Here is a 114,726-nt window from a genome sequence, read left to right on the forward strand (position 1 = left end):
GGGCGCGCACATCGCCTTGGTCAGCGCTGTCCTGGCTGGTGGCGCCATCGGACGCGCTCCTGAGCCGGAACCCGCTGGCGGTCCTCCGAGAGGGAGAAGAGTCAGGGGTTGCGACGGTGGCGGAGATGATCAGGCAGATGGAGATCGACGCCTATGGCTGAGGCAGCCGGTTACTATGCCTGACCCTGCGTACGACCGAGGAGCCGAAGCAGCGATGACGGCTGACAACGATATGCAGCCCGCCGAAACCGATGCAAGCGAGGCGCTTATGGTGGACGACGACCTCTACCTCGCCTCGCGCTAGTAGTAGGCCTTGATCGGTTCTAGGCCGGCCGCACGGGCGCGCTCTTCAATGGTGCGCAGCAATTCGCGCTTTTCCGCTGTGCGGAGCCGGCCCTTGTTCCGCAGGCGATCGACGTATTCAGGTGTGTAAACGATACCAGCGCGCTCAATCGCGGCCTCCACCTGCGCTGACAATTCATCAAGCGTGATGCGCCTCATTCTGTTTCGCCCCCGCTCTTAGCGATGGACTGGCGGCGCACCCCGCGCGCCGCTGCCTTGGCCTCTGGCTCATCCGACAAACCCGCCCGCGCAGCCTCGTACGCCCCGACCTGCCTGCCAAGCTCGGCGTAGTGGGCCTCAACCTGCGGACCGGGCCAATTCAACAGTAGATCGAGCCGACCAGCGGCTCGCGCATCTCGAACCTCGCGCAGCAACTCGGCGCCCGACGGGGCGGTCCTACCGGGATCAATCTCCGCGCGAAAGCGCCGAGAACGGTCAACCGCGGTCATGCGCTCGTCGGCCTCACCGCTCGGACCGCTCTCTTTAGAAATCGGCATCGCAGCCCGCTCCACTCGGCTCCGGTTCCGGCTCTTGCGCAGGCCGATCCTGCGCCAGCCGAGCCCGGAATGCGGCTACGGCATCAGCCCCAGGCACCTCTTTGAGCGAGACGCCGACACCCGACAACACGCCCGCCGCCCGCCGCTGACACCACCCGCGAAGGAGGTCGATCGGGGGATCAGCCACTGGCACCCTCCCCTCGATCCAGGCCGCAGCCTCTACAGGATCGCCATCTAAAGCATCGACCACCTCTCGCCAGAGAACCTCGTCAATAGGGTACATGCCAAACTGCGGGTCTTCACCGCTCAGCGCGCGGAGAGCCACGCGATAGGTGGCCATGCACAAGCCAGCGAGACCATCAACCCGGACCCACCGCTGCAGATGGCGTCTGTCATCGAGCACCACCCAATCCCAGCCGTCGTCATGGAACGCCGACGTGTAGTCACGAAGCCGTCTAGTTTCTTCGGCCGGATCTCCGCACTCCTCGGGCCACGCTGGTCTAGGGGTGAGGCGGTGTGAACCCAGCCAGGCCAGCACCTCGTCGCTCACCGTGGTGCTCGCCCCGCCCGCGCAAACTGGGTCCTCGTGCAGCAGGCTGATATCGAGGCCCTCAGCGGCAAGCTTCTGGACTAGCTCCTCCTGTTGCAGGGACCGACGCCAGAGCGACGCAACCACGATCCGAGCGCCTGCCAGCCGCGCCAGGCGATCGACCAGCCAGACCCCCTGCTCGTCGAATGACACGGTGAGCATGGCCTGCCTGCGGCTCTCCCAGGTTCCTTCGGCAAGCAGAGAGCGCGCGGCCGCATTGCGCTCATGCAGCCACCGACCTCGGGTCAGCAGCACCCCGTCGACGTCCATGAAGACTACCCGTGGCCTCATCCCCTCACCCGCCATCTGCCGGCCCCTCACCACTGAACCACCGAAGCACCTCAATCACCGGACGATCAACCCGCACAAGCTTGCCACCAGATAGGAGCAACAAGGAGCCGCCGTCGTCATCGGAACACACAGCAGGCAACGCAGTAGCGGCAATTCTGTGCACCCGGCCGTCTAAATCGCGGACGAGGACATAACGGCCAATCCGGCTTCCGCTTGGAGGGCTGTCCATGCCCCCTCCCCTACCCGCGCAACCGCCAGGGCTCGGCATGAAGCCGCACCTGATCAGCCGTGACATCTCGGGTGAGCCGACGCCGGCGCCGCCTCAGGTCACCTATCAAAAGCCGCAAAAGCCGGCGGTCCTCGAAGCGGCCGACCTCGCCGATAGGATGGCGATGCCGGATCCTCCAAACCTCACGGATCGCCTCGAAGATCAGCGCGATGGCTGCACGCTGCACTCCCGGTCGAGCCAGGACCGCGGACGGGATAGGCGGCAGGGTTGAGCTCGGGTGAACGGGAGGACGGGGCATGCCGCCATCTTAATGTTCCTGATGCGTTCTCGGCTACCCTGAAATTCGATCACACGGCCCGCCTCACCCGCTGTCAGCCGGGCCGGGTTTCAAGCCCCCCTACCCTACCGCACACCTCCTCCGCTTAGGCACACGTCCCGACCACGATCTGCATAGCGAGACTTCTGACCACATCGGCACCCTCTGGTGATCCGATGGCAAACTCCCGCGGGACCTTGCCTCCCAGTCCGGATATAGGCTGCAGCCACCATCGAGCCGCGCCGTCCTCCCCAAAGACAGATTTGACCGTCGCAGTGACCTCGGCGAGGGCCGGGTTCGCCGCATCTAGGGCGAAAAGCTCGGCGCTAAGACGCTCGACCTCATCCACCGCCGCCTTCAGTCGGGCCAGGATCTCTTCCGCCCGTGGCGCCCCGTCGCCCGCACACCCTCGATGATCTAGGTTGCCCATCATAATGACCGACGCCCTTCGCTGCTTCCTGGATATAGAAGCCTCCGGCCTCTCCGAGGACAGCTACCCCATCGAAATCGGCATTGCCCTCCCCTCCGCTCTTGGCGGCGGAGACTGGGAAATCCTGTTGCTGTCCTGGTTGATACGGCCAGCCGCAACATGGCTCGACAATCAGGACGCATGGAGCACCACAGCCGAGCAAGTTCACGGCCTGACGCTCGACCAGCTGCGGAGCGAAGGCTTCGATCCCGCCCGCGTCGCGCGCGAGATCGACCGGGCGCTCGGCGGACGCACGCTTATCGCGGACACCGGGCCAGCAGGTGCTGACGCCTTCTGGCTGAAGCGCCTGGCAGCGGCTGCCGGCCAGCCCTGGTCATCCTGCTCATGGCCAATCCAAATCCGGAGATCTGATTGCCGCCGCGGCACGCAGAACCGGCATCTCCCGCTCGCGCGTCGTCAGGATGATCCTGGCCGCACCTGAAGCAACCCACGCCGCCGCCGAAGATGCACACCGCGAGGCGTGGATGTGGTGCGATGCCATGTCCCCAGATGTGCCCCGGCAGACCATCTCCGACGCCAGCGCCTATCGCCGCCGGTGGCCCTCGCCACGGGTCCCGGCATAACGCCCGGCCAAACCGGAGGTATCTAGATCATGGCCCTGGTCCTCCAGAGGCGAGGTGAGGTTGCCGAACCTCAGCCAGCATCTTCTGCGCCATGCCGATCGAGACCATCCGCGCCTGGATAGGCCGCGCCCCACAGGCGGAACACCGAAGCCGCTCGCCCAACCTATCCGAGGAAAAGCTTGCCCCGAGCCTTGCCAGTAGGCGGACGGCCGAAACCGCAGTCCGTTTGCCGCATGCGCAGTCGATCACCGCCATACCGCGCGCGCCCGCCGCTATGATGCTCATTGCGGCCCGATAGCACAGCCGAACACGCTCCGAATCCCCCTTCTTTTCGCCGAAGGTCCGCGCCGGAAACGCCTAGCTTTCAATCGTGTTCTTTTTTTGTTCTTTGCTTCGCCGGGGGGCTGTACCGGTGGACCGCGCCGGCCCGATGCGCACGATCAGTATCGGCCCAGCCTGAGAGCGAGCCTCGTGGATATGGAAAAAGAAGCGACACTCGCAGCCCTACGTGCCCGAATTGGGAGACTGGAGAGGCCGGCTGTCGTCGACGGCGAAAACCGGGCGATATCGAATGCAGCCATCGACGCGCATCTGCCAGGTGGAGGGCTTGCCCGCGGCGCTGTCCATGAGCTCGCGAGCGACATTAGCGGTTGCGGTCCCCGCGCCGCCTTCGCTGCCCTTCTTGCCGCGCGGAGTTCTGGCACAACGCTTTGGATCGGCCCCAACTCGGAAGCGGGGCCTCCGGGCCTGGCAAGATTCGGGCTTATGCCCGCGCACCTAGTCCTCGTCGCAGCTCCAAAACTGCAGGATGGGCTCTGGGTAGCGGAAGAGGCTCTCCGCTGCCCAGCCGTCACCGCCGTCGACCTGCATAAGACGACGGTCAATTTGCTTTATAGTTAAATTTGGCTTTTTTAAGGCTTGAAGATGGTTTGAGGATCGAAAGTGGGGGCCTGGACTCGGATCGCTGCCCGCGACGAGGTTGCCATGATCCACCGGCCCTGAAAGCGAAGAAATTGGCCCGCGCCCAAGGGGGCCTGGCTGTTCGCAATGCTTTGGTCGAATCTCGCCATGGCTCAGACTCTTGATGGGACGTGGAATGGAAGCCTCCACTGCTCTGGCACTGCCAGCGATTCGCACGCCCGCTACCGCACCCGGGTCACGGTCACGGTCTCCGGCAGGTACGCAACTGCCGATGCGGCGGGAGGCAGGACAATCTGGCAGGTGGCGGGTGTGGTCCGCGAGGATGGCCGGGCCACCTTCCACGGTACCGAGGAAGGTGGCCCGACAGGGCATCCCCGTTGGCCGTTTCGGTTCAGCGGCAAGTTCACGACAGGACGCTTCACCGGTCAGGGCGTCATGAACCCCATATCCGTGTGGCGCCGCGACTGCACGGTAGAACTGCGGCCAGCCGATGCCGTGCCAGGAGGGTCGCAGGCGGTAGGGATCACCGGCCGCGAGGTCAGTCCGACCGCGGCCGTCATTGACAGCCCGGGGCGGCAGCGCACCGGGCGCTGGACGGTGCCAGCGCTCATTGGCATGGCCTGCCGGCCCGACAAGGGAGCGCCTGCCTCGCCGCTTGTTCGCACAGCAGGGTCGACGGTGAGTGAGAATCTCAGCCGGCCAGCATCGACCCCCGACTCGGCGCTGGTGGGGGGATCACTCACCCAGAGCCGATCCACCGGCAAACGCGCCTGTCCTGGGGGGATTACACACGGAACTGGGGGGGCTGCTCACGGAATCGCGGTTGTCCACAGGGGCAGCACTCACCCCTTCTACTAGATTCAGAATCAACTTCTTCCAAATAGCCTGGTGAGTAATCCCCCCATTGACCTAAGCGGTCATCGCACGCTTCCGTAGTGAACGTTGAGCAGCGCCGGGGCGAGTCCATGAGCATTGAAGGAGAGCCCGATTTCGGCGCGCGGCGCCTGGTTCTCGTGCACGGACGCGATACGGCGCGTGCGATGGTCGAACCGGAACAGAAGCGGCTGGTGGACATCGCGGCTGAGGTCATGGGCGACGACGTCGGCCGCATCGGCATCACCTACACCGGCTTCTGCCTCACCGGTCTCCCGCACAAGCGCCTGCCCGATGAACACCCGTGGGAAAAGAAGGGCCACAGGGTGACGCTGCTCATCGAGCCGGGACGGATGAAGATCGGACGTGGCCCGGCGAAGCTGCACGGCGTGCCTTACGGAGCGCGTGCCCGCATGATCCTGCTTTATCTGCAGACGCAGGCTGTCAGGACCGGGTCCCGCGAGGTCGAGCTTGGCCGATCCATGCGGGACTGGTTGGGACGGATGGGCCTCTCCTGGGGTGGCGAGACGGGCAAGGCCCTGCGCGAGCAGGCAACCCGGATCGCGGCCTGCAGCCTCAAGTTCTTCTGGGAAGGCGAGGACAGCGATGGGTGGACGAAAGGCGGCTTCGTACGGTCAGGGCTCCGCTTCCACCTGGCGGACAGCAATGACGAGCGGCAACAGGGCCTGTGGCAGGAGAGCGTGCTGTTGGACGAGGTCTTCTATGAGGCCTTGCAGAAGCATCCCGTTCCGCTGCGGGAGGCGGCCCTCCGCGAACTGTCCGACCGCTCCACCAGCCTCGATCTTTATATCTGGCTTGCCTATCGCCTGCATACGCTGAAGGCTCGCACCCCGGTCCGCTGGGCCGCGCTGCGCGAGCAGTTCGGCAGCAACTATGCCAAGATCAGCGCCTTCAAGCGCGACTTCATCAAGGCCCTCGGTCCTGCCGTCGCCGCGTATCCGGAGGCGCGCGTAGAACTGGCTGAAGAGGGCGTGGTACTCTACCCGTCCCAGCCGCCGGTGACCCGGCGCCTTGTGCCGGTGGGGGGCGAACTCACCCCTGTTGGACGGCGCGCCAGGGCCAGGTGAGTGATCCCCCCACATAGGGCGGGCCGATCTGGTTTGAAGCCAGGGCCCGCGCCTGGCCGCCCTCAGCAGCCCTGACCGCCGCGCCGTGCGGCGCCCCCTTCACGAGCAGGCAGACGCCAGGCTTTGCCTCCTGCCTCCGTCCAGTTCCGACATGCAATCTACCTTGCCGCTGCCCGGACGGCGGTCTTCACCGGGTCGAGAAGCTTGTGGGCATCGAAGCCGGAACAACCACCATGACCGCCAACGTCGAATGCGCCGACTAACCTCCGTCGTGCCGAAACACCGCAGCACGATGAGAAGGCCTTCTCATTCTTCCGCCCCAGCCGTCTCCGGGAGCGCCAGGTGAGTAATCCCCCCATCTCCACCGCAGCCGAGACTTGATGAGGAACATTTGTCCCATATCGTGCCTGGCGCCGCCGCGGCGTCGATTCGACCACTGGGGTCTCGCCAGGAGCGCCAGTGAGTGATCCCCCCAGGTCCTCCCAGCCTTCCGCCGGGAAGTGAATATCGATCAGTGCTGCCGCAGCCATCTGAGCGCCAGTGGCGGCGGTCATCCGCCGATACGGGGGGAACACTCACCTTGGTGCGGCCGACCATGGTGTGGGCGACGAACCTGCCGCCTGCACCTGCGCCGCAGCGTCCAGGATATCCCAGGGTCCTTTGACCCGGAACATCTGACTCGGGCGCGACCGCTTCAAGCAACGTTGCGCAGGGCGTCGCGGATGGTCTGCGCGATGCGGTCGATGTCGGCCTGCGCCAGGACCAGCGGCGGCGACAGCACCAGCATGTCGCCCGCCGCCCGCACCAGCACGCCATCCGCGAAGCAGCGACCCGCGACGGCGGGCCCGCGCGTGCCGCCACGCGGCGCGAGTTCGATGGCGGCGAGGATGCCGATGGTGCGGATATCCACCACATGCGGCGCGTCGCGCAGCGCGTGGATCGCATCGGCGAAGGGAACAGCCATGGCCGCAGCGTTCTCGAAGATGCCGTCCTGCTCATAGGCTTCCAGAGCGGCGAGGCCGGCGGCGGAGACCAGCGTGGCGCCCATCGGCACGGCACCGTTGGTCAGCCCCTTGACGCAGGTCATGATGTCCGGCGTCACGCCGAAGGCCTGGCTTGCGAAGCAGGTGGCGAGGCGGCCGAAGCCGGTGATGACCTCGTCGAAGATCAGCAGGATGCCGTGCCGGTCGCAGATGGCGCGCAGCTTCTCCAGATAGCCGAGCGGTGGCGGGTAGACCCCGCCGGAGCCGGTGACGGGCTCCACGATCACCGCCGCGACGGTGGACGGGTCCTGCACCGCCAGCAGCGCATCGAGCGCATCGGCGTGTTCCGCGCCGTGGTCTGGCCTGCCGCGGGGAAAGCCCATGTGGGCGGGGTCGTAGGGCAGTGGCAGGTGATGAACATCGGGCAGCAGCGTGCCGAAATCCCGCTTGTGGCGGCCGATGCCGCCCACCGACAATCCGCCGAACCCGAACCCGAACCCGAACCCGAACCCGAACCCGAACCCGAAGCCGTGGTAGGATTTCGCGCGGCCGATGAATTTCACGCGGCCCGCATTGCCGCGCACGCGATGGTAGGCGCGGGCGATCTTCAGTGCGCTGTCCACAGCCTCGCTGCCCGAATTGCTGAAGAACACGTGCTCCAGCCCATCTGGCGCGACCGCCACCAGGCGTTCGGCGAAGGCAAAGGCGCCGGGATGGCCCATGCGGAAGGAGGAGACGAAGTCGAGCCGCCCGGCCGCGGCGCGGATCGCCTCCGTGATTCGCGGATGCGCGTGGCCGGCATTGACGCACCAGAGGCGTGCCATGCCGTCCAGCACGCGCCGCCCGCCGGATTCGACGTAGTGCATGCCCTCCGCGCCCACGAACATCATCGGCGCCTCGCGGAAGGCGCGCGCCGCGGTGAAGGGCATCCAGAAGGCTTCGGACAGCGCGTTGGGGCGGGGGTCTGCGTTCATCTTGGCCTCGCGGGGGTTGCGCGGTCCAGCCGGTCCCGCAGCCGGAACCAGACGCTGCCCGCGGCGGCGTAGAGCGATTTCAGGCGATGCAGCGGGATCGGACGCAGCTTTTCCACCGGCGGCAGCGCCAGGGTTTCGCCGCCCATCAGCAGCGTCGCCAGTTCCGGGCCCAGGGCCGTGCACCAAGCGATGCCCTTGCCGTTGCAGCCGATGGTGGCGAAGACGCCGTCATCCAGCGCGAACAGCCGCGGCAGGCGGTCCAGCGTGATCGCCACCTGGCCACCCCAGCCGTAGTCGGGTGGCGCCTCCGCGAGGTGCGGATACAGCCGCGCCAGCATGTGCCGCTGGGTGCCGAAATCCCCCGGGCCGCGCGGCGCGCGCAGCCGGCCCTTGCCGCCGACCACCAGGCGGCCATCCCGATCCGCCCGGAAATAGCGCAGCACGCGGCGCGTGTCCGGCACCACGGGCATGTCGGCCGGCACCACGCCGGCCCGGGTCGCGATCTGGAAGCTCCAGACCGGGATCATGGTATCGGCCAGGCCCGGCCACACATCGCCCGCCAGCGCATTCGTCGCCACCAGCACGCGCCGCGCCCGCAGATGGCCCTCCGCCGTCGTGATGCGCCAATCCTGTCCCTCGCGCCGGATGGCGGTGGCGCGGGACGGCGCATGGAGGGTGGCGCCCGCCGCCAGTGCTGCGCGCGCCAGGCCGCGGGCATAGGCCAGGGGCTGCACGCTGCCGGCGCCGGCGTGCAGCCAGCCGCCGAGATAGGCCCGGGTGCCGAACATCGCCGACGCTTCCTCCCGCGACAGGGCCCGCACCGGCGCGCCGGCCCGCTGCCAGGAGGCGAGGCGGGGCGCCATCAGCGCCAGCGCCGCGTCCGTGTCGCCAAGCTGCGCCCAGCCACTGCGGGAGGCATCGCAGGCGATGCCGTGGCGCGCGATCAGCGCGAAGGTCGTCTCCGCCGCAGCGGCGCCGAGGGCGTACAGCGCCGCGCCACGCTCCGGCCCATAGAGCGCGACGGCATCGGCCACGTCATGCTTGAAGCCCGGGATCACCTGCCCGCCATTGCGGCCGGAGGCCCCGGCCCCGGGCGCCGCCGCCTTCAGCACCGTCACCGCCACGCCGCGTTCGGCCAGCGCGAGCGCCGTGGAGAGGCCGGAATAGCCGGCGCCGATGATGGCGACCTCGGCCTCCGCCGGGCCGCGCAGCGGTGCCAGCGCGGGGCCGGCCGGCGCGGTCGCGTCCCAGAGCGGCGTCATGCGGCGCCCCGCAGCCGCGCCAGCTCGCCGGTCAGCGCCTGCGCCGCCCGCAAATGGTCCCGCAGCAGGCGGGAGGCGGCGGCGTGGTCCCCGGACTCCAGCGCATCGAGGATCGCCAGATGCTCCGTTGCATTCTGCCGCACGCGATCGGCCCCCAGCACCCAGCCGTAGTTCAGCAGGCGCCGCAGCCGGTTGTGCTGTTCCGTCGCCGCCAGGAAGAAGCGGTTGCCGGAGGCGGCGACGATGCCGTGGTGAAAGGCAGCGTTCAGCTCGAAGAAGGCAACCGCGCGCGAATCGTGCCACCGCGTCTCCAGGAAGTCCCGGTGCCCCAGCCGCATCTCGGCCGCGAAACCGGCGGGCAGCGCGTGGCCGGGCTCCAGCAGCGCCGCCGGTTCGACCGCGATGCGGAAGCGGTAGGCCGCATCGCCGCTCGGCATGCTGGCGGCCTGGAAGCAGAACCGGCTGACGGACCTGGTGGTGGTCGGCGTCGCCACGCTCATGCTCTCCATCCCCTCCTTCTGGCTCGGGCTGATCCTGCTGCTGGTGTTCGGCGTGAAGCTCGGCTGGCTGCCCGTGGTCGGCTTCGTCGGCTTCGGCGAGGATCCGCTGGTGGCGGCCGGATACGTCGTGCTGCCGGTGGCAACCCTGGTGCTGGTCGAGGTCGGCGTGCTGACGCGCATGGCGCGCGCGGCCACCATCGACGTGCTGCGGCTGGATTACATCAGCCACGCCCGCGCCAAAGGGTTGTCGGAGTTCACGGTGATGCGGCGGCACGCGCTGCCCAACGCCTTCGCGCCGACGCTGACCCTGGTGGGCCTGGTACTGGGCAACCTGCTGGGCGGCATCGCGGTGATCGAGACGGTGTTCACCCTGCCGGGCCTCGGCCGGTTGCTGGTGGAGGCGATCTTCCAGCGCGACTACCCGGTGGTTCAGGGCGTCATGCTGTTCGTGGCTGCGATCTACGTGGAGGTGAACCTGCTGGTCGACCTCGCCTATTCCGCCTTCGACCCGCGCGTGACGGCCGAATGAGGGTCCGGGCCAACCTGCTGCTGGGTGGCGTGCTGATCTCCGCCGTCGCCGCCATCGCCATCACCGCTGCCTTCTGGACACCCTACGCCCCGCGCGCCGTCAATCTGCGCCGCCGGCTCAACCCGCCTTCGGAGCTGCATTGGCTCGGCACGGATGAGTTCGGCCGCGACGTGCTGTCCCGGCTCATGGCCGGGGCCGAGACCAGCCTGACGGTGGCGGCGGTGACGGTGCTGGTCGCCATGTTGCTCGGCATCTCGATCGGCCTGCTGGCCGGTTTCTTCCGCGGCTGGACGGACCGCGCGCTGATGGCGCTGAACGATGCGCTGCTGGCCTTCCCGGGCATCCTGCTGGCACTCGGCCTGGCCTATGCGCCGGCCGTCGCCCGCGTGGTGCGCGGCAGCGTGCTGTCGCTGCGTGAACGCGAGTTCGTCGAGGCCTCCCGCGCCCTCGGCAATTCCGAGGCCTACACCCTGTGGCGCCACGTGCTGCCGAACTGCGTCTCGCCGCTCACGGTGCTGGCGACCTCCATGTTCGGCTGGGTGATCCTGTCGGAAAGCGCGCTGTCCTTCCTCGGCCTCGGCGTGCCGCCGCCGGCGCCGAGCTGGGGCAACATGCTGGCCACCGCGCGTCCCTACCTGGAATCCGCCACCTGGCTGTCCATCGCGCCGGGGGTGATGATCGCGCTGTGCCTGCTCGGCACCAACCTGCTGGGCGATGCGCTGCGCGACCTGCTGGACCCGCGCAATTGACCAGCCTGCTCAGCGTCGACCGGATGCGCATCGGCGCGAAGCCGGACTTCATCGCGGTGCAGGACGTGTCCTTCGACCTGGCGCCGGGCGAGATCCTGGCGCTGGTCGGTGAATCCGGCTCCGGCAAGACCGCGACCGCACGCGCCGTCATCGGCCTGCTGCCGCCGGGGCTGGCCATGCTGGGCGGCAGCGTGACCTTCGACGGCACCGCGCTGCATCCCGGCAACCTGCGCCCGCTTCGCGGCCCCGGCATCGGCATGGTGTTCCAGGAGCCGATGACCTCGCTGAACCCCGCGCTGCCCATCGGCGTGCAGATGGCGGAGGGGCTGGCGCTGCACACGAAGCTGCGCGCCGCCGAGATCACAAGCGCCTGCCAGGCGATGCTGGCCCGCGTCGGCATCGCCGATCCTGCCGCCTGCCTGCGCGCCTTCCCGCATGAATTCTCCGGCGGCATGCGCCAGCGCATCATGCTCGCCTCCGTCATGCTGCTGCGGCCGAAGCTGCTGATCGCGGATGAGCCGACCACGGCGCTGGATACGCTGACCCAGGCGGAGGTGCTGGACCTGATGGTGGCGCTGACGCGCGAACAGGGCAGCGCCGTGCTGCTCATCACCCACACCTCGGCCTGGTCGCGCGCTATGCCGACCGCGCCCTGGTGATGCGCCGCGGCCGCGTCATCGAGGAAGGCGCCGCCCGCGCGCTGCTGGCCGCACCGCGGGAGGCCTATACCCGCGCCCTGGTCGACGCGCTGCCGCGTCGCGGGCCGCCTCCCATCCCACGCGCGCCCTCCGAACCGCTGCTGCGGGCGGAGGCGCTGACGGTGGATTTCGCCGGCCGCCGCCGCTTCTTCACCCGCGGCCGTGCGGTGCAGGCGGTGCGGGGCGTGGACCTGGCCGTGCATGCGGGGGAAGCCGTGGCCCTGGTCGGGGGCTCCGGCTCTGGCAAGACCACGCTCGGCCGCGCCATGCTGCGGCTGGTGGAACCCAGCGGCGGCCGCATCCTGTTCCGCGGCCAGGATATCTCCCGGACGCGGGGCCCGGGCCTGCTGCCGTTCCGGCTGGCCTGCCAGATCGTGTTCCAGGACCCCTATTCCTCGCTCGACCCGCGCATGCGGGTGGCGCAGATCGTCGATGAACCGCTGCGCCTGGTGCCCGGACTCTCCACGGTCGAGCGGCTGCATCGCGTCGATGCGATGCTGGATGCCGTGGGCCTCGCCGGCTTCGGCGCGCGGCATCCGCATGCGCTGTCCGGCGGCCAGCGGCAGCGCGTGGCGATCGCCCGCGCGCTGGTGCGGCGGCCCGATTTCATCATGGCGGATGAGCCGGTTTCGGCGCTGGACATGACCATCCAGAAGCAGATCCTGACCCTGCTGCGCGACCTGCAGAAGGCGCATGGACTCGCCTGCTTGTTCATCTCCCACGATTTGGCCGCGGTGGGGGAGATCGCGGATCGTGTCGTGGTGATGCAGCACGGCCAGGTGGTGGAGGAAGGCGGGCGCGACCAAGTCTTCGATGCGCCACGCCACGCCTACACCCGCGCATTGCTGGACGCCGCGCCGCGGCTGGAGAGCCAGGGCGGCCGGCAATCTCCAGCCGGCAAATAGCTGAATGTAGCCGCGCCGCCGTGCTCCATCTCCCCCGCGGCGCCGGCGACGCAGCTTGCCGTTCTACCCCGCCCGCGGCGGGTCGAAGGCGCGGATCGGCGGCAGGTTGCCGGTGAAGCGCTCGACCTCCACCACGGTGATCTGGCCGGTGCAGCCCTGGGCGAGCGCCGAGGTCCCGGCATCCCGCGTCAGCACATTCGGGTTGCCGTGCACGCAGAGCGGCCGGTCGTCCTCCGGGTCCTCCGGATCATACCAGGCCCCGGTCGCCAGCTGCACGACGCCGGGGCGGATGTCCGGGGTCAGCCGCACCGCGGCCAGGCAGGCGCCGCGGGCGTTGGACAGCCGGATGACGTCACCATCGGCAATGCCGCGCGCCGCCGCGTCCGTGGGATGCATGGTGGCGACCTCCCGGCCGCGTCGTTTCGAGCCGATGCTGTGGCCGCCGAAATCGAGCTGGCTGTGCAGCCGCGTCGCGGGCTGGTTGGCCACGAGGTGCAGCGGCGTGCCGGGGCCGGGAGTCTCCTCGGGCGGCAGCCAGGTGGGATGGCCGGGGCAGCTTGCCTCGCCGAAGCCGGCCACGATCTCGGAGAAGATCTCGATCCTGCCGCTCGGCGTCGGCAGCGGGTTGGCGTGCGGATCCTCGCGGAAGGCACGCCAGGGGCCGCCATCGTCGGGCGCCTGCGGCAGGCGCAGGCTGCCCGCGGCCCAGAACGCCTCGAAGTCCGGGGCGGGCAGGCCCTGGTCACGCAGCGCCTGCTGCGTGCGCGCATAGAGGTGGCGCAGCCAGCCGCGGCTGTCGCGGCCTTCGGTGAAGGCCTGCTCCACGCCGAGGCGCCGGCTGAGGGCCGCGAAGATGTCGTGGTCGTCCCGCGCCTCGCCGTAGGGTTCCGCGATGCGGTGCATCGCCACCATCAGGGCATCGTGCGAGCTGTAGCCGATGTCCTCGCGCTCCAGCGTCATGGTGGCGGGCAGGACGATGTCGGCGTGGCGGGCCGTGGCGGTCCACGCCTGTTCGTGCACGACCAGCGTGTCGACGCGCGCGAAGGCCTGCCGCAGCCGGTTCAGGTCCTGGTGGTGGTGGAAGGGGTTGCCGCCAGCCCAGTAGACCAGCCGGATGTCGGGGTAGGTCCGCGTCTGGCCGTTGTAGCGGTAGGCCGCGCCGGGATTCAGCAGCATATCCGCGATGCGGGCGACGGGAATGAAGTTGCCGTGCCGGTTGCGTCCCTGCGACAAAGTGGGGCCGGGCACGGCGTTGGCGCGGCGGCCATAATAGCCGATGGCGCCCAGGGCATACCCGTAGCCGCCGCCGGGCAGGCCGATCTGGCCCAGCGCGGCCGCCAGCACCGCGCCCATCCAGACCGGCTGTTCGCCATGCTCCGCCCGCTGCAGCGAATGGGCCACGGTCACCAGAACGCGCTTGCCGTGCAGCCGGTGTGCCAGGTTGCGGATCGCCTCCGCCGCCACGCCGGTGATCGGCGCCGCCCAGTCGGCGTCCTTCGGCTGGCCGTCCACCTCGCCAAGGAGGTAGCGCTCGAAGACCGGCCAGCCAGCGGTGTAGCGCTCGATGAAGGCCCTGTCGTGCAAGCCCGCAGTGACCAGCGTGTGCACGAGCGCAAGCATCAGCGCGGTGTCGGTCCCGGGGATGTTGGACATCCACTCGGCACCGGTTTCGTCTGGCAGGTCGCTGTGCAAGGGACCGATCAGGATGAAGTCGCAGCCGCGTTCGCGGGCCGCCCGCATGGCGCCGCGCTCGACATGCTCGCTGATGCCGCCGCCCGCCACCATGGCGTTCTTGAGCGCCATGCCGCCGAAGGCCAGCACGACCTCGCTATGCGTCGCGACCTGGTCCCAGGTGACGTTGTGCTTGGTCAGGGCCTCGTAGTCGCCGAGGATATGCGGCACGATCACGGAGGCGGCGGCGGAGCTGTAGCTGTTGACCGAGGCGACGTAGCCGCCCAGCGCCGTGTTCAGGAAGCGGTGGATCTGGCTCTGCGCGTGGTGGAAGCGCCCGGCGCTGGCCCAACCGTAGGAGCCGCCGAAGACACCGTCCGGCCCATGCCGGTCCCGGACCCGACGCAGTTCGTCGCCCAGCAGGTCCAGCACCGCGTCCCAGGCCATGGGCACGAATTCGTCCCGTCCGCGTCGGCGGTCCGGGCCGGGCCCCCGCTCCAGCCAGCCACGGCGCACCATCGGCTGCGCGATGCGCGCGGGGTGCCGGAGCGCAGATGGAAAGTTCTGGATGATCTCGTTGGGGTCCGGATCGCCCGGATACTGGCGAACCAGAAGCTCGCCGTCGCGCATCGCCGCGGAGAAGACGCCCCAGTGCGAGCTGTGCGGACGGAATTCGGCCATCGGTTCGGTGTCGGCGCTCATGCGATTGCCTCCGGGCATGATTGAGAGGGGCTTCCTGCAGTATCATGGCACGGACGCTCAGGCGCCGCCGATACCTGAGTGCGACGTCGATTCCGACGGATGCTTCAGGCCGCGGCCCGCAACGATTGCATCGCGCCGCGCTGCCGCATCAGCAGGGTGCCGATCAGCGCCACCTGCGCCAGGCCGAAAGCGATTCCGACCCACCAGGCCGCCGCATAGAAGCCAACGCCGTCATAGATCGCCCCTGCCAGCCAGGCGCCGAAGGCCATCCCGGCGAGGCTGCACATGAGCAGCGCCGGAACGCGCCAGGTGACTTCGGCGACCGGGAACAACTCCCGCACCGCGAGCACATAGGCGGGTACGATCCCGCCGAAGCCCAGTCCATAGGCGGCGGCCGCGAGGAACAGCCCCGCCTCGTCCTGCGTCGCCAGGAAGCCCAGCATCCCCACCGTCTGCGCCAGCCCGCCGATGAAGACGGTCCACAACCCGCCGACGCGGTCCGACAGCCAGCCCCAGAACTGCCGCGCCACGAAGGCCGAGAGCAGCAGCACGGACAGCATGGCGGCCCCTACCGAAGTGCGGATGCCGAGGTCGCCGCAGAAGGCAACGAGATGCGCCGCCGGCATGGCCATGGGCACGCAGCAGAGGAAGCTGCCAAGCGCCAGCAGGGCCAGCGCCGTGTTCGGCGGCATCCCCAGCACCGGCGAACCGGGCCGCGACCGGATCCCGCCTGGCCCGCTCAGCGGCACCGGCGGCGGCCGCAAGACCAGCGCCGCCAGCGTGACGATCACGGCCGAGGCGGCGGCGCCATAGCCCAGCATGGTTCCCTGCCAGCCGAAGGCAGCGATGCTCCGCTCGAAGAGCGAGGGCCAGACAAAGCCGGCGACGTATTGCCCGGAGGAGACGAGAGCCAGCGCCGTCCCCCGCCGCCGGTCGAACCAGAGCGACACATAGGCGAGCATCGGCGGGAACAGCGCGCCATTCCCGAAGAGCCCGACGCCGAGGCCGATGCCGACCAGCAGCGACCATGGCTCCGCAAGCGAGGCAATGACCAGCCCAGCCAGGATCGCCGAGCCGCCAAGCATGGCAACCGCACGCTGCCCGAACCGTCCCGCCAGAAGCCCGCAGAGGACGCCGCCGATGCCCGTGCCGAGATAGGCGAGCGAGGTGGCAAACGAGGGTAGGGACCGGCCCGAGCCCAATGTCTCGGAGATCGGCACGAGGCCAACGACCACCGTCAGCGGGGCGCCTGCGGCAAAGGCGAGCATGGTCAGGGCGGCGGCGGCAATGATCCACGAATGGCGCGATTCGATGCTTTGCGCCTGGTCCGCGCGGATGCCGCCTGCTTCCCCCATGAAGGAAGTCTCCATGCGTCCGGCACCTGGGACAAGCCCCGCACGGCAACGACGGTGGGCACGGCGCCCCGCGCGAGCCGCTTGCCGCTGGATCTACGGCTTCAACGGGGTGATGCCGGCGCAGGTCTTCTCCTTCCCCCCCATCGCCCTCCTGGTGCTGATCGGCGTGGTCGAGGGGATTTCCCCGCCAGGAAGGAAGCCTCCCAGACCTTGCGCGCCAGCCAGATGCGGACCTTCCGCGCGGTGACGCTGCCGCTGATGCTGCCGGGGCTGGCCAATGGCTGGCTGGTGATGTTCGTCGGAAGCCTGGCGGGTTTCGGCCACCCGATCGTGCTCGGCGGGTCCTTCGGCGTGCTGTCCGCCGAGATCTTCTTCGCTGTGGTCGGCGCGCAGCAGGATTTCGGGCGTGCGGCGGTACTGGCCGCCATCATGCTGGTCGTGGCGCTGACCGCCATGCGGGCAGCCCGCCTTCGCCCGCGGAGTGTAGGACGAGCCACCAACCGCCTGCCGGCAGTCGAAGGCAAGCTCGGTGCGGGTCGACATGCCTGATCCGGCCTTGCTGGTGACCTTGCCACGCGCCGAACCCGAGGCCGTCTGCCGACTGCGGATGACCCGCCGAGGCCTCGCGGACGACCCGCGGAAGCAAGCCAGGACATTCTCAAGGACTTCCTGAGGTCCTCTCCAAGCGGGTGCGGCACAGGCTGGCTAGGGTCCCGTCCGCGGTCCCGGGCCGGGACTGCGGGACACTTCACACGCCGAGGAGACCGACCATGACCGAGCAAGCCACCACCCTGGAGATGCCCGCCGCCAAGGCGCCGCCGGTACCCCGGCACGGGGTCGACACTCCGACGCTGTTCGCCACGATCAACGCCGTGGCCGGCCAGCCGGAGCTGGCGAAGTTCCAGTTCCGTGCCGAGAGCAAATGGGTCCAGGGCACCCACATGCAGACCACCATGCACGGGTTCTCCGGCGCGGGCGGGGAGCATACCCACAAGCAGCCCTTCATGGCCGAGTCCGATCATCCCGCCGTGCTGTGCGGCGAGGATGCGGGGCCGACGCCCGTCGAGTGGCTGCTGCACGGCCTGGCCGGCTGCCTGACCGCCGGCATCGCCAACATCGCCGCGGCGCGCGGCGTCACGCTGACCAAGGTGGAGGCGACGCTGGAAGGCGATGCCGACCTGCGGGGGATCCTCGGCCTATCGGACGAGGTCCGCAACGGCTTCTCCTCGATCCGCGCCAGCTTCCGCATCGCCGGCGACGGCCCGCCGGAGAAGCTGCGCCAGATCGTCGAGCAGTCCCGCGCCCGGTCGGCCGTGTTCGACATGCTGACCAACGGCGTGCCGGTCTTCATCTCGGTGGAGGCCTGACGCCACCCCTGGCCATTCCGACCGCCGGCAGGAGGCATCGTGCCATGCGATCCATCGACGTCGCCATCCTCGGCGCCGGCCAGGCCGGGCTCGCCATGAGCCAGGTCCTCGGCCGTCGCGGCATCGGCCATGTGGTGCTGGAACGCGGCCGCATCGGCGAACGCTGGCGCAGCGAGCGCTGGGATTCCCTGCGGCTGCTGACGCCCAACTGGCTCAACCGGCTGCCGGGCCAGCCCTGGCAGGGTGCCGATCCGGATGGGTTCCTGACCATGGCGGAGTTGGCGGACTGGCTCGAAACCTACGCCAGGCAGGGTGCGGCACCGGTGCAGGCCGGCACCATGGTGCGTTCGGTACGCCGCTTCGGGTCCGGCTATCTGGTGGAGACCAGCCGCGGCGCCTGGATGGCGGGCGCGGTGGTGATCGCCACCGGCCATTGCGACCGGCCCTTCGTGCCCGGCTGTGCGCGCGACCTGCCCGCTGGCGTGGACCAGGTGACCCCTACCGCCTACCGCAACCCGGCCTCGCTGCCGGCGGGCGGCGTGCTGGTGGTGGGGGCCTCCGCCTCCGGCGTGCAGATCGCCGAGGAACTGCGCCGCGCCGGCCGCGACGTGACCCTCTCGGTCGGCAGCCATACGCGCCTGCCGCGCCGCTTCCGGGGCCGCGACATCCTGTGGTGGATGGACCGCGCCGGGGTGCTGACCGACCGGGCGGAAGCCGTGGGCGATCTGCGGCGCGCCCTGGCGCAACCCTCGCTGCAACTGGTCGGCCACCCGGACGGGCGGACGCTCGATCTCGGCGTGCTGGCCCGGATCGGCGTCCGGCTGGCCGGGCGCAGCCTGGGCATCGAGGCCGGCGTGCTGCGGCTGGCGGCGGACCTGCCCGAGACGACGGGCGCGGCCCAGCACCGGTTGGACCGCCTGCTGGCGCGGCTGGACCCGGTGGCCGATGCCGAGGGCGCGCCACCGGAGGCCTGGCCCGCGCCGCTGCCCCCCCTGCCCTCCGGGCCGCAACGCCTGGACTTCGCGGCGGAGCGCATCGGCACCGTGGTCTGGGCCACCGGCTTCCGGCGCGACTACGCCTGGCTGCGGGTGCCGGTACTGGATGCGGACGGAGAGATCCGGCACCGCGGCGGCATCACGCCGGCCGCCGGCCTGTTCGTCCTGGGGCTGCGGTTCCTGCGGCATCGCAGTTCCAGCTTCATCGGCGGCGTCGGGCGCGACGCGGAGGCGCTCGCCGATCCTATCGCGCAACACCTGGCCGACCGCCCGCGCGCGGCGGCCTGAACATGGGAGGCTGAGCCATGCACACGACCATGCAGCGGAAAGCCCGCTATGATGCGGTGGTGATCGGCGCGCGCTGCGCCGGCGCCGCGACCGCGATGCTGATGGCACGGCAGGGCCAGCGCGTCCTGCTGGTGGACCGCGCTGGCTATGGCACGGACGCGCTTTCGACCCATGCCTTGATGCGCGGCGGCGTGCTGCAACTCGCCCGCTGGGGCCTGCTGCGGCGCCTGCAGCAAGCCGGTACGCCGGCCATCCGCACCACCACTTTCCACTACGGAGCGGAGTCGATCGAGGTCGAGATCAAGCCGGATCCGCTGGTACCCGCGCTGTACGCGCCGCGGCGCACCCTGCTCGACAGCGTGCTCGTCGATGCCGCGGCCGCCGCCGGGGCGGAGGTCTGGCACGGGCCGACACTGGTCGGGCTGCGCCATGGGGCCGACGGGCGTGTCACTGGCGCGCGGCTGCTCAGCGCCTCGGGCGCGCAATATGACGTTGCCGCCGGGCTCGTGGTCGGCGCCGATGGCCTGGGCTCCAGCGTGGCGCGGCTGGTCGCGGCGCCGGTGCGGCGCCAGGCGCGCCACGCCACTGCCGCGGTGTTCGGCTACTGGGCCGGCCTGCCGCATGCCGGCAACCACTGGCACTATGCGCCGGGTGCGAGCGTCGGCGTCATCCCGACCAACGCCGGGGAGCACTGCGTCTTCGTGTCCGTCCCCCCTGCCCGCTTCCGCGCCGCCTTTCGCGCCGATCGCGCTGGCGCCTATCACGCGGTGCTGCGGGAGGTCGCGCCGACGCTGGCGGAGGCGGTGGCGGGCGCGCGGCAGGCCTCGCCCCTGCACGCCTTCGCCGGGCGCCGGGGTTTCTTCCGCAAGGCCCATGGGCCGGGCTGGGCGCTGGTCGGCGATGCAGGCTACTTCAAGGACCCGTTGACCGCGCATGGCATCACCGACGCGCTGCGTGACGCCGAGTTGCTGGCGGAGGTGGCCCTGCATGGCACGCCGGCGGCCTTCGCGACCTACGAGACCACGCGCGATGCGCTCTCCCTGCCGGTCTTCGAGGCGACGGATGCCATCGCCAGCTTCGAGTGGGACCTGGCGGGTGTGCAGGCGCTGCACCGCGCGCTCAACCGGGCGATGAAGCCGGAGGTCGAGCACCTGATGGCGCGTGCCGATCACGCATCGGTCGCGATGGAGCACGCAGCATGAACACAAGCCCCCAGCCACCGGACCCCTGGACGCTGACCCTGCGCGGCAAGCCGAAGCCGGGCCAGGTCGCAACCCGCAAGCGCCGCACCGGGCCTCGCGATGTCGAGATGTTCTCCGAGATGACGGGGGACCGGAACCCGCTGCACAACGACCCCGTGCTGGCGGCGCGCGCGCCCTTCGGCGGCCTGATCGTGCAGGGTGGCGTCACCTCCGGCCTGTTGAACGCGGTGGTCGCGGAAGACCTGCCCGGCCCCGGCAGCGTCTTCCTCGGCGTCGAGTGGCGCTTCGTGAAGGCGGTGCGGGTCGGGGAGGAGATCACGGCGGAGGTCGAGGTGACGTCGGTCCGTGACGACAAGCCGATCGCGACCCTGCGCACGACGGTGCGCGATGCGCAGGGCTCCGCCTGCCTGACCGGCACCGCAGTGACCTGGACGGCGCCGCTGCGCGAGACCGGCGGAGCGTCGGGATAGCCGCAGCCGCTTCAGGCCTGCCCGGCCTGGAGCGCCTCCCGACCCTCCGCGACACCCGCCTCGCGCAGTCCCTGCACGAAAAGCTCGACCAGGCTGGCTTCGGCGCAGAAGAAGAAATCCGAGCGCGCCATCGCGATCGAGTAGTCCGGCTGCTTCTCCAACAGTTCTCCCAGCGCCTCCCGCGCCGCTGCCCGGTCCCGCTTCAGGCCGAGCGCCGCGGCCAGGATCGCGTAGGGCCAGTGCTTGGCATTCGGCACCCGCCTGCCCTGCCGCGCCAGGTCCACCGCGGCATCCAGGTCGCCCAGTGCCAAATGCGCCAGCGCCCGCATCGCGTGAAAGCTCGACAGATGCGGATCGCGCGGGCTGAGGTCGGTTGCGCGTTCGAGGCAGGCGCTGGCTTCCTCGTGCCGGCCGCAGAACACCAGCGTGAAGCCGAGCGCGAACCAGGCCTGCGCGAAGCTCGGGTTCAGCGCGATCGCCTGCTCCAGCAGGGCGACCGCCTCCCGGTAGTCGCGCCGGAAGGCGTGGGCGCGACCGAGCACGCACAGGTTCATGCAATCCTGGTCGTCGAGCGTCACCGCCACGCGGGCCTCCCGCATCGCTTCATCGAGCAGCGCGGGACGCGCCTCGGGGGGACCGAGCACCGCGCTCTGCAGGTGGACATAGGCCAGCGCGCCATGGGCGCGGGCGAAGCCCGGGTCGATCTCGATGGCGTGGCGGAACATCGCCTCGGCTTCCGTCATGCCGGGCGTGGTGAAGCCCCACAGGTGCCAGAGGCCGCGCTGGTAGCAGTCCCAGGCATTGAAGTCCTCGGGCGGCCGCCGTGCGGCGGCCTCGCGTTCCAGCCGCGCCAACTCGGGTTCGATGGTGGCGGCGATCTGCTCCGCCATCGTCGCCTGGATGTCGAGGATCTCCGGCAGCGCCAGCGCGTGCGTGTCGGACCAGAGCTGCTCGCCGGTCTCGGCCGAGACCAGGTCCGCAGTGATCCGCACGCGCTCCCCCCGCTTCGCCACGCTGCCCTGCACCAGGTAGCGCACGCCGAGCGCTGCTCCGATGTCCTGGGGCGTCTGCACGCTGCCGGAGAACCCGGCGCCGGAGTGCCGGCTCAGCACCTCCAGCCAGCGATAGCGCGCGAGCTGGCGAATGATGTCCTCGGTCAGCCCGTAGCTGAAATACTGCGCGTCCTGTTCCGGGCCGATCGTCACGAAGGGCAGCACCACGATGGACGGCCGGCCGGTTGCGGCGCGCTGGGCCGGCAGCGCGGTGGCCAGCCGCGTGGGGATCGTTGCGGGCGCCGGGTCGGCAGCAGGCTCCGGCGCTTCGTCGGGCACTTCCTCGACCTCGGCGACGAAGCGGAAGCCGCGCTTGTGGATGGTGCGGATCACGGCCTGGCGATCGCCATCGTCGCCGACAGCCTTGCGCGCCGCGTTGATGCGGCTGCTGAGCGCGGCCTCGGAGACGATGCGGCCATTCCAGATCGTGTCGAACAGCTCATCCTTGCTGACGACGCGGTCGCGGTGGCGCAGCAGGTGGACGATCAGGTCGAAGACCTGCGGCTCGACATGCAGCGGCGCCCCATCCCGGCGCAGTTCCTGTCGTTGGAGATCGACCTCGTGCCCGGCGAAGGTCATGCGCATCGCCATCCTCCCCGACCGCGCGACACATACCCGCGTTCGGTTTCATGCCGCCTGCTGCGCCGCAACACGCTGACGCGTCCGCGAAGCGGATGAAGGGGTCGCCACGCGGCGTCCGCGGGTATCGCCGAAATTGCCAGCACATCTCAAGGCAAAGCTCAGCCGGCCCGCAAGCGCGCCGTGCGCCGTGCCGCCAGAAGAAGGGCGCCGCACCGATGCGGCAGCCCGTTTCCTGGAGCACGACCATGCAGATCGACCCCACGCCGGGCACCCGGCATCGCACCGCCCTCGGCGGGCTGATCGCCACCTGGCGACGCCGCAGGCACGGCCGGATGGCCCTTGCGGCCATGGATCCCCGCCTGCTGCGCGACATCGGCCTCTCGCCCGAAGCCGCCTCGACCGAAGCCCTGAAGCCCTTCTGGAGGGCCTGACCCGTCAGGCCGACCGCTGGGCCTGCCCCAAGGGAGCCATTCCCATGACCACCCTCGTCCTGCCCCGACCGCCCCTGGCGGCTGGCAGCGCCTTCCGCCCGCGTCCTGCGCCGCCAGCGGCGCAGGCCGATGCCATCCGATCCGGCGTGCCGCTCGGCATCGCCGCCGCCGTCGCCGCCGCAACCATCTGGGGCGGCGCGCTGGCGATGACGCGTCTCGGCGTGTCGGGCGCCGGTACGCTTGCGGCGCACGACATCGCGATGCTTCGCTTCGTGGGCCCTGCCCTGGTGTTGCTGCCGGTTCTGCTGCGCGCCCTGCCGAAGTTGCGCGCCGCGGGCGCCTGGCCGCTGCTGCTGCTCCTGGCCGGCGGCGGCGCCCCCTTCGTGCTGGTGGCCGGCCACGGGCTGCGCGTGGCGGAGGCGGCGGAAGCTGGCGCACTGCTACCCGGCACCGCGCCGCTTTGCGTGGCCGTCGTTGCCGCGCTTCTCGGCGAGCGCTTCGGCCGGCTGCGCCTGCTGGGCTTGGCGTTGATCGGCTTCGCCATCGTGGCGGTCGCGGGACCGGCGCTGGCCGAAGGCGCTGCGGAGGCACGCGGCGGCCATGCCCTGCTGCTGGCGGCGGCCATGCTCGCCGCGGCCTACACGCTGGCGCTGCGGCGGGCCGGGCTCAGTGCCTGGGAGGCCACCGCCTTCGTCAGCGTGGCGTCCGTGGTGACGCTGGGCCCGATCTACCTGCTGGTGCTGGAGCCGGGCATCGCGGGTGCATCCTGGCGGGAGATCGCGGTGCAGGCGACCTACCAGGGCGGTGTCTCGGGCGTCATCGCGCCCGTTGCCTTCGCGACCGCGGTGACCCGCCTCGGCGCGGTGCGGGCCGCCGCCTTCGGTGGGCTGAGCCCGGTGGCGGCAGCGCTGATCGGCTTCGTCCTGCTGGGCGAGATGCCGGGACCGGCGACCGCGCTGGCATTGCTGGCGGCCAGCCTTGGCGTCGTGCTGGTCAGCCGTCCCGCGGCCCGTACACCGTAGCCACCACATCACGTGCCGCTGACCGCCGGCATTTCTTCTTGTCGGCACGGGCCGCGTCCGGCACCGTGCCCGGGACGTGTCTTGCCTGCTGCACACCGTGCTCGCGCATGCATCGCAGAGGGTTGGACGATGGCGAAGGCTGAACAGCCTGCCGTGCAACAAGGGCCCATGCGGCTGCGCGGGGCCAGGGTTGGGCCGCCATGGCCGTAGCCCTGATCCTGGTCCTGGTTGCCGTCGGGTCGGTGGTGTTCCACCTGCTCAGCCCCTGGTGGTGGACGCCGATCGCGTCCAATTGGGACTACATCGACGCGACCATCACCATCACCTTCTGGATCACCGGCGCCGTCTTCGTCGCCGTCGTGGTGTTCATGGCCTATTGCGTCTTCCGCTTCCGCAACACGCCAGGCCGACGTGCCGAATACGAGCCCGAGAACAAGCGGCTGGAGGTCTGGCTGACGGTCGCGACCGCGCTTGGCGTCGCGGCGATGCTGGCGCCCGGCCTGTTCGTCTGGCACCGCTTCGTCACGGTGCCTGCGGATGCGACGGAAATCGAGATCGTCGGCCAGCAATGGCAGTGGAGCTACCGCCTGCCCGGCGCCGACGGGGTGCTCGGCGCGGTGGACACGCGGCTTGTCTCGCCGGACAACCCGCTGGGCCTCGCGCCCACCGACCCGGCCGGGCAGGACGACGTGATCATCCAGGCGGAGGATCTTCATCTGCCTATCGGGCGACCCGTGAAGGTCCTGCTGCGCTCGGTCGACGTCCTGCACAATTTCTACGTGCCGGAGTTCCGCGCCAAGATGGACATGATCCCGGGCTCGGTGACCTATTTCTGGTTCACGCCCACCCGCACCGGCAGCTTCGACGTGCTCTGCGCCGAGCTCTGCGGCACCGGGCACGCGGTCATGCGCGGCCGCGTCGTCGTGCAGACGGAGGAGGAATATCAGGCCTGGCTCGGCGGCCAGCGCCGCTTCGCGCAGGTCGCCGCGGACAAAAGGTGAGAAGACCAGCCGACCCGGCGAGCCCGTGGTGTCGGGTCGCCGGCCGGCAGGGAAAGGCGAGCTGATGAGCGAGATCGCGCAAGGCCCCGGCGGCCTGATCCCGGAGGCCGAAGTCCCGGAGATGGAGCTGCCGCACCCGCATGGCTGGTGGAGCACCTATGTCTTCAGCCAGGACGCCAAGACCATCGGCATCCAGTATTCGCTGACCGCGATCGCGATCGGGATGGTGGCGCTGGTGCTGTCCTGGCTGATCCGGCTGCAGCTCGGCTTTCCCGACACCTTCACCTTCATCGAGCCGCAGGCCTACTACCAGTTCATCACCATGCACGGTATGATCATGGTGGTGTACCTGCTGACCGCGCTGTTCCTTGGCGGCTTCGGCAACTACCTCATCCCGCTGATGCTCGGCGCGCGGGACATGGTGTTCCCCTTCGTCAACATGCTGAGCTTCTGGATCTACCTGCTGGCCGTGCTGGTCCTGGTGGCCAGCTTCTTCGTCCCCGGCGGTCCCACCGGCGCCGGATGGACCCTGTATCCGCCGCAGGCAATCCTGTCCGGCACCCCGGGGCGGGAGTGGGGCATCGTGTTGATGCTGCTCTCGCTCTGCCTGTTCATCGCCGGCTTCACCATGGGCGGTCTGAACTACGTGGTGACGGTGCTGCAGGCTCGCACCCGCGGCATGACGCTGATGCGCATGCCGCTGACGGTCTGGGGGATTTTCGTCGCCACGATCATGGCCCTGCTGGCCTTCCCGGCCCTGTTCGTCGGCGCCTTGATGATGCTGCTCGACCGCCTGATCGGCACCAGCTTCTTCATGCCGACGCTGATCGAGTTCGGCGAGCGGCTGCGCCATGGTGGCGGCAGCCCGATCCTGTTCCAGCACCTGTTCTGGTTCTTCGGCCACCCGGAGGTCTACATCGTGGCGCTGCCGGCCTTCGGCATCGTCTCCGACCTGATCAGCACGCATGCGCGCCGCAACATCTTCGGCTACCGCATGATGGTCTGGGCAATCGTCATCATCGGCGCGCTCAGCTTCATCGTCTGGGCGCACCACATGTATGTCAGCGGCATGCATCCGTGGTTCGGATTCTTCTTCGCCACCACCACGCTGATCATCGCCATCCCGACCGCGATCAAGGTCTACAACTGGCTGCTGACGCTGTGGCGCGGCAACATCCACCTCAATACGCCGATGCTCTTCGCGCTCGGCTTCATCGTCACCTTCGTCAATGGCGGGCTCACCGGGCTGTTCCTAGGCAATGTGGTGGTGGACGTGCCGCTGTCGGACACGATGTTCGTGGTGGCGCATTTCCACATGGTGATGGGCGTCGCGCCGGTGATGGTCATCTATGGCGGGATCTATCACTGGTACCCGAAGATCACCGGCCGGATGCTGGACGAGACCATGGGGAAGATCCACTTCTGGATCACCTTCCTCGGCGCCTATGCGATCTTCTTCCCGATGCATTATCTCGGGCTGCTCGGCGTGCCGCGGCGCTACCACACCATCGGCGAGACCTCCTTCGTGCCGGCCTCGGCAGGTGATCTGAACGCCTTCATCAGCGTCGTCGCGCTTGTGGTGGGCGCGGCGCAGTTGCTGTTCCTGTTCAACCTGGCCTGGAGCCTGCGGCATGGTCGGCCGTCCGGGCCTAATCCCTGGCGTGCCACGACGCTGGAATGGCAGACGCCGGAAACGCCGCCGGGGCATGGCAACTGGGGCCCGGCGCTGCCCGTGGTGCATCGCTGGCCCTATGACTATTCCGTGCCCGGCGCGCCGGAGGATTTCGTGCCGCAGAACCAGGCCGATCCGCCGCCGGCGCATGAGGCGAAGGGACTTGCGACATGACGGCGACGCTGCTGCTGCTCGGCGTGCTCGCGGCTTTCGCGGGATGGTGGCTGGTGCGGCAGGGGATCGCGAGCCGGCCGTGGCTCGAAGTGGGGCCGCTGGAGGTGGCCTCGCCGCGCGGCGCGGTGGCGCTGCCGGCGGCGAAGATCGGGCTCGGCGTGTTCATCGGCGTGGCCTCCGCACTGATGGTGCTGCTGCTCAGCGCGTATTCGATGCGGATGGCGCTGCCGGATTGGAGCCCGCCGCCGCAGCCGTGGCTGCTGTGGGTGAACACGGCGGTGCTGATTGTCGCGAGCCTGGCGCTGCAATGGGCGATGCGCGCGGTGCAGCGTGGCGACCGGCAAGCAACGGGTTCCGGCCTGCTCCTGGGCGGCGTGGCAGGCCTGGCCTTCCTCGCCGGGCAGCTTGCGGCCTGGCGGGAACTGGCGGCGGCAGGCTACGTGCCGGCCGGCAACCCGGCCGACGCCTTCTTCTATCTCATCACCGCCGTGCATGGGCTGCACCTGCTCGGCGGGCTGGTGGCGCTGGGCAGGACCGGCGCAAAGCTGCGGCGATGCGTGCCGGATGACAGGCTGCGACTGAGCGTGGAGCTCTGCGCCGCCTACTGGCACTTCCTGCTGCTGGCCTGGATCGTGCTGTTCTTCACCCTCGCCTTCTCGCCCTCGCTCGACTGGCTCGTCGCGATCTGCACCGCCCCGTTCAGGTAGGACCGGCCCATGAAGACCGCACCGCTGGATGCCGCCGCCGCTGCCCGGCCCCTCGGCTGGCGCGGCGTGGTGGCGGACTGGTCGTCGGACCAGCGCGCCTTCAAGGGGGCGTCCTGGGGGAAGATCATGATGTGGATCTTCCTGGTCAGCGACACCTTCATCTTTGCCTGTTTCCTGGTGGCCTACATGACGGTGCGGGCCTCCACCACCATCCCCTGGCCGAACCCCAGCGAGGTCTTCGCGCTGGAGGTGGCGGGCACCAATTTCCCGCTGCTGCTCATCGCCATCATGACCTTCGTGCTGATCAGCAGCAGCGGCACCATGGCCATGGCGGTGAACTACGCCTATCGCCGCGACCGGAGGAAGACCGCGGCGCTGATCCTGCTGACTGCATTGTTCGGAGCCGCCTTCGTCGGGATGCAGGCCTTCGAGTGGTCGAAGCTGATCCACGAGGGCGCCAGGCCATGGGAGAACCCCTGGGGTGCCCCGCAATTCGGCGCGGCCTTCTTCACCATCACGGGCTTCCACGGCACGCACGTGACGATCGGCGTGATCATGCTTGTCATCGTCGCGCGCAAGGTCTGGCGGGGTGATTTCGATCATGGGCGGCCCGGCGGCCTCACCGGACGCAGGGGCCGCTACGAGATGGTGGAGATCGCCGGCCTCTACTGGCACTTCGTGGACCTGGTCTGGGTCTTCATCTTCGCGCTGTTCTATCTTTGGTAGGAGACGACCCATGGAGGCGACCCACGCCACCACACCGGCGGCGACTCCTGAAGGCCAGCAGCACCCGGTCCGCATCTACCTTGTGGTCTGGGGCTGGCTGTTCGTCCTCAGCCTGTTCTCCTACCTGGTGGATTACTTCCAGTTCCAGGGCCTGCTGCGCTGGACGCTGATCCTGCTGTTCATGGGCCTGAAGGCCGGGCTGATCGTCGCCGTCTTCATGCATATGGCGTGGGAGCGGCTCGCGCTCGCCTACGCCATCCTGCTGCCGCCGGTTGCGGTCCTGGTCTTCGCCGCGCTGATGCTCATCGAATCCGACTACACGCTGTGGATGCGTCGGACCTTCCTCGGGACGGGAGACTGATATGGCAATGCACGTCGTCAGGATCGGGAGGATCGCGTGACACGCGCCCCGCCGGTCCGGCGGCTCAGCAACCGGGCCATCATCGGGCTTGGCCTTGCGCTCTGCATCCTGGTCGCGGTTGTGCTGGCCTGGCTGTTCGGCGCCGTCTGACTGCCGTGCGGCCAGCCCCGTGACTTGCGCCGGAACGCCGCGCTAGAACCCGCTTCATGCTGGATGCCGCAAACGCCCCCACGGGCGTCCCCGCTGGGCTCAACGCGCTGGAGGCGCGCCTTCGCCAGGATCTTGGCTGGCTGGAACTGCCGGCCAGGCCCTGGGTGCCTCCGCGGCGCCATGCGGGGCAGGACGTCACGGATGTGGTGGTGATCGGTGGCGGCATGTGCGGGCTGGTCGCCGCCGTGGCGCTGCGCCTGCTCGGCATCGACAACATTCGCGTGCTGGACCGGGCGGCGGCGGGGCAGGAAGGCCCCTGGGTGACCTATGCGCGGATGGAAACCCTGCGCTCCCCGAAGACGCTCACCGGACCGGCGCTGGACCTGCCGGCGCTGACCTTCCGGGCCTGGCACGAGGCGCAGCACGGGCCGGCCGCCTTCGCCGCGATGGGGAAGATCCCGCGCGGCATGTGGATGGACTACCTGGTCTGGTACCGGCGCGTCATGGGCATCGAGGTCGAGAACGGCGTCGAGGTCACGCTGATCCGGCCGGAGACGGAGGCGTTGTTCACGCTGGAGACCAGCGCCGGCCGCATCCCGTGCCGCCGCGTGGTGCTGGCGACCGGGCGCGATGGGCTGGGCAGTGCCTGGCTGCCGGAGATCGCCGCCCTGCTGCCCCCTGCCCTGCGCGCGCATTCGCGCGACGACATCGACTTCGCCGCCCTGGCCGGCAAGCGGGTCGGCGTCGTCGGCGCTGGCGCCTCGGCCATGGACAATGCTGCGGCGGCGCTGGAGGCCGGCTGCGCCCGGCTCGACCTGCTGGTACGGCGACCGGCGCTGCCGTGGGTGAACAAGTTCACCGGCATCGGCAGCCCCGGCGTGGTGCATGGTTTCGCCGGCCTGCCGGACGACTGGAAGTGGCGCTTCCTGAACCTGGTGCTGCGCAGCCAGACGCCACCGCCGCGCGACAGCACCCTGCGCGTCTCCCGCCATCCGCACGCGCATCTACACCTGGCAAGCCCGGTCCAGGATCTCACGGTGCAGGACGGCGTGATCCGGCTGGAGACTCCCGCAAAGGTGCTGGAGCTTGATTTCCTGATCTTCGCCACCGGCTTCCGCGTCGCCTTCGAGACGCGCCCGGAACTGGCGTTGCTCGCGCCCTATATCCGCTTTTGGGGCGACCGCTTCCAGCCTGCGAAGGGCGAGGAGAACGAGGAGCTTTCGGCCTCGCCCGACCTCGACGCCGCCTTCGCCTTCCAGGAGAAGGTGCCGGGCACCTGCCCTGCCCTCGCCCGGCTGCACTGCTTCAACTATCCGGCGACGCTGAGCCACGGCAAGCTCTCGGGTGATATCCCGGCCGTCAGTGCCGGGGCGCAGCGGCTGGCGCAGGGCATCGCGCGTGCGTTTTTCGTTGAGGATCGCGACATCCACTACGCCACGCTGGAAGCCTATGAGACGCCCGAGCTTCTGGGCGACGAGTGGCCCGACCGGTCGTGAGAGGAGAGACAGGCTTGCCCGACCTCATCGACAGCCTCCTCGGCCTCGCGCCGGACAGCAAGCTGGGGGCACTGCGCCGCCGGCGGCCGGAGGCGCTGCGCCATGCCGAGGGCGCGCATCGCGAATTGCTGCTGCCGGAGGATCCGGGCGGGCTGAGCCGGGCCGACCGCGCCGCCCTGGCACTGCGCGTGGCGCGACGGGAGGGCGATGCGGCGCTGGCCGCGCATTACCAGGGCCTGCTGGATGCGGCCGGTGGTGTTCCCGAGGATGATGCGCGGCTGGCTGCGCTGCTGTGCTACGCGGACACAGTGGCGGCGGCGCCCGAGGAGACCTCGCGCGACGATATCGACGGGCTGGTGGCGCTTGGCCTGTCCTCGCGCGACATCGTGGCGGCCACGCAGCTCATCGCCTTCGTGCCCTACCAGGTGCGCGTCATCGCCGGGCTGCGCGCGATGCTGGAGGAGACGACGCTATGAGCCGCTTCACGCTGAAGCCTGTCGGCTGGCGCCCGCGCCTCGCCCCGGTGAAGGCCGAGAGCGCGACGCCGGCGCAGCTTGCCGCGTTGGAAGCCTGCCCGCCGGCGCAGCGGCGTTCGACCTATTTCCTGACGCTGGCGCATGACCCGGGCTCGCTTGGCGAGCGCGGCGCGCTGTTCAACATCGTCATGTACGCCGAAGGCGGCCTGCCGCGCGCGGACCGGGAGCTGTCGACGGCGGTCGTCTCGATGGTGAATGGCTGCGTCTTCTGCACCTCCGTCCATGCCAGGCGCTTCGTCGAGTTGACCGAGGACGAGCCGGCGATGCAGCGCCTGCTGGACGAGGGCTGGGCGGGTGAGTCGGACCCGCGCCGGAAGGCGATCGCCGATTTCACGGAGGCGCTGACGCGTGCGCCGGGACAGGTGACGTCCGCGCATCTGGCCCCGCTGCGCGCGGCGGGGCTGGATGAGTTGGAGATTCTCGACCTGATCCACTCCGTCGCAATGTTCGCCAATGCCAACCGGCTGATGCTGACGCTGGGCGATCCGCTGCTGCCGCGGGGCTGACAAGGCGGGTCGGCAGCGCCCGGCCCCCTCACCCAACCCTCTGCCCCCATCCGGGGGGAGAGGGCTCTTGCGGGTACCTCAGTTCACCTTCGCGCCGGAGATGCGCACCAGTTCGGCGTGGCTGGCCATTTCCTCGCGCAGATATTGCGCCAGGCGCTCCGGCGCGCCGCCGCCGTCCAACGCCATGCCGGCACCTTCCAGGCGGCGCCGCGCCTCGGGGTCGCCCAGGATATCGTTGGCCAGCGCATTTAGCCGCGACACGATCGTCGTATCCGCCCCGCGCGGCAGCATCAGGCAGAACCAGGTGCCGAAGGCCAGGCCGGGCATCCCGAGTTCGGCCGCCGTCGGCACGTCCGGCAACTGCGGCACGCGATTGGGCGACACCACCGCCAGGGCTCGCGCGCGGCCGCCGGTGACCAGCGGCTGGGCGCCGGTGACCAGGTTGAACATCGCCTGGATGCGCCCGGCGATCAGGTCCGTGGTCGCCGCTGCCGGCGCGGCATAGGGCACATGGGTCAACCGCGTGCCGCTGCGCTGCCCGTACAACTCCGCCGCCAGGTGCATGGAGGAGCCGTTGCCGGTGGTGCCGTGGTTGATGGCGCCCGGATTTGCCTTGGCGTAGGCGGTGAACTCAGCAAGGCTCTGCGCCAGGAAGTCGTTGTTGACGATCAGGATGTTCGGCACGCTGCCGAGCAGCACCACCGGCACGAAGTCGCGCTGCGGGTCGAACGGCATGTCGCTGTACATGGCCGGGTTCGTCGCCATGGTGCCGGCCCAGGTCCACAGGATGGTGTAGCCATCCGGCGCCGCGCGGGCCGCCGCGGTGGCACCGACATTGCCGGCGGCGCCTCCCCGGTTCTCGATGATCACGCGCTGCGGCAGGCGCTTCTCCATCTCCTGGGCGAAGATGCGGGCCAGATTGTCCGCGGTGCCGGCGCCACCGGGGGCGGGCACGATGATGCGGATGGTGCGCGATGGCCAATCGCCCTGAGCCCTGGCTGGCGCCGCCATGGCCAGGGCGGAGCTGGCCAGCAGGATGCGGCGGGAAATCGTCATGTCTCCAATCCTCCGTTGCCGGAAGCCTAGGCGATCCCGCTGCCGGAGCAAGCCGCAAGCGCTTCCCGCCCCGGCCAGCGGGTGCGAGGCTGCGCCATGCGGCGGATGGATGGATGACATGCCTGGATGGACCAAAACCCCGTGCGGATGCGCGTGCTCGGCGCCGACGCCATCGGTCCGGCCGAAGCCATCCTGGCCGCGTCGCGCGGGCATGACGTGGCACTGTGGTCGCCCTCCGGCCGTGGCACGGCGGGCATTGCCGGAACGCTGACCGCGGAGGGGGCGCTGGACCGTACCGTGCCGGTGCGTGTCGCCCACGGGCTGGCGGCGGCGCTTCAGGGCGCGGAGGTCGCCCTGCTCACCGTGCCCGCCTATGCGCTGGCCGACCTGCTGCCGCGTATCGCGGCGGCGGCGCCACGCAGCCTGCTGCTTTCGATGGCGCCGGCCGCCGCGCTGGCGCCGCTGGCCTACGAGACGATGCGAGGGTCGCTGGGCCCGCGCGCGCTGGTCGGGGCGATGGCGACCACGCCGATGACGGCGTGTCGCATCGCACCGGACCGGGTGCGCATCCCCGGCATTCGTGCCGCGGTGGATGTGGCCGCCGTGCCGTCCAGCACGGCGGCGGAGATTGCGGTGCTGGCGACGGCGCTGTTCGGCCGCGGCTATCCCAGGGCGCCGAATATCCTGCAGCCCGCGCTGGCCAACGCCACGCGGATCGAGCGTGGCGAGGCCTGGTCGCAGTACGAGTTGATGACCGAGGCTTCCTGCCGCCTTCGGGCTGGAGGTGCCGCCCTGGCGGAGTCCCTGCATCGCGCCAGCGTCCCCCGGGGGCCGCTGCACGAGATGGGCCAGGCGGTCGCCGCGACCGGCCGCGTTGTCGCCGGCCCGCCCAGTATGGAAACGCGCTACGTGACGGAGGACGTGCCGGATGGCTTGGCCTTCTACCTGTGGCTCGCCGGGGGCTGTGGCATCGCGATGCCGGGGACGGAGGCGACTGTGACGCTGCTGGAGACGCTTTGGCACCGCGACCTGCGGGGCAACGCGCTGCTGGCGCCGCTGGCTGGGCGGTATCTGGAGGCGATGCTGCGCGACGGCGTCGGCCGCTGCGCATCAGGCGGGCCGCGCATAAAGTAACGGGGCTGGTACTCCGCGGGCGTGCAGGCGGCACGGCTTCCGTCGATCCAGCCGAATTGACGACCTGCAAGCCACCCGTCGCAGTCTACTCGAGACGCGTGTTGTGCCCTTTGCAGCCGGCGGCAGCCAGGACGTGGTGGCACGGCTTTCGTGCGGGAGGCGCCGCAGACCGACAGCCAGAATGGCGAGGTCGAGAACCGGGCCGGTGCGGGCGGAAAGCCTCGGGCGGAGTCCGTGGCGTGCGCTGCACCTGATGGCACCACATGTTGGCCCACCACCATTTGACAATTGACCATCTCGGGGCTGTAGGCTGCCGGCTATCCTACAACCCGATCGTCGACCTCGCGCCCATCCTGCACCGGTCGAACCGCCAAGTGGCGCTGCTGGTGGCGCCTGACCGGCCGGTGGTCGACGTGGGCACGCTGCGTGAACCGCGCAGGCGCCGGCCACAGCCCCTGCCCTACGCCAGCACCGGCATGCGCACCGAGACGCGCTTCCTGGCCATCGCTAATGTACCAACAATGATCAGGGCCCGCGTCATGGATTTCGAGGCTTCGATGTGGACTGGCCTTGCTGCCCCCGCGGCCCCACCGGCGCCGGCCGGCGAGCGCTGACCTTCAGGGTTCATGCAGACGTTGGAGACGGATTTGGTGAAATCCTGATTACCGCAACTGGGAGGATGGCGCGAGACCTACACAGTTCGGGGCGCTGGCGGGGCAGGATCTGGCTCGCTGAACGCAGCTTACTGTGCCGCTGGAGGTCAAGCCGCATCGAGGCCACGCAGCCCATCAGCCATTTTGGGTCGAAGCGACACATGACGGGCCTCTCGGGACGGCTGTTTCCACCCGGCGCCCAGCGGGTCACTGGCAATCGGAACGGAAGATTTGTAGAGGAGGCTGCATTGCGTAGGTACGGTCGCCTTATCTCAGGAACTTGAGCCACAACTCCGGTTGAGCCAGCAGCGGCCCAGATGCTCGAGCCGCAGGCTGCCGCAACAGCAAATAGGCGAGGGTCTGCCCCTCCCCGTCGCTTGCCATCGAGGCCAGCAAGGGTTTGCAGATCACAGAGAGCAATAATCTTTGGAAACCACGCCAAGCTGTCCACGCCCTTTTTCATTCTCTAGATTGCGTTCGAACCATGATTCACCTCTTCGGCGCGGGAACTGGCCGCAATTGGGCGGCGGCACAATCAGGACAACATGGATGCATCCATGTTGTCCTGAACAGCAACCACCACACGGAGCAGGGAAGTCAGGGAATGCAGGAATAGAAAGAAAGTTTTGGAAGGATGCTTCCCGCCGTGCGGACTGGACTGAAGTCCATGATCGAGCGACATGGATGCATCCAACTGCATCGCGGCGCGCAAGCGGCTGAGACGGTCAGTAGGGGTTTCTTGGAGGCGTTCGCGGTGTCTCGGGAGGGGCACGCCTCGTCTTCGTCTACCTGACGAAGTGTGGGGGCACTTGGATTGCTTCAGTGCCAGCCATTTGGATGCATCCATGCAACAGCAACCGCGAATCAGCCTCTTTCCATCGAGCTGAGTCTTCCGCGCCACCGCGAAAGGTGGCACAGCGGCCGAAGTCAGGAGCAGGCATGTCAGGGCAACCAATGCGCATGGCCGATACTTTCCACCAAATCGCAGAAGTGCTGCGTTCGACTCAGCGCGCGGCGATCGAAATGGAAAATGCGCCCGATAAGCGCAAGCGCCTGCGCACCTTCTCTGCGCCCGAGGCGGCGGCACTGCTGGAGGTTTCGCAGAAGGTCTTGCGAGCCGCCGTCGGTGTGCCTGGTCGTCCGGCGCCGCCGCGACTTGCATTTGAGGACCTTCAGCGGGCGAGATTGGTGCTCAATGGGCCTCGCGTGTTGGGTGGCAACGGGCAGCGGCTCCCGACGGTGGTTTTCACCAATTTCAAAGGTGGTTCCGCAAAGACAACCAGCAGCGTTCACTTCGCGCAGTACATGGCGCTGGCTGGCTATCGCGTTCTGGTGGTGGACCTGGACAGCCAGGGCAGCGCCACCGCGCAGTTCGGGCTGGATCCTGCAACGGAGGTCGAACGGGAGAACAGCTTTGCGGCGTGGACGCACGGCCGGGATGTTGGTGTGCCGGTTCTCGGAGCCTCGCTTTGCCAACCTACCTACTGGCCGACCATCAACTTGGTCGCGGCTGGGGCCGTTCTGGCAGAGGCCGAGGAGAGCCTGTCCCGTCGGGCGGCTTCGGGTAAGCCGGAGGCCACCCTATATTTTGAGGAACTCGAAGCCTTCCTTGCGACCGTTGTGGGCCAGTTTGACCTGGCCGTGGTCGATACGCGGCCGGACGTGAACATGCTGATGACAGCGGCCCTCCACGCGGCGACCGGCATCATCGTGCCGACGCGCGCAACGATGACGGATCTGGCCTCGACCGGGGAGTTCTTCAGCCATCTGGCTGGATATGTGGCGGATTACCAAGCGGGGTTCGGCAAGGGGCTCGATCTGGTGTTCAGCAGGATCCTGGTCAGCGCGTTCGACCCGTCCGATCGGAGCCAGGAAGCCCTGCTCGAGTTGCTCCGGGAGCGGTTCGGTGATGCCGTCCTGCCGAGCCCCTTCCTGAACTCACGCGTGATGGGGACGGCGGGGTTCGGCAAGGAGACCCTGTACGAGTATGAGCCGACGACAGACCGCGCCGCATACAATCGGGTGCTGGCGAGCGCCAACGCGGTGAACAAGGCGATCGAACAGGAGTTGATCAGGGCGGCCACATTGGCAGTGGCCGCGGGGGAGGGCGTGACGTGACACAACGATCCAAGTTCGGGGCCCTCGCGCAGGCGGTGAAGGACCAGGCGGCGACTGCCTCGCGCGGGCTGCCAGCCGCGGGTGCAGACGTGGAACGGGCGGCCGGGAGATCGGACTCCCGCACGCCCAATGCCGTCGGGCTCCACAAGCCGGCCGTGGCGCTTGGCGCCCTTGCCGAAGGCCTGCGTGAGCGCGTCACCCGCCTGGAGGCAGAATTGGCCCAGGCGGCGGGCCGGAACACTGACCTCGAGCGTGCGCTCGGCCAAGCCAGGTCGGCAGCGACCAAGGCCGGCGACGCGGTCGACGAATTCGTCTTTCTTGATCCCTCGCAGATCCGGGACGAACTGCCCCGGGACCGCTTGCCGGGTGCCTTTTCGGGGGACGAGTTTGAGGACCTGCTCGCCGACATTCGTGAGAATGGCCAGAACGACGCGATCACCGTCCGGCGCTCCGAAAATGGCCTCAGCTTCGAGGTGGCCGCAGGGCGCCGCCGCCTGGAAGCCTGCCGGCGCCTCGACCGGCCGGTGCTTGCGCGGGTCCGCGGGCTGGACGACCCGGCGATGCTCCGCGTGCAGTTCTCCGAGAACGAGCGCCGCGAGGACATCTCCGCGCTGGAGCGGGCGCGATGGTTTGCGGCGGTGCGGGCAAAGCTCGCCCTGCCGTCCAAGGACGTCGCGGCGCAATTCGGCCTGGATCCATCGACGCTGAGCCTCTACCTCCGGCTTGCGCGGTTTCCGGATGAGATCGTCGGCCGCCTGCGTGAGCCACGCCGCCTGTCGGTTCTGCGCGCCAGACGCGTGATGGAAGCGTTGGAAGCGGACGCCCAGGCGCTTCGGCGGATCGTCGACGCCATCGACGCCCATGCGCGCGCCGCCGAAGGCCGAGGAACCACACCTGATCCGGAGGAGCAGGTCGAGGTGCTGGTGCGTGCGGCAGAAGGCAGGGCAGGGGATCGCCCCGGTATTCGGGCAGCACTTCCGGAACGCCGGCACGTCGTGCACCGCGGCCGGCGTGTCGGCACGCTCACGCGAAATGGCGGACAGTGGGTGTTCCGCTTCGCGACCTCGGTTGGCGAGGATGTCGTCCAGGCCCTCGCGGATCGGATTGGTGACCTCGTTGAGGAGGTGGAGAGGGCCAGTCAGCGGCCGTCCTGAGCCGCTGTTGCGCCGGCCGGGCGAGCAGTCGCAGGCAGTACGGCATTGGTCCGCCCGCCCCGGGCCAGGGCCGCTGGACGCCGAGGTAGACATCCGCCGGCCTCCGCTGTTGCGAGCCGGCGCCCTGCGGTGCTGCGTGATCGCGCGGCCTTCGCGAGCGCGGGAAGCTGCGCTCTGTCAATCTGCATCCTGCCGGCATGATTGCAAACCGGTTCGCGCCGCCGCTGGCTACCCGCGTGTCGCCCGGACGTGGTCCCGCACCTCCTTCCCTGACCAAAGGTCAGTTGATGGCGCCTCGTTCCCGCGTTGGCGCCAGGTTCCGTTCCTGAATCATGGCTGTCGGCCACCCAGAGCCGACTTGCGACCAATCGTTACGGAGCCAGGTCCTGGAGACGCAAAGGTCCGTCCGTGAGGCCCGGCGCTCGGGCTCGGATACGTCCAGGTGCGGGGATTCTGCCAACAGGCCGCCCGACGCGCACGAAGCCGCCGTAGATCAGTAGAATCATCACCCGCGGTAAGCCCTCTTACCGCGTGTGATAACGAGCTTGCCGTAATGGCGGTTCTCCGCCAGAGTCCAGCCGGCCGGAGTAGGGGCTTCATTCGTTGACCAGGGCTGACCAGGCGCGGTACTGGATCGGTAAGACCAACGTTGGTCAGGAGGCCGCGCATGTCCCAGGTCAACCTCTACGAAGCCAAAACCCAGCTCTCCCGCCTCGTCGACCGCGCCGCCGCCGGCGAGGAGATCATCATCGCCAAGGGCGGCCGCCCGCTGGCCCGCCTGGTGCCGCTGGCGGTTCGGACCCAGCCGCGCGAGCTCGGCTTCCTCGGCGACGAGGTCTGGGTCGGGCCCGACTTCGACGCGCCGCTCCCCGACGATCTGGCGAGCGCTTTCGATGGCAAGGATCCGTGAGGCTGCTCCTCGACACTCAGATCCTCATCTGGGCCGTCACCGACACCGCGCGCCTGCCCGCGGCTGTCGCGGCTGCCGTCGCGGCACCCGGCAACGAGGTCCTGGTCAGCGCGGCCTCCGTCTGGGAAATCTCCATCAAGGCCGCGCTCGGGCGGCTGCGTTTCCCGCTCGAGCGGATCGACGCGATCCTCGAGCGGGCCGGGATGGAGCACCTGCCGATCCGGGCCGCCCACGGGGTCGCCGCCGGTGCCCTGCCGCGGCACCACGGTGACCCGTTTGACCGCATGCTCGTCGCGCAGGCGCGGGTGGAGGACCTCACCCTGGTCAGCACCGATGCCGTCCTGTCCGCCTATGGCGCCCGCCTCTTCGGGGTGGAGCCGGCGCGATGAGTGAGGCGCCGGCCTCCGTGGCGGTCCGGGAGCCCGCCATCGCCCCGATGCCGACCGCCGTTGCGACGGAGGCCCTCGCCGCGGCGAAGGCCTATGCCCGCGACGCCCTGGCGCCCGAGACGCTGCGCGCCTACGCGACCGACTGGGCCCACTTCACCGCCTGGTGCCAGGCGGCCGGCTGCGCGCCGCTGCCGGCTGAGCCAGCGGCCGTCGCCGCCTATCTCGCCGCCCAGGCGCCGCTCTATGGCCGCTCCGCCCTCGAGCGCCGGCTCGCCGCCATCGGCCATGCCCATCGGCTGCGCGGGCTCGACTGGTCCGCCGGCCATCCCGCCATCCGCACCACGCTGCGCGGCATCTTCCGAACCCATGGCAGTCGCAGGCGCCAGGCGGCCGCGCTGACCTCGGCCGAGCTGAAGAAGCTCGTCGCCGCCTGCGGTGGCGACCTCGCCGGCCTGCGCGACCGGGCGCTGCTGCTGCTGGGCTTTGCCGGGGCGCTGCGCCGCTCCGAACTGGTCGCGGTCGAGCGTGAACATCTGCGCTTCACCGAGGCGGGGCTGCGGCTGCTGATCCCCACCTCCAAGACCGACGGAGAGGGCAGGGGGGTCGAGCTCGGCATCACCCGCGGCAAGCGCCCGGAGACCTGCCCGGTGCGCGCCCTCGAGGCCTGGCTCGAGATCTCCGACTGCCGCTATGGCCCGGTGTTTCGCAAGATCGACCGCTGGGGCACCATCGAGCACCGGGCGCTGGGCGGCGATGCCGTGCGCGCCATCCTCCTGAAGCGGGCCGCCGCCGCCCGCATCACCGCGGAGAGCGGCGAGCGCCTGTCGCCGCACGGGCTGCGCGCTGGCTTCGTCACCGAGGCCTACATGGCCGGCGCCCGCGACGAGCAGGTGATGGACCACACCCGCCACCGCGACCTCAAGACCATGCGTGGCTATGTCCGGCGCGCGAAGCTGGTGACGGAGAGCGCCACCAGGCTGCTTGACCTTTGAGCGCGGCACACGCCGGGGAGGGGGCGGCCGAGCCCGGAGCACCTGCCGACACGGACTGGCTCTACCACCACCTCCGGGTCACGGGCGCGCCGGAGACGGTGGCGCTGTTCCGGGCCGCTGCCGCCGGTGCGGGGGTGATCCCCTGGACCCATGACCACGGCGACGCGGCCGAGCGCTGGTTCCATATGCTGCTCGCCCCGCCGCCACCGGCCCGCCGCACCATCAGCCTGGAGGGCGCGCGGATCCTCGCCGGCCAGCTCCGCGATGCGGTGGAGGCGCGGGGCCGGCTGGTGGCGGAGCGGGCGCCGCAGAGCCAGGCCTGCCCGCTCGACCTGCACCGGCTGCTGCCGGTGCCTGACCGCCTGCTGCGGCTCGGACCGGACCACCGCGACAGCCGCACCTGGCTCTGGTCGCACTGGGGCACGACCGAGGCGCTGCGCGGCCCGGTGGAGCTGCCGATCGGCGGGCGGGGCGGCGCGCGCCGGCGCGACCCGGGCCTGTTCTGGGCCGGGTTCTGGTCCGCTGACTGGACCCCCTGGCCGGCGCTGCTGGCGCTGCGCGCCCGCTGGCCAGGCCTGCGCCTCGACCTGCGGCCACTCTACGATGGCCCCTGACGACGGCGCCTTGCTCCTCGACGCGCTCCGGCACGGCGAGCTGGACAACTCCGGCGCGCCGGAGTTGCGGCTTGGCACCTATGAGGGCCCGCTCGACCTGCTGCTCGAGCTGGCCCGGGCGCAGCGGGTCGACCTCGCTGCCATCTCCGTCGTGGAACTGGCCGAGGCCTTCGGCGCGGCGGTGGAGCGCGCCATCGCGGGCCGGCGGGTGCCGCTGTCGCAAATGGCAGACTGGATGGTCATGGCCGCCTGGCTGCTGCTGCTCCGCTCGCGGCTACTGCTGCCACCGGGATCGGAGGCGGACCGCGCGGCGCAGGCGGAGGCGGCCGCGCTGCGGCGGCGGCTGGCCGACCGCGCGGCGGTGCACGCGATGGCGAGCTGGCTCGAGCGGCGGCCGCAGCTGGGCCGGGAGATCTTCGGGCAGGGGGCGCCGGCACCGGAGCCGCAGCCGATGCCGCTTGCCGACATCACCGAGCTGCTGCGCGCCTGCCTGCGGCTGATCGCCCTGCCGATGCGCCAGCGCGTCTACCGGCCGAACCCGCCGCCGCTCTGGCGCGTGCCGGACGCGCTGGCGAGGATCCGCGGCATGCTGGCCACGCTGCCCGGGCAGGGCGCGCCGCTCGCCCACTTCGTCCCGCGCAGCGGCAACAGGGCGCGCACGCCCCTGCAGCAGCGGGCGGCTCTGGCCAGCACGCTTGTGGCTGCGCTGGAACTTGGCCGTGACAGCGTGCTCACCCTTGAACAGACGAATGCTTTCCAAGAGATTCGCCTTCATGGTGCCGCGAGCGGATCAGGAATTGGGGCACCCGGACCACCGAACGCCGGGACCTCGCGCCACGTCGTACCATCGACAGATGCCGAAGTGGCGTGACGTGCCAATGCCGAGTGAACCCGCCGCACGCGGACAAGCTTCAGCCACGCCTCGCGGGCCAACACGCCCAACTTCCGCGGAACAGCACCTTCGAGGTCTTCAGGTCCTGCAAAGAGGACAATGCCGGTGCCTCTCGCATGCGTTGCGATACCGTACCTAATCCTGCGGAGGCAGCCCTGCTGTGAAGGGCGGGTCGCGCAGACATTGGGTGAACACCTGCGTCGGGCTGGACAATCATGCGCGCGCACTGGTCCAGGAAGGCCAGGGTCAGGCGGTCCTCCCGTTCCGCGACGGCGGAGAAGCCCGGAAACTGAGGTAGATCGGCAAGTCCGAGAATCTGGACCGGCCGCAAGGCAGCAAAGCTACCGACAGAGGCAATGCCATCGCGGATTTCGGCAACCGGCAGCGCCAGGCGGCGTCCCTGTGGACTTCTGGCCCTCACCACTGCCGTCATGGCCGCCCAGTTCGGCCGCACGTCGCCTTGGCGCGCTGCGGGCCGTGTCAGAAGACCTCAACCCCGGGATTGCGCGCGGCCTGGCCTTCGCATTCCCGGTCAAGGCGCTCGCTTGCCACGCTGCCACTGCCGGGGGCGGGCCTTTTCGGCGCCGCCGCTAAGCCGCTTCCGTTTCCGGCTGAGGTCTTCGAGCTTCGATGGACATGGACAAGATGGCCCTGGCCTTCCGGCCTCTGCTCACTTCCACGGACACGCGTCGTGGAGCACGGTGGCATCCTCGCCATGTAGCCGACGACATGCTTGGGCTTCGGCTCGCCTGAAGGAAATTTGCCATGAGCTTCATGCAGCGCTTTGTAATCGGGCTTTGCCTGTTGCTGAGCAGTCCGGCCATGGCGCAAAATCTGCGCATCGGGATCCAGGCGCCGCCCAGCACGCTGGACCCGCACTGGCTCCTGAACCTGGCGAATACTGGCGCCCTGAGGAACATCTACGACACGCTGGTGGCCCGCGACGACCAGATGCGCCTTCGTCCGGGCTTGGCCGAATCCTGGCGCGTGGTGAACGACACCACCTGGGAGTTCAAGCTGCGTCCCAACGTGCGTTTCCACGACGGCGCGCCGCTGACCTCGGCCGATGTCGTAGCCTCGTTCCAGCGGGTGCCGAACGTGCCGGGCAACCCCAACCCCTATACGATCTACCTCTCCGGCGTGACGGCCGTGGAACCGGTCGATGATCTGACCTTCAACATCCGCACTGCCGGGCCGCTGCCAGCCCTGCCGACCAACCTGACGCAGATCTTCATCGTGCCGCGATCCGTGGCGCAGAAGGACAATCCGGAATTCAACTCCGGCGAGGCCGCGATCGGCACCGGCCCGTTTCGCCTGGCAAGCTGGTCCACCAACGCCCCGCTGGTGCTGCGGCGCAACGAATCCTGGTGGGGCGGCGCGGTGCCGTGGGAGACGGTCAGCATGATGCCGATCCCGAACGACACGGCCCGCGTCGCGGCCCTGCTCGCCGGAGATGTCGAGTTCATCAACAACGTCCCGCTGCAGGACGCGTCGCGCATCGCCTCCGATCGCCGCGTCGCGCTGTTCGCCAGCCCGTCCATCTACGCGGTCAACATCTACCTGGATGTGGAGCGTCCGAACCCTCCGGGCGTGGAAGCGGACGGCCAGAATCCGATGCGCGATGTCCGGGTGCGGCGCGCCATGTCGCTGGCGCTGAACCGCGACGGCATCGCGCGGCAGATCATGGAGGGCCACGCCGATTCCATCGACCAGCCCGTGCCGCCCTTCATCTTTGGCGCCATCCCGGACCGAACCGTGCCGAGCCAGGACCTCAATGGGGCAAGGGCCCTGCTGGCGGAGGCGGGGTTCCCACAGGGCTTCGGGCTGAACCTGTTCTGCTCGCCGAGTCGTACGCCGCGAATCTGCCAGGCGATCGCCGCGGCCTGGACGCGCATCGGTATCCGCACCACGGTCGAGGTGGTGCCGCAGGCAACCTTCCTGACCCGCCGCAACCGGCGGGACTACGGCGCCTTCGTCACCGTCTTCGGGTCCCTGACGGGCGAGACGTCCTATCTGCTCGGCTCACAGCTGCATTCCGTGGGCACGGTGCCGGGGCTCGGGTCGCTGAACTTCACCGGGCTTGGCAGGCCGGAGACGGATGCGCTCATCCAGCGTGCCCGCGCGACGCTGGATGACGCGGAGCGCGCGCGCCAGCTTCGCAGCCTGGTGCAGCACACCGTGGATGAAAGCCTGATCATCGGCGTCGCACTGCTGCGGTCGGTGAATGCAGGGCAGGCCAGGCTGGCCTTCCGGCCGCGAGCGGACGAGGAGGTGCAGGCGGTCACGATCACGCCGCGCTGACCCTCGGCGAGCGCGGGTGCCGACGCGGAAGCATGGCGCCGGCCCGATGCAGGTTGCCAGCGTGCCGCGCGCGCCTGCATCCTCAGGGTTCATTTCCCGCGAGGCCTGAGCGTGCAGCGAACCACCATCCTGATCTCCTCCCCGTTGGAGGAGGAACATGTGGCGCGCATACGCGCCATGGATCCGAAGCGGCTGGAGGTGCTGTTCGAGCCAGGCCTGCTGCCGCCGACCCGATACCGGAACGACCATGGCGGAGCTCCATTCCAGCGTGATGCGGAGCAGGCGCAGCGCTGGGATGCGCTGATCCGGCGCGCAACCGTATCCTGGGATATTCCAAAGGCGCAGGATCTCGCGAAGATGGATGGGCTGCGTTGGATCCAGGCCACCAGCACCGGCGTCGGCCAGCACGTCCGGCGGCTGGGCCTGCACGACCGCGACGTGCTGGTGACCACGGCCCGCGGATCGCACGCGCAGCCGCTGGCCGAGTTCGTCTTCATGTCATTGCTCAGCCATTGGCGCGGCCTGTCCCACCTGCAGGCGGAGCAGCGGGCGCATCGCTGGGAGCGTTACTGCCAGCCGCCGGTGGCGGGCCGTACCCTGGTGATCCTGGGCGCCGGCGACCTGGCGCGCGGCTCGGCGCGCCTCGCCAAGGCGTTGGACATGCATGTGATCGCCATCGCCCGCGAGCCGTCGAAGGCTCGCGCGCATGATGACCTGTTCGATGAGATCGTCCCGCCAGGCGCCCTGCACGCGGCGCTCGGTCGGGCCGATGCGGTGCTGCTGACGGTGCCGCATACGCCGGAGACGGAGCGCGTGATCGACGCGGCGGCGATTGCGGCGATGCGCCCCGGCATTGCCTTTGTGAACATCGCCCGCGGCCAGATCGTCGACGAAGACGCGCTGATCGGCGCGCTGCGGACCGGCCATATCGGCTTCGCTGCGCTGGATGTGACCCTGGTGGAGCCGCTGCCATCGGACAGCCCCCTCTGGGACCTGCCGAACGTCCTGATCAGCCCGCATTCCGCCAGCACGGTGCTCGAGGAGAACGAACGGATCGTTGAGATATTCCTGCACAACCTGGAGTGCTGGTTGGATGGCCGGCAGGCCGACATGCGGAACGTGTTGGACAAGGCGCTGATGTACTAAATGAGGTGATCCCGTTCGTCGGGGGCGCGTCCGGACTTGCGCCGTGGCTGCACCCGCTTGGGCCGCCTGTCCCTCCGCGCGAAAGGACCAGGAATTCAGCCGGAAGGTGGCCTGCCATCACCTTCGGCCATGTCCGGCGCCGCATCTGCGCGCAAGAAGCGGAGGGTCACCTGCAGGCCGCTCTCGGGCGAGGAGCTGACATGCAGCCGGGCCCCGGCATTGTGCCGCAGCGACTGCACGATCAGGGCGCCGAGCCGCCCCGAGGTGGGCCAACTGGTACCTGCCGGCAGGCCGACACCATCATCGGCAATCAAGACCTTGCAGCCCTCGGGATCAACCAGGCTGTGCAGCGTGATCGTGCCGCCGGCGCGTCCGACGAAGGCATGCTTCAGCGCATTCGTCAGTACCTCGTTCACCACGAGCCCGGCCGGCATCGCCACATTGATCGAGACCGGCCAGCTATCGACCTTGAGGTCCAGCCGAATCCCTTCCACGGCATGCGCCTGCATAACGGCGGAGGCGACCTGGCTGAGATATGTCCCCAGATCCACGCTCTCACCGGTCTTGTCTGGAGCAAGCGAGCGATAGAGCAGCGCCAGCGCGCTGACCCGGCCGGCCAGGCGACTGAAGGACGCCCCGGTTTCATCATCCGGCGCATTCCGGCTCTCCAGCCGGATCAGCGCGGTGATCATCTGGAGGTTGTTCTTTACGCGATGTTGCAGTTCGCGCAGCAGTACGTCCTTTTCCTGGACGCGCTTCTCAAAGGCTTCGAGGTTGCTCCGGCTCTGCGGGTTGACTGCGGCCAGCGCCACGAGCCGAAACAGGGCAGCGCCATTCTCGTCGTGGATGATGTTCGACCAGGCGTCGAGGGCGGTTCCGTCCTCTTCCCCGCCCGACACCATGCGGAAGATGCCGATATGGTCCTCACCTGCCGTGATCGCGTCGCTGAGCTGCCGGTCGTCATCCGTGGCACTGGCGATAGCCTTCATGTCGCTCCAGGGGCGACCCAACAGCTCATCCGGCCGCAGCTTGGACAGCCGCTCGAATTCAAGATTGGCATAGGTGACACGCTCCCGTGGCTGCAACTCGGCCACGGCGATCGCGAAGGGAATGTTGTCGAGAAACTGCTTGAACCGATCGCTGTCGAGCGCCGCGGCGAGGTTCGGACTGCTGAACAGCTCGTTCAGCGGCCGGGTCATGTCGTCGTCGGCTGTCATGGGAAGCCCCCAAGGTGATCGGCAAGGTCGTGAATCTGAGGCAGCCGAACTGAATAGACGTAGACGGACAGGGCAGCAATCGACAGGCGGGTCATGCCGCCAGGCTGAAAGGGCTTGCGGCGAGACCTAGCGGAAAGGCTCCGCTACACCGGCCTGAACGGCCGGCTGCGGGGGCAGCGAGCTTGCGGGCTTGATCGAGAAAAGGGCCCAGGCTGACGCGGCGCTGAACCTCGCCGATGGGCGCTGGCGCCATGGCAACCGCTTCGACCAGGTCTGCGGCGCCATTGCCGAAGTGCAGGACACGCATGGTCATGCGGCGCGCATGCCGGGCGAAACGCTCTGGCAGGTCACCGCCTATGTCCGGGACCTGGAACGCAACGCCCCCCGATGCGGCGGCGCCAGGAGCTGGACCAGAAGCGCGAGCCAGGAGCGGGGGGATGAGGCGCGCCCTGCGGACGGTTGCGAGCCCGGCGCTGCTCCTGCTGGCAGCCGCCTGCGGCGGCGGGCCGCAATCCGCGCTCGATCCCGCCGGCGACCACGGGTTTCGCCCTCGCTGCCGTCGTGCCGCTCTGCCTCGCCACGCAGGGCGCGGGCTGGACGCTCGCCGGCACGCCGCCGCCCGACGTGGCCTTCGGCCTGGCCTTCATCCTGGTGCTGCTGGCCAGCGAATGGCCAAACCGCCGGCTGGCGAAGCGGGCGGAGGTACGGGACCTCCCCGCCATGCGCCGCGGGATGCTGCTGATGACGGCGATCGGCCCGCTGCTGATCGGCATCCGCGTGCTCGAGCTGATGCACCTCAACGTGCGCTGGTACGACAGCGCCTACGGCTCGACGATCTGGCTGCTGATGGTGCTGCACACCATCCAAGCCGCTTGTCCGGCTTGAAGGCGGGCCACTCCACAGCGCAGTCCGGGTGCTGATCGCTTTCCGCCCCGCTCGCGGCAGCCTCCGCGTGGCCGCCAGCGGTCAGGAGCGCAGGGCCTCCCCGGCTGCGTAGCGGCGCGAGGCGTCCACCAGGTCTGCCACCACACCAACCTCAGCGGCGTCGCGCGGGGCGTAGACCATCACGATCTGGCGCGACACGGTCGGAACGCCCGCCAGCGGGTGGGGCTCCGCCCAGCCGGCGCGCATGGCATCCTCCCGCAGGCCCGGCGGCAGCGTCAGGTGCAGGCTGCCATCCGCACCCGGATGCACATGGGCAAATTCGCGTCCGAGCAGGAACGCCTCCTCCGGCCCGCCCGCGGCGGCGGCGGGCAGGTGGAAGCCGAGGGTGCGCGGCGGCGCGCGGTGGCTCGGCGCCACCTCCACGCCCGGCATGGCGCGCAGACGCTCCATCAGGCCCTCGATCACGGATCGGTCCGGCTGCTGGTCGAGCTGGCTATGCGGGTTGGTGAGCGTGGTCCGCGGCCGGGGGCTGACGCGAAGGGGGAGGGACATGGTGATCTCCAGTCAGAGGTTCGTTCCGACCGGAAGATGGCGTTGCGTATTCGGGATGGGGAGAGCATGATTACGGGATGGTGCATCCCAAATACGGGACGAAGCTGCCGGACTACGAGGCGCTCGCCCTGTTCCTGCGCGTCGCCGCGCATGATGGCTTCGGGGCGGCCGCCCGCGCCTCCCGGATGCCGAAGAGCACCCTCAGCCGTCGCATCGCCGAGTTCGAAGCCGACCTCGGCACGCCGCTGCTCCGGCGGACGAGCCGGGGCGTTTCGCTGACGGCGGAGGGCGCCGCGCTTGCCGAGGCCTGCCGTGGCGGCTTCGAGGGGCTGGATGCTGCAATCGCTCATGCGGCGCCACGCGACGGAGCGCTGCGCGGCCCCCTCGTCGTCTCGGCGCCACAGGCTTTCGGCGTGGCAGTCGTGGAACCTGCATTGCTCGACCTCGCCGCCCGGCATCCGGCATTGCGCCTCGACCTGCGTCTGGAGGACAGGCGGGCGGATTTCGAGATTGACGGTCTGGACCTCGCCATCCGGATGGGGGAGCTGGACGACAGTGCCCTTGCCGGCCGGCGGCTTTGCCTGGTGGCCCGGGCGGTGGTGGCCTCCCCGGCCTTGCTGGCAGGACGGACGCCGCCGACGCAGCCTGCAGATCTGGCGGCCTTCGCGGCCCTCGCCCCGCGGCAGGGGCCGCTGCGTTGGATGCTGCAGGGCCCCGGCGGCGCCCTCGCCACAATCGAACCCGCCGCGGTGGCTTGCATCAACGATGCGGGCGGGCTGCGCCGTGCCGCGCTGGCCGGGCTGGGCCTCGCCCTGTTGCCGCGGTTCCTGGTGAAGGTGGAACTGCGGGCGGGAACGCTGGTCGAGCCGCTGCCCAGCTGGCAGCCGGCAGCCCTGCCTGCCACAGCCCTGTTCCGGCGGGCCGCCACCGCCGTCCCGGCCGTGCGCGACGCGGTCGATGCCATCGCCCGCCTGGCGGCTTCCGGGAACTTCTGAGCGGCCTACGGCCTGTCGAATGGAGGTTCGGCGTTCAACAAGGCGCCCACCTCCTGGACGACGGGGTCCGCTGGCATCGCCGCACCTATGTCGGCTCGCTGACCGGCACCATCATCCAGGCGATCCCCAAGGCGGGCCCACGCGACGGCGTGATGATGCTGGACGAGACCGACAACATGGGCCGCGGAATCCAGGGGGGATCCTTCCGCCGCGTGGTCGTCATCGCGACCGCATGGAGATCATCGACCTCAGCGGCTGCACGGAGGCGGAGACGCAGCAGATCGCGCGGCGCGACCTGCTGCCACGGCAGCGCGGAGCAACAGCGGCCGAGGCGGCGTTCCAGGACGCGGGTGACAGCGCCGGCCCTTGCGCCTCCAGGTCGGCGGCCAAGGCGCTGCAACCTGTCCTGCGACGAGCCTGGATTGTCAGGTCGCGGGATCGACCCCACTCGCCAAATAGGCGGCCTTCGCTCGTTCTCCGTTCAGCGCCCTGAGGAATGCCTCCGCAGCGGCGCGGTTCGGCGACTGCGTCATCATCGCGGCGGAGAACGAGGAAACCTGTTGCAACTCCTCCGGGAACTTCCCGACCACCTCGATGCCGGGGACGACCATCAACTCACTCACCTGCTGCACGGCAAGATCCGCCTCCCCGGTCACCAGCTTCTCGGCGGTGAATCCGGCCGGAATCACCGTGGCACGGCTGCGCACGGCATCGGCGATGCCAAGGCGGTCGATCACCGTCTCGAGGTGGATGCCACTGGCCCCCGCGCGCGAATAGGCGACGGAGCGTGCCTGCAGCAGGGCCGCCTTGAACGCCTCCACCGTTTCGATTGCCGGATGCGGCGCACCACCTGCCACGGCAAGACCGAGGCGGGAATGCGCCACCTCCACCCGTGTCGCCGGATCGACCTTGCCCTGCTCGACCAGCTCATCCATCGAGGCCTTGATCAGCACGAGAATGTCGGCCTGCTCACCGGCGGCGACCTTGGTCATGATCAGCGTGGTCGGCACCCAGTCGACCACCACCCTGTTGCCGGTGTTCGCTTCGTAGTCAGACACGATGCCGCCCTCGAAGGCACCGCGTACGGCGAGCCCGGACAGGATCCGAAGCGTCGCGCCCGATAGATTGGCCATGGGTTCTGCATCTCCTCCGATGGGTATAGTCTGACCCGGTACCCGCCCGGCGGTCTGCCAGCAACAAGGTCCTCCCATGCCCTGCCGCATCGTGCTCCTTCACGCAACTCCCGTCGCCATGCAGCCGATCCAGTCCGCCTTTGCCGAACGCTGGCCGGAGGCGGAAACGGTCAACCTGCTGGATGATGGCCTCTCCCTCGACCGTGCGCGCGAATCGGAGCTGACCGAGGCGATGATCGAGCGTTTCGTCGCCTTCGGAACCTATGGCCACCGCATGGGCGCGGATGGCATCCTGGTGACCTGCTCCGCCTTCGGCCCGGCGATCGACCGCATGATCGAGGCGCTTCCCATCCCGGTGCTCAAGCCGAACGAGGCGATGTTCCAGGCGGCGATCGCCCAGGGCGGACGCGTCGGCATGCTGGCGACCTTCGGGCCATCAGTCGGCACGATGACGGAGGAATTCGATGAATTCGTCGCCCGCAGCGGCCGGCCGGCGAGCCTGACCACCGTGCTGGTGGCGGATGCCATGGACCTGCTGAAGAAGGGCGACGCGGATTCACACAACCGCCTGGTCGCCGAGCGCGCGCCGGAGCTTGCCGGGTACGACGCCATCATGCTCGCCCACTTCTCAACCTCCCGCGCCGCGGCGGCGGTCCGCAGGGTGGTGGACGTCCCGGTGCTGACGGCGCCCGATGCGGCGGTGCTGCGCATGCGGGAGATGATCGAGGCCCGCGCGGGAAGCTGACGGGTCCGCCGGTCAGGCTTGTCATCTCCCGAGCGAGGTGTCAGCCGATCTCCCTGGCCAGGCGCAGCGCCAGCGCAACCAGGTGCCGCACCGGGTTGGCGGCCGCGGAGAACGGCATGACGGACATGTCGCACACGTAGAGTCCTCGCCCTTGCTCGCCACGCACCTCGAGGTCTTCGCCCACGACGCCGGGGGTGAACTCCTGGTCGTGGCGCGCCTTGCTCGGCATGCGCAGCGACCCGACCGCGTGGTGGACCGTGCCCCAGCCAAAGCCGTGGCCGTTCTGGCCCATCGTCTCCCACGGCGTCGCGGGGACGCCGTTGTTGTCGAACGTCCCGATGACCCTGCGCGCCATCCCGTTGAGGAGGTCGAAGATCTCCTGGTCTGTCCGCTCCGGCCAACCAGCCAGGGCGGGGAAGCGGTTCCTGCGCAGGTGGTCCGTGTGGCTCTGGTTCCGGAAGCGGATCTCGGGGACGTAGCCCAGGTGGTCGGCCGGGAGGATCGCGTTGTCCGGGTCCAGCGGATTGCCGAAGCTGAACTTGATCTCAAGGGAAGGGGGCCCCGGTGCGGGAAACGGTTCGCTGGGCGCGGACGGGTCGTTCTCCCGCAGGTGCCAGTATTCGTGGTTGACGTTCATCTCGATGTTGAAGGGATAGCGCACCGCCGCGCCGTCTCCCGGCAGCCCCCGGCTGTAGAGGATGATCTTGGCCGATATGCCCCGCGGGATCTCGAGGCCCGAGATATGCGTGGCCTGGCTGTGGAACACGCCCGTGGTCGGGTGGTCGGTCAGCCCAACCCCGATGAGATCCTGCACCGGCTGATCCAGCGTCCGGCCGATGGTGCTGCGCCGCAGGAGCTTGGGGCTCTCGATCGACCCGCCCGCCAGCACCACGGTTCTCGCCCGGAAGAAGCGGGCCTCGCCCGTCAGCGTGTTGCGCGACACCACCTCGAGGCGCCCGTCCGGATCCGGCATCCGGATGACGTCCTCGACGTAGTGGTTCAGCAGCATCTTCAGGCCAGTTGGCTCCGCGCCGGAATTGTGATCGCCGGAGAGCTTGAGCTGGTTCACTAGCAGCTCCGCGGTGTTGAACACCCCCGTCGACTCCCGCGGAAATTCCTTCGCCGCCTCGCCGCTGGCCTGCAGGTAGGGCTGGTCCAGGGCGCGCGGCGTCTGCACGATCTCGAAATCCGCCGCCAGTTCCGTTGCGCGGAGGCGTGCCACGATGCCTTCCGCGATGTCGCCGAGCGTCAGCGACTCGTTCATCTTCTTCCCCGCCTCGTCCAGCAGGCCGCCCTTGAACGCCGCGCGCACCTTGTCGGGGAAGAAGTTCAGTTCCCAGTCCTGCAAGCTCGGGATCAGGCCGGACCAGAAGATGGAGCGGCCGCCCAGGTTCATCTGCGGGAACTCGCCGATGAAGAAGGGGTTGCCGTGATCCCCGCGCTGCGCCGCCTGCCAGAACGTCCGGCAGCCGAAGCGCTTGGCCACCTGGTCGTTGGACAGGCGGGAACAGTTGTAGACGTGGGTCGGGTAGAGGAAGGTGCCGGCCTCCAGCACCAGGATGCGGCGTCCGTCCTGCCGGTCGGCGAGGGCATCCGCCAGCACGCCGCCGCCGATGCCGGAGCCTATGATGATGATGTCGAAGTCGCCGCTGGCGCCGGTGTAGGAGGGGGAGACCCTCTGGAACACGGGGTTCAGGTCGGCGATGAAGTTCGGGAAGGTCCCCGGGGTGAACGTCATCCTGGTGCACTCCGCGCGCGGTGTGATCCCGCCGGCGAGAGGCTACGATTTCAGCGTCGCCTGATGCCACATCCACGTCGACCCGCCTGTCGATGACGTGCACGGGGAGACGCCCCGGCTGCAGACCTCGCCTAGAAGACCAGCAGTTCCCGCGCCGCAGCGAGCGTTCGGCGGGCGCCAACCATGTGGAGCGAGTTGAGCCAGCGTTGCAGTGGCACGACGAAGGCCGGCTGCGTGCCGAGGTCGCCGAACACCGCCTCGACCGAGAGCAGAGGGCCGGGGTCCGGCCCGCCCTCCAGCGCCCGCTGCCGCAGCAGCGGTGCCAGCGCGTGCCGCAGCAGGATCGGCTGGCCGGCCTCGTCCTCTCCGGCCGCGCAACGCATCCAGGCGGCGACCGCAAGCGCCAGCAGGTCCACCGGCAGGCCGTCGCGCAGGCGGTCGCGGAGTGGGTCGAGCAGGATGGTCGGCGACCCATCCGCCACGATGCGGGCGGGGGTGTCGCGGATGGCGGGATTGGCGAAGCGCGCGACCAGGCTTCGCTTGTAGGCCTCGAGGTCCACGCCTGGTACCGGCGGGACGGTCGGGCCGGTCTCGCGGTCCATCACCGCCCGCATCAGCGCCGCCAGGTCGGCATCCGCCAGGCAGTCCGAGACATGCGCATGGCCAAGAAGACGCCCGAGGCCCGCCACCGTGTGATGGCTGGCGTTCAGCAGGCGCAGCTTCATGAATTCATAGGGCCCGACATCCGGGACGAGTTGCGCGCCCACCTCCTCCCATGCCGGGCGACCGCCCGCGAACCGGTCCTCGATCACCCATTGGCGGAAGGACTCGCAGGGCACCGGCCAGCGGTCGCGCAGGCCGTGCCGCGCTGCCAGCCCCTGCCGGTCCTCCTCCGTCGTGCCGGGCGTGATGCGGTCCACCATGGTGGAGGGAAAAGCGGCTTCGGCCGATATCCAGCGCGCCAGCGCCGGGTCGCGCATCTCCGCGAAGGCCAGCACGGCGTCGCGCAGCACCCGGCCATTGTGCTGGATGTTGTCGCAGGACATCGCCGTGAAGGCGGCCGCGCCGGCATCGCGGCGGCGGCGCAGCGCCTCCACGATCAGGCCGATCGCGGAGCCCGGCGCCTGCGGTGCGGCGAGGTCCGCGCGGATCGCCGGGTTCTGCGGGTCGAGCTGCTTCGTCGCGCGGTCGACGCAGTAGCCGTTCTCGGTCACCGTCAGGCTGACGATGCGGACGGCAGGCGCGTCCATCGCGCGCAGCAGGGCGGCGGGGGAGGATGCGGCGTCGATCAGGCCGGCCAGCGAGCCGATGACCGTCGCGCGTTCATCGCCGTCACCGCGTTCGAGCAGCGTGTAGAGGCCATCCTGCGGTGCCAGTGCCTCGATGATCCCGCGATCCGTCGGCATCAGGCCGGCGCCGAGGATGCCCCAGGACAGCGCGTCGTCGCGCCGTTCCATCAGGTCGTGCGTGTAGCGGGCCATGTGGGCGCGGTGGAAGTTGCCTGGGCCGACATGCACGATGCCGGCGCGCACCGCGGCCGGGTCGTAGGACGGGGTCTGCACCGCGGGCGGCACGGCCCGCAGCGTCGCGCGGCTGAGTTCGATCACGCTGTCCTCCATGGCCTTTCAGGCGACCAAGACCTCTGCCCCCGCCGCGCGCAGCGCCCGGCCAGTCGCGGCCGGTGCGGCGGCATCCGTGACCACCATGGCACCGCGCCCGGGGCGGGCCACGCGGCAAGGCGCGGCGCGGCGGAATTTCGTGGCATCCGCCACCACGAGGAGGCGCCCGGCGCCCGCGAGCATGGCCCGCGCCACCGCCACCTCGTCCTCGTGGTAGTCGAGCAGCCAACCATCCGCGCCGATGGCGCCGACGCCGGTGAGCAGGGCGTCGCAGCGCCAGCGGCCGGCCATTTCGGCCGTCGTCGTGCCGGTCAGCCCGCCATTCCGCGCCTGCCAGGCGCCGCCCAGCAGGTGCACCTTCATCCCCGGCGCTGCGCCGAGGATGCGGGCCGCCGCGCTGCTGTTGGTGACCACGAGCAGGTCGCGATGCGTCGCGGCCAGGGCCGCAGCCGTCGCCTCCACCGTCGTGCCGAGGGTCAGGAACACCGACGATCCATCCGGCACCAGCGCGGCCGCGGCCTGCGCGATCCGTGCCTTCGCGGCGCTGTTCTCCACGTGGCGCACGGCATAGTCGGTGTTGGCGATGGAGGAGGGCAGGCTGGCGCCGCCATGGTGGCGACGCAGCACGCCCTTGCCGGCCAGTTCCGACAGGTCGCGCCGGATGGTCTGGGGCGTGACGGACAGGCCGACCGCCAGTTCCTCGATGCCTGCATAGCCGCCGCGGCGGCGCAGCGTGTCGAGGATTCCTGCATGCCGGCTGTCGGCGCCCATCCCTGCGCGTCCTTCACCTGGGTCTCGTTCCGTCCGCGGAAATCTGAGTGCGAAAACGAAAATCCACTTGCGGAATCCAACATAGGGCGTCTTCAATCCGGTCTGCAACATGGCGCAGCACGCGCCGACCACAACAAGGCGCAGCACGCGCCATGATCACCGCGGTCCACCGCGGGATGGGGAGAACGGCCATGAAGCGGCGTGAGCTCATCGGTGGCGCCTTGTCGATCGCAACGGCTGCCGGAACGGCCCCGGCGCGCGCCCAGACCAGCGCCTTCGACTGGCGCCGGCAGGACGGCCAGACCATCAACCTGATGTTCAACAACCACCCCTGGTCACAGGCGATGCGCGAGCTGGTGGCGGAGTTCACCGCCCGCACCGGCATCCGCACCCGGATCGAGATCTTCAACGAGGAGCAGTTCCGCGCCCGCCTGACCACCTTCATGCAGGGCCGTTCCGCCGACCTCGACGTCTTCATGACCCTTGCGAGCCGGGAGGGACCGGTGTTTCGCCGCGCCGGCTGGTATGCCGACCTGGCGCCGCTGCTCGCGGACCCGTCGCTCACCGCGCCCGACTACGACGCGGCCGACTTCTCCGCCTCCATCCAGGGCGCCAACACCTTCGACGGGCATGTGGTCGCGGTGCCGATCAACCAGGAAGGCCCGCTGTTCTACTGGCGAAAGGACGTGTTCGAGCGGCTGGGCATCGCCGAGCCTCGCTTCCTGGAGGACATCCCGGCAGCTGCCGCGGCCATCAAGGCGGGTGATACCAGCATCATCCCCTGGTCCGCGCGCGGCCTGCGCACGGCCATCCCCTACGCCTTCATCGGCTTCGTCAACAACCTCGGCGGCTCCGTCGCCACGGCCGATGGCAAGCCTGGCATGTCGCAGCCCGGCAGCATCCGCGGGCTGGAGATGTATGCGAACCTGCTGAAGGACTACGGGCCGCCGGGCGCGCTGAACCACACCTTCACCCAGGTGATCGAGCTGCTGGGCTCCGGCCGCGTCGCGATGGTGCACGAAAGCAGCAACGAATTCGCCAACATCATGCGCTTCCCGGGCCGCGCCAACGACCTCGGCGTGAAGGTGCTGCCGCCGGGTCGGGACAGCGGTATCTCGAAGCCCGCCGCGATCGGCTGGGGCATCTCGATCTCCAGCCATTCGCGCCGCCAGCCCGCGGCCTGGACCTTCCTGCAATGGGCGACGTCGAAGGACACGCAGGCCAAGCTGGTCTCGGCCGGCGTCGCGCCGCCGCGCGCCTCGGTCTTCCGCGGCCCGGCCTTCGAGGCCTGGGCGGCGGAACAGCCGATCCGCCGCGCCTGGGCCGATGCGCTGGTGCAGCTGGGCCGGGAGGGCACCGGCGTGTTCCAGCCGCCGACCGACCGCATCCCGGAAGCGCGCGAGAAGATCGGCGACGCCGTGCAGCAGGTCATCCTCGGCCGTGCAACGCCGGCCGAGGCGGCCCGCACGGCGGATGCAGAGCTTGCGAAGCTCCAGTAGGCGCGGGTCCTCCTATCGCTGGATGGTGGCGCCCGCGTTGATCTTCGCGGGCGTCATGATCGTCTTTCCGTTCGGCTACGCGGTGTGGCTGTCGCTGTCCGAGGTGGCGCTCGGCCAGGCGCCGCGCCTGAACAGCGGCGCCAACTATGCGCGCTTGGTCGCCGATGCCGATTTCTGGAACGGGCTGCGGCTGACCCTGACGCTCTACGTCGTCTCCCTCGCGGCACAACTCGTCATCGGCACCTGGCTCGGGTTGCTGCTGGCGCGGTCGCGCCGCGCGCGCGGCCTGGTGCGGACCATCCTGGTCTCGCCCTTCATGCTGCCGCCGGTGGTGATCGGGATGATGGCGATCGTCATCCTCGACCCCTCCTTCGGCATCGCCAACTGGATCCTGATGCAGATCGGCCTGCCGCCGCGCCTGTGGCTGGCGGACCCGGACACCGTGATCCTGACGGTCGCCGCCATCGACACCTGGCAATGGACGCCCTTCGTCGCGCTGATCGTCATGGGCGGCTACCTGTCGCTGCCCGCGGAGGTGTTCGAGGCGGCGGAGGTGGATGGTGCGCAGGGCTGGCAGCGCTTCCGGCGCATCACCCTGCCGCTGCTCGGCCCGACGCTGGTCACCGCCGCGGTGCTGCGCAGCGTGGATCTGCTGCGCTTCTTCGACGTGATCTACATCACGACACAGGGCGGCCCCGGCACGGCCAGCACCACGCTGAACATCCTGGCGTATCGCCGTGGGTTCGAGTTCTTCGACATCGGCTATGCCAGCGCCATCATGGTCACGCTCTCGGCCATCGTCTTCGCCTCCGTCCTCGCCTTCGCGCGGCTGCGCCGGGCCGTGACATGGTAGGGCGGCGGTTCTGGCGCGCGGCCGATACCGCATCCCTGGTCCTGGTGCTGGCGGTGCTGGTGGCGCCGGTCGCCTGGGTGGTGCTCAGCGCCTTCAAGACGCGGACGGAGGTGGCGGCGCTGCCGCCGAAACTGCTCTTCACGCCGACGCTGGAGAACTTCGTCGAACTGTTCGGCCGTGGCGACTTCCTGGACTACACCTGGAACAGCTTCGTCGTGGCGGGTGGCTCCGCCCTGCTCGGCCTGGCACTCGGGTTCCCGGCCGCCTTCGCCATGGCCTGGCACCGCATGACCTGGCCGGCGACCGCCACGCTGTTCGCCCGCATGGCGCCCGGAACGCTGTTCCTGCTGCCCTGGCTGATCATGTTCACCGAGGTCGGGCTGACCGGCACGCGGACCGTGCTGGTGCTGACCCATGCCGTCATCACCCTGCCGGTCACCATCTGGGTGCTGCTGCCCTACCTCGAGGGCGTGCCGCGCGAACTGGTGGAAAGCGCGCATATCGACGGCGCGCGGCAGGACCAGGTGCTGCGCCTGGTGGTGCTGCCGCTGGTGGTGCCGGGCATCGTGGTGGCGGCGATCCTGTCCTTCGTCTTCTCCTGGAACTACTTCCTGTTCGCACTGGTCCTGTCGGGCATCGAGAGCAAGACGGCGATCGTGGCCAGCTTCAATTTCGTGGGCGAGGGCGTGACCAACTGGGGCGCGCTGATGGCCGCCGCCGTGGTGATCGCAACCCCTCCGCTGGTCCTGACCATGTTGATCCAGCGCCGCCTCGTCGGCGGGCTTGCGGCGGGAGCGGTGAAGGGATGAGGGCTGCGCGGTTCCACGGCGAGGGCCGGATCACGGTGGAGGAGGCGGCCGAGCCCGCCCCGTCGGCGGGCGAGGTCACGGTGCGCGTCGTCGCTTGTGCCCTGTGCGGCAGCGATCTGCGCCCGCTGCGGCGCGGCTGGCCTTTCGCGCCGGGCCATGAGATCGCCGGCCGGGTGGACCAGCCGGGCCATGCGCAGCACGGGCAGCGCGTCGCGGTGTACATCCCGGTCTTCTGCGGTCGCTGCGAGGCCTGCACGCGCGGGCGCACGCATCTGTGCGAGTCCAGCCGCGAACTGGTCGGCTGGCAGCGCCCCGGCGGCTATGCCGAGGCCGTGGCGGTGCCGGAGCGCTGCCTGCTGCCGCTGCCGGACGACGTGCCGGACCATCTCGCCCCGCTGCTGCTCGACACCATCGGTACCACCGCGCATGGGGTCCGCCTCGCCCACCGGCTGGTCCAGGGCGGGCCGGCGCTGGTGCTGGGGGCAGGGCCGATCGGGCTCGGCGCCATCCTGGTGCTGCGCCGGATGGGGTTCGGGCCGATCTCGGTGGTGGACCCGGTGGCCTACCGGTCCGGCTTCGCTGCCACCCTGGGCGCCGCGCCGATATCGCCCGAAGCCGCGGCATCGGGCCGCTACGCCCTGGTGGTCGAGGCGACGGGCAAGGACGCGGCGCGCCAGGTGGCGCTGGAGGCCGTGGGGGTGGAGGGCGTGATCCTGCAACTCGGCGAATCCGATGCCTGGTCGGTCACGGAGACGCGGTCGATCCGGCTGAAGGACTTCTTCCTGCTGCGCTCCTTCTATTTCCCGATCGGCGACTATGCCGCGAACCTCGAATTGCTGCGCGCCGACCGTGCGGATTACGCGCGGCTGGTGGATGACCGTGCCGGGCTGGACGGGCTCGAAGGCCTGTTTGCCGCCTTCGCGCGGGGCGAGAAGCTGAAACCCGTGCTGGCGCCGGGGCGGTGACGGGCAACCGCGGCCGCGTGGTCTGTGTCGGCATCGCCGTGCTGGACCAGGTCTGGGAATTGCCGGCGCTGCCGCCGGGACCGGGGAAGTACCTGTCGCACGGGTTCCGGGAGACGGGTGGCGGCATGGCGGCCACCGCGGCGGTCGCCATCGCCGCACTGGGCGGCGCCGCGCTGTGGCATGGCCGGCTGGGCAAGGACGGGCCGGGCGCCACGCTGCTCGCGCTGCTGCGGAGCCGCGGCGTGGAGGTGGTGGATGTGACGCCGGCGCCGGGCGGGCGCACGCCCATCTCCGGGGTGCTGGTGGATGCGGAAGGCGAGCGTGTGCTGGCGGTTTTTCCCGGCGACGGGCTGCCGGAGGCGTCGGCGCTGGCGGAAACACGGCTCGATGGCGCCGGTGCCGTCCTGGCCGATCCGCGCTGGCCGGCTGGGGCGGAGCGGCTGCTTCGCATGGCCGGTGCACGTGGCCTGCCGCGGGTGCTGGACGCCGATGTCGCGGCCGCCGGCACCATCGCGGAGCTGGCGCCGTTCACCGACCACCTCATCTTCTCGCAGCGCGGCCTGGCCGAGTTCACCGGCACCGATGACCCCGCTGCGGGCCTTGCCGCGGCCGCCACGCGCCTCCGCAGCCTGCCGGCCTGCGGCGCGCGCGGATCACTTGCGGTGACGCTCGGCGCACGCGGCAGCCTGTGGTGGCGGGACGGCGGCCCGGCAGCCCTGGCCGCGCCGCGCATCGCAGCCCGCGACACCACCGGCTGTGGTGATGTGTTCCACGGCGCCTTCGCGCTGGCGCTGGCCGAGGCGCGCGAGGTGCAGGGCGCCGCCCGCTTCGCCACGGCCGCGGCGGCGCTGAAGGCGCAGCGTGGCGCGGGGTGGCAGGGCATGCCGGACCGCGCCACCGTGGAGGCGCTGCTTGGTGAGGGTTGGACATGACGCCGACGCAGCCATGCGTCCGGCCGGGACAGGAGAGCACGATGATGAAGACCGCCCGGGGGATCGACCTCAGCGCCCTGGCCCGCCCTTCCGGCGCCTTCGCCATGCTGGCGGTGGACCAGCGGGAAGGCCTGCGCGCGATGCTGGCCGAACATCAGGATGGGCCGGTGAGCGACCGGACGATGTCGGACTTCAAGATGGCCGCCTTGCGTGCGCTGACCCCGCATGCCTCCGCCGCGCTGCTGGACCGGGAGCTTGCCTGGGACCGCGCCATTGCCGAGCACGCGGTGGCGCCGGGCTGTGCCCTGATCGCCGCCGCGGATGTGCTGGTGCCCGGACCCGGGGAACTAGTGGCCGATTCCCGCATCGACGAGGCGGTGGTGCCGGCGAAGGTCCGTGCCGATGGCGCCGTGGCGCTGAAGCTGTTGGTGATCTGGCGGCCGGACGAGCCGGCCGAGCCGCGCGTCGCGCTGGTCGATGACTTTATCGCTCGCTGCCGCGCCGCCGGCCTCGCCAGCATCGTCGAGCCGGTCTGCCGCAAGCCGCGCGACGGCCGCGCCTGGAACCCGGCCGAGGGCATCCTGCCGGCCGCAAGGGAACTCGGCGATCGCGGCGCCGACATCTACAAGGCCGAGATGCCGCTGTTCGGCAAGGGCGCGGAGGCGGAGGTGCGGCGGGCCTGCGCGGAGCTGACCCGCACCGTGAACGGGCCGTGGGTGGTGCTGTCCTCGGGCGTCGCGCCGGACGACTTCCCGCAGGCGGTCGAATGGGCCTGCCGCGAGGGCGCATCAGGCTTTCTGGCGGGGCGAGCAGTCTGGCGCACCGTCATCGGGCGCCCCGATGTCGAGGCCGCGCTCCGGGAGGATGCCGTTCCGCGCCTGCAGCGCCTGGTCGAGGTCGTGGACCGGGTCGCCGGCGGGTTCAGCCCCGGGGCCCGGCCCCGGACGCCGCACGATTGAGCGGCAGACCCAGCGTCACCGCCCAGCACGCCACGAGCATGATCGCGGACCCGGCCAGGCAGGCCGCGAGCCCGCCCCAGCCATACAGCAGCCCCGAGAGCAGGGTTCCGCCGAAGCGGCCGGCGGCATTGGCGGCATAGTAGAAGCCGACATCCTCCGCCGCCTTCTCCGACCCGGCATAGGCCAGCACGAGGTAGGAGTGGACGGAGGAGTTCACCGCGAAGACGAAGCCGAACACCGCCAGCCCCGCGGCCACCACCAGGTCCGGCCGAGGCACCTCCACGAGGAGCGCGCCGGTCAGCGCCACGGGCACCAGCGCCAGCAGCAGCGACCACAGCCGCGCGGCGGGAACCTCCGTGGTCAGCCCGTCGGCGCTGCGTCGTACCAGCGCCGGCGCGGCCGCCTGCACGACGCCGTAGCCGATGGTCCACAGCGCCAGGAACCCGCCCACCATGGCGAAGCTCCAGCCGGCGGCATACAGGAACACCGGCAGGCCGACCACGAACCACACGTCGCGCGCGCCGAACAGGAAGACGCGCGCCGCCGCCAGCAGGTTCACGCCGCGGTTCTTGGCGAACAGCTCCCGCGTCGTCCGCGAGGCCTTCGCCTTGCCCATCAGCGGCGGCAGGGCGAGCACCACGCCGGCCAGGATCACCGCCAGCCCCGCCGCCATGGCCCACAGCGCGCCGCGGAAGCCCAGCCCCTCCAGCAGCAGCCCGCCCAGGAAGAAGCCGAGGCCCTTCATTGCGTTCTTGCTGCCGGTGAAGAAGGCCACCCAGCGGAACAGCCGGCCGGAGGCCTCGCCGGCGGTCAGCTTGATCGCGGATTTGCTCGCCGTCTTGGTCAGGTCCTTGGCGACGCCGCAGACGCCCTGCGCCGCCACGACCCAGGCGACCGAGGCCACCGCCGTCCAGCCAGGCGACATCGCCGACAGCATCAGGAAACCCAGGATCTGCGTGGCGAGGCCCACCGCCAGCATCCGCGCGATGCCGAAGCGCACGGCGAGCCAACCGCCGACCAGGTTCGCGCCGATGCCCGCGGCCTCGTACAGCAGGAACAGGAAGGCGAGCGTGAAGGGGGAGTAGCCGAGCCGGAAGAAATGCAGCAGCACCAGCATGCGCAGCGCGCCATCGGTCAGCGTGAAGCCCCAATAGGCGGCGGTGACGATGGCGTAGTTGCGCGTGCCGGAGCCGGAGGGCGCGAGCGCGCTGCCGCTCAAATCCCGGCCTCCGCCATGTGGCAGGCAAGATCCACCATGCGGCAGGCATAGCCCATCTCGTTGTCGTACCAGGCGTAGACCTTGAGCAGCGTGCCGTCGGTCACCAGGGTGCTCGGCGCGTCGATGATGGAACTGCGGGTGTCGCGGGCGTAATCGACGCTGACCAGCGGCCGCGTCTCATACCCGAGAATGCCGGCGAGGGGGCCGGCGGCTGCGGCAGCGAACAGCGCGTTGACCTCCTGGGCGCTGGTCTCGCGCCGCATCTCGAAGACGCAGTCGGTGAGGGAGGCGTTCAGCACCGGCGCGCGCACGGCGTGACCGTCCAGCTTGCCGCGCAGCTCCGGGTAGATCAGCGCGATGGCCGTGGCGCTGCCTGTCGTCGTCGGTTGCAGGCTCAGCATGGCCGACCTTGCGCGCCGAAGATCCTTGTGCGGGGCGTCGACCACGACGTTGGTGTTGGTCGGGTCGTGAATGGTGGTGATCTGGCCGTGCCGGATGCCGATCGCCTCATGCACCACTTTCACCACCGGGGCGAGGCAATTGGTGGTGCAGGAGGCGGCGGTGACGATCGGGTGCCGCGCCGGGTCGTACAGGTGGTGATTGACGCCCACCACGACATTCAGGACGCCGTCGAACTTCACCGGTGCCGCGACGATGACGCGCTTCGCACCGCGCGCCAGATGGCCTTCCAGCGTGGCGGGGTCGAGGAACTTCCCGGTGCAGTCCAGCACCACGTCGACGCCAAGATCGCCCCAAGGGATGTCGGTCGGCCTCGCATGTTCGGAAAAGCCCAGGCGGCGCTCGCCGATGCGGATGGCGTCGCCCTGCGCCGCGATGGGGGCGCGCCAGCGGCCCTGCACGCTGTCGAATTCCAGCAGATGGGCGCAGGCGGCCGCGCCGCCCTTGATCTCGTTGAGGTGCACGACCTCCAGCCGATTGCCGGCGCGCGGATCCTCGGGCTGGCGCTCGGCCGCACCCATCGCCGCGCGGAGTGCGAGCCGCCCGATGCGACCCATGCCGGAGATGCCGACTCTCATATTTGTGTCCTCAGACTTGGTCATCAGGCGCGCGCCAGCCCCTGCGGCTGCGCCAGTTCGTCGAGCCGCGCCTTCAGCGCCATCCGGTCCAGGGTGCCAAAGGGCAGGCTGGCGAAGATGGACAGGCGGCGGTGCAGCGCGGCGTAGAGTTCGTTGAGCAGCGTCGCGCGTTCCGGGGGACTGCCGCTGAACTTCGCGGGGTCGGGCAGCGGCCAGGCGGCGGTGATCACGGTCTCGCCAAAATCCGGGCACGCCTGGCCGGCCAGCGTGTCACACAGCGCCACGACGAAATCCATTCGCGGCGCATCGGGCCCGGTGAAGGCGTCCCAGGATTTCGAGCGCAGCGCGGAGACCTCGTGGCCGAGCGCCTTCAACTGCTGCAGCACCTCCGGCAGGGGGCCGTCCTGCGACGGGTCCGATCCGGCGGAGAAGGCACGGAAGCGGCCTTCGCCGATCCGGCCGAGGATCGCCTCGGCCATGATCGAGCGGGCGGAGTTGCGGGTGCAGAGGAACAGCACGTTGAACACGGGCGGCTGCATGTGGCCGGTCTCCCTTCTTGTGTCGAACAGACGGTTGAGGTCGCCGCAGCGGTCCGGCTCGCCGCCGCAGCAGGCCTCGGCGAGGAAGCCGACCAGGGCGCGGAGCGCGGCAATCTGCGGGGCGTAGACCAGGCTTCGCCCATGCCGCGTGGCGGCGACCAGGCCGGCCTGTTCCAGGGCGCGGAGGTGGAAGGACAGGGTCGAGGCCGGCACGCCGAGGCGCACCGCAATGTCGCCGGCGGCGAGACCCGAGGGGCCGGCGGCGAGCAGGGCACGCATGAGGTCGAGCCGGGTTTCCTGCCCCAGCGCCATGAATCCCGAGGCGGCCTGTCCCACATCCATGCTTCCAGCATAGTCGAAGGAACGCGATATCGGCGTGAAGCTTGCATGACGGCTTCAGCCGTTCGGCTCAGGGCAGGACGCTCCGCATCTCATGCAGCAGGCCCTAGGATACCTCCTACAGCGCCCCGGTCAGCGGGTGCCCTTCGAACAGGTCACCGAACTCGAGGTACTCACCCAACGTATCGAACCGCTTGTGGCGCCCAAGGCGCTTGAGCTGTGCGGGGTGGGCGCCGCGGCTCATGCCGGTGGTGAGCGCGCCACGCTTGAGGCTGTGGCCGCCAAAGGCCGCGGGATCGAAGCCGGCCGCCGCGGCGCGAGCCTGGACGATGTCGCCGACCGATTGCGGCGACAGCGGCGCGGTGCCGAGCCGGGCCGGGGCAGCGGGCTTGCCCGGCCGTGCCGGCCCTGGCGCCCAGAGGCGGCGGAACAGCGGCCCGGCCTCGATGGCCGCCGCGAGGCGCCAGTTGCGGATGGCGCGCACCGGGCAGAGTTCGGTGCTGCCATAGGGCAGGGGGATGCGCACGGCCGCCGCCTGGCTGCCCTTGCTCTGCGGAAGTTCCAGCACCAGGCCGCGTTCGGTCGGCGACAGGCGTTCGACCCGGATGGCGGCGATCTCGGCGCGGCGCAGGGCCCCGGCAAAGCCCACGATGAGCAGGGCGCGGTCGCGCAGTCCGCGCAGGTCCTCGGGGATCGGCGCCAGCAGTTGCCGCAGGATCGCGTCGGTGGCGGCTGCGACCTTCCGGGGGGTTTCGCCGGCGGCGGCGGCGGCACGGGAAATGCCGGCCAGGGTCTGGGCGACGCGGAGGTCGTCGGTGGGCGTCGGCAGGCCCGCGGCGCGATGCAGGTAGCGCAACGCGGCGCGGCGTAGCACCAGGGTCGGCGCGGCCAGGCCGCGGGCGCGTTCGCCGGCCAGGAATGCGGCCACGTCGGCGGCGTCGGCCGGAAGCGCCGGGCGGTCATGCGCCTGGCACCAGGCGCACCAGGCGCGCACGGCGGAACGGTAGGCGCTGCGGGTGTTTTCGGCGGTGGCCAGGCGCCGAAAGGTTTCCGCGGCCGCCTGGTCGCCGGCCAGCGTGCCGTCCGAGATCGGGGCGACGGCCTCGGCCGCGGCGTCGAACCAGCGTGCCACGGTGGCTGGGGTGGCGCCGAGCGGGGCCGCGGTCTGCTTCGGGTTGCGGGCGGGGAGGATGAGGGCGTCCAAGTGGCGTCTCCGACTGGCAGCTACAGCACTGATATAAAACGGAACCACTACTACCCACAAGACGCATTATGGGTAATAGGCACGTCGGAACAGGCGGGGAGGGGGCGCTTCGCCGTGGCTGAACTCGCCCTTCTCCTGGCCGCCACCGATGCCCAGGCAGCGCCCGCGAGCGGCATTGACCCCGCAGGCGTTAGGGTTCCATCCTGGCTTCGCAGAGCAAGGGGATCATCATGCCAGCACCGAACGCCACGCGCCGGGCTGCGCTTGCACTGGGAGCTGGCGGGCTGATCGCCCTCACGCTGCGCGACACCCGTGCACAATCGACGCGGGCGATGACCTTCATCACGCCGTTTTCCTACATCCTGGCCTTCGTCGACGTGCTGAATGCCAAGGGCGGCGGCTATTTCGAGCGCGCGGGGCTCGACGTCACCATCGAGCAGGGCCGCGGCTCCGCCATGGCTGTGCAGCAGATTGTCGGCGGTGGCGGGCTGCTGTCCCGCACCGGCGTGGGGGACCACATCCGCGCTTCCTCGCGGCCCGGTGGCGATGACCTGATCGCGGTCGGCACCATCAGCCAGGGCTCGCCCTTCTACGTCATCAGCGCCCCGTCCAAGCCGATCCGCACGCCGGAAGACATGGCGGGCAAGACCATCGGCGTCCTGTCGGTGGGCGGTGCGACGGAGATCGTGCTCGATGTGATGCTGCAGGCGCGCGGCGTGGACCGGGCGCGGGTGGCGCGGCAGGTGGCGCCGAACTCGCCGGCTGGGTTGCAACTCATCGAGCAGGGGCGGATCGATGGCTACATCGTCTCGGCCGGCGTGCCGATTGCGCTGCAAGCCGCCAACACGCCTCATGTCTCCTGGAACACGGACGACGTCGCCCCGATCCCCGGGCAGTGCTACATCGCCCGGCGATCCACGCTGGCGCAGAATGGCGACCTGGTGGTGCGGTTCCTGCGGGCCGTGAAGCTTTCGCTCGACGACATGCTGGCGGATGCGGACCTCTCGAAGACCCTGGCCAACCTGCGGGGCTTCGAGATTGCGGAGATGCGCAATGCCGCCACCGCGCCGCTGATCCTGCGCAACGAGATGCAGTTCTGGCTGACCGCGGGACGCGAGAACATCCTGCGCAACGTGCCGGAGCGCTGGCAGCGCGGCTACGACCTGATGGCGGCAGCCGGGTTCACCCCGCCCGGGCTGAGGGCGGATACACTGTACACCAACGACTTCGTCAACCGCGCACTCGCCTGATGCGCTTCCGGCGCGCGGAAGCCGCGCTGCTGCTGGTGGACTACCAGCGGGGGTTCCTGCATGAGCGCGGCTTCGTCGCGGCCCAGGGACGCGATGTCTCGGCCTGCGCCGCCGCCGCACGGCAGGGCTATGCGCTGGCACGCGCCGCGCGGGCAGTGGGCATGCCGGTGATCTGGACGCGGCATGTCCTGCGCGCGGATCACGCCGATGGTGGGCTGCTCACCACGGAACTCCGGCCACGTCTCGGCGAGATCGGCGCGCTCGCCAGCGGCAGCGAGGATGTCGGGATTCCGCCGGACGCCGGTGTCGAGCCGGTGGACGTGGTGATCGACAAGCCACGCTACTCGGCCTTTTTCGGCACCGCGCTGGATGTCGTGCTTGCCACGCGCGGCATCCGCGCGCTGATGGTCGGCGGCGTGACCACGTCGATGTGCGTTGAGAGCACTGTGCGGGATGCGGCGCAGCGGGATATCCGTACCTTCGTCGTGCGCGATGCCGTCGCGGATTTCGACCTCGCGCGCCACGACGCCTCGCTCGCTGCCATGGCCTTCGGCTTCGCCCGCATCCTCGGCGCCAATCAGGCCATGGACGCGATGGCCGCCGGAGAGGCGGGCTTCCCCCTGCCCTGACTCACGCAATGGACAGCGGCCGGACGGCGCGCGATCCTCGGCGGATGCAGGCTGCACACACGGCACCGGGAGATCTCATGGCCGAGGCCAACCATCCCGCGATTGCCTTCCACTCGGTTGAAAAATGGTACGGTACGCGCGACGAACCGGTTCACGCGCTGGCTGCCACGGACCTCGCCGTGGCGGACAGGGAATTCCTGGTGCTGCTGGGGCCGTCCGGGTGCGGCAAGACCACCATGCTGCGGATGATCGGCGGGCTGATCGCACCGACAGCGGGCGAGATCACCATCGAAGGCGCCAGCCTCTGGCGCAACGGCCAGCGGCAGGCGGAGGCTTTGTCCGACCTCGGCATGGTCTTCCAGGAGGCCAACCTGTTCCCATGGCTGTCCATCGAGCAGAACATTGCCCTGCCGCTGGAGTTGAAGGGAACACCAAGGGCGGACCGGGCGGCGCGGGCGCAGGCGCTGGCGACGCTTGTCGGCATCCAGGGCTTCGAGAAGCGCTGGCCGCGCGAACTCTCCGGCGGCATGCGCCAGCGTGCTGCCATCGCGCGCGCCCTGTCCTACGACCCGCGCATCCTGCTGATGGACGAACCCTTCGGTGCGCTGGACGCCATGACGCGGGAGGCGATGAACCTGGAGTTGCAGCGCATATGGCTCGAGACGCGCAAGACCATCGTCCTGGTCACCCATTCCATCGCCGAGGCCGTGTTCCTGGCCGACCGCATCCTGCTGCTGTCGCCGCGGCCCGGAAGGGTGGACCTGACGGTGGATGTGCCCTTCGCACGTCCGCGCGGAACGGACCTGCAGTCGACGCCCGAATTCCAGGCCATCGTCCGGCAGTTGCGGCACCGCCTCAACGAGATCAGCTAGGGAGCGGCCGCGCGTGACCGAGACGGCAAGGCCCGCCCCCGCGCAATTCGCCAAGCGCCTGGTGACCATGGATGCCGCATTGCCCTGGATCACCACGCCGATCCTGCTCGGCATCCTGATCCTGATCTGGGACACCTATGTCCGCTACGCCGGCATCTCGCCATTGATCCTGCCGCGCCCTGGTGCGGTTTGGACGGCCTGGATGGAGATGCTGCGCGATCCGCGCGCCTGGCACCACACCTGGATGACGGTCTATGCCACGCTGTCCGGCTTCGCCTATGCCTGCGTCATCGGCATCACGCTCGGCGTGCTGATCGCGCGGCTGCGCTGGCTGGAGTTGACGCTGAACCCCTTCATCGTGGCGACCCAGGTGATCCCGAAGGTCGCGCTGGTGCCGCTGTTCGTGCTGTGGTTCGGCTTCGGCGTGACGTCGAAGGTCATCGTCGCGGCGGTGCTCGCCTTCTTCCCGATCCTGACCAACACGGCGATGGGCGTGAAATCCATCGACGAAGGGCACCGGGACGTGATGGTGTCGCTGAACGCCACGCGCTGGCAGGTGTTCCGCCGGCTGGAGTTCCCCTCAGCGCTGCCCTTCATCATCACGGGCCTCGAGATCGGCATCGTCCTGGCCATCATCGGCGCCGTGGTCGGCGAATATCTCGGCGGCAATGCCGGGCTGGGGCATCTGTTGATCGCGCGGCTCAACGCCTTCGAGACGGACCAGATGTTCGCCGTGCTGATCCACATGTCGATCCTCGGCTTCGTCTTCTATTTCGCGATCGGCGCGCTACGGAAGATGCTGGTGCCCTGGCATGCTTCCGCGCGGCTGCGGGTGTGATCGTGACCGGGGAACAGGCGCAGATCCTCGCCTCCGTCGACGCCTTCCTGGCGCGGCGCCTGCCGCCGGCCGAGATTCGCCGGCGCGACGCGGCGCATGTGCCGTCCTACGACCTGCTGCCGGAGATGGGCCAGGCCGGGCTCTTCGCCCTCGCCGTGCCGGTGGCGGAGGGCGGGCTTGGTGCGGACTGGACGACGGTGTCACTGGTGCAGGAACGGCTTGGTGAGCATGCCTACATGGCCGCCTCCATCTTCAACCGCGTCGTCGGCTTCGGGCTGGCCTCGGTCCGCGGCTACGGCAGCACCGCGCAACGTGCCGCGCTGCTGCCGCCGCTGATGGCAGGCGAGGCGTTCTGCGCCCTGGCGCTGACGGAACCGCAGGCCGGCAGCGACGCCGCCGCGATCCGCACGCGCGCGACGCGCCAGGCCGGCGGCTGGCGCCTGAACGGCCGCAAGACCTGGATCAGTGACGCGCGGCAGGCTCGCTGGCTGATCCTGCCCGCGCGCACCGGGCCGGAGACGGAGGGGCCGCGCGGCATCTCGTTGTTCCTGGTGCCGAGCGACTCCCCCGGCATTGCCATGACGGGGCTGCCGAAGATCGGCAACAACTGCATGCCCTCCTTCGACATCGGCCTGCAGGATGTCGACCTGCCGGAGGATGCGCTGATGGGCGAGGAAGGCCGCGGCTTCGCGCAGATGATGGCGACGCTGCATTATTCGCGCGCTTCCATGGCCGCCACCGTCACCGGCGCCGCCGAGGCGGCGCTGCGCATCGCGCTGGCGCATGCGCAGGTCCGTGTGCAATTCGGCCGGCCGATCGGGCAGTTCCAGGCGATCGCGCATCGGCTTGTGGATATGCGCATGCGCGTCGACCAGTCGCGCCTCATGGTACGCCACCTGGCGCGGCTGATCGACCAGGGCGCGCCGTGCCGGCGGGAGGCCGCGCAGGCCAAGGTCATCGCGACCGAAACGCTGCGCGATGTCGCCGATGCGGGCATGCAGATCCTGGCCAGCGCCGGCTATTCGGCGGACAGCGACATGCAGCGCCTGTGGCGCGACTCCCGCCTCTACACCTTCGGCGAAGGCGCGAACGAGGTGTTGCGCGATTCCATCGCGCGCGACCTGGGACTGACGGCAAGGGGAACAGCGTGACAGGCATCCGGGCGATCGATGCGGTGGTCAACATCTGGACGCCGGAGGCGCTGGCCGGCCGGCCGGACCGTACCGGCTTCTACACCAGCAAGATGCGGGTGAAGCGCGAGATCTTCGAGGGCATGAGCCTGAAGGACATGATCGCGCGCATGGATGCCGCCGGCATTGAGAAGGCCTTCCTCATCGCCGCCAAGGTCGGCCGGCTCGGCCACCCGGCCTGCTACCACGTGGACTACCGGCTGGTGGCGGATGCGGTGCAGGCGCATCCCGACCGCTTCCACGGCCTGGCCGGCCTCGACCCGACGGAGGGCATGCGCGGCGTGCGCGAACTTTCCCGCGCCGTGACGGAATACGGCTTCATCGGCGCTCATTTCTACCCGCACTGGTTCGAGTTGCCGCCGGATCATGCGAAGTGGTACCCGTTCTATGCGAAATGCGTCGAACTCGACGTGCCGGTGCAGCTCCAGGTCGGGCAATCCATGGTCTACGATCCGAGCTACCCGCTGCGCTCCGTCGGACGACCGATCACCTTGGATGCGGTGGCCTGCGATTTCCCCGAATTGAAGATCGTGGGCATTCATGTCGGCATCCCCTGGACCGAGGAGATGATCGCGATGGCGTGGAAGCACGCCAACGTCTTCATCGGCTCGGACGCGCACAGCCCGCGCTACTGGCCCGACAGCTTCAAGCACTACATCCGCAGCTACGGCCAGGACAAGGTGATCTTCGGCACCGATTTCCCGGTGCTGGATTTCGGCCGCACCATGGCGGAGATCGCGGAGCTCGGCCTGCCCGAACCAGTGCTGGAGAAATTCCTCCGCACCAACGTGCAGCGCCTCTACAAGCTGGACGGCGCCGCCGCATGAACCTGGCCGATGCGCTGGACATCCACGCCAAGGCCCGGCCAAGCCACCCGGCGCTGATCGACGGCGCGCTGACGCTGACCCATGCGGAGTTTGCCGCGCGTGTCCGGCGCATGGCGGCATGGCTGCTGGGCCTCGGCCTGCCGCCGGACGGGCCCATCGGCATCTGCCTGCGCGACACGGCGCAGCATGTCGTGGCGCTGTATGCGGTGGCGCGCGCCGGCCTGCCGATCCTGCCGATGGATGTGCGCTGGACGACGGAGGAACAGCGCAACGTCGCGGAGCATTTCGGCGCCGCACTGGTGCTGGCGGAACCTGGATCCCCGGCCCTGCCCGGTCTGCGCTGCCAGCCTCCGGAGGAGGCCGGGGCGGAGGCCGCGGCCGCCGCCCGCTTCACCAGCGACCCAGACGCGCCCTTCGTGCTGTCGCTGTCCTCCGGCACGACCGGCCTGCCGAAGGGTCCGTTGATCGCGCACCGGCATTTCCTGGCGCGCTTCCGCACGCACTGGATCAATCTCGGGCTGAACGGCCGCGACCGCTTCGTCTGCGCGACGCCCCTTTATTTTGGCGGTGGCCGCACCTTCGCGATGTCCGTGCTGTTTTCCGGCGGGACGCTGATCCTCAAGCCTCCGCCCTGCACGCCTGAGGATCTGGTGGCCTGCGTCGCCGAGCAGGGCGCCACCAGCCTGTTCCTGGTGCCGACGCAGTTCCGCCGCCTGCTCGCGCTGGATGATGCCACGCTGGCACCGCTGCGGGCGCTGAACCTGCTGTTCTCCTCCGGCGCGCCGCTTTCGCCGGAGGAACGCCTGGCGATCCGGGACCGGCTCTGCCCGCGCTTCTTCGAATACTACGCCAGCACCGAGGGCGGTGGCGTGTCCCTGCTGACACCTGCGGATTTGGCGACGCACGGCGAAACCGTGGGGCGGCCGGTCTTTGCGGTCGAGGTCGAGGTGGTGGATGCCCAGGACCGCCCCCTGCCCGCCGGTGAGACCGGCCTGCTGCGCTACCGCGGTCCCGCCTGCGCGACAGCCTATCACCGGGACCCGGAGGCCTCGGCCGAGGCGTTCCGCGAGGGCTGGTTCTACCCGGGCGATCTCGCCTCGCTGGACGCGGAAGGCTACGTGACCCTGCGCGGACGGCAGAAGGACATGATCATCCGCGCGGGCATCAACATCCATCCCGGCGATATCGAGGCGACGCTGAACGCGCATCCGGCGGTGGTGGAATGTGCCGCACTGGCCTGGCCGTCACCCGAGTTCGGCGAGGAGATCGCGGCCTTCGTGAAATTGGCGGAACCCTGCGACGCGGAGGTGCTGCTGGGGTTCGCGCGGTCCCGGCTGCCAAGACCGAAATGGCCCCGCGCTGTCTTCATCGTGGACGATCTGCCCCGCAACAGTGCCGGCAAGGTCTTGAAGCGCGAACTGGCGCGGCGCCTGCCAAAGCTGAATGGCTGATCCGCTGGCGACGTCCTGCCGCGTGAACTGGTGACATTTTTCCGAGAGACTTCAGCGGCCGTGATCTGAGCCCCGAGCCCTGACACGCGCCGTCGGAGCCTTCGATGTCCTTCATCGGCTCCGCCAAACGATGCATCATGGGGATTGCGAGCGCCGAGGTCCGACAATAGGGTTGTCCCGCATTGATCGGAGCGAGACCTCCCGTGACGAGCTCCCCGGACCGCTATCGCCTCGGCTTTGACATCGGCGGCACCTTCACCGACTTCGTGCTGCTCGATGCGGCGAATGGCGGGATCACGCTGCACAAATGCCTGACCACGCCGCAGGACCCGGCGGAAGGTGCGATTGCCGGCATCCGCGCCATCGTCGCGCAAGCCGGCATCGATATCGCCGCGCTGGGCGAGGTGCTGCACGGGACCACGCTCGTCACCAATGCGCTGATCGAACGGCGTGGCGCCAACACCGGCCTGCTGACGACGCGCGGCTTTCGCGACGTGCTCGAACTCGGCATCGAGCAGCGCTACGACATCTACGACCTGTTCCTGCGCTTCCCCGACCCGATCGTGCCGCGCCGCCGCCGGATCGAGATCACGGAGCGGATCACCCATGCCGGGGAGGTGGTCGAGCCGCTCGACCTCGGGCAGGTGCGGGCTGCCGGGGCACGACTGGTGGCGGAAGGTTGCACCGCCATCGCGATCTGCTTCCTGCACGCCTATGCCAATCCGGCGCATGAGCGGGCCGCCGCCGAAGTGCTGCGGGCGTCCTTCCCGACGCTGTCCATCAGCCTGTCCTCCGAGGTCGCGCCGGAGATCCGCGAATACGAGCGCTGCGTCACCACCTGCGCCAACGCCTTCGTGCAGCCGCTGATGGACCGATACCTCGGGCGGTTGATCCGGGAGATGGAGGGGCTCGGCTTCACCGGCACCTTGCGCCTGATGCAATCCGATGGGGGGCTTTGTGCGCCCGAGGTCGCGCGCGCGCTGCCGATCCGGTTGCTGGAATCCGGCCCGGCGGGCGGGGCGCTGGCGACGGTGCTGTTCGCCCGGGCGGCCGGGCTTCCGGATGCGCTGGCCTTCGACATGGGCGGCACCACGGCGAAATCCTGCCTGATCGAGAATGGCCGCGCCGAGGTGGCGCCGCTGATGGAAGCAGCCCGCGTGCACCGCTTCAAGCGCGGCTCCGGCCTGCCGATCCGCGCGCCGGTGGTGGACATGATCGAGATCGGTGCCGGCGGCGGCTCCATCGCGCGCGTGGACGAGACCGGGTTGATCAAGGTCGGCCCGCATTCCGCCGGCGCCATGCCCGGCCCGGCCTGCTATGGGCGCGGCGGGGCGGAGGCAACCGTCACGGATGCGAACCTGCTGCTGGGCTACTACGACCCCGGCTTCTTCCTGGGCGGCACCATGGCGCTGGATGTCCCGGCGGCGGAGGCGGCGCTGGCGCGGCTGGGTGAGAAGCTCGGCCTGCCGGCGATCGAGGCGGCCTGGGGCGTGCACGCAGTGGTGTGCGAGGCGATGGCGGGCGCCACGCGGGTGCACCTGGTGGAAAAGGGCCGCGATCCGCGCCGCTATGCGATGGTGGCGTTTGGTGGGGCGGGGCCGGCACATGCGGCGCGGGTGGCGCGGGTGCTTGGCATCACCGATGTGCTGGTGCCGCCGGCGTCCGGTGCGGCCTCCGCGCTCGGCTTCCTGGCGGCCCCGCTGGCCTTCGAGCAGTCGCGCAGCTTGATCGCGCCGCTCGGCGCGGATGTGGATTGGGCCGCGATCGGCGCGGCGCTCGCCGGGCTGGAGGAGCAGGCGCGTGGCCGGCTGCGGGAGGCCGGCATCGCCGAGGATGCGATGCGGGTGGAGCGCGGCGCGGAGATGCGGCTGGTTGGGCAGTTGCACCAGATCACCGTGGCGCTGCCGGAGGGCCCAATGGGCCTTGAGCGTCTTGCCGAGATCCGCGCGCGCTTCATCGAGACCTACCAGCGCCTGTACACCCGCGTGATCGAGGGTGCCGAGATCGAGTTGCTGTCGCTGCGCGTGCGCGTGGTCTCGCCGGAGCCGGAGATCGCCGTCTCGGGTTCGGTCGGGGCCGGCGACACCGGCGGCGAGGCGTTGAAGGGGAGCCGGCCGGCCTGGTTCGACGGCGCCTTCCACGACACACCGGTCTATGACCGCTACCGGATGAAGCCAGGCGCGACGGTCGCCGGGCCGGCGATCATCGAGGAACGCGAGGCGACCACGATCATCGCGCCGGGCGACACGCTGCGGATCGATGCCGTGATGAACCTGCGCATCACCGTGGGTGCCACCGCGCGGCCGCAGGCGCTGGTGACGCCGGGCATGGCGCTGGAGACCGCGATGGCGCGGATCGAGGCGGACCCGATCGGGCTCGAGATCATGTGGTCGCGGCTGATCTCGATCGTCGAGGAGATGTGGCAGACGGTCTGTCGCACGGCCTATTCGCTCATCATCTCGGAAGCGCAGGACTTCGCGAACGAGATCCTGGACCCGCAGGGCAACCCCCTGGCGCATTCGCCGCGGTCCATGCCGCTGTTCAACCTGACGCTGACCCGCTGCGTGAAGGCGCTGCTGGAGCATTTCCCGGTCGGGACGCTGCGACCGGGCGACGTGCTGGTGACCAACGATCCCTGGCTGTGCGCCGGGCACCTGTTCGACATCGCGGTGGTGACGCCGGTATTCCACCAGGGTCGCGTGGTGGCGCTGATGGGCACGGTCGGGCACGTCAGCGACATCGGCGGCGTCAAGGACCCGCTGAGCGCGCGCGAGATCTACGACGAGGGCGTGCTGATCCCGCCGATGAAGTTGTATGCCGCCAGCGAGCCCGACCGCTCGCTGTTCCGGCTGCTGGCGGTGAACATCCGCAACAGCGACCAGGTGCTGGGCGACGTGGAGTCGCTGGTGACCTCCAACGCGCTGGGCGCGCAGCGGCTGGTGGCCTTCATGGAGGAATACGGGCTGGAGGACCTGGCGGCGCTGGCCGCCGTGGTGCAGGGGCGCAGCGAGGCGGCGACGCGGGCCGCGATCCGCGCCGTGCCGGACGGCGTGTATGAGAGCGAGATCGAGAACCGTCCGCTCGGCGAGGTGCTGCGCTATCGCGTACGCGTCCACAAGCAGGGCGAGACGATCCATGTCGAGCATGTCGAGGCGCCGCCGACGCTGCCGCGCGGCGGGCTGAACTGCACGATGAACGTGACGGCGGCGCATTCCTCCTACCCGTTGAAATGCATGCTGACGCCGGCGGTGCGCGGCAACGCCGGCTGCTACGCGCCGATCAGCGTGGTGGCGCCGGAAGGCTCCGCGCTGAACTGCAAGCCGCCGGCGGCGGTCGCCTACCGGACCCGGCTGTCCTGGTTCATCGGGCCGAACCTGTACCGGGCGATGGCCGCGGCCATCCCGGACAAGGTGCAGGCTTTCACGGGTTTGCCGAAATCCTTCGGCTTCTACGGGCGCAACAACCAGGGCCGCGTGGCGTCGGACCATTTCTTCATGGGTGGCGGGCAAGGCGCGTCCTCCCGATCCGATGGCAAGTCGGGGCTGCTGTTCCCGACCTCCGCGGCGAACACGCCGGTCGAATTGCTGGAAAGCCGTATGCCGGTGCTGGTGCTGGAGAAGGGGCTGGTGGCGAACACCGGCGGCGCCGGCCGGCAGCGCGGCGGGCTTGGCCAGCGCATGCGGGCGCGGCGGCTGGATGCGGGGGCGGAGCCCATCATGGTCGGGCTGTATCCGGAAGGCTGGGGCCTGAAGCCGGAGGGCCTGTTCGGCGGCCGGCCAGGCGGACCCGGGCGCGGCACGGTGACGGCGCCGGGCGATGCGACGCCGCGCGATGTCGGCACGGGGGAGATGGTCGCGCTGTTCGATGCGCGTACCGAGATCGAGGGCCAGATCGCCGGCGGTTCCGGCTTCGGCGAGCCCTGGGACCGGGCGATCGAGGCCGTGCAATCCGACCTGGAGGATGGCTATGTCACCGCCGAGGGTGCGGTGCGAGACTACGGCGTCGTGCTCGGCCCGGATGGGCGGATCGATCCCGCCGCCACGGCAAGGCGGCGGGCGACGCGCGAAGCCGATGCGGACAGGGTCATGGCAACAAGCAACGGGGGCTCACAATGATCGAGAACATCTCACGCCGCGGGCTGCTCGGGGGCGCCGCGGCGCTGGCCGCGGCGGTGCCCGGAATGTCCGTCGCCTTCGAGCGCGACGGCAACCGCAAGGTGATGGTCTTCTCCGGCAACCAGGCGGTGCCGGTGCTCGACCCGCATGTGCGCTACGACTGGTCCACCCGGATGATCCAGCAGGTCGTCTATGATGCGTTGCTGAAATACGAGGGCGATCCGCCGGTGATCAAGCCGTGGCTCGCGGAACGGCACGAGGTCTCGGATGACGGCCTGACCTACACCTTCCACCTGGTCGGCAACGCGAAGTTCCACAACGGCGATGCGGTGGATGCGGAGGCGGTGCGGTTTTCCTTCGAGCGCGGGCTGAAGCTGAACGCCGGCATCGCCTGGATGCTGAAGGACTTCCTGAAGCCAGAGAAGATCGCAGCGGTGGATGCGCGCACCGTGCGCTTCACCCTGGAACGGCCCTTCTCGCCGTTCCTGTCCTATGTGCCGTGGTGGTACATCGTCAATCCGCGCCAGGTGATGGCGAACCAGGATGGCGACGATCTCGGTCGCAAGTGGATGACCGAGAACGATGCCGGGTCCGGTCCGTTCAAGTTGCGCCGGTTCAACGCCAACACGCTGATCCATGTCGAGGCGGTGCCCGACTATTGGAAGGGCTGGCCGATGCCGGAGGCCGAGCGCCTGTCCGGCATCATCTACCGCATCATCCGCGAAAGCGCGCCGCGCAAGGCGGCGCTGCAGCGGCGCGAGGCGGATATCATCACCAACCTGACGCCGGATGACATCGACCAGATGGCGCGGCTGCCGGGGGTCGCGATCGAGAACCACAAGGGCTCGACCACCTTCGGCATCAAGTTCAACTGTCAGACCGGGCCGACCGCCGACATCAACCTGCGCAAGGCGATCGCCCACGCCTTCGACTACGAGTCGCTGCTGACCATCCACAACGGTGCGGCGACGCTGATGACCAGCCCGTTTCCGGCCTCCATGGCCGGCCATATCGACGTGCCGGGGGTGCCGCGCAAGGACCTGGAGAAGGCGCGCGAATACCTGCGCCAATCCGGCACGCCGAACGGCGGGATCGAGCTGGAGTACGTGCATGTGCAGGGGTTGGAGGATCCGCGCCGCATCGGCCTCGCGCTGCTCGACAGCCTGCGGGCGCTGGACATCCGCGTGAACATCGTGGGCCAGCCCTGGACCACCATGGTCAGCCGCGGGTCGAAGCCCGACACCTCGCCCGCCATGATGTCGATCTACGTGACGCCGGTCGGCACCGACCCGGACACGGTGGCCTACCAGTACCATCGTTCGTCCTGGGGCCTGTACTACGGCACGGCGCATTACGAGAATGCCGAGGTCACCCGGATGATCGACGAGGCGCGCGGCGAGACCGACCAGGCGAAGCGCATGGCGCTGTATGCCGAAATCCAGCGCCGCATCGTCGCCGACCAGCCGGAGATCTTCGGCATGGTGGCCAACCGCATCTGGGCGCGCCGCGACTACGTGCAGGGTTTCAGCTTCAGCCCGGTGCGCTTCACCGGCGAGATCGACCTGTATCCCCTCTGGGTCCAGGGCTGAGCGGGCCAGGTGGCAGGCTATATCCTCCGGCGCATCGGCCTCGCGGGGCTGATGCTGTTCGGGCTGGTCTGCCTGACCTTCGTGATTTCCAACGTCGCGCCGGCCGACCCGGCGGCGCTGGCGGCGGGGCCGGATGCGGGGCGGTCGCAGATCGAGCAGGTGCGCCGGGAATACGGCCTCGACCGGCCGCTGCATGAGCAGTTCCTGCGCTATGTCGGCGACCTGGCGCAGGGCGATTTCGGACAGTCGATCGCCACCGGACGTTCCGTCGGCACCGATCTTGCCAGCTATTTCCCGGCGACTCTGGAACTGGTGATCCTGGCGATGGCACTCGGCGTGCTGCTGGGGGTGCCGCTGGGGGTGGTCGCGGCCTTGCGGAAGGATCGCGTGGTGGACCACGCCACGCGCATCTTCGCGGTGTCGGGGATCGCGCTGCCGCCCTTCTGGTTCGGGCTGCTGCTGCAACTCGCCTTCGCCACCTGGCTCGGCCTGCTGCCGACCAGCGGGCGGCTGTCCGTCTTTACCGAACCGGCGGCACCGATCACCGGGATGCTGCTGGTGGACAGCCTGCTGCGCGGCAATTTCGACCTGTTCCGGGAGGCGCTGTCCTACATCATCCTGCCCGCCATCGTGCTGTCCCTGCCCTGCCTCGCCTCCATCCTGCGGGTCAACCGCAGCGAGATGGTGGAGGCGCTGCGGACGGACTACGTCACGGCGGCCCGCGCCCATGGCGTGACGCCGTGGCGCATCGTCGCCGTGCACGCGCTGAAGAACGCCATGCTGCCGACGCTGGCCATCATCGGGCTGCGCTGGGGCTGGATGATGAGCAGCACGGTGCTGGTGGAGACGGTGTTCGACTGGCCGGGCATCGGGCTATACGCCGTCAGCTCCGCGATCTCGGGGGATTTCAAGCCGGTGATGGGGGTGACGCTGATCGTCGGGCTGAACTTCATGCTGGCCAATTTGATCGTGGACCTACTGTACGGCGTGCTCGACCCTCGGCTGCGGCGGGCCTGAGGCGATGGACGCACCCCTCGCCGTCGAACAGGCCGCCGCCGCGCCGGAACGTCGCCGGTTGCGGCTGGCGATCTGGCTGCTGACGCGGTCCTTCTCCTCCATGCTCGGCCTGTTCCTGGTGGCGGCGATCGTGCTGCTGGCGCTGGCCGGGCCGTGGATCGTGCCTTATCCGGACGATGTCGCCGGTGGCGTGAACCTGGCGAACAAGCTGCAGCCGCCCTCCGCCGCGCATTGGCTCGGCACCGACGAGGTTGGCAACGACATCCTGACCCGCGTCATCATCGGCGCCCGCCTGTCGCTGCTGGTGGGCATCGGCATCACCGTGGCGGCGGCGGTGATCGGCGTGCCGCTGGGCATCCTGGCGGGGCTGGCGGGCGGGCGGCTGCGGGAAGTCATCATGCGCTTCACCGACCTTTTCCTGTCGGTGCCGGGGCTGGTGCTGGCCATCGCGCTGGTCGCGGCGCTGGGGCCGGGCATCGAGAATGCCATGATCGCGCTGATCCTGGTGTGGTGGCCGGGCTATGTCCGGCTGGCGGAATCCAAGGCGTTGTCGATCCGCGAGGAACCCTACATCGAGGCGGCGCGCGTCGCCGGCGCCTCCCGGTTTCGGATCCTGCGGCGGCACGTGCTGCCCAACAGCATCTCCCCGCTCATCGTGAAGATGAGCATGGATGTGGGCCAGGCGATCCTGGCGGTGGCCTCGCTCGGCTTCATCGGGCTGGGCGCCAAGCCGCCGACGCCGGAATGGGGCGCGATGATTTCCATCGCGCGCGGCTACCTGCCGGAATGGTGGTGGTACGCCATGGCACCGGGCGTGTTCATCTACTTGGCCGTGCTCGGCTTCAACCTGCTCGGCGACGGGCTGCGCGACATCCTCGACCCGCGGAGCAACCGCGGGTGACGGCACTGCTGGAAATCCGCGACTACCGTTTGGCCTTCGACACCTTCGACGGCACCGCGCAGGTGCTGGATGGCATCGACCTGGGGCTGGAGGCCGGGCAGACGCTCGGCATCGTCGGCGAGACCGGCTGCGGCAAATCCGTGCTGGCGCGCAGCCTGCTCGGGCTCAACCCTGCCCCGCCGGCCCGCATCGTGTCCGGCGAGATCCGCTTTCGCGGGCAGGATCTGCTGCGGCTGCCGGAACGGGAGATGCGGCGGCTGCGCGGGCGGGCCATCTCCATGGTGTTCCAGGACCCCGCCAGCTACCTGAACCCGCTGCTCGCCATCGGCACGCAGATGGAGGATGCCATCCGCGGCCAGGATGCCGCGGCCGGGGGGCGCGCGCGGCCGCGGCGGGCGGCGCGGGTCAAGGCGGCGGAGCTACTGAGCGCGGTCAGCCTGCCGGAACCAGGGCGGCTGCTGGACAGCCATCCGCACCAGCTTTCGGGCGGCATGCGCCAGCGCGTGCTGATCGCCATGGCGCTGGCCGGGGAACCGGCACTGCTGGTGGCGGATGAGCCGACCACCGCGCTGGATGTCACGGTGCAGGCGCAGGTGCTGGCGCTGATCGCAGGCCTGGTGGCGGCGCGTGGCCTGGCGCTGATGCTGATCAGCCACGACCTGGGCGTGGTCGCGGCAAGCTGCGCGCGGGTCGCGGTGATGTATGCCGGCACGGTGGTGGAGGAAGCGCCGACGCAGGCGCTGCTGGCCCACCCGCTGCACCCCTATGCGCGCGGGCTGATCGCCGCCGTGCCGGACCTGGACCGGCCGGAGCGGCGTCCACAGGGCATCCCCGGCAGCATTCCGAGCCTGCTCACGCCGCCATCCGGCTGCCGCTTCCACCCGCGCTGCCCCGCCGCGACGGAGATCTGCCGGCGGGAGAAGCCGCTGCCGCGGCCGATCCTGCCGGGCCGCGCCGTCGCCTGCCACCACGCGACGCCATGACCGACCTCCTGCTTCGCGCCGAGGGCCTGTCCAAGGCCTTCACCAGCAAGGGCGGCGCCTTCCGGCGGCCCAGCCGGGTGCTGGCCGTGGCGGATGTGGATCTTGCCATCGCACGCGGCGCGGCGCTCGGGGTGGTTGGCGAGAGCGGCTGCGGGAAGTCGACGCTGGCGCGGCTGCTGCTGCGGCTGATCCCGCTCAGCGGCGGGCGCATCGTCTTCGAGGGCCAGGACATCACCACGCTGGGCGAGCCGGCGCTGCGCCCGCTGCGGCGGCGGATGCAGTTGATCCACCAGAACCCCTCCGCCGCGCTCGACCCGCGGCTTTCGGCCGAGGAGTCGGTGGCGGAGCCGCTGCTGATCCATGGCGTCGCCTCCGGCCGTGCGCTGCGGGATCGGGTGGCCGCGCTGCTGGCCGAGGTGGGCCTGCCGGCCGGCTTCCTGCACCGCTTCCCGCATGAGCTGTCCGGCGGCCAGAAGCAGCGCGTCTGCATCGCCCGCGCCTTGGCGCTGGAGCCCGAATTGCTGGTGCTGGACGAGCCGACCTCGGCGCTCGACGTGTCCGTGCAGGCGCAGATCCTGGATGTGCTGGAGGCGCTGCGCGCACGGCGCGGGCTCGCCTACCTGTTCATCAGCCACAACCTCGCGGTGGTGCGGCAGGTGTGTGAGCGGGTGGCGGTGATGTATCTCGGCCGCATCGTCGAGGAAGGCACGGCGGCGGAGGTGCTGGGTGCGCCGCGCCACCCCTACACGCGCGCCCTGCTGACCGCCGTGCCGCGGCTGGATGCGCGCGGCGTCACGCCGGCGGAGGCGGGAGAGCCGCCGAACCCTGCGGCGCCACCCTCCGGCTGCGCCTTCAACCCGCGCTGCGCGATTGCGGCGGAGGCATGCCGTGCCGAGATGCCGCCGCTGCTCGATGTCGGCGGCGGGCACATGGTGCGCTGTCCGCGGGTCTAGGCGGCCGGCGCCACCGAAAGCCCGGCCACCTTGTGCTGCGCGATGAACTTCGCGACCAGGCCGGAGGCCTTCGCCTCCTCGACGAAGTCGTGCAGGAACGCGGCCGCGGCGGTGTTGGCGCGGGCGGTGCCGATGGCCTGCTGCACCGCCATGAAGCGGCCGTCCAGGATGCGGGCGCCGGGCAGGCCCTCCACATCCGTCAGCAGGCGCGGGCGCAGGCCGGCCAGGGCCTCGAGCTTCTGCTCGGTGAACAGCGTGAGCGAGGCGTCCAGGCTCTCCGCGCGTATCAGCGTGGCGTGCTGGATGTTGCGGTCCAGCCACAGATCGTAGGCGGCGCGCGCCGCGACCGCGATCCGCACGCCGGGCCGGTCGACCTCGGCGAGGCTGGTGATGGGCGAGCCGGCGGGCACCAAGTAGGTCGCCTCGATTTCGGCATATGCGGCGGTAAAGGCGATTCTCTCGGCGCGCTGCGGCTCGGCACCGATCAGCCCGATATCCCAGGCATCGGTGCCGGCGGCATCCGCCAGCTCGCCGGGCCGCGGATACGGCACGTAGCGCACCGGGACGCCGAGCCGGTCCGCCAGCGCGCGCGCCATGCTGGGCGAGACGCCCTCCGGGTCGCCGGATTCGCTGCGGCCGGTGACGAGCAGGAAGTTGCTCAGGTTGATGCCGGCGCGGAGCACGCCTGTCGGCGCGAGCTGGGCGAGGATCTCGGGGGACATGACAGTGACTCCGTTGCTGGCGGCGCAGGATGCTTCGCGATGCGGCCCGGCGCCAGCCGGTCTTCCCCGCTCATGCCGCCCGCGCCATAGTCGGCCAGCAGCATCGGGATGAACACTGGCCATGGCGGCACTTCCGGTCTTCATCATCGGACAGGCACCGCGCCACGACCTCGTGGACGAGATCGCCGCCGCGGTGCCCGGACTTCAGGTCGCATTGCGCGGCGCGCTGGACGGGCTGTCTCGCGCCGAGGTCGCGGACTGCGCGCCGCGCGACGGCGCGGACACGCTGTTCACCGTGCTGCCCTCCGGTGAGGGCGTCACCATCTCCAAGCTCGCCGTGACGCAACGGCTGCGGGGCCTGCTGGAGGCGGTGCCGGGCGGCGCCCTGCTTGCCTGCACCGGCGCCTTCAAGGGCCTGCCGGAACGGCCGAGCCTGGTGCAGCCCTCCGCGGTGCTGAACGGGCTGGCACATGCGCTGCTGCCGCGAGGGCGGCTCGGCCTGTTCGTGCCGCTGGCGGAGCAGGCAGAGGCGCTGCGCGCGGAGCGGGAACGGGAGGGGCTTTCCGTCGCCGTGGTGGCGCTGCGCCCGCATGGCGACGATGCGGCGCGGGAGGCGGCGATGCGGCTTATGGCGGCGGAGGCGCCGGACCTCGTGCTGCTCGACTGCATTTCCTACACGCGCCGCGACAAGGCGGCGGCCGTGGCCGTGCTGTCCTGCCCGGTGCTGCTCTCCGTCGCCGTGGCCGCGCGCGCGGCCGCTTCACTGCTTCCGGAGGCGTGATGCACGAATTGACGCTGGACGATATCGAGGCGCTGGCGGTCGGCGCCTGGGTGCTGGGGACGGGCGGTGGCGGGTCGCCCTATCTCGGGCTGCTCAACATGCGGCGCCTGTATGCGGAGGGAAAGCGCGTCAGCCTGATGCGACCGGAGGATCTGGCCGATGATGCGCTGGTCGCCGTCGTCTCCAACATGGGCGCGCCGCTGGTCGGGCAGGAGCGGCTGACGGACAGCGCGACCATCGGCCGCGCCGTGACGCTGATGGAGGAATATCTCGGCCGGTCCTTCGACGCGATCATGAGCGTCGAGATCGGCGGCAACAACGGCGTGCAGTCGCTGATGGCCGCTGCCGAGACCGGCAAGCCGGTGGTCGATGCCGACGCCATGGGACGCGCCTACCCGGAGGCGCAGATGACCAGCTTCGCCGTCGGCGACCTGAAGCCCTATCCGCTGTCCATGGTCGATCCGCGCGGCATCGAGGGCATCGTCGCCAAGGTGCCGTCCTGGAAATGGATGGAGCGGCTGTCGCGCAAGATGTGCGTCGAGGTCGGCTCGATCGCCGCCACCTGCAAGGCGCCGCGCAGCGGGGCGGAGGTGAAGAAATGGGGCATCCTGCACACCACCAGCCAGGCCATCACGCTGGGCCAGGCGATAAGGCTGGCGCAGAAGGAACACCGCGACCCGGTGCAGGCGATCCTGGATTGCGAGAAGGGCGTGCTGCTGTTCCGCGGCAAGGTCGCGGACATCGCGCGCCGCACGACGGAAGGCTTCCTGCGCGGCACGGCCAGGCTCGACGGGCTCGACGACTGGCGCGGCCAGGATTTCGAGATCGCGTTCCAGAACGAGTGGGCGGTGGGCTGGCTGGATGGCGTGCCGCGGGTGATGACGCCGGACCTGATCTGCGTGCTCGATACGGTGAGCGGCGAGGCGATCGGCTCGGAAACGTTGCGCTACGGCCAGCGCGTGACGGTGGTGGCGCTGCCGGCGCCGCCGGTGTTCCTGACGCCGCGCGGGCTGGACTTCGTCGGGCCGCGCGCCTTCGGCTACGACCTCGACTTCCGGTCGGTCTTTGCGGAGAGCGCAGAATGATGCCAACAGCAGCAGCGCAGAACCTGCGGCCGCGGAAAGCGGCCGAGGCGCCGAATGGCGCCCGCCGCCAATGCGGCGAGCCAAGCGCCCGCAGGGCGCGCCCGGCGCATGAGGGCACGAAAACATGAGGCGGCGCATCGGCATCGATGTCGGCGGCACCAACACGGACGCCGTGCTGCTGGAGGATGACCGCGTCCTGCACGCGATGAAGACGCCAACCACGGCGGATGTGTTGACCGGCGTGCGGATCGCGCTGCTGGACGTGGCGCGTGCCATGGGGGCCGGCGGCGTTCAGGCGGTGATGATCGGCACGACGCATTTCGTGAATGCGGTGGTGCAGCGGCGCGACCTGGCGCCGGTCGGCGCACTCCGCATTGGCCTGCCGGCGGCGAAGTCCCTGCCGCCGTTCTGCGACTGGCCGCAGGACCTGGCCGCCATCGTGCGCGGGCAGGTGCACATGGTGGAAGGCGGGCATGACTTCGATGGCCGGCCGATCATGCCGCTGGACGAGGCTGCCGTGCGCGCCGCTGCGCGGGCCATGCGGGAAGGCGGCATCGGTTGCGTCGCCATCAGCAGCGTGTTCTCGCCGCTCGATCCCGGCATGGAACGACGCGCGGCCGAGATCCTGCAGGCGGAGATGCCGGACGCCGCCATCACGCTGTCGCACGACCTCGGCCGTATCGGGCTGCTGGAGCGGGAGAATGTGGCGCTGCTGAACGCCTGCCTGGCGCCGCTCGCCCGGCACACCATCGCGGCCTTCGAGGAGGCGCTGCGGCAGGCCGGCATCGCGGCGCCGCTGTTCATCACGCAGAACGACGGCACCGTGATCCGCGCCGAACTTGCCGCGCGTTTCCCGGTGCTGTCCTTCGCCTCCGGCCCAACCAATTCGATGCGCGGCGCCGCCTTCCTGACCGGGGTGCAGGACGCGCTGGTGGTGGATGTGGGCGGCACCACCAGCGATGTCGGCGCCCTGAAGGGCGGCTTCCCGCGGGAGGCGAATGCCGTGGTGCAGGTCGGCGGCGTCCGCACGCTGTTCCGGATGCCGGACCTGCTGTCGATCGGGCTCGGCGGCGGGTCGCATGTCGAGGCCGATGGCGCGGGCCGCATCCGTATCGGCCCGCGCAGCGTCGGCTTCCGGCTGCCGGAACTGGCGCGGATCTTCGGCGGGCCGCAACTGACCACCAGTGATATCGCCGTGCGCGCGGGGCTGCTCGGGCTGGGCGATGCCGCGCAGGTGGAGGATGTCGCGCTCGGCTTCGCCGAGGCCACCCTGGCCGAGGCCGCGCGGATGCTGGAGGAGACGATCGACCGCATGAAGACCGATGCCGCGCCTGTGCCGCTGCTTGCGGTCGGCGGCGGCGCCTTCCTGGTGCCGGATCGGCTACAGGGCGTGTCGGAGGTGCTGCGCCCGGCCCATGCCGCCGTCGCCAATGCTGTCGGTGCCGCCATCGCGCAGGTCAGCGGCGAGACCGACCAGGTGTTCCAGGGCATGACCCGCGCGGAGGCGATGGCGGAGGCGGAGCGCATCGCCCGCACCCGTGCCGTCGAGGCCGGTGCCGATGCGGCGACACTGGTGCTGGTCGATATCGAGGACCTGCCGATCGCCTACCTGCCCGGCGGTGCACTGCGGGTGCGCGCCCGCGTGGTGGGAGAAATCGCCGCAGGATAGGCAACCGGCTTCAGACCTGGAGGTAGCGCGCCTGCAACTCCGGCTGCGCCCGGAAATCCTCCGCCGTACCGGCCCAGACGATGCTGCCCTTGTCGATGACGGCAACCCGCGTCGCGACGCTCAGGCAGAAGCGGCTGTTCTGCTCCGCCAGGACGATGGTGGTGCCCAGTTCGCGGAGGCTGCGGATCAGCCGCCCGATCTCCTGCACGATCAGGGGCGCCAGGCCTTCCGATGGCTCGTCCAGCAGCAGCACGGCGGGGTTGCCCATCAGGCAGCGTGCAATCGTCAGCATCTGCTGCTCGCCGCCCGAAAGGCGCCCGGCGTAGCGGCTGCGCAGGGGGGCCAGCATCGGGAACATCTCGAAGGCGCGCGCGCGGTTCCAGTCGCGGCCGCCGATGCCCTCGCGTTCGGCGATTTCCAGGTTCTCTTCCACCGTGTGCTCGGGAAATACCTGCCGATCCTCGGGCACGAACCCGATGCCGGCTCGGGCGATGCGGTAGGGCTTGCGGCCCGCCACGTCCTGCCCGCGCACCAGCACGCGCCCGGCACGCGGCGGCAGCAGGCCGGCGATGGCCTTGAAGGTGGTGCTTTTCCCCGCGCCGTTGCGGCCCATCAGCGCCAGCGTCTCGCCACGCTCGACCTCGAAGGCGACGCCGAACAGCACCTGGCTGTGGCCATAGGCGGCGTCCAGCGCTTCCACCCGCAATTCACTCATCACGCCGGGTCCAGCGCGTGGTCGGCGCCGAGATAGGCCTCGACGACGGCCGGGTTGCGCCGCACCTCGTCCGGCGTGCCCTGCGCGAGCACGGCGCCGTAGCGCAGCACGCGCACGGATTGGGCGATGCGGAAGACGATGTCCATGTCGTGCTCGATGAAGACCAGCGTCAGGCCACGCGCCTGCCACAGTCGGTGCACGCGGTCGATCATCCGCCAGCGTTCATCCGGCCCCATGCCGGCGGTGGGCTCGTCCAGCAACAGAACCTTGGGGTCCAGCGCCAGGGCCAGGGCGATGTCGAGCAGCTTCTGGTCGCCGTGCGACAGACTGGCCGAGTCGGTCCGCGCCAGGGGCTCCAGCCCGCACAGTTCCATCACCTCCGCCGCGCGCGCCGCGATGTCGGCCGGTGGGAAGGCGCCGAGCAGCCGCGCCGTGCGTCCCTCATGCGCCATCAGCGCGGCGGCCAGCGCATGCTCCACGGTAAAGCTGGGGAACAGGTTCGCCACCTGGAAGGCGCGACCGATGCCGCGGCGGACGATGGTGCGGCGGTCGAGTCCGGTGATTTCCTGCCCATCCAGCAGCACCTGGCCAGCCGTGGGCGTCAGCTTGCCGGTGACGAGGTGGAACAGCGTGGTCTTGCCGGCGCCGTTCGGTCCGATGATGGCGGACAGCGTGCCGGGCTCGAACACCAGGTTGACATTGTCCGTCGCCACCACGCCGCCGAAGCTCTTGCACAGGCCGCGAAGCTCCAGCCGGCCGCCGCTCATGGCGCATTGCCGCGGGCGGGAGGCAGCCCGCCATAGGCGCCCCAGGAAGGTGCGACGAGCCAGCCGGCATCCACCGGCAGGTTCACCCCGGTGATGGATCGTGCAGCGTCGGAGGCGAGGAAGGTCACCGCTTCCGCGATTTCCTCCGGCGTCACCATGCGGCCGAGTGCGCTCGACTGTTCCAGCAGGCTCGGGTCACGCTCCCCGGCGGCGATGGCCGCGCCGAGCGCGGGGGTGAGTGTGTAGCCCGGTGAGACCGCGTTCACCCGCACGCCGGACCTGCCCCATTCCGCCGCCAGGCAGCGCGTCATCTCGATGACCGCGGCCTTTGCCGGCGAATAGGCGTGCAGCGGCATGGACCGCATGCCGGCGATGGAGGCGATGGTGACGATGGCGCCGCGCCCGCGCCGGGCCATGCGCGTGCCGAAGGCCACCGCGGAGTTCCAGGTGCCGATCTGGTCGACCCGCACCACCTGCTCGACCTCCGCCTCCGTCAACGCCTCCGCCCGCACCGGCCGCTGGATGATGCCGGCTGAGGTCACCAGCAGGTCCACCGGGCCGAGAGTCGCCTCGACCTCTGCCGCTGCGGCCTCGTTCGCGTCGCGGGAGGCGACGTCGAGCGCAAGCACGGTGCCGGCGATCTCCGCCGCCAGGGCCTGCGCCCGCGCCGCGTCGCGATCCGCCACCACCACGCGCGCGCCACGCGCGGCCAGCAGCCGGCAGCAGGCCGCGCCGATGCCGCTGGCGCCACCGGTGACGACGGCGATCTGCCCGGAGAAGTTCACGAGGCGGCCCTCCTGCGGTTGCGCCAGAGATCCACCACGAAGTCCAGCAGGCCCTTGCGCAGTCCCAGCACGATGACCAGAAGGATGATGCCGAGGAACAGCCCGTGATGTTCCGTCACCGCTGTGATGCGGTCGTTCAGGATCAGGAAGATGGCGACGCCGACCAGCGGGCCCAGAAAGACCGTGATGCCGCCCAGCATGATCATGAAGATCGCCTCGCCCGAAGTGGTCCAGAAGGCGAAGGTGGGAAAGGCGCCCGAGACGTAGAGGCTCATCAGCACGCCACCCAGCCCGGCGAAGGTCCCGGCGATGACGAAGGCCGCGAGGCGGTAGCGGTAGACCGAAAGCCCGACGAAGGCGGCGCGATCCGGATTGTCCCGCAGCATGCGCAGCGCGGCGCCGAACGGCGAACGCACCACCTGGCGCAGGGCCACGGTGGAGACCAGCAGGCAGGCCATGCCGAACCCCGCCAGGTGCAGCGGCCGCGAGAGGTCGATGCCGAGGAACGGAGGCTTCGGGATGCCGCCCATCAACCCCTGGTCGCCGCCGGTCAGCGAGATCCAGGACAGGATCACGGAATGCAGCAGCATCTGGAAGGCCAGCGTCAGGAAGGCGAAATAGATCTCGGACAGCCGCACGCACAGCGCGCCGACCACCAGCGCCAGCAGTGCCGTGCAGATCAGTGCCAGCAGGATCGCCACGGGAATCGAAACCCCCGCACGCTGCATCAGCAACCCGAAGGCATAGGCGCCCATCGCGAAATAGGCGGCGTGGCCGAAGGAAACCAGGCCGGTGGTGCCGATCAGCAGGTTCAGCGACAGCGCCAGCAGACCGAAGGTCGCGAAGCGGATGGCGAAGTCCAGCAGCCCGGGGGAGCCGAAGCCACCGAGCGTCACCGCCAGGAACGCCGCCAGCACCAGCACGGCGAGGCCGGCATCGCGCAGCCAGCCATCCTTCACGAGGGTCGCTTCCCGCCGAGGCCGCTCGGCCGCAACAGCAGCACCAGCGCCATGATGGCGAACATCGCGCCCTCCACGAACAGCGGGAAGCCGATGGAGCCGAAGGAGCGCGTGAAGCCCAGGATCAGCGCCGCCGCCAGCGCCCCGCCGATGGAGCCCATGCCGCCGATCACGGTGACGATGAAGCTCTCGATCAGGATGGAAACGCCGGCACCCGCGACCACGGACCGGATCGGCGCGGACAGCGCCCCTGCCGCGCCGGCAAGCCCGGCGCCGATGGCGAAGACGGCGGCGTAGATCACCGTGGTATTGATGCCGAGCGCACCGACCATGCCGGGATTGACCGCGGCGGCGCGCACGATGCGCCCGAAGCGCGTGCGCCCCATGCCCCAGGCCAGCAGCACCGCGATCGCGGCGGTGATGGCGAAGAGGATGGCGTAGAAATACGGCACGATGCCGCCGCCGATGATGAAGGGTGGCCGGCGGAACTCCTCCGGCACGCCCATGCTGCGGAAATCCGCGCCCCAGATGATCTTCACCAGGTCATCCAGGATGAGGATCACGGCATAGCAGACCAGCAACTGCATCAGCACGTCGCGGCCATAGATGCGGCTGAGCAGGAATCGCTCGAAGAACAGGCCGAACAGCGCGGTGCCCAGCGTGCCGGCGACCACGGCCAGCGCGAAATTCCCGGTCACGCCATGCACGGTCAGCGCCAGGTAGGCGCCGATCATGTAGAGCGAGCCATGCGCGAAGTTCACCAGCCCCAGCACGCCGAAGATCAGCGTCAGGCCGGACGCCACGAGGAACAGCAGCATCCCGATGGTCAGCCCCGCCGCGCTCTGCGTCACGAGGCAGGAGACGGAGGCGAGGCATTCACCCAGTTCGGCGAGTTCCATGCAGCGTGGCTCAGGCCCAGCCCTTGGCGCGTTTCCACTCGGCCTCCAGTCGGTAGATCGAGGCCCAGTCCGCCGGTGTCATGCGCTGGATGTAGGGGTCCTGCGCGATGGTGACGCCCCAGCCGATGGCATAGTCCACCAGCGTCTGGTCCTCCGCCCGCATCGTCACCTTGCCGCCGACGCCGAAGGGGCTGTCGATGGTCATGCCCTTCAGCTTGCCGGCAACCGCGCGCGGATCCGTGCCGCCGGCCTGGCGCAGCGCGGTGGTCAGCAGGCGCACGGCGGTGGCGGATTGCCAGGACCAGTTGGTGGGAAAGGTGTTGAAGCGGCGGTTGTATTCCGCGGCGAAGTCCTGGTTCTCCGGCACGTCCGGGAAGTTGCGCAGGTAGCGATTGCCGGAATGCACGCCCGTCGGCAGGTTCCGCACCTGCTGCAGCGTCGTGTAGTCCGCCATGTTCACGGCGAAGAACTGCGATTGCTGGAACAGCCCGAAGATCGAGGCCTGCTCGACGAAGGTCACCAGGTCCCCGGCCCAGAGGCAGGAATAGATGGCCTGCGGGCGGCCCTGCGACAGGCGCGTGATGTTCTCGGTGTAGTCGGCCTGGAACAGCCGCGGCCAGGTCTCGCCGGTGATCTGCACCTCGGGATGGAAGTTCTTCACGTATTCGACGAACTCCGCCGTGGTGTCGCGGCCATAGGCGTAGTCGGGCGAGACCGTCATCCAGCGCCGCAGGTTGCGCGCCTTGGCGATCTCCGCGGCATAGGCGCCGCCGGCGATCGAATCATGGATGCCCTGGCGCGCGACGCGGAAGGCGTTCCAGAAACGCTGCCGCGGATCGGCGGTGAGCGAGGAGGTCTCCGAGTTGACGTGCAGCGTCACCGTCCCGGTCTCGCGCACCACCTCATGGATCGCGAAGCCGCCGGAGGAAGGCTCGGCATCCAGCAGGAATTCGCAGCCCTCGCTGCTGATCATCTCCCGCGCCAGGCGCGCAGCTTCCGCCGGCACGCCGCGGCTGTCGCGCACCACCAGCTCGACTGGGCGGCCGTCCAGGCCACCCGAGGCGTTGAAGCGATCCACCTCGATCTGCATGGCGTTGCGGGACGAAAGGCCCAACTGCGCTACGCGGCCGGACAGGATGGTCGGCACGCCGACCTTGATGGGCTGGCGGGGTTGGGTGAAGCCGATATGGGGAAAGCCGACCAGCGCGGCCGTGGTGCCCAGCACCGCGCGGCGCCCGATCGAGGCTGTGTTGATCCTGGACATCGGCTTTTTCCTTCCCCCGGGGCAGGGCTTGATGCCCTGCCTTCGTTCATGTCTTGGCGCCCTGGCAAAAAGGTGAGGCACCACCCTGGCGGTGTCAATCGAACTGTGACCGCCAGCCTGGCGGCCGAGACCAGCCGCAGGCTGCAGCCGGAACCCCGGGCCGACCGCGCCAGGCCCCGGCCGCGCAGAATGCGCCGGCAACAGGTCAGCCGAGGCTGGTGACGTTCATCGGCGCCGACACCCAGCCATAGCCTTCGCCTTCCCTGCGCACATGGCCGAGGCCAGGCCAGGGAAAGTGGTAGGACAGCACCGCATGCCGGTCCGTCGCCAGGCGGTCGAGCATGCGCGACCGTGTCTGCGCGGAAAGCTTCGGATCGGTGTCGAAGGAGAACTCCATCAGCGGCTGGCGCAGCAGAAGGACCTGGTGATGTGCCAGGTCGCCGCTGTTCAGCATCGTGCGCCCGCCGGAGGTGATGGCGTAGCAGGTGTGCCCCACCGTGTGGCCAGGCGCGAAGATCGCGGTGACCCCGGGCACCACCTCCTGCCCGTCACGGACCATGTGGAAGCGGTCGCGATAGGCGTTCAGATTTTTCTTCGCCCCCTCGATGAAGACGTTCATGAAGGCCGGCCCGCGCTTGTTGGCGTCATCCGTCCAGAACTGCACATCCGCCTCGTTGATTGCCACCTGCGCGTTCGGAAACACGCGCTGGCCGCTGGCATCCACGAGACCCCAGACGTGATCGCAATGCGCATGGGTGGCGACGACCATGTCGATCTGCTCGGGCTGAATCCCGGCGGCGCGCAGATTGGCCAGCAGGCGACCCGTGGTCGGGCCGAACATCCTGGAATCGGCTCCCATGCTTTCGCCCATGCCGGTATCGAACAACAGCAACTGGCGCCCGGTGTTCAGCACCAGCACGTTCTGCTCCAGCGTGGCCGTGCCAGGATCCAGGAACTCGTTCGTCAGCATGTTCGTGATCCGGTCCGCGCCCGGGCCGACGAAGCTGTCCTGCGGCTTGCCGAGCGGCAGGCTGCCGTCGGAGACGACGGTCGCTTCGAACTCACCCCATTTGAAGCGATGCCAGGCCGGGGGCAGGTCGTTGCGCATCGGCGCGGCTGCCTCGGCTTCTGCGCGCGGCAGCAGCACGGCCGTGGCTGCGGCGGCTCCCGCGCCCAACAGGTCGCGGCGGGCGAAACCAGTCTTCATCGGGCCTCTCCTCGGGCGGTTTTCTTGTGCAACGCGCGTGCGCGGACAGGCAGGAACATGCCACCGACCGTTTGCAGCCCGCCTTCAAATCTGGATCATGATGCAGTGCGAAGGCCGATTTGGTCTGCTCGCGCGCGTCACAGCCGCTTCAGCGCGGCGCCCGTCGCAGGGTCGAACAGGTGAATGCGTGCAGGATCGAACGCCACGGCGGCCGGCGTATTCAGCGCCGCACGGACCTCGCTGCGCACCTCTGCAGTAATGCGGAGCCGTGGCGCGACCTCGACCTCGATCAGGCGCTCGGAGCCGATGAGCTCCGTCATCCAGACGGTGCCTGGCACGGCATCCGGTGCATCGAGCGTCGCCATGTGCACATCCTGCGGCCGCACGCCCAGCGTCAGCCGTCGCGGCGCGGCGGACAGGTCGAATTGCGGCGGCGCCGGGATGGCGCGGCCGGCGACCATCAGCACCGGGCGCTCCGCTACGGAACTTACCTCGACATCCGCGAAATTCATCGGCGGGCTGCCGATGAAGCCGGCGACGAACAGGTTGGCCGGCTGGTCGTAGACATCCTCCGGCGTGCCGAATTGCTGCACCTCCCCCTGGTCCATCACCGCCACCAGGTCGGACATGGTCATGGCCTCGAGCTGGTCATGTGTGACGTAGATGGAGGTGGTCTCGAGATCCAGATGGAAGCGCTTGAGCTCGCCGCGCATGGTGGCGCGCAGCTTGGCGTCGAGGTTCGACAGCGGCTCGTCCATCAGGAAGATGTCCGGCTTGCGCACCATGGCGCGGCCGAGTGCCACGCGCTGCCGCTGGCCGCCGGACAGGGCGCGCGGCTTTCGGGCCAGCAGCGCCCCGATCTCCAGCACCCGCGCCACCACGCCGACCTTCTCCGTCCGCTCCGCACGCGGCATGCCGCGGACCTTCAGGCCGTAGCCGATGTTGGCCGCCACATCCATTGTGGGGTACAGCGCGTAGGACTGGAACACCATGGCGATGTTGCGATCCGCCGGCGACAGATGTGCGACGCGGCGATCGCCGAAATAGATCTCGCCGGAGGTCGCCTTCTCCAGCCCCGCGATCATCCGCAGCAGCGTCGTCTTGCCGCAGCCGGAGGGGCCGAGCAGCGTGACGAAACGCCGCTCCGGGAAGATCATGTCGAGCGACTTCAGCACCTTATTGGAGCCGAAGGATTTCGAGAGTTGCTCCAGGCGGACCTGCATGGCGTCTCAGCCTTTCACCGCGCCGGCGCCGAAGCCGGCGACCAGGTGGCGTTGCAGCAGCATGAAAAGGATCGCCATCGGCACGGTCATCAGCACCGAGGATGCCATCATCAGTCCCCAATCCACATGCGTGCCATCGAAGAAGTGCATCACGCCGACCGTCAGCGGCAGGTTCTCCATCGTGTTGATGAAGACCCGGCCGAACAGATAGTCGTTCCAGGATACGATCAGCGTGAAGATCGCGGCAGCGACGATGCCCGGCCAGGCGCTCGGCAGTACGATTTCCCAGAATACCCGGAGGCGGGAGGCGCCATCCACCAGCGCCGCCTCCTCGATCTCGATCGGGACGCTGCGGAAGAAGGCCCACATCAACCATAGCGAGAAGGGCAGTGTGATGCAGACATAGCCGAAGATCAGCGACAGCAGCGTGTCCGTCAGCCGCAGATCCGCCATTACCAGGAACATCGGGAAGACGAAGATGATGGACGGCACCATGTAGCCCACCAGCGCCAGGTAGGGCACGGCGCGCTGGCCCGGGAACCGGAACCGCGTCAGCGAATAGGCCGCGAGCGTCGAGACGATGGTACTGATCAGCGTGGTGCCGACGGTGACGATGACGCTGTTGGTGAACCACTGCAGGAAGAAGGCCGAGGGTGGCGGCGTCTCGGTGCCGGCACCGGCTTGGAAATAGGCATCCCGGCCGACCAGCAGGGCGCGGTAGTTCTCCAGCGTCCAGGTGCTGGGCCACAGGGTCGGCGGCCACAGGAAGATCTCGTCCTTTGGCTTCATGCTGGTGAAGAAGGCCCAGATCAGGGGAAAGCAGACGAGGAAGGTGATCGCCATCAGCAGCGCATACAGCGCCACGCGGCCCAGGACCTCGCGGGTCGTCATGGCGCCTTGTCCTCCTGCCCGAAGCCGGACACCCGTACATAGATGACGGTGCCCACCAGCAGCATCACGATCATGATCACCCCCGTCGCCGCGGCCACGCCGAGCCGCAGGTTGGCCATGCCTTCCTCGAAGGCATAGACCGCGAGGTTGAAGGTCGAGGTGCCGGGCCCGCCGCGGGTCAGCAGGTAGATCTCCTCGAACTTGTTGAAGGTCCAGATGGTGCGGAACACGACCACCACCACCAGCACTTCCTTCAGCATCGGCAGCGTGATGTCGATGAAGCGCCGCCAAGCGCCGGCGCCGTCTACCTTGGCTGCGTCGTAAAGCTCCGTCGGAATCGTCTGCAGTCGTGCCAGCACGCAGATCACCACGAAGGGCGTGTATTTCCACACGTTCAGCAGCACGGCGGAGGTCATGGCCATGTTCGGCGTGGACAGCCAGGCGATGTTCTGGTCGATCAGGCCGGCGCTCAGCAGCGCGTGGTTGACGATGCCGATCTCGGAATTGAAGATCCAGCGCCAGTTCAGCGCGATCACGACCGTCGGCACGATGTAGGGGAACAGCAGCAGCCCGCGGAACACTGCCATGCCCGGCAGGGTGACATGCAGCAGCAGCGCCAGGCTGACGCCGAGCACCGTCTGCAGCAGGATGGACCATCCGGTCCACACCAGCGCCTGGTGGAAGCTCTCCCAGAACAACGGGTCGTCCAGGATGCGTTCGAAATTCTCCAGGCCGACCCAGCGGATATCGTCGGGCCGCAGGGGATTGTAGGCGTAAAAGGCCATCCGCACGGCTTCCGCGACCGGCCACACCATGAAGGCGGCCGCGGTGACCAGGAAGGGCAGCATGAACAGGATGCCGACCTGCCGGTCGGAGAACCGGAATCGGGCCGGCCTCGGTCGGAAATCCTGCATGCTCAGCCGGCGAGCATGCGCGCATTGTCGCGACGGATGCCCTCGAACTGCCGGTGGCCCCACTCCACGGCCGCCTTCGGCTGCTCGTTGTTCAGCAGCATGCGCTGCACCGCCTGCGCCCAGACGCTGCGGCCATGCGCGACACCGGCCAGCGGGTTCACGCCCCGCTTCATCTCGAGCCCGGTGTTGCAGGCATGCGGCACGGATTGGCTGAAGATCACGTCCAGGGAACGCTGCTTCGACTGGTAGAACGGATGCGCCAGCATCGCCGGCGCCGTCGCCACATCCTTGAAGACCGGTCCGACGTTCGGCATCAGGCTCTGGCTGTAGCGCACCATCCAGTCGACGCTGTTGGAGACGTAGGTGATCGCTTCCTTCGCCTCCTTGATGAAGGCGTTGTCGCGGCGCGGGATGATCCAGCCGTTGATGTCGGTCCAGGACCAGCGCTTGCCGGTGCCGGGATGCGCCGGGTTCAGGTAGTACTCCATGTTCTGGAACAGCGCCGGCGTTTCCTCCGCCGCCCGGCCCATGGTGCGCCCCCAATAGGCGGACATGCCGGTGCGTCCGGCGACATGCTGGTCCACCACCTGCAGGAAGCTGAACTCCACCGCGGCGCGCGGCATGAAGGCATGCAGCCGGCGGATGAAGTCGAAGGCTTCCGTCGTCGCGGTGCTGTCGAAGGTGGTGCGGAATTGCGCCGCCGGATCCCAGGTCAGGCCGCCGGCCTGCCAGATGAACTGCGTGATGTGGTAGTCCGCGCAGAGGTTGCGGCCGAGCGCCATGGTGTAGCCCGCCATGCCGGGCTTGCGTTCGGTGATGGTGCGGGCGGCATTGGCGAACTGGTCCCAGGTCCAGGTTGCGGGATCCCCGAGGCCCAGCTCGTTCACGATGTCCTGCTGCACCACCAGCAGGCAGGGCTGGTGATGGACCGGCACGGCGTACTGCACGCCCCGCCAGGCGCCGAACTGCTCCAGCGTGAACCCATCCACCAGGCGTTCCCGCGCACGGATCGCGGTGTTGACGTCCTCCACGGGCTCCAGCAGCTCTTCGGCCGCAAGCTGGTAGGCGATTGGGCTCTCGACGCTGATCAGGGTGGGCGGACGACGGGCGGCGAGATCCGTCGCCAGCTTCACCGTCACGCCGTCCCAGGGGATCTGCTCGATCTCGAAGCGGATATTGGCGTTGTTGCGCTGCGCCCACTCGTTCATGCCCTGGACGAAGACGCCGCCATAGGGGCCGGGCTCGCCCCAGACGCGCGCAACGCGCGGTCCGCCCTGTGCGAGTGCCGGGGCCGCCAAGGCGGTTGAGAGCGCGGCGCCGCCGGCGCCTTGCAACAGGAGGCGCCGGGACGAGGCAAGGCGCTTGAGGTCGATCATCGGCTCAACTCCCTTCCATCGCGCAGGCCTTGTGCGGCCCATCGCTTCATTGTGTCAGCGTTGTTGCATCGGCGCGTCGTGGTGCTTGAAGGCGGGTCGGCGCGAGGCTCGGCGTCTCCTTCCGATCCGTCCGACCACCCATCCCGCGCGGGCAGCGGTTGCTTCAGGCCAGGCCGGAAGTGGGCGCCCGGTGGCTTTTCCGGCAAGGCTGACGCGGTCTCGGGCTTGCCGGACCAGAACGCTATCGGGCTCCGCCCGCGACTGCAACAGCCTCCTTGCGCGCGTGTGCAAGACCATGGCGGCCGGACGTCGGAGAACCAGCCGGCCACCACCAGCGCGCTATTCCCGGAGCGGCCCGAGAACGATGGAGGCGTGACAGGACCTTCCGTCAGACGGCCTCGACCCTGACGGCGCAATACTTGAACTCCGGAATCTTGCCGAAGGGATCGAGTTGGGGGTTGGTCAGCAGGTTGGCCGCGGCCTCCCGGTAGGCGAAGGGCAGGAAGACGAGGCCCTCCGGCAGGTCCGGGTCGGCGCGCGCGGCAAGCTCCACCGCGCCGCGGCGCGTGGACAGGCGCAGGCGCCCGCCCGGCGGCACGCCAAGCCGCCGCAGCACCTCCGGCGCCAGCGAGGCGGTGGGCACCGGCTGCAGCGCATCCAGCACGCCCGCGCGCCGTGTCATGGCGCCGGTGTGCCAGTGTTCCAGCTCGCGTCCCGTGGTCAGCACGAAGGGGAAATCGGCATCCGGCATCTCCGCCGGATCAAGCAGGCTGGCCGGCACCAGCCGTGCGCGGCCCGTGGCGGTCGGAAAGGCCTCGCCAAAGACGATCGCCTCCCCCGGCTGGTCCGGACCGAGGCAGGGATAGGTGACGCTGTCCTCCCGCAGCAGCCGGTCCCAGGTGATGTGATCGAGGCTCGGCATGGCCAGCGCCATCTCGGCGAAGACCTCGCGCGGATGGGCGTAGCGCCAGTCCAGGCCGAGGCGCCGCGCCAAATCCACGATGATGTCGAGATCCTGCCGCGCCTGGCCGGGCAGCGGCAGCGCGGCGCGGCCCATCTGCACCTGGCGGTTGGTGTTGGTCGCGGTGCCGTCCTTCTCCGGCCATGCGGAGGCCGGCAGCACCACGTCGGCCAGCGCCGCCGTCTCGGTCAGGAACAGGTCCTGCACAACCAGATGGTCGAGCCTGGCGAGTGCCGCGCGGGCATGCGCGAGGTCGGGGTCGGACATGGCCGGGTTCTCGCCCATCACGTACATCCCGGCGATCTCGCCGCGTTCCATGGCGCCCATGATCTCGACCACGGTCAGGCCGGGCTTCGGGTCGAGCCGGGCACCCCACAGCGCCTCCAGCCGCGCGCGGGCCGCGTCCTCGCCGGTGGGGTGGTAGTCCGGGAAGGCCATCGGGATCAGTCCGGCATCGGACGCGCCTTGGACGTTGTTCTGTCCGCGCAGCGGATGCAGCCCGGTGCCGGGCCGTCCGACATGGCCGCACAGCAGCCCGAGCGCGATGAGGCAGCGCGTATTGTCCGTGCCGTGGGTGGATTGGCTGATGCCCATGCCCCACAGGATCATCGCGCGGTCGGCACGCGCGAACAGGCGTGCCACGCGGCGGATCTGGGCCGCCGGTACGTCGCATATGGGCGCCATCGCCTCCGGTGTCAGAGCCGCGACGTGGTCGCGGAGCTGCTCGAAATCCTCGAGATGCGCCGCGACATATTGCCGGTCGTGCAGTCCTTCCGCGATGATGACATGCAGCATCGCGTTCAACAGCGGCACGTCGCGACCCGGCGCGAAGCGCACCACCTCCGCCGCGTGCCGGTCGAGGCCGGTTCCGCGCGGGTCCATGATGATGAGTTTCGCGCCACGCGCTGCCGCCTGCTTCAGGAAGGTTGCCGCGACGGGGTGATTCTCGGTCGGCCGCGCGCCGATCACCACGATCACCTCCGCCTCCATCGCCGCCGTGAAGGGGGCGGTGACGGCGCCGCTGCCGATTCCCTCAAGCAGTGCCGCGACCGAGGCCGCGTGGCAGAGCCGCGTGCAGTGATCCACGTTGTTGGTGCCGAAGCCCGTGCGCACCAGCTTCTGGAACAGGTAGGCTTCCTCGTTGGCGCCCTTGGCCGAGCCAAAGCCGGCCAATGCGTTCGGCCCACGCGTGTCGCGGACGCGGCGCAGCCCTTCGGCCGCGCGCGCCATCGCCTCCTCCCAGCTGGCTTCGCGGAACTTGCTGCGGGCATGGCCCAGGTCGACGCAGTCTCCGACGTCCTTCGCCGCGCCGTCCCGCCGCACCAGCGGCACGGTCAGGCGCTCCGGGTGGTGCACATAGTCGAAGCCGAAGCGCCCCTTCACGCAGAGTCGGCCGAGATTGGACGGCCCGTTGCGCCCCGTCACCTCGACGATGACGTCATCGCGCACCTTGAAATCCACCTGGCAGCCGACGCCGCAATACGGGCAGACGCTTGGCACCACGCGCTCGGTTGCCTGGCTGCGCTGGCCGGCCTGGTCCACCACGGATTTCGGCAGCAGCGCGCCGGTCGGGCAGGCCTGCACGCATTCGCCGCAGGCGACGCAGGTGCTTTCGCCCATCGGTGTCGCGGTATCGAACACCACCTGCACGTCCATGCCCCGGTGTGCGAGGCCGATGACGTCGTTGTGCTGCACCTCGCGGCAAGCGCGTTCGCAGAGCCCGCACTGGATGCAGGCATCGAGCTGGACGAGCATGGCAGGGTGGCTTGCATCCGCGCGTGGCACCTGCGGCTCTGCCGAGAAGCGGCTTGCCGTGACGCCGACATGGCGGGACCAGCGCGCGAAGACGCAGGAGGGGTCGCGCGCGCCGGCACCAGGCTGGTCTGCCAGCAGCAGCTCGAACACCATCCGGCGCGCATGCCGGGCGCGCGGCGTCGCGGTCTGCACCACCATGCCCTCGGTCGGCCTGCGGATGCAGGAGGCCGCCAGCACGCGCTCCCCGGTCACCTCCACCAGGCAGGCGCGGCAATTGCCGTCGGGACGGTAGCCTGGGCGATCGAGGTGGCAGAGATGCGGCACCTCCACGCCGAGGCGTGTCGCGACCTGCCAGATGGTCTCGCCAGACAAGGCCTCCACGTCCCGGCCATCGAGTGTGAATCGCGTCGTCATGGCAGCACGTCTTCGGGAAAGTGGCGCAGCAGGGTCAGCACCGGGTTCATCGCCGCCTGCCCAAGCCCGCAGATCGAGCCATCCGCCATGGCCTGCGCCAGGTCCTTCAGCAGCGCGCGGTCCCACACCGGCGCGTCCAGCAGATGCGTGGCCTTGGCGGTGCCGACTCGGCAGGGTGTGCATTGGCCGCAGCTTTCGTCCCGGAAGAAGCGCATCAGGTTGCGCGCCGCCTCCGCCAAATCGTCCTGGTCCGACAGAACCACCACGGCGCCGGACCCCACGAAGCAGCCCTGCGCATCCAGCGTGCCGAAATCCAGCGGCAGGTCGCCGAGACGCTCCGGCAGGATCCCGCCAGAGGCACCACCGGGCAGATAGGCCGCAAAGCGGTGGCCGGGCGCCATGCCGCCGCAGAATTCCTCGATCAACTCGCGCACGCTGACACCAGCGGGCGCCAGCTTCTCCCCGGGATCGCGCACGCGGCCGGAGACCGAGAAGAAGCGCAGGCCGGTGCGTCCGCGCCGTCCCTGCACCGCATATTCGGCGGGGCCTTCCGCCGTGCCCAGGATCTGCGGCAGGAACCACAGGGTCTCGACGTTGTGGATCAGCGTCGGCTGGCCGAACAGGCCCGCCTCGCCGGGAAAGGGCGGCTTGTGACGGGGATAGCCACGGCGGCCCTCCAGGCTCTCCAGCAGCGCCGTCTCCTCGCCGCAGATATAGGCGCCGGCACCACGGCGCAGGTGGATGGGCACGCTGGCAAGGCCCGCATCGGCCAGCGCCGCGATCTCGCGCTGCAGCGCGCGGCGCAGATGCGGGTATTCGTCGCGCAGGTAGATCCAGCACGCCTCCGCCTGCACCGCATGCGCGGCGAGCAGCATGCCCTCCAGCACACGATGTGGATCGGTCTCCAGGCAGTAGCGGTCCTTGAAGGTACCCGGCTCGCCTTCGTCGGCATTCACCACGACATGACGCGGGCCAGGATTGGCGCGCACGAGTGTCCACTTCCGTGCCGCCGGGAAGCCAGCGCCGCCAAGGCCGCGCAGCCCGGCTTCCTGGACCCGCGCCAGCATCACCTCGCGCGGCAGATCGCCCGTCAGCGCCGCCGCCAGCACGCGGTAGCCGCCACGGGCGCGATAGTCCGACAGCGCGGGCGGCACCGGCATCTCCGGCACATCGCCGGTCACGGCGCGCGCGACGCGGTCCGGCGTCGCCGCCTCCACCAAATCATGTCCGACGGCGCAGGCGGGCGCATGATGGCAGGCGCCCATGCAAGGAACCGTGACCAGTCGTGCACCCGCGATGGGGGCATCGCGCAGAGCCTGCATCAGCCGCGCCGCGCCGGCCATGGCGCAGGGTAGGCTTTCGCAGACGCGCACCGTGACTGGCCCCGGCGTCGGCGCGGCATCGTCTACCACGTCGAAATGCGCGTAGAAGGTGGCGACCTCGAAGACCTCGACCGGCGCGAGGCGCAGCATTGCCGCCAGGGCCAGCAGGTGGCCCTCCCGCAGGCAGCCGAAGCGGTCCTGCAAGGCGTGCAGGTGCTCAATCAACAGGTCGCGCCGCAGGTCCATCCCCGCAAGCGCGGTGGCGACCGCCTGGCGCATCTCCGCCGTGAAGCTGCGGCCACGTGGGCCAAAGCGTGGCGCGCGGCGTGCTGTCGGTGGTTCCATGACCGGAGGCGAAAGGGTGGGTGGCATCACCATGCAGTCGATGCTCCACCGGTCCCTGGCATGCGCATGATCGACAAGTTCAATCTGCCGCCTGCAATTGGCCTGCCCCAAGGGGGCCGCTGCTGAGCGTAGGCAGGCCTGGATGCGGAGCGCAACACCGCGTCCGGCGTAATTCGGTCAAGCTGGATCGCGTCGGGGCTTCGCGCCCGGTTTCCAGCCGTAACGCAGGATTGACTAGGCAGACCATCAGCCGTGGCGTGACGATGGTCCGGCGGACCAAGCGTAAGTCCTGCGCCTGGAGGAAGCCGGTCATGGCGTCCAGTTGCGGCGTGTTGGCTCACCCGGTGATGGTCGACCAGCGCATCCGGCGCCATCTGCCTCGCGGGATCCTTCGCCGCCTGTGCCACGCCGCGGCTGTATCCTTGCCAGCGCTCGCACAGCCACCATCGGAACCGCATCGCGGCGCGCAGCCTCATGGCTGACCTGCCGCTCCTGCTCGCCGGGCCCATGTTGCGGCGCCTCGATGGCCAGACCGTCACCGTATGGGTCGCCTGCCGCGAACCTTGCCTGGTCGCGCTGACGCTGTTCGAAGGCGAGGCGACATCGTCCGGACCCGGCACATCGGATGGGCTCGCCCCGGTGGGAAGCGGTACGGCAACGACACGCCGCCTCGGCCAAGCGCTGCATGTGGCCCTCGTCCGCGCCGGGCGGCCGGAGGGTGCTGCAAACAATCCGGAGACCCCGGCATTGCAGCCTGGCCACCTGCGACCAGGCGCCCGCTACAGCTATGACGTCGTCCTGGCGCCGTTGGCCGGCGGCGCGGCGAAGGGCCTGCTGGCACTCGGCCTGCTGGAGGATGACCCGAAGGGTGACGACGGCATCCGCAAGATCGAGAACATCTCGCCGCTCGCACCAGCTGTCTTCGGCCTTGGAGGTGGCGAGAGGAAGCTGCCGGGCTTTGTCGCTCCGCCCGCAGCCTTGGACGAACTCCGCATCGCACATGCAAGCTGCCGCAAGGCGCACGGCTCCGGCACGGATGCGTTGTCCTGGCTGGACGACGCGCTGGGTGGCAAGGTCGGGGATCCGCCGGTCGCGCTCGGGCGGCCGCACCAGCTTTTCCTGACCGGCGACCAGATCTACGCGGACGACGTGCCGACGGCGCTGCTGCACATGATCCAGCAACTGGCCGCCGACCTGATGGGCGGCGCGGAGCAACTACCGCGCGGGGATGGCAGCCCGGCCGACGTTACCGCAACGACCGCACCGCCTCTGCGTCGCACCGTCCTCATCCGCGGCGAAGGCGGCTTCACCTCGGTCGAGGCGCAGAACCACCTGCTGACCTTTGGTGAGTACGCGGCAATGTACCTGCTGGCCTGGTCGCCTCTCTGCTGGCACCCGGTCGCTGACCTCGCCGCATGCAGCCAACAGGCCGGCACGGCGCCGGGACCGTTCCCGCTGACCGACCTCGACGCGCTGCTGCCCGCGGAAGGCGGGCCGGGACTGCCGGGCCGGATCGCGGCGACCCTCGGGCCGGGTTTCGAGGCGGAGCGGCAGCGGCTGCGCGTCTTCGCCGCAACGGTCGGGAAAGTCGCGCGGGTGCTGGCGAACATCCCGACGCTGATGATCTTCGACGACCACGACGTGACCGACGACTGGAACATCAACGCGGCCTGGGAACGCCGGGTGCTGACCAAGCCGCTCGGTGTCGCGGTGATGCGCAATGCACTCGTCGCCTACACCTTCTTCCAGGCCTGGGGCTCGGACTGGCCTTCCTTCGAGAAGGCCGATTCACCCAACCGGAAGCTCCTAGAATCGGCGACGGCCTGGCTCGCGACCACGCGTGACCGCGACGCGGTGCGGCAGGCGGAACTGGACGAGCTGCTCGGCCTGACCATGGCCGCGCGCAAGCCGGAGGCGAAGGAGAAGCGCGCCGCCTTCCACTACACCGCGCCCGGCCAGGTGCATGCCGTGCGGGTGCTGGACAGCCGCACGCGGCGCACCTTCCCGCAAGGCGGCGTCGAGCCGGCGCGGCTGCTCGGCGACACGCTGGAGGACCAGGTGCCGGACGCCCCGGCCCGCAACGCGCAGGAGGTGCTGCTGGTCATCGCCTCCACGCCCGTGCTCGGGCCGGAGATCATGGAGCGCATGATCCAGCCGCTCGCCGTGCGCGGGTTCGACGTGGTGCGCGCCTGGAAGGGTCGGGCCGAGGATGCGGACGCACAGCCCGACGACGGCAAGCCCGCCGGCTCCGCCCTCGCCTTCGCGGCCGGCCGCACGCGCGGCGACTTCTTCGCCGATACGGAAAGCTGGCCCTCCAACGAGCCCGCGCTGCAGGATCTGCTTGCGCGGCTAGCCAACCATCCGCGCGTCGTGTTGCTCGGCGGCGACGTGCATTACGGCCTGTCGCTCGCGATGGACCGCTGGGGGCGCAAGCAGGGCGCGTGGGAGACCTCGCGCATCGTCCAGATCACCTCCTCCGCGTCCCGCAATGCCCTGCTGCCGGAGGCGGAGGCGATCTATCGCGGCTGGCATTGGCTCAACCTCTGGATGGCGCCGAAGGGCGTCGAGGGCGTCGGCTGGAAGGCCAAGGCGAAGCTGACCGTTCCTGGCAACGCCGACCTGTCCCTGCTGCAACGCCGCCGGCTGGAGGAGGAGGAGCCCGCCCTGTTGCGCACGGCGGGCTGGCCCCAGGGCGTGGCGGAAGATGCGGCCAGCCCGCCCGACTGGGCCTGGCGCATGATCACGCTGCGCGACATCCGTCCGGATGCGGCGCGTGGCGCCGCGCTCGCCGAGCCCGCCACGCGCATCGCGGAGAAGGTCAGCAAGGCGACGGACCTGCCGCGCGGGCTGGAACGGGCGCAACGCGCGGCTGATGCGCACGCGGCGGCGCTGGGCGATCGCTTCATGCCGCTGCGCGAGGCGGTGCTGACCAACAATGTCGGGATCATCCGCTTCCAGGTGAACGAAGCGGGCGAGCCGGTCGCGGTGGTGCACGACCTGATCTCCGGCACGCGCCGCGACTATCCGGAGGACAAGGTCGTGCCGTTTCCTGCCGACAAGCCCTTCGGCTTCGGCGCCGACCTGTCGAAGGGCCACCCGCACACAAGCTTCGTGGTTCCGCTCGCGGTCGAAGGCACGCGGCCCACCCTGCCGCCGGCCGGCGCCTGATGCCCGCCGGGCCGCACATCCCGGGCCCGGTTTCGACGCTGGCGCGCTGGACCCGGCTTGCGCTCGACGGCATGCGGCGCGCGGCGGAAAGCCCGGCGCTGCTGGCCCATGTCAGGCGCGAACTCGGCCTGCCACCCGGACCGCCGCCGGATATGCCTGCGCTGATCGATGACATCCGGCTGCAGGAAAAGAAGCTCACCGAGGCCGAGGCCGAGGACGCGGCGCTCGACGATGCGCTGTTCGAGATGCTGAACGGCCTCGGCGAGATCCGGCGCCTGGCGGAGCGGCTGCTCGGCTCCGGCGACCTTGGCGACAAGGCGGCCGATACCGTCTACGCGCTGTGCTCGCTGCTGGCGGCGGAGACGGTGCGGGCGGAGTACCCGCTGGCCCACGCCGTGCTGCGCTTGCTGATGCTGGGATATGAGCGGCTGGAGGAGGCGCCGCGGCTCGATCCGGTGGCGATCTTCCACCGCCTTTCCGGCAAGGCGGAGCGCGACGGGCTGCGGCGCTTCGGCGGCGACGACGCCCTGGCCGGACTCGCCGCGCCCGCGCTGCTGCTGATCCTGCGGGCGCTGGCGGCGAAGACGGCGCCAGGCGCGGCCGACGTCAGGGCGCTGCCGCCAGGCGCCATCTATCTCTCGCCCGGGGAGGCCGGCGGCATCGCCTTCGCCACGGGGTGGGAGCCGGTACCGCCCGCGCCTGACGCGCCGGCCTCGGTCGGCGAGGTGCAGGACCTTCTCGCCCGCGCGATCAGCGCCTCCTTCGGCGGGGCGCTGCATGTGAAGGGCAAGGACGGCCCCGCCGCCACCGTGAAGCTGGACTTCGTGATCAGCGCCCTCGCGCTCGATGCGGAGGATGGCGGGCCCGGCTTCCTGTTCCGCGCCGGCACGCTCATCGCCGACGGTGAGCTGGATCTGCCGAAACCGGAGGGCAGCCTCGGCAAGCGCAAGCTGAAACTGAAGGCGAAGGAGAACTCCGCCGCCACGTTGCTGTGGCGCAGCGCGGACAACACGCTCGACCCGTCCGGTGATACCGGGCTGCCCGACGTGGAGCTTTCGGTCCAGCTCGACGGGGTGCCGGACGTGCCCGCCTTCCGCATCGGCACCGCGGGCAAGTCGCGCCTCGATCTCCGCAGCGTCGCGGCCGGCGGCCGGATCGGCAAGAACGGGACGGGACTGTTCCTGAAGGTCACGGATGCGGAACTGGTGCTGCAACCGGGCGATGCGGGCGGGCTCATCGGCGACATCTTCGGCGCGCTCGGTGCCGGGAAGCTGGCCGCGAAGCTCTCCGCGCAGCTGCTGCTCGATGCGAAGCGCGGCTTCCTGGTGGATGGCGCGGCGGGGCTCAAGATCAGGCTGGCTTCCGGCCTCGGGGCCGGCGATGCGGCATCCGCCGCGGCCATCCGGGCGGACTACATCGACCTGGAACTCGGGCCGGGCAAGAAGGGCGGCATCGCCCTCGGCATCCGCTCCGCCGGCAGCTTCCGCCTCGGCCCGCCGGCGCTCGGGCATTTCGGCGCAAGCCTCGACCGCTTCGGCTTCGACGTCGAATTCGCGGGAAAGGAAAAGGGCGGGCTGAAGCTGCAGCCGCCCAAGGGCATCGGCGTCTCGCTCGACCTCGGCCTGGTCAGCGGCGGCGGCTACCTGCTGCTTGACTTCGAGAAGGGTGAGTTCGCCGGCGCGCTGGACCTGACGCTCTGCGGCTGGATCGCGGTGAAGGCCATCGTCATCCTCTCGACGCGCCCGCCGGGTTCCACCTTCGGCGAGGCGCCGCCGCCCTATGCCTTCTTCGCCCTGGTCTATGCCCGCTTCCCGGGCGGGCTCGAGCTGTTCCTGCGCCTGACGCTGAACGCGGTGGGCGGCATGATCGGCCTGCACCACGGCTTCGACGAGGCGGCACTGCTTGCGGCCCTCCCGAGCGGCGCGATGGACGACGTGCTGTTCCCCGAGAACCCGGTGGGCGACGCGCCGCGCATCATCTCCACCCTGAAGACCATCTTCCCCATCCGCCGCGACGCCATGACCATCGGGCTGATGGCGGAGCTCGGCTGGGGCTCCGACCAGATTTCCTCCGTACGGCTCGGCATCATCCTGCCCTTCGACAATTGGGGCGGCGACCGGCGCACCTCGCTCGACCGCATCATCCTGCTCGGTCGGCTCGCGATCGAATGCTTCCGCAGCCTGCCGGACCCGATCCGCTTCTCGATCAAGGTCGATGTGGTCGGCGTCATCCAGTTCTCGCCGGCGCAGCTTCGCCTCTACGGGCAGTTGCGCGACAGCCGGCTCGGGCCGATCGCGATCCAGGGCTCGGCCGCGCTGTCCTTCGGCTTCGGCGACAATGCGCATTTCCTGATCTCGGTCGGCGGCTTCCACCCGCGCTACGAACCGAAGCCGGACTGGCTGCCGGCCATGGACCGGGTGGGCGCGACCTACGACATCGGCCTGGTGAAGGCCTGGGTGCGCGGCTACCTTGCGGTGGCCGCCGGCACGCTGCAATTCGGCGCTGAGTTCGGCATCCGCTACAAGTTCGGGCCGATCTCGCTGGGCGCGAGCTTCGGCCTCGACGCGCTGATCCACACCAGCCCCTGCTTCCGCTTCGAGGTGGCGGTGCGCGGCGCCGCCGACATCAGCTTCCGCGGCCGCCGCCTGCTCGGCGTCTCCTTCGAGGGTGAGCTGTCCGGTCCCGGCGCCTGGCGGCTGAAGGGCCACGCCGAGGCGAAGATCCTGTTCTTCACCGTCGAGGTCTCCTTCGACGAGAGATGGGGCGACGACCCCGCGCCGCAGCCGCCCGTCATCACGCTGTCCGAGCTGAGGGCGCTGCTGGAGCGCGACCTGGCGGCCCGGGAGAACTGGGTGGTCGCGCTGCCATCCGGCACGCCGACCATGCTGACCTTCGCCGAGGGCCTGCCGCCGAAGGCCGGCGAGATCGTCGTGCATCCCTTCGCCGCGCCGGGCTTCGTGCAGCGCCGGCTGCCGTTCGGCGTGAAGCTGCAACGCCTCGGCCGCTCGCCGCTGGAGGGTGCGCCGCAGCTCGGCCTGCCGACGCTGTCGCTGAACGGCGCACCGCTGCCGCAGGCGGAGACGCTGACGGAGTTCTTCCCGGTCGCCGAATACCTCGACGTGCCGGAGAACGAGCGCCTGACCCGGCCCGGCTTCCAGCGCATGGCGGCCGGCGTGCAGGCCGCCGGCAGCGGCGGCTTCACCTGCGCGCAGCCGATCCAGGTCGACGTGGAGTACGAGGAGGTGCCGCTTGGCGAGTCCGGCAGCCTGGCGGTCGCCATGGTGCCGGACGGGCTCGCCATCCTCGGCCTGCTGGCGGATGCCGCCGCCGCGCGCTCGGATCTCCGCCGCGCCGAGCGCTTCGCGATGCCCAGGCCTGAGAAGGTGCGCCTGAAGGTCGGCGACTGGTCGGTGGCGGAGGTGGGCACGCTCGCCCCCCGCGCCACCGCGGCGCCGTCCTGGGCCGCCGCCTCCCCCGCCGCGCTTCGGGCGATGGGGGTGGTGCCGGCCGATGCGCTGCTGGTCGAGACCTTCGAGCTCGGGGGCTGATGGCGATGCAGCGCTACCATTTCTTCTCCTGGGTGCGCCGCGGTCTCGGCAGTTCGCTCGCGCCTGCGGCGGGCGGCCCTCCGGCGCGCGGCACGGCGGAGCTGGCGGTCGGCATCACCCTGGCCGGGGAGAACATCACCCAGATCCGCCGCTTCCTGATGCTGGGGCCGGGAGACGTCCTCGGCCTCGACCCAAGGCTGATCGTGCGGCAGGAGCCACGGCCCGGCACACGCGACTTCGAGCCGAACATGCTGGCCGCGGTCGAATTCGACCCGCCGGACCTGCCCTGGATCGTCGCCACCACCCAACCCGAGCAGGACCAGCTGCGGCCCTGGCTCGTCCTCGTCGTGCTGGACCGCGACCGGGTGCCGGGGGTCCGCGTGCGACCGGGCCGGCCGCTGCCCTATGTCGAGGTGCCGGATGGCGAGTTGCCCGACCTGACGCAGTCCTGGGCCTGGGCGCATGGCCAGCGCCTGGCGCTCGATGGCGGCACGGGTGATGCGGCGGAGATGGCGCGGCGGCCGGAGCTGAACGTCTCGCGCCTGGTCTGCCCGCGACGCCTTGTCGCGGACCGGCGCTGGCTCGCCTGCGTGGTGCCGGCCTGGGACGCGGGACGGCGCGCGGGCCTCGGGGAGGCGGCCGGCAACCCGGACGCGCCGCTCACCGAGGCCTGGCAGCCTGGCCAGGCCGCGATCCTGCCCGTCTATCACCACTGGGAGTTCGAGACCGGCGAGGATGGCGATTTCGAGGTGCTGGCCCGCCGCCTCACCCCCGCGCCCGCCACCATCCCGCCGGCCGGCAGCGAGGAGGCACGCCGCGGCCTGGTCTGGCTCGGCGCCGCCGATGGGCGCGCGGATACCCTGGCCGCGCTACCGCCCGGTGGCGACAGGGCGGAAATCCGGCAGGAAGCGCCGCTGGAGGTTCCCGGGCGGGAGGTGAGCCCGCAGGAGGTCCCGCAGGCCTTCGTCGAGGCGGTCCGCCGCGCCACCACGCCCGCCGAGCCCGGGCCCGACGGCCTGGCGGAGCTCCTGCCCCCGCTGCACGGCGCCGCGCATGTCCGGCGCGACGCAGCGGATCCGGCCCGCATGGGCACGGCGTGGTTCGACGAGTTGAACCTCGACCCGCGCACCCGCATCGCCGCGCGGCTCGGTGCCGACACCGTCCGCCGCACCCAGGAGGACCTGATGCAGGCCGCCTGGGAGCAGGTGGGAGAGGTGCTGGCGGCGAATGCGCAGCTCGACCGCGGGCGGCTGGCCGCGCTGGTCAACACGCGCCTGGTGGAGCGGCACGTCCGGCGCCTGCGGCCGGAACGCGTGCTGGCCATCACCTCCGTCCTGCATGCGCGGACCTTCCCGGTGCGCACGGGCCAGCCCGCCGCGCTGACGGTGGCCGGCGAGATTGCCCGGACCAGCCTGCCCGACCGCGCCTTCGATGCCGCCGCACGCCGCCTCGCCAGCCCCGCCGGGCGGCTGATGCGCCTGGCCGAGCGCTCGCTCGCGGCACGCGACCTGCCCGCCGCCGGCGCCCGCCATGCCGCATCGCGCGGGCTGGCCGCCGCGTTGCTGCGCAGCGAGGCCAGTGCCGACCCGTCGTTGCGTGGGCGGGACGGCCTCACCGGCTTCAGCCCGGCCGAGGAGGCGCTGCGGCAGGGGATCACGGAGATCCGCCTGGGGCGGGAGGTGATCGGGATGGACCGGCTGCGGGAGGGTGGTGGCGCGCTCGACCGCGCGGATCGGCCACGCGCCGATCTCGGCCGCATCGGCGTGCTGCCGGAAAGCCGCATCGCCGAGTTCCAGAGCTTCGCCGCCGCCCAGGGCACGGGGCTGGCCGAGGTGGTCGGCCAGGTGGCGGAGATGCTCGCCGTCGCGCCTCGTGCCGCGGCGGTCGCCCTGCAACGGGAGGGCGGCACGCAGCGCCTCGTCGCACTCGAGCCGACGCAGGAACGCGGCGCCACCACGCTCTCCATCGTGGATGCCGCCGGCCGGCGGCAGGAGCTGCTGACGGCGGTCGGCAGCGGCGTGCGCGACATCGCCGGCGCGGTGGAGGTCGCCCGCAGCGCCTCCGTCGGCCTGCTCGATGCCGTGCGGGAAGGGCGGCGCGCGACGGTGACCGAGCGGATGGAGGGCGGCAGTTCCGTGCTACGGCTGCGCCTGGCCGAGGCCGTCGTGCCGCAACGCGTCGACGAGCGGCGCTTCGACTTCCGCACCCGGCGACGGGCCGGCACGGCGGAGACCACCATTCCCCGCGGCGGGGCCGCCGACATCCTGCTGCGCGGGCGCGAGGTGGCGCGGGAGCGTCGCGACATTCCGGTCTTCGACGTTGGCGGCGACACGACGCCGCTGTTCGACACGGTGCTGGCCCTGCCGGAGCGCGACCCGGCGGCAGTGCGCCGCGTGGAACTCGCCTTTTCGCGCCTCGAACTGCCGCCTGTCGTGCCCGCCGCCGTGCTGCGGGGCGTGCCGGACGGGCTGCCCGCTTTGGCCGAGCGCCTGCGCGCCGCCATCCACCCGCCGCGCGTCATCGGACGCAGGCTCGGCGCGCAGATCGCCATCCCGGGATGGCTCGGCGCCGGGCGCGCGCCGCTCGACCCGATCATGGCGGCGCCCGAGTTGCGCGCGCCGCTGGCCGACCTGCTCGCCGCCTTCGCGCCGGACCAGATGCTGCCGCGCGAGCTTTCCCTGCCACCGGACGGCGTCGCGGCGCTGGAGGCGAACAACCGCTTCATCGCCGCCTTCATGGTCGGCGCGAACCACGAGTTGAACCGGGAACTGCTCTGGCGGATCTACCCGACGGATGGACGCGGGACCTCCCTGACCCGGTTCTGGAACTGGCGCGACCCGGCGCGGCTCGACTGCCGCGACATCCATGCCTGGCCGGCCGGCGGGCCGCTCGCCGCGCGGCTTGCCTCGGGCGAGGCGCGCATCGCGCTGGTGCTGCGCGGCAACCTGCTGCGGCGCTATCCAGGCACCCAGGTGCTGGCCTGGAAGGCAGGCGACGACGGCAAGCTGGTGCAGGTCAACCCGGCGCAGCCCCGGGACACGCTGCGCGAGACGCTGTTCCGCCTAAGGATCGAGCCTGACATCACCGTGGTCGGCCTCGACATCGGGGAGGAGGAGCTGCGGGCGGACCCGCGCTGGCGCTTCGTGGTGCAGGAACCGACCACCGAGCCGCGCTTCGGGCTGGACGCGCCGGAAACGCCCTCCGGCGGGCGGCGCCGCGGCTTCCGCGGCCAGGCGCAGGCCAATGACCTGAACTGGCAGCAGACCGCGACGCCGCCCGGCCAGCATCTCGACCCCGCCCGCGTGCCGGGCGCCGGACAGACCGCTGCCGCCCTCGCCGGGCTGCTGCTGCAGCGGCCGGTGCGGGTGCTGATCGCCGCCGCGGCGCTGTTGCCGGAAAAGCCGGGCTAGGAGCCGCCATGCCACTCGAGCTGGACCGCTTTCGCGATGCCCGCCAGGCGGCCGAGACCGCGGCGCGGGAGGCCGAGGCGCTCGGACTTCGCGCCGCCGCCGCCGAACACGCGGCGCGGCGCGCGCACGGCGCGGGCAATGCGGTGGCGGCCGCGGCCAGCGATCAGGTGGCGCACGACCTGCGGGCGCAGCGGGCGGAGGCGCTGCGCCTGCGGCTGGAGCGGACCGCCGAGATCGGACAGCTCCTCGGCGGGATGGATCGCCGTGCGGAAACGCTGATCGGAACGCTCTCCACCCGCCATCCCGTGGCGCTGCTGCCGGTGCGGATCGAGACCCGCTTCGACCGCGACGCGGCCGGCGCCGTCGCGGCCCTGCGGGTGCGAATCTTCCCCGACCAGATCCACCTGCACCAGCACCGCGCCGTGCTGACGCCCGCCGAGGTCGCGTCGGGCCGGGCCTATTGGACGGCGCTGCATGCGGACCCGGCGGCCGCGGCCACGGCCTGGGCTGCGCTGGTGGATGCGGTGGCGCGGCCGGAGCGGGCGGCCTTCGTCATGGACCGCCTGCGCCCGCGCAACACGCCGCCCGCCGCGCCCGATTTCCCCGAGGTCGAGGCGATCGATGCCGGCGGCCCGGTTCCGGCGCAGGCCCGGCTGCTGCCGACCCGCTGGCTCGTCCTGCTCTGCGACGCGGACTGGACTGTCTTCCACCGGGCGTGGGGCGAGCCGATCCCGGACAGCCTCGCCGCCGCCCCCTTCGGCGAGGCCCTGCAGGAGGCCGAGGACGCGGCAGACGATGACGCGGCGGAGGCCGATGACGAGGCCCCGCCGCCCGTGCCGGGCGAGGCGCCCCCGCCCGCGCCGGACACGGCGGCGCAGCGCGATGCCGAGGATTTCGCCTGGGTCACCGATTTCGCGCGGGCGCAGGCGGTCGGCATGGCGCTGACGATCCCACAGGCGGATCTCGCGGGGCGCGCTTTGGCTGGCGGCGTGCCGCGGCTGGTCGTGCTGGGCGTCGACTGGACCATGACGCCGGAGGAAGCGGCGCAGCGCCTCGCCGCGCAGCTGGAGGCGCATGGCTACGCGGACGGCCTGGAGTTCCTCGCACCCGGCACGCCGACCAACGCCCGCAGCGGCGGCGCGGAGCGTCGGGCGGAGCAGGCGCAGCGCTTCGATCCGGCGCCCTGGGCTGCGCTGGCCGCGACGCCGCTGCCCGCCGAGGCCGAGGCCTCGCGACTTGCCCTCGCCCTTGGCATCGAGCCCGCCCTGGCGCCGGTGCTTGCCCGCTTCCCGGGTGGAACCGCCGACCGGGAGACGGTGCCGCGCGAGGCGAACACCGCGCTCTGGGGCGCCGTCTTCGGCTTCTGGTTCGCCGAGCTGCTGGACGGCATGGTGCCGGAGCCGATGCTGGATGCGCTGCGCAGCCATGTGCGGGACTTTCTCCGCCCCGCCGGCCCGCTTCCGGCGCTGCGCATCGGCCGGCAGCCCTACGGCCTGCTGCCGGTGCTCGGCCTGCCGATCCGCCGTGAGCAGGAAGCCGCCTTCGCCGCCTGGCCGGCATTCGAGGCCGGGCTGGCGCGGATGCTCGGCCGCATGCGGGGCTGGGCGGAGGCGCCCTCGCTGCCCGGCGCCGCCGCATCCCGCCCGCTGGATGCGCTGCCCGGCATGGCCAATATCCCGCGCGGCGAGGACACGCCGGATGTGCTGGCCGCCATCCTGAAGCGCGGCCCGGTCGCGGCGCGCGGGGCGGTGCGGCTGACCATCGGCGAATGGAGCCGCCTGCACTCCACCGCGGCGAAGGACGAGGCGGCCAGGCTCCATGCGCTGCGGGTCGGCGCGATCTTCGCCGATCTCGGCCTGTCGCAGGAACGGCTGATGGTGTCGGAGCGCACCACCCTGCCGCGCATCCTGCCCGAGCGCACGCCGGTGCCGATGCGCGGCCTGCCCTGGGTGGCCGCCGAGTTGGCCGACTCCGACGCGCCGCGTCGCGCCTATGAAAAGCTTGCGGCACGGCTCGAAGGGTTGAGCCGCAGCCGGGACGACGACCAGGAGGACCGGAACCGGGCGATGCTCGCCCAGTCCGCCGACCAGTTCGACACGCTCTATGAGGCGCTGCTGTTCGTCTCCGCCGCGCATGAGGTGGAGAAGCTGGTCCTGAAGCTGGTGCTGGACCTGCCGCGCCAGGCCGGCATCGCCGCCACGCAGCGCTTCGCCACCGAGATGGCGGGCATCGAGGCCACGCCGGCGGCAAGCGCCCTGTTGCAGGTCGAGACGCCCTGGCAGGCTCTCGGCCTGCAGCGGGCCGGCGCGGCGACGAGCCTGGCGCAGGAGGTGCATGCCGGGCTGGAGGCGGTCCGCCACCTGCCGCCGCAAGCCGTGGCGCCCGAGACCGGCTTCCGCGACCTGCATGCGCAGCGCCAGGCGGCGGAGATCCTGGCCGATCGCCCCGCGGCGGAGCTGGACCACGCGCTGCGCGGGCTGCTCGACTGCGGCTCGCACCGGCTGGATGCCTGGATCACCTCGCTCGCCACGCGCCGGCTCGAGGCGCTGCGCGGGCCCACGCGGCAGGGGCTGCACCTTGGCGGCTGGGGGATCGTGCACGACCTGCGCCCCGACCCGGCCGGGGAGGCCAGCGAGGGCTTCGTGCAGGTGCCGACTCTGCGGCACGGCGCGGCGGCCGCGGTGATGCGGGCCGCGCACATGGCGAACCGTGACGATTCACCGGAGGCCTTCGCGGTGCGGCTCGATTCCGCGCGCGTCCGGGATGCGCTGGCGATCTCGGAGGGGGTGGCGCAGGGCCAGCCGGCGGGCGCGCTGCTTGGCTACCGCCTGGAGAAGCGCCTGCTGGAGGACAAGCTGCGGGCGAAGTTCATCGGCCCGCTGCGCCGCCTCTGCCCCCTGCCCGGCGCCGCGGCGGTGGTGGCGCCCGTGCCGGCGGCGGTGGAGTCGATGCCGCCGGCCGGCGTCGTGGATGGCCTGGCGCTCGCCACGCTGTGGCAGGAACGCGACAATGACGCGGCCTTCTTCGCCAGGCTCCGCCCGCATGCGGGGTTCGACCTGGCCGACCCCGATCTTGCCGCGCTGCGGACGCATCTGCAGGCGCTGCTGGAACTGGCCGACGCCTTCGGCGACCTCTGGTCCTTCGAGGCGGTGCACCACCTGGCCTCCGGCAACCTCGACCGCGCGGCCGCGGCGATGGCGGTCACGGACCGCCAGGCGCAGCCGCCCGAGGCCCAGGGCGTGCGCACGCCGCGCGAGGCCTGGGGCTACACCCAGAAGCTGCTCTGGCTGCGCCCGG

95 protein-coding genes (1 of these 95 only partly in view) are annotated in these 114,726 nt (G+C 70.2%); 62 read left to right on the forward strand and 33 right to left on the reverse strand.

The window, feature by feature from the left end; genetic code table 11:
• Nucleotides 1-300: 300 nt before the first annotated feature.
• Nucleotides 301-501, reverse strand: coding sequence for a hypothetical protein (locus ACFHPP_RS11825; protein ID WP_437163443.1), 201 nt, complete (start codon nt 499-501; stop codon nt 301-303).
• A 324-nt stretch (nt 502-825) separates the two neighbouring features.
• Nucleotides 826-1,698: an HAD domain-containing protein gene (locus ACFHPP_RS11830; protein WP_437163444.1), complete on the reverse strand. Its 873-nt coding sequence runs from the start codon at nt 1,696-1,698 to the stop codon at nt 826-828.
• A 287-nt stretch (nt 1,699-1,985) separates the two neighbouring features.
• Between ACFHPP_RS11830 and ACFHPP_RS11835 the strand changes: the two genes are divergently transcribed.
• From ACFHPP_RS11835 to ACFHPP_RS11845, 3 genes are all read left to right on the forward strand, one after another.
• Nucleotides 1,986-2,219, forward strand: coding sequence for a hypothetical protein (locus ACFHPP_RS11835; RefSeq protein WP_437163445.1), 234 nt, complete (start codon nt 1,986-1,988; stop codon nt 2,217-2,219).
• Nucleotides 2,220-2,698: 479 nt separating this feature from the next.
• Nucleotides 2,699-3,175 carry a 3'-5' exonuclease gene (locus ACFHPP_RS11840; RefSeq protein ID WP_437163446.1) on the forward strand — a complete coding sequence of 159 codons (477 nt, stop codon included), beginning with the start codon at nt 2,699-2,701 and terminating at the stop codon, nt 3,173-3,175.
• A gap of 2,028 nt (nt 3,176-5,203) precedes the next feature.
• Nucleotides 5,204-6,199 carry a replication protein RepA gene (locus ACFHPP_RS11845; RefSeq protein WP_437163447.1) on the forward strand — a complete coding sequence of 332 codons (996 nt, stop codon included), beginning with the start codon at nt 5,204-5,206 and terminating at the stop codon, nt 6,197-6,199.
• Between the two features lie 694 nt (nt 6,200-6,893).
• Here ACFHPP_RS11845 and ACFHPP_RS11850 read toward each other — a convergent pair.
• From ACFHPP_RS11850 to ACFHPP_RS11860, 3 genes are read right to left on the reverse strand one after another with little or no spacing between them, the layout of a single operon-like run.
• The gene (locus ACFHPP_RS11850) at nt 6,894-8,156 is read right to left on the reverse strand and encodes an aminotransferase class III-fold pyridoxal phosphate-dependent enzyme (RefSeq protein WP_437163448.1); all 1,263 of its coding nucleotides are present in this window, start codon (nt 8,154-8,156) and stop codon (nt 6,894-6,896) included.
• On the reverse strand, nt 8,153-9,418 hold the full coding sequence (locus tag ACFHPP_RS11855) for an NAD(P)/FAD-dependent oxidoreductase (RefSeq protein ID WP_437163449.1): 1,266 nt from the start codon (nt 9,416-9,418) through the stop codon (nt 8,153-8,155). Before ACFHPP_RS11855 ends, ACFHPP_RS11850 begins: the two co-directional genes overlap by 4 nt.
• Complete coding sequence (locus tag ACFHPP_RS11860) at nt 9,415-9,855, reverse strand: FCD domain-containing protein (RefSeq protein WP_437163450.1); 441 nt, start codon at nt 9,853-9,855, stop codon at nt 9,415-9,417. Before ACFHPP_RS11860 ends, ACFHPP_RS11855 begins: the two co-directional genes overlap by 4 nt.
• Between ACFHPP_RS11860 and ACFHPP_RS11865 the strand changes: the two genes are divergently transcribed.
• The 4 genes from ACFHPP_RS11865 to ACFHPP_RS11880 are packed head-to-tail and all read left to right on the forward strand — an operon-like array spanning nt 9,854 to nt 12,799.
• Nucleotides 9,854-10,447, forward strand: coding sequence for an ABC transporter permease (locus tag ACFHPP_RS11865; protein WP_437163451.1), 594 nt, complete (start codon nt 9,854-9,856; stop codon nt 10,445-10,447). The genes ACFHPP_RS11860 and ACFHPP_RS11865 overlap by 2 nt on opposite strands.
• A complete protein-coding gene (locus ACFHPP_RS11870) occupies nt 10,444-11,196 on the forward strand; it encodes an ABC transporter permease (RefSeq protein WP_437163452.1) in 753 nt (250 codons plus the stop codon). The genes ACFHPP_RS11865 and ACFHPP_RS11870 overlap by 4 nt, the downstream gene beginning before the upstream one ends.
• On the forward strand, nt 11,193-11,855 hold the full coding sequence (locus ACFHPP_RS11875; protein ID WP_437163453.1) for an ATP-binding cassette domain-containing protein: 663 nt from the start codon (nt 11,193-11,195) through the stop codon (nt 11,853-11,855). The genes ACFHPP_RS11870 and ACFHPP_RS11875 overlap by 4 nt, the downstream gene beginning before the upstream one ends.
• Nucleotides 11,855-12,799: an ATP-binding cassette domain-containing protein gene (locus tag ACFHPP_RS11880; RefSeq protein WP_437163616.1), complete on the forward strand. Its 945-nt coding sequence runs from the start codon at nt 11,855-11,857 to the stop codon at nt 12,797-12,799. The genes ACFHPP_RS11875 and ACFHPP_RS11880 overlap by 1 nt, the downstream gene beginning before the upstream one ends.
• 63 nt (nt 12,800-12,862) lie before the next feature.
• On the opposite strand, the gene ACFHPP_RS11885 is transcribed toward ACFHPP_RS11880, so the two are convergent.
• Together ACFHPP_RS11885 and ACFHPP_RS11890 are read right to left on the reverse strand one after the other, a co-directional pair.
• Complete coding sequence (locus ACFHPP_RS11885) at nt 12,863-15,172, reverse strand: molybdopterin guanine dinucleotide-containing S/N-oxide reductase (protein WP_437163454.1); 2,310 nt, start codon at nt 15,170-15,172, stop codon at nt 12,863-12,865.
• Nucleotides 15,173-15,276: 104 nt separating this feature from the next.
• Nucleotides 15,277-16,527 (reverse strand): MFS transporter, encoded by a 1,251-nt coding sequence (locus ACFHPP_RS11890; protein WP_437163455.1) that lies wholly within the window; start codon nt 16,525-16,527, stop codon nt 15,277-15,279.
• A gap of 210 nt (nt 16,528-16,737) precedes the next feature.
• On the opposite strand from ACFHPP_RS11890, the gene ACFHPP_RS11895 reads away from it, so the two are divergent.
• The 5 genes from ACFHPP_RS11895 to ACFHPP_RS11915 all read left to right on the forward strand — a co-directional run bounded on the left by ACFHPP_RS11895 (nt 16,738) and on the right by ACFHPP_RS11915 (nt 20,849).
• Nucleotides 16,738-17,076 carry a hypothetical protein gene (locus ACFHPP_RS11895; protein ID WP_437163456.1) on the forward strand — a complete coding sequence of 113 codons (339 nt, stop codon included), beginning with the start codon at nt 16,738-16,740 and terminating at the stop codon, nt 17,074-17,076.
• Nucleotides 17,077-17,297: 221 nt separating this feature from the next.
• On the forward strand, nt 17,298-17,894 hold the full coding sequence (locus ACFHPP_RS11900; protein WP_437163457.1) for an OsmC family protein: 597 nt from the start codon (nt 17,298-17,300) through the stop codon (nt 17,892-17,894).
• Nucleotides 17,895-17,938: 44 nt separating this feature from the next.
• Nucleotides 17,939-19,177, forward strand: coding sequence for an NAD(P)-binding domain-containing protein (locus tag ACFHPP_RS11905; protein ID WP_437163458.1), 1,239 nt, complete (start codon nt 17,939-17,941; stop codon nt 19,175-19,177).
• Between the two features lie 17 nt (nt 19,178-19,194).
• A complete protein-coding gene (locus ACFHPP_RS11910) occupies nt 19,195-20,379 on the forward strand; it encodes an FAD-dependent oxidoreductase (protein WP_437163459.1) in 1,185 nt (394 codons plus the stop codon).
• Nucleotides 20,376-20,849: a MaoC family dehydratase gene (locus ACFHPP_RS11915; protein ID WP_437163460.1), complete on the forward strand. Its 474-nt coding sequence runs from the start codon at nt 20,376-20,378 to the stop codon at nt 20,847-20,849. The genes ACFHPP_RS11910 and ACFHPP_RS11915 overlap by 4 nt, the downstream gene beginning before the upstream one ends.
• Before the next feature lie 11 nt (nt 20,850-20,860).
• Here the strand turns inward: ACFHPP_RS11915 and ACFHPP_RS11920 are convergent, their stop codons facing one another.
• Complete coding sequence (locus ACFHPP_RS11920; RefSeq protein WP_437163461.1) at nt 20,861-22,486, reverse strand: winged helix-turn-helix domain-containing tetratricopeptide repeat protein; 1,626 nt, start codon at nt 22,484-22,486, stop codon at nt 20,861-20,863.
• Between the two features lie 242 nt (nt 22,487-22,728).
• On the opposite strand from ACFHPP_RS11920, the gene ACFHPP_RS11925 reads away from it, so the two are divergent.
• From ACFHPP_RS11925 to ACFHPP_RS11970, 10 genes are all read left to right on the forward strand, one after another.
• Nucleotides 22,729-22,914: a DUF1127 domain-containing protein gene (locus ACFHPP_RS11925; protein WP_437163462.1), complete on the forward strand. Its 186-nt coding sequence runs from the start codon at nt 22,729-22,731 to the stop codon at nt 22,912-22,914.
• Nucleotides 22,915-22,958: 44 nt separating this feature from the next.
• A complete protein-coding gene (locus ACFHPP_RS11930; RefSeq protein WP_437163463.1) occupies nt 22,959-23,936 on the forward strand; it encodes an EamA family transporter in 978 nt (325 codons plus the stop codon).
• A gap of 200 nt (nt 23,937-24,136) precedes the next feature.
• The gene (gene coxB, locus ACFHPP_RS11935) at nt 24,137-24,937 is read left to right on the forward strand and encodes a cytochrome c oxidase subunit II (RefSeq protein ID WP_437163464.1); all 801 of its coding nucleotides are present in this window, start codon (nt 24,137-24,139) and stop codon (nt 24,935-24,937) included.
• Between the two features lie 64 nt (nt 24,938-25,001).
• On the forward strand, nt 25,002-26,783 hold the full coding sequence (ctaD, locus tag ACFHPP_RS11940; RefSeq protein ID WP_437163465.1) for a cytochrome c oxidase subunit I: 1,782 nt from the start codon (nt 25,002-25,004) through the stop codon (nt 26,781-26,783).
• Nucleotides 26,780-27,490, forward strand: coding sequence for a cytochrome c oxidase subunit 3 (locus ACFHPP_RS11945; RefSeq protein ID WP_437163466.1), 711 nt, complete (start codon nt 26,780-26,782; stop codon nt 27,488-27,490). The genes ctaD and ACFHPP_RS11945 overlap by 4 nt, the downstream gene beginning before the upstream one ends.
• Before the next feature lie 9 nt (nt 27,491-27,499).
• Nucleotides 27,500-28,216 carry a heme-copper oxidase subunit III family protein gene (locus ACFHPP_RS11950; RefSeq protein ID WP_437163467.1) on the forward strand — a complete coding sequence of 239 codons (717 nt, stop codon included), beginning with the start codon at nt 27,500-27,502 and terminating at the stop codon, nt 28,214-28,216.
• 10 nt (nt 28,217-28,226) lie between these two features.
• Nucleotides 28,227-28,577, forward strand: a complete 351-nt coding sequence (locus ACFHPP_RS11955) for a cytochrome C oxidase subunit IV family protein (protein ID WP_437163468.1) — start codon at nt 28,227-28,229, stop codon at nt 28,575-28,577.
• Between the two features lie 206 nt (nt 28,578-28,783).
• Complete coding sequence (locus ACFHPP_RS11960; protein ID WP_437163469.1) at nt 28,784-30,223, forward strand: NAD(P)-binding domain-containing protein; 1,440 nt, start codon at nt 28,784-28,786, stop codon at nt 30,221-30,223.
• Nucleotides 30,224-30,237: 14 nt separating this feature from the next.
• Nucleotides 30,238-30,699 (forward strand): CMD domain-containing protein, encoded by a 462-nt coding sequence (locus ACFHPP_RS11965; RefSeq protein ID WP_437163470.1) that lies wholly within the window; start codon nt 30,238-30,240, stop codon nt 30,697-30,699.
• On the forward strand, nt 30,696-31,265 hold the full coding sequence (locus tag ACFHPP_RS11970; RefSeq protein ID WP_437163471.1) for a peroxidase-related enzyme: 570 nt from the start codon (nt 30,696-30,698) through the stop codon (nt 31,263-31,265). The genes ACFHPP_RS11965 and ACFHPP_RS11970 overlap by 4 nt, the downstream gene beginning before the upstream one ends.
• Nucleotides 31,266-31,343: 78 nt before the next feature.
• Here the strand turns inward: ACFHPP_RS11970 and ACFHPP_RS11975 are convergent, their stop codons facing one another.
• Nucleotides 31,344-32,321 (reverse strand): Bug family tripartite tricarboxylate transporter substrate binding protein, encoded by a 978-nt coding sequence (locus tag ACFHPP_RS11975; RefSeq protein ID WP_437163472.1) that lies wholly within the window; start codon nt 32,319-32,321, stop codon nt 31,344-31,346.
• 126 nt (nt 32,322-32,447) lie between these two features.
• On the opposite strand from ACFHPP_RS11975, the gene ACFHPP_RS11980 reads away from it, so the two are divergent.
• The 11 genes from ACFHPP_RS11980 (at nt 32,448) to ACFHPP_RS12030 (ending at nt 44,624) form a co-directional block, all read left to right on the forward strand.
• Entirely contained in the window at nt 32,448-33,455 is a 1,008-nt protein-coding gene (locus ACFHPP_RS11980) for an NAD/NADP octopine/nopaline dehydrogenase family protein (RefSeq protein ID WP_437163473.1), read from the forward strand.
• Nucleotides 33,456-33,718: 263 nt separating this feature from the next.
• Entirely contained in the window at nt 33,719-34,069 is a 351-nt protein-coding gene (locus ACFHPP_RS11985; RefSeq protein ID WP_437163474.1) for a hypothetical protein, read from the forward strand.
• A 999-nt stretch (nt 34,070-35,068) separates the two neighbouring features.
• Nucleotides 35,069-36,226, forward strand: coding sequence for an AAA family ATPase (locus tag ACFHPP_RS11990; RefSeq protein WP_437163475.1), 1,158 nt, complete (start codon nt 35,069-35,071; stop codon nt 36,224-36,226).
• On the forward strand, nt 36,223-37,380 hold the full coding sequence (locus tag ACFHPP_RS11995) for a ParB/RepB/Spo0J family partition protein (RefSeq protein WP_437163476.1): 1,158 nt from the start codon (nt 36,223-36,225) through the stop codon (nt 37,378-37,380). Before ACFHPP_RS11990 ends, ACFHPP_RS11995 begins: the two co-directional genes overlap by 4 nt.
• A gap of 667 nt (nt 37,381-38,047) precedes the next feature.
• Nucleotides 38,048-38,290 carry a type II toxin-antitoxin system Phd/YefM family antitoxin gene (locus ACFHPP_RS12000; protein WP_437163477.1) on the forward strand — a complete coding sequence of 81 codons (243 nt, stop codon included), beginning with the start codon at nt 38,048-38,050 and terminating at the stop codon, nt 38,288-38,290.
• Nucleotides 38,287-38,679 (forward strand): type II toxin-antitoxin system VapC family toxin, encoded by a 393-nt coding sequence (locus tag ACFHPP_RS12005; RefSeq protein WP_437163478.1) that lies wholly within the window; start codon nt 38,287-38,289, stop codon nt 38,677-38,679. The genes ACFHPP_RS12000 and ACFHPP_RS12005 overlap by 4 nt, the downstream gene beginning before the upstream one ends.
• Entirely contained in the window at nt 38,676-39,671 is a 996-nt protein-coding gene (locus tag ACFHPP_RS12010; protein WP_437163479.1) for a tyrosine-type recombinase/integrase, read from the forward strand. The genes ACFHPP_RS12005 and ACFHPP_RS12010 overlap by 4 nt, the downstream gene beginning before the upstream one ends.
• The gene (locus ACFHPP_RS12015; RefSeq protein WP_437163480.1) at nt 39,668-40,285 is read left to right on the forward strand and encodes a hypothetical protein; all 618 of its coding nucleotides are present in this window, start codon (nt 39,668-39,670) and stop codon (nt 40,283-40,285) included. The genes ACFHPP_RS12010 and ACFHPP_RS12015 overlap by 4 nt, the downstream gene beginning before the upstream one ends.
• A complete protein-coding gene (locus ACFHPP_RS12020) occupies nt 40,275-41,156 on the forward strand; it encodes a segregation and condensation protein A (protein ID WP_437163481.1) in 882 nt (293 codons plus the stop codon). Before ACFHPP_RS12015 ends, ACFHPP_RS12020 begins: the two co-directional genes overlap by 11 nt.
• Nucleotides 41,157-41,942: 786 nt before the next feature.
• Nucleotides 41,943-43,478: an ABC transporter substrate-binding protein gene (locus ACFHPP_RS12025; protein WP_437163482.1), complete on the forward strand. Its 1,536-nt coding sequence runs from the start codon at nt 41,943-41,945 to the stop codon at nt 43,476-43,478.
• A 111-nt stretch (nt 43,479-43,589) separates the two neighbouring features.
• Entirely contained in the window at nt 43,590-44,624 is a 1,035-nt protein-coding gene (locus ACFHPP_RS12030; RefSeq protein WP_437163483.1) for a D-2-hydroxyacid dehydrogenase, read from the forward strand.
• A 95-nt stretch (nt 44,625-44,719) separates the two neighbouring features.
• Here the strand turns inward: ACFHPP_RS12030 and ACFHPP_RS12035 are convergent, their stop codons facing one another.
• Nucleotides 44,720-45,841, reverse strand: a complete 1,122-nt coding sequence (locus ACFHPP_RS12035) for a sensor histidine kinase (protein WP_437163484.1) — start codon at nt 45,839-45,841, stop codon at nt 44,720-44,722.
• A gap of 561 nt (nt 45,842-46,402) precedes the next feature.
• Between ACFHPP_RS12035 and ACFHPP_RS12040 the strand changes: the two genes are divergently transcribed.
• A complete protein-coding gene (locus tag ACFHPP_RS12040; RefSeq protein WP_437163485.1) occupies nt 46,403-46,726 on the forward strand; it encodes a hypothetical protein in 324 nt (107 codons plus the stop codon).
• An 81-nt stretch (nt 46,727-46,807) separates the two neighbouring features.
• On the opposite strand, the gene ACFHPP_RS12045 is transcribed toward ACFHPP_RS12040, so the two are convergent.
• A complete protein-coding gene (locus ACFHPP_RS12045; RefSeq protein WP_437163486.1) occupies nt 46,808-47,278 on the reverse strand; it encodes a luciferase domain-containing protein in 471 nt (156 codons plus the stop codon).
• A gap of 77 nt (nt 47,279-47,355) precedes the next feature.
• Here ACFHPP_RS12045 and ACFHPP_RS12050 point away from each other — a divergent pair, with 77 nt between their 5' ends.
• Nucleotides 47,356-48,273 carry a LysR family transcriptional regulator gene (locus ACFHPP_RS12050; RefSeq protein ID WP_437163487.1) on the forward strand — a complete coding sequence of 306 codons (918 nt, stop codon included), beginning with the start codon at nt 47,356-47,358 and terminating at the stop codon, nt 48,271-48,273.
• Between the two features lie 425 nt (nt 48,274-48,698).
• Here ACFHPP_RS12050 and ACFHPP_RS12055 read toward each other — a convergent pair whose 3' ends face one another.
• Nucleotides 48,699-49,496, reverse strand: coding sequence for a molybdate ABC transporter substrate-binding protein (locus tag ACFHPP_RS12055; protein ID WP_437163488.1), 798 nt, complete (start codon nt 49,494-49,496; stop codon nt 48,699-48,701).
• A gap of 28 nt (nt 49,497-49,524) precedes the next feature.
• Between ACFHPP_RS12055 and ACFHPP_RS12060 the strand changes: the two genes are divergently transcribed.
• Nucleotides 49,525-50,151 (forward strand): aspartate/glutamate racemase family protein, encoded by a 627-nt coding sequence (locus ACFHPP_RS12060; protein ID WP_437163489.1) that lies wholly within the window; start codon nt 49,525-49,527, stop codon nt 50,149-50,151.
• Between the two features lie 40 nt (nt 50,152-50,191).
• Here ACFHPP_RS12060 and ACFHPP_RS12065 read toward each other — a convergent pair whose 3' ends face one another.
• The 3 genes from ACFHPP_RS12065 to ACFHPP_RS12075 form a co-directional block, all read right to left on the reverse strand.
• On the reverse strand, nt 50,192-51,889 hold the full coding sequence (locus ACFHPP_RS12065; protein WP_437163490.1) for a GMC oxidoreductase: 1,698 nt from the start codon (nt 51,887-51,889) through the stop codon (nt 50,192-50,194).
• Between the two features lie 131 nt (nt 51,890-52,020).
• A complete protein-coding gene (locus ACFHPP_RS12070) occupies nt 52,021-53,496 on the reverse strand; it encodes a mannitol dehydrogenase family protein (protein WP_437163491.1) in 1,476 nt (491 codons plus the stop codon).
• An 18-nt stretch (nt 53,497-53,514) separates the two neighbouring features.
• On the reverse strand, nt 53,515-54,279 hold the full coding sequence (locus ACFHPP_RS12075) for a DeoR/GlpR family DNA-binding transcription regulator (RefSeq protein ID WP_437163492.1): 765 nt from the start codon (nt 54,277-54,279) through the stop codon (nt 53,515-53,517).
• Between the two features lie 191 nt (nt 54,280-54,470).
• On the opposite strand from ACFHPP_RS12075, the gene ACFHPP_RS12080 reads away from it, so the two are divergent.
• From ACFHPP_RS12080 to ACFHPP_RS12105, 6 genes are read left to right on the forward strand one after another with little or no spacing between them, the layout of a single operon-like run.
• On the forward strand, nt 54,471-55,778 hold the full coding sequence (locus ACFHPP_RS12080) for an ABC transporter substrate-binding protein (protein WP_437163493.1): 1,308 nt from the start codon (nt 54,471-54,473) through the stop codon (nt 55,776-55,778).
• On the forward strand, nt 55,753-56,631 hold the full coding sequence (locus ACFHPP_RS12085; RefSeq protein WP_437163494.1) for a carbohydrate ABC transporter permease: 879 nt from the start codon (nt 55,753-55,755) through the stop codon (nt 56,629-56,631). The genes ACFHPP_RS12080 and ACFHPP_RS12085 overlap by 26 nt, the downstream gene beginning before the upstream one ends.
• On the forward strand, nt 56,625-57,440 hold the full coding sequence (locus tag ACFHPP_RS12090; protein ID WP_437163495.1) for a carbohydrate ABC transporter permease: 816 nt from the start codon (nt 56,625-56,627) through the stop codon (nt 57,438-57,440). The genes ACFHPP_RS12085 and ACFHPP_RS12090 overlap by 7 nt, the downstream gene beginning before the upstream one ends.
• A complete protein-coding gene (locus ACFHPP_RS12095; RefSeq protein WP_437163496.1) occupies nt 57,437-58,405 on the forward strand; it encodes an alcohol dehydrogenase catalytic domain-containing protein in 969 nt (322 codons plus the stop codon). Before ACFHPP_RS12090 ends, ACFHPP_RS12095 begins: the two co-directional genes overlap by 4 nt.
• Complete coding sequence (locus tag ACFHPP_RS12100; RefSeq protein ID WP_437163497.1) at nt 58,402-59,337, forward strand: PfkB family carbohydrate kinase; 936 nt, start codon at nt 58,402-58,404, stop codon at nt 59,335-59,337. The genes ACFHPP_RS12095 and ACFHPP_RS12100 overlap by 4 nt, the downstream gene beginning before the upstream one ends.
• 41 nt (nt 59,338-59,378) lie before the next feature.
• A complete protein-coding gene (locus tag ACFHPP_RS12105) occupies nt 59,379-60,296 on the forward strand; it encodes an aldolase (RefSeq protein ID WP_437163498.1) in 918 nt (305 codons plus the stop codon).
• Here the strand turns inward: ACFHPP_RS12105 and arsJ are convergent.
• From arsJ to ACFHPP_RS12125, 4 genes are all read right to left on the reverse strand, one after another.
• Nucleotides 60,259-61,515, reverse strand: coding sequence for an organoarsenical effux MFS transporter ArsJ (gene arsJ, locus ACFHPP_RS12110; RefSeq protein WP_437163499.1), 1,257 nt, complete (start codon nt 61,513-61,515; stop codon nt 60,259-60,261). The genes ACFHPP_RS12105 and arsJ overlap by 38 nt on opposite strands.
• Nucleotides 61,512-62,552, reverse strand: coding sequence for an ArsJ-associated glyceraldehyde-3-phosphate dehydrogenase (locus ACFHPP_RS12115; RefSeq protein WP_437163500.1), 1,041 nt, complete (start codon nt 62,550-62,552; stop codon nt 61,512-61,514). Before ACFHPP_RS12115 ends, arsJ begins: the two co-directional genes overlap by 4 nt.
• Before the next feature lie 23 nt (nt 62,553-62,575).
• On the reverse strand, nt 62,576-63,433 hold the full coding sequence (locus tag ACFHPP_RS12120) for a metalloregulator ArsR/SmtB family transcription factor (protein ID WP_437163501.1): 858 nt from the start codon (nt 63,431-63,433) through the stop codon (nt 62,576-62,578).
• A 115-nt stretch (nt 63,434-63,548) separates the two neighbouring features.
• The gene (locus tag ACFHPP_RS12125; RefSeq protein WP_437163502.1) at nt 63,549-64,634 is read right to left on the reverse strand and encodes a site-specific integrase; all 1,086 of its coding nucleotides are present in this window, start codon (nt 64,632-64,634) and stop codon (nt 63,549-63,551) included.
• 230 nt (nt 64,635-64,864) lie between these two features.
• Here ACFHPP_RS12125 and ACFHPP_RS12130 point away from each other — a divergent pair, with 230 nt between their 5' ends.
• The 13 genes from ACFHPP_RS12130 to ACFHPP_RS12190 all read left to right on the forward strand — a co-directional run bounded on the left by ACFHPP_RS12130 (nt 64,865) and on the right by ACFHPP_RS12190 (nt 81,249).
• Nucleotides 64,865-65,884, forward strand: a complete 1,020-nt coding sequence (locus ACFHPP_RS12130) for an ABC transporter substrate-binding protein (RefSeq protein WP_437163503.1) — start codon at nt 64,865-64,867, stop codon at nt 65,882-65,884.
• Nucleotides 65,884-66,513: a cysteine hydrolase family protein gene (locus ACFHPP_RS12135; protein WP_437163504.1), complete on the forward strand. Its 630-nt coding sequence runs from the start codon at nt 65,884-65,886 to the stop codon at nt 66,511-66,513. Before ACFHPP_RS12130 ends, ACFHPP_RS12135 begins: the two co-directional genes overlap by 1 nt.
• 77 nt (nt 66,514-66,590) lie before the next feature.
• Nucleotides 66,591-67,385, forward strand: coding sequence for an ABC transporter ATP-binding protein (locus ACFHPP_RS12140; RefSeq protein WP_437163505.1), 795 nt, complete (start codon nt 66,591-66,593; stop codon nt 67,383-67,385).
• A gap of 13 nt (nt 67,386-67,398) precedes the next feature.
• A complete protein-coding gene (locus tag ACFHPP_RS12145; RefSeq protein WP_437163506.1) occupies nt 67,399-68,223 on the forward strand; it encodes an ABC transporter permease in 825 nt (274 codons plus the stop codon).
• 2 nt (nt 68,224-68,225) lie between these two features.
• Nucleotides 68,226-69,374 (forward strand): acyl-CoA dehydrogenase family protein, encoded by a 1,149-nt coding sequence (locus tag ACFHPP_RS12150; protein WP_437163507.1) that lies wholly within the window; start codon nt 68,226-68,228, stop codon nt 69,372-69,374.
• On the forward strand, nt 69,371-70,240 hold the full coding sequence (locus tag ACFHPP_RS12155; protein WP_437163508.1) for an amidohydrolase family protein: 870 nt from the start codon (nt 69,371-69,373) through the stop codon (nt 70,238-70,240). The genes ACFHPP_RS12150 and ACFHPP_RS12155 overlap by 4 nt, the downstream gene beginning before the upstream one ends.
• Nucleotides 70,237-71,691 (forward strand): class I adenylate-forming enzyme family protein, encoded by a 1,455-nt coding sequence (locus ACFHPP_RS12160; protein ID WP_437163509.1) that lies wholly within the window; start codon nt 70,237-70,239, stop codon nt 71,689-71,691. The genes ACFHPP_RS12155 and ACFHPP_RS12160 overlap by 4 nt, the downstream gene beginning before the upstream one ends.
• 203 nt (nt 71,692-71,894) lie before the next feature.
• Nucleotides 71,895-75,806, forward strand: coding sequence for a hydantoinase B/oxoprolinase family protein (locus tag ACFHPP_RS12165; RefSeq protein WP_437163510.1), 3,912 nt, complete (start codon nt 71,895-71,897; stop codon nt 75,804-75,806).
• Entirely contained in the window at nt 75,803-77,395 is a 1,593-nt protein-coding gene (locus tag ACFHPP_RS12170) for an ABC transporter substrate-binding protein (RefSeq protein WP_437163511.1), read from the forward strand. Before ACFHPP_RS12165 ends, ACFHPP_RS12170 begins: the two co-directional genes overlap by 4 nt.
• A gap of 9 nt (nt 77,396-77,404) precedes the next feature.
• The gene (locus tag ACFHPP_RS12175; protein WP_437163512.1) at nt 77,405-78,412 is read left to right on the forward strand and encodes an ABC transporter permease; all 1,008 of its coding nucleotides are present in this window, start codon (nt 77,405-77,407) and stop codon (nt 78,410-78,412) included.
• Between the two features lie 4 nt (nt 78,413-78,416).
• Nucleotides 78,417-79,313 carry an ABC transporter permease gene (locus ACFHPP_RS12180; RefSeq protein WP_437163513.1) on the forward strand — a complete coding sequence of 299 codons (897 nt, stop codon included), beginning with the start codon at nt 78,417-78,419 and terminating at the stop codon, nt 79,311-79,313.
• Nucleotides 79,310-80,296, forward strand: a complete 987-nt coding sequence (locus tag ACFHPP_RS12185; protein ID WP_437163514.1) for an ABC transporter ATP-binding protein — start codon at nt 79,310-79,312, stop codon at nt 80,294-80,296. The genes ACFHPP_RS12180 and ACFHPP_RS12185 overlap by 4 nt, the downstream gene beginning before the upstream one ends.
• Nucleotides 80,293-81,249, forward strand: a complete 957-nt coding sequence (locus ACFHPP_RS12190; RefSeq protein WP_437163515.1) for an ABC transporter ATP-binding protein — start codon at nt 80,293-80,295, stop codon at nt 81,247-81,249. Before ACFHPP_RS12185 ends, ACFHPP_RS12190 begins: the two co-directional genes overlap by 4 nt.
• Here ACFHPP_RS12190 and ACFHPP_RS12195 read toward each other — a convergent pair.
• The gene (locus ACFHPP_RS12195; RefSeq protein WP_437163516.1) at nt 81,246-81,971 is read right to left on the reverse strand and encodes a transporter substrate-binding domain-containing protein; all 726 of its coding nucleotides are present in this window, start codon (nt 81,969-81,971) and stop codon (nt 81,246-81,248) included. The two genes, ACFHPP_RS12190 and ACFHPP_RS12195, sit on opposite strands and share 4 nt — an antisense overlap.
• 121 nt (nt 81,972-82,092) lie before the next feature.
• Here ACFHPP_RS12195 and ACFHPP_RS12200 point away from each other — a divergent pair, with 121 nt between their 5' ends.
• From ACFHPP_RS12200 to ACFHPP_RS12210, 3 genes are all read left to right on the forward strand, one after another.
• Entirely contained in the window at nt 82,093-82,752 is a 660-nt protein-coding gene (locus ACFHPP_RS12200; protein ID WP_437163517.1) for an AroM family protein, read from the forward strand.
• A complete protein-coding gene (locus ACFHPP_RS12205; protein ID WP_437163518.1) occupies nt 82,752-83,837 on the forward strand; it encodes a DUF917 domain-containing protein in 1,086 nt (361 codons plus the stop codon). Before ACFHPP_RS12200 ends, ACFHPP_RS12205 begins: the two co-directional genes overlap by 1 nt.
• Nucleotides 83,838-83,961: 124 nt before the next feature.
• Nucleotides 83,962-85,506 (forward strand): hydantoinase/oxoprolinase N-terminal domain-containing protein, encoded by a 1,545-nt coding sequence (locus ACFHPP_RS12210; protein WP_437163519.1) that lies wholly within the window; start codon nt 83,962-83,964, stop codon nt 85,504-85,506.
• A 10-nt stretch (nt 85,507-85,516) separates the two neighbouring features.
• Here the strand turns inward: ACFHPP_RS12210 and ACFHPP_RS12215 are convergent, their stop codons facing one another.
• The 13 genes from ACFHPP_RS12215 to ACFHPP_RS12275 form a co-directional block, all read right to left on the reverse strand.
• On the reverse strand, nt 85,517-86,221 hold the full coding sequence (locus ACFHPP_RS12215) for an ABC transporter ATP-binding protein (RefSeq protein WP_437163520.1): 705 nt from the start codon (nt 86,219-86,221) through the stop codon (nt 85,517-85,519).
• On the reverse strand, nt 86,221-86,988 hold the full coding sequence (locus ACFHPP_RS12220; protein ID WP_437163521.1) for an ABC transporter ATP-binding protein: 768 nt from the start codon (nt 86,986-86,988) through the stop codon (nt 86,221-86,223). Before ACFHPP_RS12220 ends, ACFHPP_RS12215 begins: the two co-directional genes overlap by 1 nt.
• Entirely contained in the window at nt 86,985-87,773 is a 789-nt protein-coding gene (locus tag ACFHPP_RS12225; protein WP_437163522.1) for an SDR family NAD(P)-dependent oxidoreductase, read from the reverse strand. The genes ACFHPP_RS12220 and ACFHPP_RS12225 overlap by 4 nt, the downstream gene beginning before the upstream one ends.
• Nucleotides 87,770-88,732, reverse strand: coding sequence for a branched-chain amino acid ABC transporter permease (locus ACFHPP_RS12230; RefSeq protein ID WP_437163523.1), 963 nt, complete (start codon nt 88,730-88,732; stop codon nt 87,770-87,772). The genes ACFHPP_RS12225 and ACFHPP_RS12230 overlap by 4 nt, the downstream gene beginning before the upstream one ends.
• Nucleotides 88,729-89,631, reverse strand: a complete 903-nt coding sequence (locus tag ACFHPP_RS12235) for a branched-chain amino acid ABC transporter permease (RefSeq protein ID WP_437163524.1) — start codon at nt 89,629-89,631, stop codon at nt 88,729-88,731. The genes ACFHPP_RS12230 and ACFHPP_RS12235 overlap by 4 nt, the downstream gene beginning before the upstream one ends.
• A 10-nt stretch (nt 89,632-89,641) precedes the next feature.
• Nucleotides 89,642-90,895 (reverse strand): ABC transporter substrate-binding protein, encoded by a 1,254-nt coding sequence (locus ACFHPP_RS12240; RefSeq protein WP_437163525.1) that lies wholly within the window; start codon nt 90,893-90,895, stop codon nt 89,642-89,644.
• Between the two features lie 205 nt (nt 90,896-91,100).
• Entirely contained in the window at nt 91,101-92,102 is a 1,002-nt protein-coding gene (locus ACFHPP_RS12245) for an MBL fold metallo-hydrolase (protein ID WP_437163526.1), read from the reverse strand.
• A gap of 137 nt (nt 92,103-92,239) precedes the next feature.
• Nucleotides 92,240-93,325: an ABC transporter ATP-binding protein gene (locus ACFHPP_RS12250; protein ID WP_437163527.1), complete on the reverse strand. Its 1,086-nt coding sequence runs from the start codon at nt 93,323-93,325 to the stop codon at nt 92,240-92,242.
• Nucleotides 93,326-93,331: 6 nt separating this feature from the next.
• Nucleotides 93,332-94,216, reverse strand: coding sequence for a carbohydrate ABC transporter permease (locus tag ACFHPP_RS12255; protein ID WP_437163528.1), 885 nt, complete (start codon nt 94,214-94,216; stop codon nt 93,332-93,334).
• Nucleotides 94,213-95,130: a carbohydrate ABC transporter permease gene (locus ACFHPP_RS12260; RefSeq protein ID WP_437163529.1), complete on the reverse strand. Its 918-nt coding sequence runs from the start codon at nt 95,128-95,130 to the stop codon at nt 94,213-94,215. Before ACFHPP_RS12260 ends, ACFHPP_RS12255 begins: the two co-directional genes overlap by 4 nt.
• Nucleotides 95,131-95,132: 2 nt before the next feature.
• Nucleotides 95,133-96,506, reverse strand: a complete 1,374-nt coding sequence (locus tag ACFHPP_RS12265; protein ID WP_437163530.1) for an ABC transporter substrate-binding protein — start codon at nt 96,504-96,506, stop codon at nt 95,133-95,135.
• Nucleotides 96,507-96,894: 388 nt separating this feature from the next.
• On the reverse strand, nt 96,895-99,636 hold the full coding sequence (gene fdhF / locus ACFHPP_RS12270) for a formate dehydrogenase subunit alpha (protein WP_437163531.1): 2,742 nt from the start codon (nt 99,634-99,636) through the stop codon (nt 96,895-96,897).
• A complete protein-coding gene (locus ACFHPP_RS12275; protein WP_437163532.1) occupies nt 99,633-101,303 on the reverse strand; it encodes an NADH-ubiquinone oxidoreductase-F iron-sulfur binding region domain-containing protein in 1,671 nt (556 codons plus the stop codon). Before ACFHPP_RS12275 ends, fdhF begins: the two co-directional genes overlap by 4 nt.
• 474 nt (nt 101,304-101,777) lie before the next feature.
• Between ACFHPP_RS12275 and ACFHPP_RS12280 the strand changes: the two genes are divergently transcribed.
• The 4 genes in view from ACFHPP_RS12280 to ACFHPP_RS12295 are tightly spaced (at most 8 nt apart) and all read left to right on the forward strand, a layout consistent with a single transcriptional unit that may run on beyond the window.
• Nucleotides 101,778-104,471 carry a hypothetical protein gene (locus ACFHPP_RS12280; protein WP_437163533.1) on the forward strand — a complete coding sequence of 898 codons (2,694 nt, stop codon included), beginning with the start codon at nt 101,778-101,780 and terminating at the stop codon, nt 104,469-104,471.
• Entirely contained in the window at nt 104,471-108,019 is a 3,549-nt protein-coding gene (locus tag ACFHPP_RS12285; RefSeq protein WP_437163534.1) for a DUF6603 domain-containing protein, read from the forward strand. Before ACFHPP_RS12280 ends, ACFHPP_RS12285 begins: the two co-directional genes overlap by 1 nt.
• 5 nt (nt 108,020-108,024) lie before the next feature.
• Nucleotides 108,025-111,429 (forward strand): hypothetical protein, encoded by a 3,405-nt coding sequence (locus ACFHPP_RS12290; RefSeq protein WP_437163535.1) that lies wholly within the window; start codon nt 108,025-108,027, stop codon nt 111,427-111,429.
• A gap of 8 nt (nt 111,430-111,437) precedes the next feature.
• Nucleotides 111,438-114,726, forward strand: partial view of a hypothetical protein gene (locus tag ACFHPP_RS12295; protein ID WP_437163536.1) — the 5' portion only. The gene runs 1,526 nt beyond the window's last position; 3,289 of the gene's 4,815 nt are visible here — the first part of the coding sequence; it begins with the start codon at nt 111,438-111,440; its stop codon lies off the right edge, out of view.

It is taken from the genome of Falsiroseomonas sp. E2-1-a20, assembly GCF_051433195.1.
Lineage (GTDB): Bacteria > Pseudomonadota > Alphaproteobacteria > Acetobacterales > Acetobacteraceae > Falsiroseomonas.

Coding starts and splice junctions, on each gene's coding strand:
- ACFHPP_RS11845 (WP_437163447.1), top strand. CDS start 5,204: ATGAGCATTGAAGGAGAGCCCGATTTCGGCGCGCGGCGCCTGGTTCTC.
- ACFHPP_RS12195 (WP_437163516.1), bottom strand. CDS start 81,971: ATGTCCCCCGAGATCCTCGCCCAGCTCGCGCCGACAGGCGTGCTCCGC.
- ctaD (WP_437163465.1), top strand. CDS start 25,002: ATGAGCGAGATCGCGCAAGGCCCCGGCGGCCTGATCCCGGAGGCCGAA.
- ACFHPP_RS11905 (WP_437163458.1), top strand. CDS start 17,939: ATGCGATCCATCGACGTCGCCATCCTCGGCGCCGGCCAGGCCGGGCTC.
- ACFHPP_RS12115 (WP_437163500.1), bottom strand. CDS start 62,552: ATGAGAGTCGGCATCTCCGGCATGGGTCGCATCGGGCGGCTCGCACTC.
- ACFHPP_RS12050 (WP_437163487.1), top strand. CDS start 47,356: ATGGTGCATCCCAAATACGGGACGAAGCTGCCGGACTACGAGGCGCTC.
- ACFHPP_RS11950 (WP_437163467.1), top strand. CDS start 27,500: ATGAAGACCGCACCGCTGGATGCCGCCGCCGCTGCCCGGCCCCTCGGC.
- ACFHPP_RS12045 (WP_437163486.1), bottom strand. CDS start 47,278: ATGTCCCTCCCCCTTCGCGTCAGCCCCCGGCCGCGGACCACGCTCACC.
- ACFHPP_RS12095 (WP_437163496.1), top strand. CDS start 57,437: ATGAGGGCTGCGCGGTTCCACGGCGAGGGCCGGATCACGGTGGAGGAG.
- ACFHPP_RS12135 (WP_437163504.1), top strand. CDS start 65,884: ATGCGCTTCCGGCGCGCGGAAGCCGCGCTGCTGCTGGTGGACTACCAG.
- ACFHPP_RS12065 (WP_437163490.1), bottom strand. CDS start 51,889: ATGACGTTCACCCCGGGGACCTTCCCGAACTTCATCGCCGACCTGAAC.
- ACFHPP_RS11830 (WP_437163444.1), bottom strand. CDS start 1,698: ATGGACGTCGACGGGGTGCTGCTGACCCGAGGTCGGTGGCTGCATGAG.
- ACFHPP_RS12000 (WP_437163477.1), top strand. CDS start 38,048: ATGTCCCAGGTCAACCTCTACGAAGCCAAAACCCAGCTCTCCCGCCTC.
- ACFHPP_RS12235 (WP_437163524.1), bottom strand. CDS start 89,631: ATGGAACTCGCCGAACTGGGTGAATGCCTCGCCTCCGTCTCCTGCCTC.
- ACFHPP_RS12085 (WP_437163494.1), top strand. CDS start 55,753: ATGCAGAGCTTGCGAAGCTCCAGTAGGCGCGGGTCCTCCTATCGCTGG.
- ACFHPP_RS11915 (WP_437163460.1), top strand. CDS start 20,376: ATGAACACAAGCCCCCAGCCACCGGACCCCTGGACGCTGACCCTGCGC.
- ACFHPP_RS12120 (WP_437163501.1), bottom strand. CDS start 63,433: ATGGATGTGGGACAGGCCGCCTCGGGATTCATGGCGCTGGGGCAGGAA.
- ACFHPP_RS11930 (WP_437163463.1), top strand. CDS start 22,959: ATGACCACCCTCGTCCTGCCCCGACCGCCCCTGGCGGCTGGCAGCGCC.
- ACFHPP_RS11960 (WP_437163469.1), top strand. CDS start 28,784: ATGCTGGATGCCGCAAACGCCCCCACGGGCGTCCCCGCTGGGCTCAAC.
- ACFHPP_RS12250 (WP_437163527.1), bottom strand. CDS start 93,325: ATGCAGGTCCGCCTGGAGCAACTCTCGAAATCCTTCGGCTCCAATAAG.
- ACFHPP_RS12170 (WP_437163511.1), top strand. CDS start 75,803: ATGATCGAGAACATCTCACGCCGCGGGCTGCTCGGGGGCGCCGCGGCG.
- ACFHPP_RS12210 (WP_437163519.1), top strand. CDS start 83,962: ATGAGGCGGCGCATCGGCATCGATGTCGGCGGCACCAACACGGACGCC.
- ACFHPP_RS12290 (WP_437163535.1), top strand. CDS start 108,025: ATGCAGCGCTACCATTTCTTCTCCTGGGTGCGCCGCGGTCTCGGCAGT.
- ACFHPP_RS11985 (WP_437163474.1), top strand. CDS start 33,719: ATGTTGGCCCACCACCATTTGACAATTGACCATCTCGGGGCTGTAGGC.
- ACFHPP_RS12160 (WP_437163509.1), top strand. CDS start 70,237: ATGAACCTGGCCGATGCGCTGGACATCCACGCCAAGGCCCGGCCAAGC.
- ACFHPP_RS11825 (WP_437163443.1), bottom strand. CDS start 501: ATGAGGCGCATCACGCTTGATGAATTGTCAGCGCAGGTGGAGGCCGCG.
- ACFHPP_RS12260 (WP_437163529.1), bottom strand. CDS start 95,130: ATGCAGGATTTCCGACCGAGGCCGGCCCGATTCCGGTTCTCCGACCGG.
- ACFHPP_RS11900 (WP_437163457.1), top strand. CDS start 17,298: ATGACCGAGCAAGCCACCACCCTGGAGATGCCCGCCGCCAAGGCGCCG.
- ACFHPP_RS12275 (WP_437163532.1), bottom strand. CDS start 101,303: ATGGAACCACCGACAGCACGCCGCGCGCCACGCTTTGGCCCACGTGGC.
- ACFHPP_RS12010 (WP_437163479.1), top strand. CDS start 38,676: ATGAGTGAGGCGCCGGCCTCCGTGGCGGTCCGGGAGCCCGCCATCGCC.
- ACFHPP_RS11970 (WP_437163471.1), top strand. CDS start 30,696: ATGAGCCGCTTCACGCTGAAGCCTGTCGGCTGGCGCCCGCGCCTCGCC.
- ACFHPP_RS11945 (WP_437163466.1), top strand. CDS start 26,780: ATGACGGCGACGCTGCTGCTGCTCGGCGTGCTCGCGGCTTTCGCGGGA.
- ACFHPP_RS11870 (WP_437163452.1), top strand. CDS start 10,444: ATGAGGGTCCGGGCCAACCTGCTGCTGGGTGGCGTGCTGATCTCCGCC.
- ACFHPP_RS12180 (WP_437163513.1), top strand. CDS start 78,417: ATGGACGCACCCCTCGCCGTCGAACAGGCCGCCGCCGCGCCGGAACGT.
- ACFHPP_RS12055 (WP_437163488.1), bottom strand. CDS start 49,496: ATGCGGCAGGGCATGGGAGGACCTTGTTGCTGGCAGACCGCCGGGCGG.
- ACFHPP_RS11880 (WP_437163616.1), top strand. CDS start 11,855: ATGCGCCGCGGCCGCGTCATCGAGGAAGGCGCCGCCCGCGCGCTGCTG.
- ACFHPP_RS11975 (WP_437163472.1), bottom strand. CDS start 32,321: ATGACGATTTCCCGCCGCATCCTGCTGGCCAGCTCCGCCCTGGCCATG.
- ACFHPP_RS11865 (WP_437163451.1), top strand. CDS start 9,854: ATGCTGGCGGCCTGGAAGCAGAACCGGCTGACGGACCTGGTGGTGGTC.
- ACFHPP_RS12215 (WP_437163520.1), bottom strand. CDS start 86,221: ATGAGTGAATTGCGGGTGGAAGCGCTGGACGCCGCCTATGGCCACAGC.
- ACFHPP_RS12190 (WP_437163515.1), top strand. CDS start 80,293: ATGACCGACCTCCTGCTTCGCGCCGAGGGCCTGTCCAAGGCCTTCACC.
- ACFHPP_RS11955 (WP_437163468.1), top strand. CDS start 28,227: ATGGAGGCGACCCACGCCACCACACCGGCGGCGACTCCTGAAGGCCAG.
- ACFHPP_RS11925 (WP_437163462.1), top strand. CDS start 22,729: ATGCAGATCGACCCCACGCCGGGCACCCGGCATCGCACCGCCCTCGGC.
- ACFHPP_RS12200 (WP_437163517.1), top strand. CDS start 82,093: ATGGCGGCACTTCCGGTCTTCATCATCGGACAGGCACCGCGCCACGAC.
- ACFHPP_RS11860 (WP_437163450.1), bottom strand. CDS start 9,855: ATGCCGAGCGGCGATGCGGCCTACCGCTTCCGCATCGCGGTCGAACCG.
- ACFHPP_RS12255 (WP_437163528.1), bottom strand. CDS start 94,216: ATGACGACCCGCGAGGTCCTGGGCCGCGTGGCGCTGTATGCGCTGCTG.
- ACFHPP_RS12245 (WP_437163526.1), bottom strand. CDS start 92,102: ATGAAGACTGGTTTCGCCCGCCGCGACCTGTTGGGCGCGGGAGCCGCC.
- ACFHPP_RS12205 (WP_437163518.1), top strand. CDS start 82,752: ATGCACGAATTGACGCTGGACGATATCGAGGCGCTGGCGGTCGGCGCC.
- fdhF (WP_437163531.1), bottom strand. CDS start 99,636: ATGACGACGCGATTCACACTCGATGGCCGGGACGTGGAGGCCTTGTCT.
- ACFHPP_RS12035 (WP_437163484.1), bottom strand. CDS start 45,841: ATGACAGCCGACGACGACATGACCCGGCCGCTGAACGAGCTGTTCAGC.
- ACFHPP_RS12130 (WP_437163503.1), top strand. CDS start 64,865: ATGCCAGCACCGAACGCCACGCGCCGGGCTGCGCTTGCACTGGGAGCT.
- ACFHPP_RS11835 (WP_437163445.1), top strand. CDS start 1,986: ATGAAGCCGCACCTGATCAGCCGTGACATCTCGGGTGAGCCGACGCCG.
- ACFHPP_RS12265 (WP_437163530.1), bottom strand. CDS start 96,506: ATGATCGACCTCAAGCGCCTTGCCTCGTCCCGGCGCCTCCTGTTGCAA.
- ACFHPP_RS12285 (WP_437163534.1), top strand. CDS start 104,471: ATGCCCGCCGGGCCGCACATCCCGGGCCCGGTTTCGACGCTGGCGCGC.
- ACFHPP_RS11920 (WP_437163461.1), bottom strand. CDS start 22,486: ATGCGCATGACCTTCGCCGGGCACGAGGTCGATCTCCAACGACAGGAA.
- ACFHPP_RS12280 (WP_437163533.1), top strand. CDS start 101,778: ATGGCTGACCTGCCGCTCCTGCTCGCCGGGCCCATGTTGCGGCGCCTC.
- ACFHPP_RS12025 (WP_437163482.1), top strand. CDS start 41,943: ATGAGCTTCATGCAGCGCTTTGTAATCGGGCTTTGCCTGTTGCTGAGC.
- ACFHPP_RS12075 (WP_437163492.1), bottom strand. CDS start 54,279: ATGGGCGCCGACAGCCGGCATGCAGGAATCCTCGACACGCTGCGCCGC.
- ACFHPP_RS12060 (WP_437163489.1), top strand. CDS start 49,525: ATGCAGCCGATCCAGTCCGCCTTTGCCGAACGCTGGCCGGAGGCGGAA.
- ACFHPP_RS12080 (WP_437163493.1), top strand. CDS start 54,471: ATGAAGCGGCGTGAGCTCATCGGTGGCGCCTTGTCGATCGCAACGGCT.
- ACFHPP_RS11890 (WP_437163455.1), bottom strand. CDS start 16,527: ATGGGGGAAGCAGGCGGCATCCGCGCGGACCAGGCGCAAAGCATCGAA.
- ACFHPP_RS12140 (WP_437163505.1), top strand. CDS start 66,591: ATGGCCGAGGCCAACCATCCCGCGATTGCCTTCCACTCGGTTGAAAAA.
- ACFHPP_RS12220 (WP_437163521.1), bottom strand. CDS start 86,988: ATGAGCGGCGGCCGGCTGGAGCTTCGCGGCCTGTGCAAGAGCTTCGGC.
- ACFHPP_RS12105 (WP_437163498.1), top strand. CDS start 59,379: ATGATGAAGACCGCCCGGGGGATCGACCTCAGCGCCCTGGCCCGCCCT.
- ACFHPP_RS12240 (WP_437163525.1), bottom strand. CDS start 90,895: ATGTCCAGGATCAACACAGCCTCGATCGGGCGCCGCGCGGTGCTGGGC.
- ACFHPP_RS12090 (WP_437163495.1), top strand. CDS start 56,625: ATGGTAGGGCGGCGGTTCTGGCGCGCGGCCGATACCGCATCCCTGGTC.
- ACFHPP_RS11980 (WP_437163473.1), top strand. CDS start 32,448: ATGGACCAAAACCCCGTGCGGATGCGCGTGCTCGGCGCCGACGCCATC.
- ACFHPP_RS11850 (WP_437163448.1), bottom strand. CDS start 8,156: ATGAACGCAGACCCCCGCCCCAACGCGCTGTCCGAAGCCTTCTGGATG.
- ACFHPP_RS11990 (WP_437163475.1), top strand. CDS start 35,069: ATGGCCGATACTTTCCACCAAATCGCAGAAGTGCTGCGTTCGACTCAG.
- coxB (WP_437163464.1), top strand. CDS start 24,137: ATGGCCGTAGCCCTGATCCTGGTCCTGGTTGCCGTCGGGTCGGTGGTG.
- ACFHPP_RS11840 (WP_437163446.1), top strand. CDS start 2,699: ATGACCGACGCCCTTCGCTGCTTCCTGGATATAGAAGCCTCCGGCCTC.
- ACFHPP_RS11885 (WP_437163454.1), bottom strand. CDS start 15,172: ATGAGCGCCGACACCGAACCGATGGCCGAATTCCGTCCGCACAGCTCG.
- ACFHPP_RS11910 (WP_437163459.1), top strand. CDS start 19,195: ATGCACACGACCATGCAGCGGAAAGCCCGCTATGATGCGGTGGTGATC.
- ACFHPP_RS12020 (WP_437163481.1), top strand. CDS start 40,275: ATGGCCCCTGACGACGGCGCCTTGCTCCTCGACGCGCTCCGGCACGGC.
- ACFHPP_RS11855 (WP_437163449.1), bottom strand. CDS start 9,418: ATGACGCCGCTCTGGGACGCGACCGCGCCGGCCGGCCCCGCGCTGGCA.